This is a genomic window from Agrobacterium sp. SORGH_AS 787, assembly GCF_030819035.1.
In the GTDB taxonomy this organism is placed as follows: domain Bacteria; phylum Pseudomonadota; class Alphaproteobacteria; order Rhizobiales; family Rhizobiaceae; genus Agrobacterium; species Agrobacterium larrymoorei_B.
The window spans coordinates 617,501-732,843 of the sequence record NZ_JAUTBG010000002.1 but is presented as its reverse complement, the minus strand read 5'-3'; the positions used below and the strand labels follow the sequence as shown (position 1 = coordinate 732,843).

Sequence of the window (115,343 nt, the reverse complement as noted above, 5' to 3'; positions counted from 1 at the left end):
CCAGATGGCTCCTGAAATGGGTGCAACTGGCTCTTTCGGCACAATGCTTGCTTGCCGCTTAATAGGACCGTCTTCCCGATCCTCTCAAGGAGTGAGCCTTCATGAACAGACTGAGCAAAGCTTTTGTGTCCTTTGCCGCGACGTGCAGTGCCGTTTTCGGCCTTTCGTTCGGCGCATTGGCTCAAGACAAGACCGTGACTTTCGCCTATCAGGACATGATGACGCCGATCCGTGTTCTGATGGAATCCGGCAAGCTGGAGTCCGAAACCGGCTACAAGATCAAATGGGTCAAGTTCGGTGGCGGCGGCGATGTCATCCGTGCCATGTCGTCCGGCGATGTCGATATCGGCGAGGCTGGCTCCTCTCCGATTGCCGCGGCTGCTTCCCAGGGCCTGCCGATCAAGCTCTTCTGGATCCTGGACGATATTGCCAACGCCGAGCAGCTCGTGGTGCGCAAGGATAGCGGCATCAAGACGATCGCCGACCTGAAAGGCAAGACGATCGCCGTGCCCTTCGTTTCCACCTCGCATTACCAGTTGATGTATGCCCTGTCGGAAGCCGGGCTGACGACGCGTGATGTCAAGCTTCTCAACATGCGTCCGCCGGAAATCGCCGCTGCCTGGGAGCGTGGCGACCTGGACGCGACCTTCATCTGGGCGCCGGTTCTCGACGTCGCCAAGAAAAACGGCACAGTGATCGCAAGCGCAGGTGATTTTGCCGCAAAGGGCAAGGCCACCTTCGACGGCCTCGTCGTGACCGACAAGTTTGCCGATGCCAACAAGGAGTTCGTCACCACCTTCGTCAAGCTCCTTGCCGCTGCCGATGCCGATTATGCGGCAAACAAGGCTGCCTGGACGCAGGATTCGAAGCCGGTCGCCGCCGTCGCGAAATGGACGGGTGCCAACCCCGCCGACGTTCCAGCCGCAATGGCCGCCTACAAGTTCCCGACGCTCGAGCAACAAGGCTCTTCCGAGTGGCTGGGCGGTGGCGCTGCAAAGGCGCTGCAGTCGACGGCAGAATTCCTAAAGGAGCAGGGCCGCGTCACAGACATTGCGCCGGACTATTCGGCTTTTGTGACCGATGAATACGTCAAGGCTGTCAAGTAAACGGCACCCTCGGGCGGGCTGGGCGATCCAGCCGCCCTTCATTTTCAAGGGCGGGATAAAGATGCTTCAGATACGCAATGTCAGCGTTCACTACGGCGAGGGCGACGGCGGCGTTGTCGCCCTTTCGCGGATCAACCTGGATATCCAGGCAGGCGAATTTGTCGTCGCGCTGGGCGCATCCGGCTGCGGGAAAACGACGCTCCTGTCCTGCATCGCCGGATTTCAGCCCGTCACGGAGGGCTCGATCGTCATCGATGGCCAACCGGTCACGAAGCCTGGAGCCGACCGTGGGGTGGTTTTCCAGCGGCATGCGCTGATGCCCTGGCTTTCCGTCGTCGACAATGTTGCTTTCGGTCTGCGCATGCAGGGTATGCCGAAGGACGAGCGGCTGGAACGCGCGCGCCACATGCTCAGCCTCGTCAGTCTCGACGGTTTTGCTGACAAGAAGATCTATGAGCTGTCCGGTGGAATGCAGCAGCGCGTCGGCATTGCGCGAGCACTGGCAGCGGACCCGGCCATGCTGTTGATGGATGAGCCACTGGGTGCGCTCGACGCCTTCACCCGCGAACAGGTGCAGGAACTGATCCTCAAGGTCTGGGCCAAGACGAATAAAATGGCCTTCTTCATTACCCATGATGTCGAGGAAGCAATCTTCCTCGCAACCAAGCTCATCATCATGACACCGCGCCCAGGGCGAATCGCCCGTGAGATGCCACTGCATTTCAGTCGCCGCTTCTTGGAAACCGGTGATGCGCGCGGCGTCAAATCCTCTCCAGACTTCATCGCGATCCGGGAAGAGGTTCTGGCTGCGATCCACAAGGGTGAGAAGATGAATGAAGGGGTGGCCGCATGACCGAGACATCCTCAAACGGCAGGGCCATCACCCCGGCAGCAGGCGTGCAGCCAAGCAAATCCAAACCGCGGCGTGTTGCGCTGAGCAGCGTTCATCTGGGCCTGATCAGTACGCTGACGGTGCTTCTGGTGCTGACGGTCTGGGCGGTCGTGACGCATCTTGGCCTCGTCAAGCCGCTGTTTCTTCCCAAGCTTGAAACCGTCCTGAATGCCTTTATCGCGGCTATCGAAGGCAATATCGATGGTGCGCCCCTGACCGAGCATATCGTCATGAGCCTGTTCAGGGTCGTTTCCGCCTTTGTGCTCGCCGCCTTGATCGGCATTCCGGTCGGTCTTGCCATGGGCTTGAGTCCGGCCATCCGCTCGATGCTCGATCCTTTCATCGAGTTCTATCGACCGCTGCCGCCTCTGGCCTATCTGCCGCTGGTGATCATATGGTTCGGCATCGGTGAAACGTCCAAGGTCCTGCTGATCTATCTCGCCTGCTTCGCGCCGGTGGCGCTTGCGGCGCGCGCAGGGGTTCTCTCTGCCTCCTCCGATCAGATCAATGCCGCACGCGCGCTCGGTGCCAGCCGCTGGCAATTGCTTCGCTTCGTGGTATTTCCAGCGGCCCTGCCCGATATTCTCGTCGGCTTGCGGATCGGAATGGGGGTTGGCTGGACCACGCTGGTGGCCGCGGAGATGGTTGCAGCGTCAACCGGCGTCGGTCAGATGGTTCTCAACGCGTCCAACTTCCTGCGGACGGATATCGTCATGATGGGGATCTTTGTCATCGGCTTTTTCGCGATCGTTTTCGAATTCGCGATGCGCTGGCTGGAAAAGAAACTGGTCCCGTGGCGAGGCAAGATCTAGCCTCGTCTGCCGGATGGTTATCCGAAAGCTCAGGCGGGTCGCCGTCTTTAAGACGCTCCTTACGCATTAGTTTTTGGTTTTATCGCAAAACCGCTGCGCACTTGCGCAAGGCATGTTTCAAAGCTTTTGAAGCTTGATCACTATGTCCTCCGGTTCGCCTTCGAGCCGGAGGATTTTTTTGCGCGATGTTTCGCCCGAAACGAAGCTGATCGAGGATTTTGAGATCTTCAGTGTCTTCGACAGAAGCGCAACCAGCGCCTTGTTCGCCTTGCCATCTTCCGGCACGGCGGTGACGCGGGCTTTCACGTAAGCCTGCCCTTCGGCATCCGTCTCCACGCCATCGATTGCGTCACGCCCGCCAGAGGGCGTGAGCCGGACCCGAAGCTCCACGTGCCGCTGAACTGCTTTCCAGGGCTGAGGGGTCAAATGAAGAGCGAGATCAGGAAGGGTCTGATCGGATTGACGAGGATCATCTGGATGAAGACAATCGCCAGCAGCACGACGAGCGGCGACAGATCGATACCGCCCATATTGGGAAGGCGATTGCGGATCGGACGCAGGACTGGTTCGGTGGCGTTATAGAGGAAGCTGCCGATCGAGTTCACGAACTGGTTGGAAGAATTTATGACGTTGAATGCGTAGAGCCAGGAGAAAATGGCACTCGCAATCAGAATCCACCAGTAGATGTTCAGCGCCAAGATAATGACAGTAATCGCTGCATCAATAAACCCGGGCATCCGTGTCTCCTATGTTGTTGGAAGACATTTAGACATTGCCAGATGAGCCGACAAGTGGGGCGGTGCGGGAAGAGATCAATTGCGCGCTATCCAAGGGGCGTTTTCAAGATCAGGCTTAACACGAGACGAATAAGCCGGCCGATGCCACCGTTCCAAAGCGTGTCGCGATGTTTCAGATTCGCCCCTTACGCTTTGGGTCTTTGTTCTATCGCATGTCGTTATCGCAAAACCCGTCACCACTTTTGCGCGACATCCGTTAAGCGCCATGCGTCCTATTGGAGGCACGGCGCTTCATTTTTTTGAATCCGCGCATCGGGTCTTCCGAAAATCAATTCCGATTTTCGCGCCGATGCTGTCAGCCTATCAGGTGGCGTCAACTTCGCTCGCGTCGTGGGTGTCGAGGTGCTTGTGACCTTCCACCTGCTGGCGCTGGAGGACACGATCGCGCACAGAGACGCCGAGAAGCTCGGCAATGCGCCAGATCACATTGTCTTCCATCTCGTTGCGCTCGCCATCGGCATAGACGATGTCCCAGAGAATGCCGATGAGTTCGACGCGTTCCTGTTCGTTCAGGTGGCGGCGGATGTCGGTGGTGAAGCGGTAGTAATCGACCGCCTCCTTGCCGGCTTCCTGCCCCGCATCCATCAGCGCATCCAGCTTGCCGGAACTGAGGTCGTAGTGCTCTTGGAGCAGTTCGCGCAGGCGCTGGCGCTCGACCTTGGAAACCGTTCCGTCCGCTTCCATCACCTGAAAGCAAAGGGCGGCAATGGCGACACGAAGGTCATCGGGCGGAAAATCGCGAGACGTGTCGCCATTCGTCAGGCTTTGAAAGAAGGACTGGATACGTTCGAGCATGGCTCTCCTTGAGCGTTACGTTTGCCTTAGAACAGATTGAGGCGGGTTTTCTCATCCGAGGTGGCGGTTGTTTTCTTCACGCCCGGATCATCCGGCAAACCGCCGAAGAAGGGAACGGCTTCCTCGCTTTTTTCCGTCACTGTGGTTTTTGGCGCAGGCGCCTTGGACGTCTGGCTCACAGGCTTGACCGGCTCGGCAAGAGGGGCACCCTCTGCAGTCTTCACGCCTGGATCATCCGGTGGGCCGCCGAAGAAGGGAACGGCTTCATCCGTTTTCGCCGAGGCTGTGACCGTCTTTGGTTCAATTGATTGGACCTTCTGCTTCGGCGGTTCGACAACGGGATGAACCGGGATTTTCGTCTCGACTTTGGGCTCAACCTTTGGATCGATGTGTGGCTTCGCCTCGGTCTTCACCGGCTCGGCCTTTACTGGAACGGGGATTTCGATCACCCGCTCGCGGATTTCAGGCTTTGCGACATCCGGCAGCGACGCAAGCGCGCTATCGACGCTCACATCTTCAACCGGGCCTTCCAGCTGCCCGAAGGGCGCCTTCCATTCGAAGGCATCGAGACGGCCGGAGACCGGCGAAACAGGATGCCATTTTTCCGAAACGATGCCGTCCGCCACCCAGGCCGGGTCGCGCGGTGCGCGCAGCGCCTGCGCCATCCAGTGGCGCACACGGCCCTGGTCGCCGGTCTCGGCCTCTTCGATATCGGCAAGCAGCAGGAAGACGCTTTCGCGTGGTGCAATGCGGGCCGCAGCTTGCGCCTTGGATCTCGCCTTGTCGAAATCGTGCGCAGCCAATGCCGCCTGTGCTACGGCAAAGAGCGACTCGATATTGTTGGGCTTCAGGCTCTCCAGCCGCTCGGCCCGCTTCAGCCGGTCGATAGCCGTATCACCGCTGCGGGCGCGGACGTAAAGCTCGGCGATCTGCGGATGTGGCTCGGCCTTCCACACCGGCTCCAGAACAGCGGCTGCTTTGCGCAGATTGTCTTCGCGGAGATAGGATTTTGCCGCAACGAGTGCCGCAGGGACGAGCGCCTTCGAGAGCTTCAGTGCAGCTTTGGCGTCGTCGCGCGCACCTTTGGGGTCGCTTTCGAACTTCTCTTCCGCCTTCGCCGTCAGAAGCACGGCCTTGAGACGTTCAGCGTCGCCACGCTCGATAACGTGGGCGGCCTTCTGCTGGTCGAGCAGGCGGATCGCATCGTCCCACTCGCCGCTGCGGCATTTGCTTTCCAGCGTCGCTTGCGCTGCCCAGGGTAGGTAGGGCGCGTTTCGTGCGGCGTCCTCGGCATATTGCAGGGCTGCCTCATGCGCGCCCTGACGGCGGGCCTCGATATAAAGCCCGCGAAGACCGAGTTCGCGTGTTTCCGGATCGTTCGCCATCGCCTCGAACTTGCGGCGCGCGGCGTCGTATTTTCCTTCGATCAGATCGGCCTGAGCTTCCAGCAGATGGATCAGGGGCTCCTGGTCGGCGCTGAGCAGGCCCTGTGTTCTGGCCGTCATCTTGCGGGCGAGTAAGGCATTACCGGCACCGGCTGCAATCAGTCCTGTCGACAGTGCCTGGTAGCCGCGATCTCGCTTGCGGGCACGGAAATAGCGGCGTGCGGCATGGGGTGAATTCCACAGTGTGCTGATCATCAACCACAAAAGCATGATCGCTGCGATGAGGCCGCCGACAAGCGTGGCAGCGACCAACAGGCTCATTTCGATCAACTGGCCCTGCCAGGTGATGGCGAGTACGCCGGGACGATCGGCCAGCCAGGCAAAGCCGACGGCAATGAGAAGGACGATGACGACGAAGCTAACGATTCTGGTCATTGTCTTACCCCAGCTGGCCTGTGCTGCTGACAGCGCGGTTCAATGTACTATTCACGAGATCTTCAACCTGAATCCGAGCGTCGAGTGACTTCTTGTAATCGGCCGACGCCGTCTTGGCCGCGTCCGGCAGAGCATCCCATTCAAGCGCCGCGCCCTTCAGGTCGCCATTTTGCAGCTTGTCTTCCATGCGGGCGATCTTGGCTTCCGGGCCTTCGCCCTCGATATTGCCGACCGGGCGCACCTTGACCAGCGACATGGCGCTGTTGGCCAGACGGTCGAAAATGCCTTCATTCGGATCGGTCGGGCGAAGAGCGGTCAGCATTGCGTTGGCGACATCGGGGAAACGACGCACCAGTTCGGCACGGGTCGGAACGCCGGTATTGGCGAAGGGACGCAGCGACTGGATCGCCGGATCGTCGGGCGTTACCTTGGAGAGCGTGTCGAGCTCGGTGAGGAAAGGACCGCCACGGTCGATTGCCGCCTTGAGTGCTGCCGAGGCGATAGCGCGCGCCACTTCGACATCGTCGCGCGGCTCGTTGATCTTGGCTTCCGCCGCGTCAAGGCGCTGTGTCAGCGATGCTATGGTCTGGCCTTCCGCGGCCCGTTCGGATTGCAATGTCGAAATCGTGTTCTCGAGCTGCGAGATTTTCGCGCTCGCCTCGCCGCCGGATGCGGTGGAGCTTTCCAGCGCGGCGATACGCTGCTCAAGCGCGGAGGTATCTGCCGTTTGTGCCTTTGGCGCGTTTGCCATCTGCTGCTGGAGGCTGGCTACCTGCGATTTCAAGGCAGCCAATTCCGACGACGAACCGCCATCGGTTGAAGCGGAGGGCAGGACGCCCGCATATTGCATGCTGCCTGCGGCGAGAAGCGCTATCAGGCCGCCGACAATGCCTGCGGCAATCAGGCCGGAATTGCTCTGCTGCTTCGTCTCGCGCGATGTCGATGTGGTGGTCGCCGAAGGCTTGCTTGCGGATGATGCGCTGGAGGATGTGGATGCCGTGGTCTGTGGCTTGAAGGGTTCGCTCTTGGGAGCGTCCTTCCCGAAGGTGCTCGACGTTGTTTTGGCGCTGTCGGCAGCGCTGCTCGATGCGGCAGACGAGGTGGCCGAGGAGGCTGCTGCCGATGCGGCTTTCGGTGGCTCCTGCTTCACGGTCGCGTCCGTCTTTGCCGGGCCTTCGTCTTTGCCGGCTGCGTCCTGCTTGCCAACATTCGGCTCAGGCTCGATTGGCGATTTGGTTGGCTGGTCCCAGATGGGCTTTGGGTTCTCGACTTTCGCATTGTCTGCTGCGCTGGTTGCCGGCTTTGCGGGCTCGGAAGTGCCCGGCTCCGCTAGCGGCTCTGCGTCACTCGATGTGTCTGTCGGTGCCGTATCCGCAGGCATGGATGGCTTGGCGGCGCTGACATCCGTCACGTCTTTGGCGTCCAGATCGATCGTGACCGGCTCGGTCTTGGATTTGGAGTGGCGTGGCGGCTTTCCGGATACCATGACAACCTCATTTTAGTCGTGTCTATTCCTCGGTCGCGGTGGCGACGTACCACCTTTCGGGAAGACGGGATCGTTTGTCGCCACGCTCCAAACCTAGTCAGTGATGGTGGCAAAGGAAAGAGGCGAAAGGGAATTAGGTTCCAGCGCCGCCGTCCAGAAGCTGCAACATTGCGTGTTCGCTTGGCGTGGCGCTTGCCACGGCGCGACTGCGATGCGGTGTCGGTACGACGTCCAGAACCTTTTCGCTGATGCAGATGAAGCGGCACGCGCTGAGCGCTGGCGCCAGATCATGCGTATCGACAAGGTCAAAAAAGATCCGGGCGGTCTCGCGTGAATAGAGGAGAACCGCACCCGGCTTGGGGTCGAGCGCGGCTCGCAAAGCTGGCCTTTCCCACAAGACCGGCTGCATCTCGTAAATCTCCGCAACATCCAGCCTGATCGCACTGTTCGTGAGCGCGGTTTCAAAACCGCCCTCGCGTGGCCGCCCGGCAAGATAGAGCAGGTGCGTGCTGTTCGCCGCTGATGCTTGGGCGATGGGTACCAGTGTTGTCTTCACCAGATGGGCGAGTGCCGTGCCATCTCCATCGCCGATTATAATGGTCTTAAAGCCGCTCTCTCTTGCCGCCTCGGCGGTCGTTGCACCCACGGCAAAAAGCGGGCGGTCGAGATTGCTGGACAGATCGATGCCGGACGCCTTCAGTGCGCGGAATGCTTCGGCGCTGGTGATGGCGATGGCATCGGGTTCGCGCGCCAGCAACTCTCTTGCGGCTTCCGCCTTGTGCATCGCTTCGGTCAGTGGCAGCAGGATCGGCTCATGGCCGCGCTCCTGCAAAAGCGTTGCCGTCTTCTGCCCCGAACGCATTGGACGGGTCACGACGACGCGCATGGCTTAAGCCCAGCTTTCGAAGAAGCCGGGACCGGCGGCGTCCCTCACCTTTTCACCGGCCTGACGGCCCAACATTTCGGCATCGGCAAGCTTGCCGGAAACTTCGACGGCATGTTCGGTCTGCCCATCCGGTGTGAGAATGAGGCCGTGGAAATGCAGGTCCTCACCATGACAGGTCGCAAGGCCCGCAATCGGCGTGCGACAGGAGCCATCGAGTGCTGCCAGAAAGGCGCGCTCGCACATCACCGCATCATAGGTCGGCTCGTCATTGATGGCCGAAAGCAGATCCTGAATCCGGCTATCGCCGATGCGACACTCGATGCCGATGGCGCCTTGCGCCGGGGCAGGGGGGAATGCCTTCGGGTCCAACAACTCCGTCGGCACGTCGTCCTTGTTCAGCCGCTTCAAACCGGCGAAGGCAAGCAAGGTGGCGTCCGCCTGGCCTTCCGCCAGCTTGCGCAGTCTCGTATCGACCAGACCGCGGAAGATGATGACCTCAAGGTCCGGGCGCAGGCGACGGATGAGAGCCTGACGGCGAAGCGAGGCCGAGCCGACGATGGCGCCGTGCGGCAGTTCCAGAAGGCGAGGTGCGGTTCTGCCGATAAAGGCATCGCGCACGTCTTCGCGGGGCAGAAAGGCGCGAAGCTCCAGACCGTCCGGCAGCCTGGTCGCCATGTCCTTGGAGGAGTGAACGGCAAAGTCAAGATCGCCGGAGAGGAGTTGCGCTTCCAGCTCTTCGGTGAACAGCCCCTTGCCGCCGATTTCGGATAGAGGGCGGTCGGTCATACGGTCGCCCTTGGTCGCGAGCGGCACGATCTCGAACATGTCCGGCGGCAAATCATGCGCCGCCGCCAGCCGGTCGCGCGTTTCGAACGCCTGCGCCAGAGCCAGCGGGCTACCGCGCGTGCCTATTCGGAAAGGTTTTGTTTGCATCCGCATCTATCCGTTGTTACCGGAGGTGTTCGTACCTAAGTTTCAAAAGCACCGCAATCAACGAACCGGCTGATGACCCCCTTTCTTCGTATCCTCGGCATAGAGACCAGTTGTGACGAAACCGCTGCATCCGTGGTGGTTCGGCATGCTGACGGCCGTGGCGAGATCGTCTCCGACGTCGTTTTGTCGCAGCTGGAAGAACACAGTGCCTATGGTGGCGTGGTACCGGAAATTGCCGCCCGCGCCCATGTGGAGGCGCTCGATACATTGATCGAGGAGGCGCTCGCCAAGGCGGGCGTCACTCTGGGACAAGTGGACGCGATTGCAGCCACCTCTGGGCCTGGTCTCATCGGCGGCCTGATCGTCGGGCTGATGACCGGCAAGGCAATCGCGAAGGCCGCGAACAAGCCGCTTTATGCCATCAACCATCTGGAAGGTCATGCACTGACGGCGCGGCTGACGGACGGGCTTTCGTTTCCCTATCTGATGCTGCTCGTGTCCGGTGGTCATACCCAGCTGATCCTGGTGCGCGGTGTTGGCCAATATGAGCGTTGGGGAACGACGATCGACGATGCACTCGGCGAAGCCTTCGACAAGACGGCCAAGCTGCTTGGTCTGCCCTATCCCGGTGGACCGGCGGTGGAAAAGGCGGCGAAGAATGGCAATCCCGATCGCTTCCCCCTGCCGCGCCCGATGGTGGGCGAGGCAAGGCTCGATTTCTCCTTTTCCGGCTTGAAGACGGCCGTGCGACAGGCAGCCACTGCCATTGCCCCGCTGACGGAACAGGATATTGCGGATATCTGCGCCTCCTTTCAAAAGGCCGTGTCGCGAACGTTGCAGGACCGGATCGGTCGTGGGCTTCAGCGTTTTACAGAAACCTTCCCCTCCGTCGAGGGTGGACCGGCCCTCGTCGTCGCCGGTGGTGTCGCCGCCAATCAGGAGCTGCGCGGCACCTTGCAGGCGCTTTGCGACAAGCACCGCTTCCGCTTTATTGCCCCGCCGCTATCGCTCTGCACCGATAACGCCGCGATGATCGCCTGGGCCGGGCTTGAGCGTATGGCAGAAGGCATGGAGCCCGACAGTCTCGACACGCAGCCACGTTCGCGCTGGCCGCTCGATGCGGATGCGAAGACACTGATCGGTTTTGGCAAGCGCGGAGCCAAGGCATGAGCAAGCGCGAAACCATCGTCGTCATCGGCTCCGGTGCTTTCGGCACGGCCATTGCGGTGGTGATCGCGCTGGAGAACCGCCACGACGTGACGCTGCTTGGCCGCGATCCCTCATTGATGGCTGACCTGCAGGCCGATGGCGTGCATGACGCGGCTCTGCCGGGAATCGCGCTTCCCGATGCGTTGAAATATTCCGCCGAACCCGAAGTGCTGCGCAATGCCGGCATCGTGCTTTTCGCCATGCCCTCGCAGGCGCAGGCGGATGCGGCGCGCCAATACGGTCCTTACCTGGCCAAGGATGCCGTGGTGATGACCCTCGCCAAGGGCATTGATCGTTCTTCCGGCCAGTTGCTGACGGATGTGCTGGAAAAGGAACTGCCATCGCACCCCGTAGCTGTGCTTTCCGGGCCGGGCTTCGCTGCCGATATCGCCAAGGGGCTGCCGACAGCCATGGCGGTTGCAGCCAGCGATGCCGCACTGGCGGAGCACTTGGCGCAAACCATTTCCGGCCAGACCTTCCGGCTCTATGCGTCGACCGACCGTATCGGCGTGCAGCTTGGCGGTGCGCTGAAGAATGTGCTGGCGATTGCTGCCGGTATTGTCGAGGGGGCGGGGCTGGGTGAATCGGCGCGTGCGGCGCTGATTGCGCGCGGGCTTGCGGAAATGTCGCGGCTTGTCGTTGCCGTCGGCGGGCAGGCGGACACGGTGCGCGGGCTTTCCGGTCTCGGCGATCTTGTGCTGACCGCCACCAGCCACCAGTCGCGCAATCTGCGCTTCGGCATTTCGCTGGGGCAGGGGGACGCACCATCGGCCTTTCACGGCGGGCTGGTGGAGGGCGCTTACGCCGCCTCCGTTGCTTCGCGGCTTGCCGCCGACCACAAGATCGACATGCCCGTTACCGATGCCGTTGCGGCGATCATCGACGGGCGGCTGGACATTCGCACCGCCATGCGACAATTGATGACACGGCCCATCACCACCGAATAGGGACTGGGCGACATGAGGAGAAGACAATGCTGTTTGCCTTTATCTGCAAGGATAAGCCTGGCCATCTGAATGTGCGTATGGACACCCGCCCCGCGCATCTGGAGCATCTCAACAGGCTGAACGCCGAAGGCACGCTGAAGATCGCTGGCCCGTTTCTGGATGCGGACGGCAAGCCGAATGGCAGCCTGGTGATCGTCGAAGCCGCCGATATCGATGCCGCACGCGCCCTTGCCGATGCTGACCCTTACGCCAAGGCAGGCCTGTTCGAAAGCGTCGATGTGAAGCCCTATAATTGGGTCTTCAACAATCCGGCTGCGTAAGGACAAGGCGCGACATGGCGAATTACTGGCTATTCAAATCCGAACCCGACACATGGTCCTGGGAACAGCAGAAGGCCAAGGGCGAGGCTGGCGAGGAATGGACCGGCGTGCGCAACTATCAGGCACGCAACAACATGCGGGCGATGAAGCTTGGCGACAAGGGTTTCTTCTACCACTCCAATGAGGGGCTGGAAGTCGTCGGCATCGTCGAGGTCTGCGAGTTGTCCAAGCCGGATTCCTCTGCCGAGGGCGATGCGCGTTGGGACTGCGTACACATCAAGGCCGTCTGCGATGTGCCGAAGCCGGTCACATTGAAGGCGGTGAAGGCCAATCCGAAGCTTGCCGACATGTCGCTCGTTACCTCCATGCGGCTTTCCGTCCAGCCGGTGACGGAAGAGGAATATCTGGAAGTCTGCCACATGGCAGGCGTCGACAAGCCACCGCGCTCACCAGACTGATCCGACCGTTGAAGACCGCGCCAGACGACTTCATCCGCGCCAATACCAGCATCATGGCACCACCGCATGTGCCGGAGCTTCGCCTTCATCTGGCAAGCGAAGCGCATGATCTGTGGTTGAAGACGGAAGAAGAGCTGGAAGAGATCGGCCTGCCGCCACCCTTCTGGGCTTTCGCCTGGGCGGGCGGGCAGGGCCTGGCGCGCTACATTCTCGATAACCCGGATGTGGTGCGCGGCAAGCGCGTGGTCGATTTCGCCAGCGGTTCCGGCATGGTGGCGATTGCCGCCGCTCTTGCCGGTGCAGTCTCCGTACTGGCGGTCGATATCGATCCGTGGGCAAAGAGTGCGGTGATGCTCAATGCTGCCGTCAACGGTTTGACGATCGACGTGATCTCGGACGATGTCATCGGCAAGGATATCGACGCCGACGTGCTGCTCGCCGGCGACGTGTTTTACGACAAGGGATTTGCCGATGCGCTGATCCCGTGGTTCTCAGCCCTCACGTCCAAGGGCGTTGCGGTTCTGGTCGGGGATCCGGGCCGTGCCTATCTGCCCAAGGCGAAGCTCACCGCCTGCGCCACCTATCAGGTGCCGGTGACGCGGGCGCTGGAGGATAGCGAAGTCAAGCAGACGACGGTCTGGCGTCTGTCCTGATTCCTCGAATGCCCTTAGGGGCGGATGACGCACACGCCCGCTTCATAATGGCAGCTGTCATTGAAGGTGCGCTGGTTCACGTGGATGATGCGCGGCTCGACGGTGCTTCGACGATAATCATCCGGCAGATAGGCGCCGCCGCTCTGGGCGTAGAAGTAGTTGCCGTTGCCCGGAAACCGCGCTGCCGTCAGTCCGCCCGCATAGGTGCCGATGCCTCTGACATAGGATGGCAAGCCGTAGCCGCCGACGACGGAGGGCTGCGAATAACTGTAAGCGCGGTCGTAACTGTGGTTTCGATGATAGTCGTTTGCGGTTGCCAAAGAGGGGCAACCAATGGCGATCAGGAGGGTTGGAATGATCCACGATGCCTGCTTGAACATGATCTTCTCCATCCAGTTTTTAAGCTTCCCGTTCGATCGGAAAGGCGGTTTTTGTTTTACGTTTACGTAAATTAATTAGAAAGTTGACGTTTGGAAACGCTCGACATTTTATTTTCGATCCACAGAATCGCACGGAATTTCTAGATCACAATCGATTAAATTCAAAACGGTCACCGATTGTACTTGTCGGGATGGCCTCGTGCGATTAAAGGTCGCGCTTGGTGCAATGCACATTCTTTCGTCATGTGCGTTGTTTGGGGGCGCCCGGCTATCATCGGCGCCAGGAAACGCCGTGAGGTTCATATGGCGAACAAGACAAACAATCGGCCTTTGTCGCCGCATCTTCAAGTCTACAAGCTCATTCCGACGATGGTTGCGTCCATCGTGCACCGCATTACGGGCGGCGCGTTATATTTCGGCACGCTTCTGGTTGCCTGGTGGCTGATTGCGACCGCCTCTGGCGTCGACGCTTATGCCTGGGTCCAATGGGCCATGAGCTCGCTGATCGGCAAGCTGATCCTGATCGGCTATACCTGGGCGCTGGTTCACCACATGCTCGGCGGACTTCGCCACTTCATGTGGGATCTCGGCCATGGTTTCGAGAAGCATTTTACCACGAAGCTCGCCAAGGCGTCTTTCGTCGTTTCGATCTGTCTGACCGCGCTGATCTGGGTTGTCGCCCTGATCGTGCGCTAAGGAGATAACATCATGGATATGCGCACCCCTCTCGGCAAGGTTCGCGGTCTCGGCTCCGCCAAGGAAGGCACCGAGCATTTCTGGCGCCAGCGCGTGACGGCCGTTGCCAACGTGCCGCTTCTGATCTTCTTCGTCGGTTTCCTGGTCATGTATGGCGGCGCACCCCATGAGGTTGTCGTTTCGGCTTTGTCGAACCCGCTCGTTGCAGTGATCATGGCGCTCGTCGTCGTTTCCGGCCTCATCCACATGAAGCTCGGCATGCAGGTCATCATCGAGGACTATGTGCATGCGGAAGTTCCGAAGCTGGTTCTTCTGATGCTGAACACCTTCTTCGCGGTGGCCGTCGGCGGTCTCTGTCTCTTCGCCGTTCTGAAAATCGCATTCGCAGGATAATCCGTCATGGCATCGAACAGTTCACCCTCCCAGAACGGCAAGGCCTATACTTACGTCGACCACTCTTATGACGTTATCGTCGTGGGTGCCGGCGGCGCTGGTCTGCGCGCCACGCTCGGCATGGCCGAGCAGGGCTTCAAGACCGCCTGCATCACCAAGGTTTTCCCAACCCGCTCGCACACCGTTGCGGCGCAGGGTGGCATTGCCGCCTCGCTCGTCAACATGACGCCCGACTGTTGGCAGTGGCACCTTTACGACACCGTCAAGGGTTCCGACTGGCTCGGCGACGTGGACGCCATGCAGTATCTCGCCATGGAAGCGCCAAAGGCGGTCTATGAGCTCGAGCATTACGGCGTGCCCTTCTCGCGTAACGCCGAAGGCAAGATCTACCAGCGCCCGTTCGGCGGCCACATGCAGAACTATGGCGAAGGCCCGCCGGTACAGCGCACCTGCGCTGCCGCCGACCGTACCGGCCACGCCATTCTGCACACGCTTTATGGCCAGTCGCTGCGCAACAATGCCGAATTCTTCATCGAGTATTTCGCGCTCGACCTGATCATGTCGGATGACGGCCGTTGCACCGGCGTCGTTGCCTGGAACCTCGACGACGGCACCATTCACCGTTTCGCCGCCAAGATGGTCGTTCTGGCGACCGGCGGTTACGGCCGCGCCTATTTCTCCGCCACCTCCGCGCATACCTGCACGGGCGATGGCGGCGGCATGATCGCACGTGCCGGCCTTCCGCTTCAGGACATGGAATTCGTTCAGTTCCACCCGACCGGCATTTACGGCGCGGGCTGCCTGATCACTGAAGGCGCACGCGGCGAGGGCGGCTATCTCGTCAACTCCGAGGGCGAGCGCTTCATGGAGCGCTATGCGCCATCGGCCAAGGATCTTGCATCGCGTGACGTCGTGTCCCGCTGCATGACCATGGAAATCCGCGAAGGCCGAGGTGTGGGCAAGAACAAGGACCACATCTTCCTCCACTTGGATCACCTCGATCCGGCGGTTCTGCATGAACGTCTTCCGGGAATTTCCGAAAGCGCCAAGATCTTCGCAGGCGTGGACGTGACGCGCGAGCCGATCCCGGTTCTGCCGACGGTTCACTACAATATGGGCGGTATTCCGACCAATTATTGGGGCGAAGTGCTGAACGCCGATAGCGAAAACCCCGGTCGCATCGCACCTGGCCTGATGGCTGTGGGCGAAGCGGGCTGCGCCTCGGTTCACGGTGCAAACCGCCTCGGCTCCAACTCGCTGATCGACCTTGTGGTCTTCGGTCGCGCCGCTGCTATCCGCGCGGCCCAGGTCATCAACCGCGACGAGCCGGTTCCGGCGCTCAACACGGTCGCCTGCGACAAGATCATGGATCGCTTCGACCGCCTGCGCAACGCCAATGGCAGCACGCCGACGGCGGTGCTTCGCGACAAGATGCAGCGTGCCATGCAGGAAGACGCCGCCGTGTTCCGCACGCAGGAATCGCTTGCCAATGGCTGCCAGCGTCTCTCCGCCATCTGGAAGGAACTTCCGGATGTGAAGGTGACCGACCGTTCGATGGTGTGGAATTCCGATCTGGTGGAAACGCTGGAGTTGGAAAACCTGATGGCCAACGCCATCACCACGGTCTACGGCGCGGAAGCCCGCAAGGAAAGCCGCGGCTCGCATGCGCGTGAGGACTATACCGATGGTCCGTTCGCCGGCCGCGACGACGTCAACTGGCGCAAGCACACGCTGGCCTGGGTCAGCGAAGCGGGCGACGTCAAGCTCGACTACCGTCCGGTTCACACCGAACTCATCGCCGATGGCATCGATCCCAAAAAGATCGAGCCAAAAGCACGCGTCTATTGATTTGAGAGGTATTGGACATGGTTGAACTTGCTCTCCCCAAAAACTCTCAGATGACCGAAGGCAAGGTCTGGCCGAAGCCGGCAGGTGCGAAGAATGTTCGCGAATACCGGATCTATCGCTGGAACCCTGACGACGGCCAGAACCCGCGCATCGATACCTATTACATCGATATCGATGATTGCGGCCCGATGGTTCTCGATGCGCTTTTGTACATCAAGAACAAGATCGATCCGACGCTGACGCTTCGCCGTTCCTGTCGCGAAGGCATTTGCGGTTCCTGCGCGATGAATATCGACGGCACGAATACGCTGGCCTGCACCAAGGGCATGGAAGAGATCAACGGCACGGTGAAGGTCTATCCTCTGCCGCATATGCCGGTGGTCAAGGACCTAGTGCCGGATCTGTCGAACTTCTACGCACAGCACCGCTCCATCGAGCCCTGGCTGAAGACGGTGTCTCCGCCACCTGCCAAGGAATGGAAGCAGAGCCACGAAGACCGCTTGAAGCTGGATGGTCTTTACGAGTGCATCCTGTGCGCCTGCTGCTCCACCTCCTGTCCCAGCTACTGGTGGAATGGCGACCGATATCTTGGTCCAGCCGTTCTGCTGCAGGCCTATCGTTGGCTGATCGACAGCCGCGACGAAGCAACCGGCGAGCGTCTCGACAACCTCGAGGACCCTTTCCGTCTGTATCGCTGCCACACCATCATGAACTGCGCGCAAGCCTGCCCCAAGGGTCTGAACCCTGCTAAGGCGATTGCCGAGATCAAGAAGATGATGGTCGAGCGCCGCGTCTGATGAACGCTTGATCGCTCACAACGTTGACAAGCCGCGGCCACAGGTCGCGGCTTCTTTGTTGCGAAGCGGCGAAGAATTTTCCTAAAATGCCGTTGAAATGGCAATTATCGTTGCCGCGTCTTGCCTTAGCTAAGGCTTTGGTAATAATTCAGCCGCTTTGTGTAAACATGAATTTTCCGAAGCGACGAGAATCGGGAGCTTGAGATGCAAGTTAGATATGTGGTGACGGGCCTTGCGGTCGTTATCGGCCTCGCCGGTTGCCAGCGTACCTCTTACGATTATAGCAGCAATTCGAATGCGGGTCCGGGCTACACGCCGCCGCTTCAGGCGCAGCCTGTTCCATCCGTCCAGTCCGGCGCGCTTCCTCCTCCCGGTGGCTCTTCGCAATTCCCGACCGCTCCGACGGCAACGCCGCCCGGCAGCGCCAATGTCGCAGCGGGTGCGCCGACGACGGCTCTGGATGTGACTAAGGAATCGATGGTCGGCAACTGGCGTGTGTCCAATGGCGGCGCCAATTGCGACATGTTCCTGACGCTCACCAATCTCGGCAGCGGCTCTCGTGGCGGCACGCGCGGTTGCACCGGCGACCTGACGTCCATGGGCTCCTGGGAAGTCTCGGGCAAGATGGTCCAGTTCAAGAACCGTGCTGGCGATACGATCGGTCGCGTCTACAAGACCTCCGATGCCCGTTACGACGGTACGACCAATAACGGCCAGCCTCTGAGTCTCAGCCGATAACAGATCGACGGGGAGCGCGCGTCCGCTGTAAGCGACGTGCGCTTCGCGCGCGGGGTCTTTCTCCATGCAGCGAGTGCCGGACTATAACCATAGTGTCGTTGAGCAACTCAACGCATTGACGGCGTCCGGCGAGTTGAAGGCCGATGCCGCTCAGCTTGGCGTTGCCGCCCATCTCGACAGAATCCTCTCCGACCTGAAACTGCGCAAGCCCGCCAAGAAGAAGAGCGCGCTTGGCTGGATGTTCGCCCGCAAGGCTGCCTCTTCGCCGGCCGTCAAAGGGCTCTATGTCCATGGCAGCGTCGGGCGCGGCAAGACGATGCTGATGGACATGTTCTTCCAGATGGCGCCGGTGGAGAAAAAGCGCCGCTGCCATTTCCATGAATTCATGGCCGATGTGCATAATCGTGTGCACGCCCACCGGCAGAAGCTGAAGAACGGCGAGACCAAGCAGGCCGATCCCATTCCGCCGGTCGCCGCGCAATTGCTTGCCGAAGCCGAGTTGCTCTGCTTCGACGAATTCACCGTGACGGACATTGCCGACGCAATGATCCTGGCGCGGCTCTTCACCGAGCTCTTCGCCAATGGCTGTACGCTCGTCACGACCTCCAATGTCGTGCCGGACAATCTCTATAAGGACGGTCTCAATCGGGGCCTCTTCCTGCCCTTCATCGATCTCCTGAAAGAGAATGTCGAAGTCGTTTCGCTCGATAGCCCGATCGACTACCGCATGGAAAAGGTGAAGAGCCTGCCCGTCTACGTGACGCCGCTCGATGGCGCCGCCGACCAGGCGATGGACATGGCCTGGCATCATCTGACCGCCGGACAGAGCGTCGGGCCGGTGGAAATCGAGATGAAAGGGCGCTCCATTCTCGTGCCGCGCGCAGCAGGAAGGGTGGCGCGCTTCACCTTCCGCGATCTTTGCGAAAAGCCGCTCGGCGCGTCCGATTTTCTGGCCATTGCCGACCGTTTCGATACCGTCTTCATAGACCATATCCCGATGCTGAGCGCGGACCGCCGTAATGAGACTAAGCGTTTCATTATCCTGATCGATGCGCTTTACGATCACACCGTTCGGCTCTTTGCGTCCGCCGCGGCCATGCCGGAGGAGCTTCTGGGAACCAGAAAGGGCACCGAAGGTTTCGAGTTCGATCGCACGGCCTCGCGTCTGTTTGAGATGCGCAGCGCCGACTATCTCACGCTGCACAATGAAAAGCGTCATGGAGCGTGACGCTTTAATGACATAATATATTACGTTTACGTAAGAATTTTTGCATCTAAACGATTGAAAAACCTTGCTCTGAAAGAATCGGTTGCCATTTTTGGCCAATGCGTCTAAGCCGAGTGCGACAATTTCAGCCGCAGTCTGTCTGCGGAAAATTGAGTTGAAGCTTAAGAGGAAGCATTCGATGTCTCGCAAAAAGATTGCACTTATTGGTTCTGGCATGATCGGCGGCACGCTGGCGCATCTCGCCAGCCTGAAGGAATTGGGCGATATAGTCCTCTTCGATATTGCTGACGGTATTCCGCAGGGCAAAGGTCTGGATATTGCCCAGTCCGGCCCGGTCGAAGGCTTCAACGCAAAGCTCACCGGCGCGTCCGACTACGCTGCCATCGAAGGTGCAGACGTTTGCATCGTCACTGCAGGCGTTGCCCGTAAGCCCGGCATGAGCCGCGACGATCTTCTCGGCATCAACCTCAAGGTCATGGAACAGGTTGGCGCGGGCATCAAGAAGTATGCCCCCAATGCGTTCGTGATCTGCATCACCAACCCGCTCGACGCCATGGTCTGGGCTCTGCAGAAGTTCTCCGGCCTGCCGAAGAACAAGGTCGTCGGCATGGCCGGCGTTCTCGACAGCGCCCGCTTCCGTCTCTTCCTCTCCGAAGAGTTCAACGTGTCGGTTGAAGACGTCACCGCTTTCGTTCTCGGCGGCCACGGCGACACGATGGTGCCGCTCGCACGCTACTCCACCGTTGCCGGCATTCCGCTGACCGACCTCGTCAAGCTCGGCTGGGTATCCGCAGAGCGTCTTGAGCAGATCATTCAGCGCACCCGCGACGGCGGCGCGGAAATCGTCGGTCTCCTGAAGACCGGTTCCGCCTATTACGCACCTGCCGCTTCCGCCATCGAGATGGCTGAATCCTACCTCAAGGACAAGAAGCGCGTTCTGCCTGCTGCCGCCTATCTCTCCGGCCAGTACGGCGTCAACGACATGTATGTCGGCGTTCCGACGGTTATCGGCGCAGGCGGTATCGAGCGCATCATCGAGATCGAGCTCAACAAGGAAGAAGAGGCGGCCTTCCAGAAGTCCGTCGGTGCCGTTGCCGGTCTTTGCGAAGCCTGCGTCAACATCGCTCCGTCGCTGAAGTAATCGCCTTTCTGGCTGCAAACAGGGAATAACCCATGAATATTCATGAATATCAGGCCAAGGCTCTTCTGAAGGGCTATGGTGCGCCGGTTGCCGAAGGGGTTGCCATCCTCAAGGTTGAAGAAGCCGAAGCTGCTGCCAAGCAGCTTCCCGGCCCGCTCTACGTGGTCAAGAGCCAGATCCATGCTGGTGGCCGCGGCAAGGGCAAGTTCAAGGAACTCGGCCCCGATGCCAAGGGCGGCGTTCGCCTGGCAAAGTCCATCGAGGAAGTCGTGGCGCACGCCAAGGACATGCTCGGCAACACGCTGGTGACGGCTCAGACCGGTGAAGCCGGCAAGCAGGTCAACCGCCTCTACATCGAAGACGGTGCCGACATTGCTCGCGAACTCTACTGCTCGCTGCTCGTCGACCGTTCCGTCGGCAAGGTTGCTTTCGTCGTTTCGACCGAAGGCGGCATGGACATCGAAGCGGTTGCACACGACACGCCTGAGAAGATCCACACGATCGCGATCGACCCGGAGGCCGGTGTGACGGCTGACGACGTTGCCAAGATCTCCAGCGCGCTTGCTCTCGACGGCGTTGCTGCCGAAGACGCCAAGTCGCTCTTCCCGGTTCTCTACAAGGCCTTCGTTGAAAAGGACATGGCGCTCCTCGAGATCAACCCGCTGATCGTCATGGAAAATGGCCATCTGCGCGTTCTCGACGCCAAGGTTTCCTTCGACGGCAACGCGCTGTTCCGCCATGACGACGTCAAGGCTCTGCGCGACGAGACCGAAGAAGACGCCAAGGAAATCGAAGCCTCCAAGTGGGACCTCGCTTACGTTGCGCTCGACGGCAACATCGGCTGCATGGTCAACGGCGCCGGTCTTGCCATGGCAACGATGGACATCATCAAGCTTTACGGCAAAGAGCCTGCAAACTTCTGCGACGTCGGCGGTGGCGCTGGCAAGGAGAAGGTTGCTGCGGCCTTCAAGATCATCACCGCAGACCCGAAGGTCGAGGGCATCCTCGTCAACATCTTCGGCGGCATCATGAAGTGCGACGTTATTGCTGAAGGCGTTATCGCCGCAGTGAAGGAAGTCGGTCTCAAGGTTCCACTCGTCGTGCGCCTGGAAGGCACGAATGTCGAACTTGGCAAGAAGATCCTGAACGAATCCGGCCTCGCCATCACGGCTGCCGACGATCTGGACGATGCTGCCAAGAAGATCGTCGCCGCGGTCAACGGCTAATTTTTAAGGATCCTGATTAATGTCCATTCTCGTCAATAAAGACACAAAGATCCTCGTGCAGGGCCTGACCGGCAAGACCGGTACGTTCCACACCGAACAGGCTCTTGCCTATTACGGCACGCAGATGGTCGGCGGTATCCACCCCTCCAAGGGCGGCACCAACTGGACCGGCTCCAAGGGCGAAACCCTGCCGATCTTCGCAACCGTTGCCGAAGCCAAGGAAAAGACCGGTGCAGACGCATCCGTGATCTACGTTCCGCCGGCAGGTGCCGCTGACGCGATCATCGAAGCGATCGACGCCGAGATCCCGTTCATCACCTGCATCACCGAAGGTATTCCGGTGGCTGACATGGTTCGCGTCAAGGCTCGCCTCGACCGTTCCAGCTCGCGCCTGCTTGGCCCGAACTGCCCAGGTATCCTGACGCCGGAAGAATGCAAGATCGGCATCATGCCGGGCTCGATCTTCCGCAAGGGTTCGGTCGGTATCGTCTCGCGCTCCGGCACGCTGACCTATGAAGCCGTGTTCCAGACATCCAATGAAGGCCTCGGCCAGACGACGGCTGTCGGTATCGGCGGCGACCCGGTCAAGGGCACCGAATTCATCGACGTGCTGGAAATGTTCCTCGCAGACGAAGCCACGACCTCGATCATCATGATCGGCGAAATCGGCGGCTCGGCTGAAGAAGATGCAGCCCAGTTCCTGATCGACGAAGCCAAGAAGGGCCGCAAGAAGCCGATGGCTGGCTTCATTGCCGGTCGTACCGCGCCGAAGGGCCGTACCATGGGCCACGCCGGTGCTGTCGTTTCCGGCGGCAAGGGCGACGCAGAATCGAAGATCGCTGCCATGGAAGCAGCGGGCATCAAGGTTTCGCCCTCTCCGGCACGCCTTGGCAAGACGCTGGTCGAAGTCCTCAAGGGCTGAGACCGACACAATCTGGCAGCGGGCAGGGGCCGGAAACGGCGGCCTGCCCGAAGCTGCATGAAGATAGAGACGTGACGTCGTTTCCGTGAAGGCATAGAGCGGTTCCACCGTTCAGCACCGGGAAACAAAGACTTGAGAATAGGTCGGCATTTTCTTTCGAAGAGTCCGGCGATGCTCAAGCGGCAAGAATGCAAGCGACCGGTCGCGAATGACCATCAACGGGATTGAGGAGGCGGACCATCACGTCCGCGAAAAAACAATGGCAAGGCAAGAAGCCAACGAGCAGTTTCAGATCACGTCGTTTCTCGACGGCGCGAATGCGGCCTATATCGAGCAGCTCTATGCCCGGTACGAAGAGGACCCCTCCTCGGTATCGCCAGAGTGGCAGAGTTTCTTCAAGGGTCTGTCCGACAATCCTGACGATGTGAAGAAGGCGGCCAAGGGCGCCTCCTGGAAGCGCGCCAACTGGCCGATCCCGGCTGGCGGCGATCTGATTTCCGCACTCGACGGCAACTGGGCGACGGTCGAAAAGGCCATCGAGAAGAAGGTTCAGGCCAAGGCCGAAGCCAAGGGCGCTGAGACCGGCAAGCCCGTCAGCGAAGCCGAAGTGCTGCAGGCGACCCGTGACAGCGTTCGCGCCATCATGATGATCCGCGCCTACCGCATGCGCGGCCACCTGCATGCCAAGCTCGATCCGCTCGGCATTGCAAGTGCAGTCGAGGATTATAACGAGCTGTCGCCGAAGTCCTACGGCTTCGAAGAGAGCGACTACGACCGCAAGATTTTCATCGATAACGTGCTCGGCCTCGAATACGCGACCGTGCGCGAAATGATCGATATTCTGGAGCGCACCTACTGCTCCACCATCGGCGTCGAGTTCATGCACATGTCCAACCCGGACGAAAAGGGCTGGATCCAGGAGCGCATCGAAGGTGCCGACAAGGGTGTCGCCTTCACCGCCGAAGGCAAGAAGGCGATCCTGTCGAAGCTCGTCGAAGCCGAAGGCTACGAGCAGTTCCTCGACGTGCGCTTCAAGGGCACCAAGCGTTTCGGCCTCGACGGCGGCGAATCGCTGATCCCGGCGTTGGAACAGATCATCAAGCGTGGCGGCCAGGACGGCCTCGAAGAAGTCGTTCTCGGCATGGCCCACCGTGGCCGTCTGAACGTTCTGACCAACGTCATGGGCAAGCCGCACCGCGCCGTGTTCCACGAGTTCAAGGGCGGCTCCTTCAAGCCGGACGATGTCGAAGGTTCGGGCGACGTGAAGTACCACCTCGGTGCCTCTTCCGACCGCGAATTCGACGGCAACAAGGTTCACCTGTCGCTGACGGCCAACCCGTCGCATCTGGAAATCGTCAACCCTGTGGTCATGGGCAAGGCTCGCGCCAAGCAGGACCAGCTCGCCAAGGTCTGGGATGGCGACACCATTCCGCTGTCCGAGCGCGCCAAGGTTCTGCCGCTGCTGCTGCACGGCGATGCTGCCTTTGCAGGCCAGGGCGTGGTTGCCGAGATTCTCGGCCTGTCCGGTCTTCGCGGCCACCGCGTTGCCGGCACCATGCACTTCATCATCAACAACCAGATCGGCTTTACGACGAACCCTGCGTTTTCGCGCTCGTCGCCCTATCCTTCCGACGTTGCCAAGATGATCGAAGCGCCGATCTTCCACGTCAATGGCGACGATCCGGAAGCGGTGGTCTATGCGGCCAAGATCGCGACCGAATACCGCATGAAGTTCCACAAGCCTGTCGTCATCGACATGTTCTGCTACCGCCGCTTCGGCCATAACGAAGGCGACGAGCCAGCGTTCACGCAGCCGAAGATGTACAAGGTCATCCGCGGCCACAAGACCGTCGCCCGCATCTATGCCGACCGCCTCATCGCCGAAGGGCTGATGAACGAAGGCGAATTCGAAAAGATGAAGGCCGACTGGCGCGGCCATCTGGAGCAGGAATTCGAAGCCGGTCAGAGCTACAAGCCGAACAAGGCCGACTGGCTGGACGGTCAGTGGTCGGGTCTGCGCGCTGCCGACAATGCCGATGAGCAGCGTCGTGGCAAGACGGGCGTGCCCATGAAGCAGCTGAAGGAAATCGGCAAGAAGCTGTCGACCATTCCGGAAGGCTTCAACGCTCACCGCACGATCCAGCGTTTCATGGAAAACCGGTCGCAGATGATTGAGACCGGCGAAGGGATCGACTGGGCGATGGCTGAAGCGCTTGCCTTCGGTTCGCTTGCCGTCGATGGCCACAAGATCCGTCTGTCCGGTCAGGATTGCGAACGCGGCACCTTCTCGCAGCGTCATTCGGTTCTCTACGATCAGGAAACCGAAGAGCGTTACATTCCCCTGGCAAACCTCTCTCCAACCCAGGCCCGTTACGAAGTCATCAACTCGATGCTGTCGGAAGAAGCCGTTCTCGGTTTCGAATATGGCTACTCGCTGGCTCGTCCGAATGCGCTGACCCTCTGGGAAGCCCAGTTCGGCGACTTCGCCAACGGCGCGCAGGTGGTGTTCGACCAGTTCATCTCGTCTGGAGAACGCAAGTGGCTTCGCATGTCCGGTCTCGTCTGCCTTCTGCCGCATGGCTATGAAGGTCAGGGTCCGGAGCACTCCTCTGCGCGTCTAGAGCGTTTCCTCCAGCTTTGCGCCGAAGACAACATGCAGGTTGCCAACTGCACCACACCTGCCAACTACTTCCACATTCTGCGCCGTCAGGTGAAGCGCGACTTCCGCAAGCCGCTGATCATGATGACGCCGAAGTCCCTGCTGCGCCACAAGCGCGCAACCTCTTCGCTGACGGAAATGGCAGGCGAGTCCTCCTTCCACCGTCTGCTGTGGGACGATGCGGAAGTTATCAAGGACGGTCCGATCAAGCTGCAGAAGGATTCCAAGATCCGTCGCGTCGTGCTCTGCACCGGCAAGGTCTATTACGACCTTCTGGAAGAGCGCGAGAAGCGCGGTGTGGATGATGTCTATCTGCTGCGTATCGAACAGCTCTATCCGTTCCCGGCCAAGGCGCTCATCAACGAGCTGTCGCGCTTCCGCAATGCGGAGATGGTCTGGTGCCAGGAAGAGCCGAAGAATATGGGCGCGTGGTCCTTCATCGACCCGTATCTCGAATGGGTTCTGGCGCATATCGACGCCAAGTACCAGAAGGTCCGTTACACGGGCCGTCCGGCTGCCGCCTCTCCGGCGACCGGCCTGATGTCCAAGCATCTGGCGCAGCTTGCTGCGTTCCTCGAAGACGCGTTGGGAGAGTAATCACTCTCCCGCTTCGACCCTCGCAACAAAGACACCTGAATAACGGAACGATAACATGGCCACTGAAATCCGCGTACCAACACTGGGTGAGTCCGTCAGCGAAGCGACTGTCGGCACCTGGTTCAAGAAAGTCGGCGACACCGTCAAGGCTGACGAGCCGCTGGTCGAACTCGAAACCGACAAGGTGACTGTTGAAGTCCCAGCCCCTGCTTCCGGCGTTCTGACCGAAATCGTTGCCCAGAACGGCGAAACCGTCGGCCTCGACGCGCTGCTCGGCCAGATCGCCGAGGGTGCCGCTGGTGCTGCCACATCTGCGCCTGCACCGGCTTCCGCTCCTGCTGCTCCCGCTCCTGCCGCGGCACCGGCTGCTGCTGCACCTGCCGCTACCGGTTCTGTTCCGCCAGCGCCTGCCGCCGGCAAGCTTCTGTCCGAAAACAATCTGTCCGCCGACCAGGTCGATGGTTCGGGCAAGCGCGGCCAGGTTCTGAAGGGTGATGTTCTGGCTGCTGTCGCCAAGGGCGTTTCCGCTCCTGCCGCTGCTCCGGCTCCGGTTGCTGCACCGCGTCCGGTTTCTGCCGAGCAGGACGCCGTTCGCGAAGAGCGCGTGAAGATGACGCGTCTGCGCCAGACGATCGCACGCCGCCTCAAGGACGCGCAGAACACCGCCGCCATGCTGACCACCTATAACGAGGTGGACATGAAGGCGGTCATGGATCTGCGCAACCGTTACAAGGACGTGTTCGAGAAGAAGCATGGCGTGAAGCTCGGCTTCATGGGCTTCTTCACCAAGGCCGTCACCCACGCGCTGAAAGAACTGCCTGCGGTCAACGCTGAGATTGACGGCAACGACATCATCTACAAGAACTATTGTCACGTCGGCATGGCCGTCGGCACGGACAAGGGTCTTGTCGTTCCGGTCATCCGCGATGCAGATCAGCTCTCCATCGCTGGCGTCGAAAAGGAACTTGGACGTCTTGCCAAGGCAGCCCGCGACGGCTCGCTCGGCATGGCCGACATGCAGGGCGGTACCTTCACCATCACCAATGGTGGTGTCTATGGCTCGCTGATGTCCTCGCCGATCCTCAACGCACCGCAGTCCGGTATCCTCGGCATGCACAAGATCCAGGAGCGTCCGGTCGCCATCGGCGGTCAGGTCGTCATCCGTCCGATGATGTATCTCGCACTCTCCTACGATCACCGCATCGTTGACGGCAAGGAAGCCGTGACCTTCCTCGTCCGCGTCAAGGAAAGCCTGGAAGATCCGGAACGTCTGGTTCTCGATCTCTAATCGACTTGCTTTTCGTTTCAGCGGGGTTTCAAGTGAAATCCCGCTGAATTCCCCTCAGGAGCGCCCTTCTTGGAACCGACATTTCTCGCCGCGTCGCCCTTTCTGCCGCTCATCGGCTTGAGCGTTCTGATTCTCGTGGTGCATGTGATGTTGCAGGCGCTGATCGCCACCAAGGAACTTGGGCGCGAGTGGAATGCCGGTCCGCGCGATGACGATCGCCAGGCCACCGGCAAGCTTGCCGGACGCGCCAAGCGCGCTTCGGCCAATTTCCGCGAGACCTATCCGGCCTTCATCGCTCTTGCCTTCGGCGTGATCATGGCGGGCGATCCGTCCGGTATCGCGTTGATCGGTGCCTGGATCTGGCTGGTGTGCCGCGTCATCTACATCCCGCTTTATTTGATGGGCATCCCCTATATCCGGTCGCTCGTCTGGGTGGGATCGATGATCGGCTTGCTGCTGATGTTCTTCGTGTTGATGTTCTAAGGGCCGGTCAATCATGCACCAGTATGTAATCGAACTTGCATCGCTCATGGCAATCTTTGCCTTTGCCATCGTATCTCCGGGTGCCGACCTTGCCATGGTCATGCGTCAGGCCATGGTGCATGGACGCCGCGAAGCCATCATCACCAGCTTCGGCATCGGCACGTCGCTGATGTTCCACGTCACCTACACGATCCTCGGTCTTGGCCTGATCATCTCGCAGTCGATCTACCTGTTCAATATCGTCAAGTGGCTTGGCGTCGCTTACCTCATCTATATCGGCATCAAGGCTCTGCGCGCCGGCAAGATGGAGCTGCCTGAGGTTTCTGAGAATGCGGCGGCGCATAAGCGTCAGTCCGGCCTCAAGTCCTTCACGCTCGGCTTTGCCGCCAATGCGCTGAACCCGAAACCTGTCTTCTTCTTCCTGTCGATCTTCTCGACGGTGGTTCATGCCCATACGCCGGTCATGATCAAGTTCGGCTATGGCATCGTCATGGCAAGCTGCCTGATTGCATGGTTCGTCGGCGTCAGCCTGTTCATGACGACGCCGCGCATGCGCGCAGCCTTTGCGCGCGCCAGCCAGTGGATCGACCGCACCTCCGGCGTGGTCTTCATTGCGCTCGGCATCAAACTCGCAACCGAAAAAGCGGCCTGACATGCAGTCTCGCCGCAGCGGAGTGATCGCTGATGACTGAGGGTCCGGTTCTTCTCGTGACAGGTGGCAGCCGTGGTATCGGGGCTGCGACCGCGCGTCTTGCTGCCAAGCGCGGCTGGCGCGTGCTCGTCAACTACGCCACCAATGAGTCTGCGGCACGGAGCGTGGCCGATGATATTGCCCGCAATGGCGGCATTGCCCATATCGTGCAGGGTGACACCGGAACGGAAGAGGGCATCGCTTCGATCTTCGCGGCGCTGGACAATCACTTCGGTCGCATCGACGGGCTGGTGAACAATGCTGGTGTTGTCGATCAGACGGCCCGCGTCGAGGAGTTTTCGCGCGAGCGGCTCGACCGGATGTTTGCCATCAACGTCATCGGCAAGATCCGTTGCGCAGCCGAGGCGGTCAAACGCATGTCCACCAGGCATGGCGGGCGCGGCGGGTCGATCGTCAACATTTCGTCCATGGCTGCGGTGCTGGGAAGTGCCGGCCAATATGTGGATTACGCCGCCTCCAAGGGCGCCGTCGATACGTTCACCATCGGCTTGTCGCGTGAAGTTGCGGGCGAGGGCATTCGCGTCAATGCGGTTCGTCCCGGCATCATCGATACCGACATCCATGCATCGGGCGGGCTGCCGAACCGCGCCACGGATCTGGCGCCCATCGTGCCGATGCAAAGACCCGGTACTGCAGACGAGATCGCAGATGCGGTTCTCTACCTCCTTTCGCCCGAGGCGTCCTATGTGACGGGCGCTCTATTGAATGTGAGCGGCGGCAGATAGCTGCCCAACAATGAAGGAAATCAAATGGCTTATGATGTAGTTGTTATCGGTACCGGCCCCGGCGGTTATGTGTGCGCGGTCAAGGCCGCACAGCTCGGTCTCAAGGTCGCCGTCGTCGAAAAGCGCGCCACTTACGGCGGCACATGCCTCAATGTCGGCTGCATTCCTTCCAAGGCTCTGTTGCATGCATCGGAAATGTTTGCCCATGTTGCCCATGGCATGGACAGCCTCGGCATCGAAGTGGCGGCACCGACGCTCAACCTCGACAAGATGATGGGGCACAAGGACGGCGTGGTGAAGGCCAATGTCGATGGCGTGGCCTTCCTGTTCAAGAAGAACAAGATCGATGCCTTCCAGGGCACCGGCAAGGTCGTGTCCGCCGGCAAGGTCTCCGTCACCGCTGAGGACGGCTCGGTGCAGGAACTGGAAACCAAGAACATCGTGATTGCCACCGGTTCGGATGTCGCAGGCATTCCAGGCGTTCAGGTCGATCTCGACGAGCAGGTCATCGTCTCCTCCACCGGTGCAATCGCGCTTCCAAAGGTTCCGGAGAAGCTCATCGTCGTTGGCGGCGGTGTCATCGGTCTTGAACTCGGTTCCGTCTGGCAGCGCCTCGGCGCCAAGGTGACTGTCGTCGAATATCTCGACAACATTCTCGGCAGCATGGATGGTGAATTGTCCAAGCAGGCACAGCGTCTGTTTGCCAAGCAGGGCATCGACTTCAAGCTCGGCGCCAAGGTGACGGCCGTCGAAAAGACTGGCACTGGCGCGAAGGTCACGTTCGAGCCGGTCAAGGGCGGTGCAGCCGAAACGCTGGAAGCCGATGTGGTTCTGATCTCCACCGGTCGCAAGCCTTACACCGACGGTCTTGGCCTTGCCGAAGCCGGTGTTGCGCTCGACAGCCGCGGTCGCGTTGAAATCGACGGTCACTACAAGACCAATGTTGCCGGCATTTACGCCATTGGCGACGTGGTGAAGGGCCCGATGCTGGCGCATAAGGCAGAAGATGAAGGCGTGGCACTCGCCGAAATCCTCGCCGGCCAGCACGGCCACGTTAATTACGACGTCATCCCGGGCGTGGTCTACACCCAGCCGGAAGTTGCCTCCGTCGGCAAGACCGAAGAAGAACTCAAGGCCGCGGGCATTGCCTACAAGGTCGGCAAGTTCCCCTTCACCGCCAATGGCCGCGCACGCGCCATGCAGGTCACCGATGGCTTCGTCAAGATCCTGGCCGACAAGGAAACCGACCGCGTTCTCGGCGGCCACATTCTCGGCTTCGGCGCTGGCGAAATGATCCAGGAAATCTCCGTACTGATGGAATTCAGCGGCTCGTCGGAAGATCTGGGTCGCACCTGCCACGCGCACCCGACCATGTCGGAAGCGGTGAAGGAAGCGGCGCTCGCGACCTTCTTCAAGCCGATCCATATGTAATCGGATCCGTTCTGCCCTCCCCTCAGGGGTGGGGCTGAACATTATATTTCGGCAAGGTTGAAAGCCGCATCTTGTTCTTCAGGATGCGGCTTTTATTGTGGCGTTTCAAACCGTTCAATAGCAAAGGCAAATCCATGGGTTCAACGTCCGTCATCGGCTACAGCATTCCGCAGAGGGCGCTTCACTGGATCATGGCGCTCCTGATCCTCTTCAACCTTCTCTTTCCCGACGGCATGGAACACTGGAACCGGTTGATGCGCCACGGTGAGGCGATCACGCCGGATGATATCGCGTCGGCCAATATCCATGCCTATGTCGGCATTGCCGTTCTGGTGCTCTGTCTTGTGCGCCTCTGTCTTCGGCTGGTGCAGGGCGTGCCGGAGGCGCCTGCCAATGAGCCGCCTCTGGCAAAGCTTGTTGCCAAGATCACGCATTGGGCCTTCTATGCGATTTTCATCGTCATGCCGATGAGCGGTATCGGCAAATATTACTTCGGCAACGATATTGCGGGTGAGCTGCATGGCGGGCCGATCAAGGTTCTGCTCTGGGCCTTGATCGGCCTGCACCTTCTCGGCGTTCTGGTTCACCAGTTCTTCTGGCGCACCAACCTTTTGCGCCGGATGGCCTGATACCAAAGATCACTGAGGGTGATCCCTTCGCTCAAATCGAAAAGGGCAGGCCGCTCGGTAAGCGGCCTGCCCTTTTGCATTACGCCCGGATGGCGTGAAGATACTGGAAGTGCCGTTCATATTGCTCGAGCACGTCCTGAATGAGTTCGTCCTTTGAAAATTCCATGACGTCATAATTCTGGCCGCCATCGAGAAGGAAGACCTCCGCCCGATAGTAATATTCGGCGCGTTTGCGATTGCTCTGGCTTTCAAAGAAGCTGTATCCGGGTGTTTCGTAACGGCGCATGCGCACGCCGTAGACGAACTCTTCCGGCTCACCCGGTGCCACTTTCAGTTTCAGCTTGTTGGGCTCTTCGTTAAGTCTGGTTACGAGCGAGCGTTTTTCCAACTCTGCCGCGACAGCCCGCAAGGCTTCGGTCGCCGTCTCGCGCATGAAGCGTTCTCCTTCGGCTTTCGAGGGGTGGTGGAGAATGCCCTGCAACTGCCGCTGCCACGAGATCGCGTTGCGTGGTCTCAGGTTCTGAACGAGGGCGTTCTGACGAACGCCTTCCCGCCGCAGACCCTTCCACAGCCCCCAGCACATCAAAAGCATGACGAAGGTGAAGGGAAGCGCCCCGGCAATGGATGCCGTCTGAAGCGCATCGAGCCCGCCTGCATAGAGCAGAATTGCGCCGATGACGCCGGAGGTGATTGCCCAGAAGACGCGACGCGCCACCGGTCCGTCTTCGCGTCCGCCGGAGGTGAGGGTATCGATGACAAGTGCGGCGGAATCCGCGCCGGTGACGAAGAAGAAGACGATCAGCGCCATGGCAAACCAGGACACATAAAGACCAAGCGGAAACTGTTCGAGGAACACAAACAGTGCCAGCGTCACATCCTTGGAGACGGCCTCTGACACAGCCGTTGTTGCGCCGGTCAGATGAAGCGAAATCGCGGTATCGCCAAAAACCGTCATCCAGGCGAAACTAAAGCCTGCCGGGACGAGAAGAACGCCGGCGATGAATTCGCGGATGGTGCGGCCGCGCGAAATGCGGGCAATGAACATGCCGACGAAGGGCGACCAGGCGATCCACCAGCCCCAATAGAAGAGCGTCCAGCTTCCCAGCCATTTGCTCGGGCCTTCATCCGGCGAATAGGCATACATGTAGAAGGTGCGCATGACGAAATGATCGAGATAGGCACCGAGGTTCTGGACGAAGGCGCGCATCAGGAAGGTCGTCGGCCCCATGACGAAGACGAAGAGCATCAGCGCCACGGCCATCAGCATGTTGAGATTCGACAGGAACTTGATGCCCTTGTCGAGACCGGTCGCGACCGAGACAGTCGCCATGGCGGTGATGATGACGATCAGAGGGAGTTGCACCCAGAAGGAAATCGACCAGCCGAGCACATGGTTGAAACCGGCATTGACCTGCAGCACGCCAAGCCCAAGTGAGGTCGCCACACCGAACAGCGTGCCGATGACGGCGAAGACGTCGACCGCATTGCCGATCGGACCATAGATGCGATCACCGATCAGCGGGTAGAGAGCGGAACGCATGGTGAGCGGCAGGCCGTGGCGAAAGGAGAAATAGGCCAGCGACAGGCCAATCACCGCATAGACGGCCCAGGCATGCAGACCCCAGTGGAAATAGCTGATCTCCATGGCGGTTCTCGCCGCCTCGATTGTCTCCGGGTCTCCGGTGGGTGGCGCGGTGAAGTGCTTGATCGGTTCGGCGACGCCGAAAAAGACAAGACCGATGCCCATCCCCGCGGCGAAAAGCATGGAGAACCATGCGCCATAGCTGAAATCCGGGTCCGCATGGTTCGGGCCGAGCTTGATGCGGCCATAGCTGGAGCAGCCGAGATAAAGCATGAAGATCAGAAAGATTGCGACCGACAGCAGATAGACCCAGCCGAGTTCGGTGACGATCCAGGACTGCACCGCGCTGAACACGCTGGCGGATCCTTGTGGCCAGATGACCCCGGCCAGAACGAAAATGGCGGTGAGGCCGACCGACCAGAAAAAGACGGGTTTGTTGACGCCTTCCATCAACCCCACAGGCTTTGCGTCTTCTGAAGTTTGTTCTTCAGCCATGTGTTTTCCCTCTCATTTTACAACTTAAACACAGTCCTATTCCGCGGGCGCGGTTGCCCCACGCTAAACGCGCCCATGCCGCAAATGTATTGCGCGCCAAATAGTTGCGTGTGTCTGTCCGTTTTCATACAGGGCCTCTAATACACGCAGAGGCCGAAGCCGTTGATGTCGCAGCAGCGGCGGATTGTCGCCTATCGGCGCCTCAGGAAAAGGACGATAGTGCAGCTTGAGGGTCGGGTAATCGAAGGCTGGGGCGTTGGGTATGCGAGATTTGGACGGAATATTGCCGGGGGCAGATTGGCGCGATTGTTTCGAAGGGAAGATCGGTGATCACCCCTCGCACTCGCTTGACGTCGCGCGGCGTCTTCTGGATCATCCACCGGCCTGGATCAGCGGGTTGATGGCGCTTCGCAACGGCGTCGTTTCGGTCTTCGGGTTGAAAACGGTGGCGCTGGCAGCGGGCGAAATGGCCGGTGGGTTTCCTGTCGTCTCGTCTACGCCCGAGCGGACCGTTCTCGGTTTCGATGACCACCATCTGGATTTCAGGATCGTGGTCGATCTGGAAGAACGGGCAGGCGGCAGCGTGGTGCGCGTGACCACCTTGGTTCGGCGCAAGAACCTGTTCGGACGGATCTATCTCTTCGCTGTCGGGCCGTTTCATCGCCGTATCGTGCCGACGACGATGCGACCCTTTTGCCGGGATGTGCGTGCTGTTCCGCTGTAACGTGATCAGTTCACCGTGGTCAGCGTAAAGCCCTTCTTCCGCAGCAGTTCGATGACGCCTTCATTGCCGGGCAAATGCAGCGCGCCAACGGCCATGAAGACGCCGCCTTGATCGAGGTGGCTTTGCGCCCTGTCGGCCATCACGTGATTACGGTCGGTGATCAGCCGTTGTTCGAAGGCGGCGTAGCCGTCATCGCCCTTTTTCTCGTCTGGATCGATGCTCTTCATCATCGGTGTGATCATGCCGATCTCGCCCTTGAGATAGAGATCGATCATGGTGGCCATGATGTCCTGCATCCGGTCGCCCATGCGCAGCATTTCGATCAGCGACTGCACGTGGAAGGTCATCGGCAGATCGGACAGGGCGCTCATCTGCTCCACCAGCGTTTCCAGCCCGACAAGCTGCTTGCCCTCTTTCACCGCGTCATTGGCAAGCTTCATGTCGAGGAACTCCGCGCCCTTGGCCTTGCGCGCCAGTTCGCAGGCCGGCAGCGCCACGAAGCTGGAGAGAATCCAGGGCTTCATCTTGATCACCGCATTCAGCGGGATGCCGCGCTCTCTCAGGCCGGTTTCGAGCTTTGCCACATCGTCCGGAGACAGCATGTCGGTGATGGACTTGCCATCGAGAAACATGGTGAGGTCAGGGCGGGCGAGAAGCGAGGCGCCGGACTTTTTCTCGCTGGTAATCTCGTCGGATTCGACGATCACGGTGTTGGCCTTGGCAAAGGCTTCTTTCGCGCCCTTCGGCATATCCACCACCCTCGGATCGGCAAGGTGCATGGTGCCGAGAAGCCAGGAGGGCTCCTTGCCATCCTTCTCGATCTTCCAGAGCGTGCCTTTGCCGTTCGGGATTTTTTCAGCCTCGGAGGCGATCGCTGCATAGGCTGGCGGGTCGGTCTTCTGCATCTCGACCAGTATGTCGCTGCCGCCGCAGGCATCGGCTTGCTGCTCGGCAGCGCTCGCGTCCGAGAGGGTCAGAAGCGTCATTAACAAAACGGAGAGTGCAGCCAGATGCAGTGCGGCGAAGAGCCACAAAAGTGCGTTGCCGAACCGGCCCATCAGTAGCGCTGTCAGGCCTTGCGGCCGCAAGAGAACAGTCATCGAATCACCTCCGTCTGCACCTTATGGCTTATAGGAGGGGCCGGTTGCACGGACGGTTAATGCTCATGGTTTACAAAGTGTTAACAAGGGGTCATGCCCTCGGATGAGCCTTGTCGTAGATATCCAGCAGGCGTGCCGTGTCGACACCGGTATAGATCTGCGTCGTCGACAGGCTGGCGTGGCCCAAGAGTTCCTGGATGGTGCGAAGATCGCCGCCGCCCGCCAGAAGATGGGTGGCGAAGGAGTGGCGCAGCGCATGTGGCGTGGCGTTGTCCGGCAGGTTGAAAGCACCGCGAAGCTTCTGCATCTCGCGCTGGATGATGGCTGGCTGGAGCTTGCCGCCGCGCGCGCCGAGGAATAGCGGTTCGTCGTTGGAGAGCGCATACGGGCAGAGCTTTCGATAGGTCTCGACCGCCTCCAGCACGACGGGCAGCAGCGGTACGAGGCGCATCTTCTTGCCCTTACCGATAACGCGCAGGCTTCTGGCGCCCGCTGGAAAATCGACAGGCTTGAGATCGAGCGCTTCGGAAATACGCAGGCCGCAGCCATAAAGCAGCGCCAGCACCGCGGCGTTGCGTGCGGCAATCCATGGCTCTTCGGCCAGTTGCCCTTCCTGCGTGGTGATCCTCAATGCCTGTCCGTCGGTGAGCGGCTTGGGCAGAGACTTCGGCTGCTTGGGTGCGCGCATGGCGGTGGCGCCTGCGGCATTGACGAGTCCGGTCTTTTCCAGAAAGCGCAGGAGCGAGCGCAGGCCAGCAAGATTCCGGCCCAGCGATCGCGCGCCTGTTCCGTCCTTGCGGCGCGCAGCCAGAAAGGCGCGCAGATCGGTGGCGCGGAGATTTTCGATATCCTTGATGCGGGCGGGATGGCCATTATAGCCGGTCATGAAGATCAGGAACTGGCGTGTATCGCGCTCATAGGCATCCAGCGTATGCTCTGACAAACGGCGTTCGTCTTCCAAGACGGCCAGCCATTCCCGGCGCTTTTCCAGAAGCTCCGGATCGGCAAAGGTGAGAATTTCGTCCACGTCGTGCATCCTCTTGCGATCAGGCGTCCATCATAGGCATGTGCGGTCAGCATTTGGTTAACGGGTCGATAACGCGGTGGGGAGGCCGGATTATGATGTGTGTGAGAACCGTTCCGATTTTCGCGACGATGCTATAGAGGTTCCCTTTTCGTTTCCTAAAGGACAATGTCGCCGCAACCATGGCAGACGATTCGACCGATCTTTTTGGCGCTCTGTTTGGCCCCGCATCCGGCAGCATGAAACCGGGTGACGCTGGGCCTGCTGTCGCCGTTCCCGTTCTAGTGCCGATGCCGGCGCCCGGTCCCTATAGCTATGGCGTGCCGGACGATATGGTGGTGGAGCCCGGCTCCATCGTGCAGGTGCCGCTTGGTCCGAGGCAGGTCATTGGCGTCGTGTGGGACAAGAATGATGGCCCTGCCGTCGATCCGAAGAAGCTTCGCCCGATCACCAAGACATTCGACTGCCCGCCGCTTCGCGAAGAGATGCGCCGGTTCATTGACTGGGTGGCATCCTATACGCTCTCGCCGCCCGGACTGGTGGCGAAGATGGCGCTGCGTGCGCCTGCCGCTTTCGATCCCGAACCGATGGTCGAAGGACTGAGGCTGACCGAAGCCCGGCCGGAACGGCTCACCCCCGCACGCGAGCGCGTGATCGAGCTTGCCGGTGAAGGCCATGGCTGGACGCGCAGTGGACTTGCCCATGCCGCGGGTGTTTCCACCAGCGTGGTCGAGGGTCTTGCCAAGCAGGGCGTGTTTGAGACCGTGTTTCTGCCAGCGCCTCCCGTAGTGGCGGAGCCTGACCCGGACTATGCGCCGTCACGACTGGAAGGGCCGCAAAAGCAGGCGGCATCCGAAATTCTGGAGGATGTGCGCAAGGCTGGCTTTGCCGTCTCGCTGATCGATGGCGTCACGGGCTCGGGAAAGACGGAGGTCTATTTCGAGGCGGTGGCAGAGACCTTGCGGCAGGGCAAGCAGGTGTTGATCCTGCTGCCGGAAATCGCTCTGACCGCCGCCTTTCTCGACCGGTTTCAGGACCGCTTCGGCTCACGCCCGGCGGAGTGGCATTCTGATATCTCTCCGCGCATGCGCGAACGGGTCTGGCGCCAAGCGGTGACGGGTGAGGTCCGCGTCGTGGCGGGCGCGCGTTCGGCACTCTTTCTGCCCTTCGACAATCTCGGTCTCATCATCGTCGATGAAGAGCATGATCCGGCCTACAAGCAGGAAGATCGCGTCTTCTATAATGCGCGCGATATGGCGGTGGTGCGGGCTCGCATCGGCGATTTTCCGATCGTGCTGGTTTCGGCCACGCCTTCGGTGGAAAGCCAGGTCAACGGCAATTCCGGCCGCTACAACACCATTCACCTGCATACGCGCTTTGGCGATGCGGCGATGCCGGATCTGCATCTGGTCGATATGCGCCGCCACCCGCCGGAACGTGGCGGCTTCCTCTCTCCTGTGCTGCTGCGCGGCATTGCCAAGACCATCGAGAAGGGCGAGCAGGCGCTGCTCTTTCTCAATCGACGCGGCTATGCGCCCCTGACGCTGTGCAGGGTCTGCGGCCATCGCTTCCAGTGCCCGCAATGCTCAAGCTGGCTGGTGGAGCACCGTTTCCGCAGCCAGCTCCAGTGCCATCAATGCGGCTATAGCGAGCCGACGCCGGATCATTGCCCGGAATGCGGCACCTTCGATCATCTGGCCGCCTGCGGTCCTGGCGTGGAGCGCATCGCCGAAGAGGTCGAGAAGCATTTTCCCGAGGCCCGCACCATCGTGCTTTCCTCCGACCTGATGGGCGTAAAGCGCCTGCGGCTGGAGCTCGAAGCCATCGTCAAGGGCGAGGCGGATATCGTCATCGGCACGCAGCTTGTCGCCAAGGGCCACAATTTCCCGCTGATGACACTGGTCGGGATTGTCGATGCCGATCTTGGACTGGCGAATGGCGATCCGCGAGCGGCGGAGCGCACCTTCCAGCTTCTGTCTCAGGTCACAGGCCGTGCAGGGCGAACCGGTCGCAAGAGCCATGGCCTGCTGCAAACCTATCAGCCTCAGCATCCGGTGATGCAGGCGATCGTTTCAGGTGACGCGGAAGCCTTCTACGAGCGCGAAATCATCGAGCGCGAAAAGGCGCTGCTGCCGCCCTTCGGACGCTTGGCCTCCATCATCGTGTCCGCCGATAGCCGGGCAGAAGCGGAAACCCATGCGCGTGCGCTTCGTGCGTCTGCACCGCAAGCGCCCGGCATCATGCTGCTGGGACCTGCGGAAGCGCCGCTGGCGCTTATCCGCGGGCGGCATCGCTTCCGGCTTCTCGTGCATGGCAAGCGCAATTCCGACATGCAGTCTTTCCTGCGGGCAATGATCGCCAGTGGCCCGAAGGAGCGGGGCTCCATCCATGTGCAGACGGATATCGATCCGCAGAGCTTCCTGTAGCGGGGTTTGGACGCAACCATCTTTCGGCATCGTTCCTGCCGTGGCATAAGGCGGCCAAGGGATTCGCAATTTGGGGGCGGAATGATGGAGTTTTACTTTCCGACGGAACCGGGTGAGCAGCTGGCTTTTTTCGCAGCGGTTCTGTCGTCGCTGATCGGCCTTGTGGTGATGTTTGCACCGATGATCACTTTTCGCCTCTTCGGCCTGCAGGTGGCGGGCGAACGGCGTGATGGGCTGGTGTTGATCCGCTCCTGCCTTGCCGGCTTCTATCTCGGTCTCGGTGCGTCTGCGCTGCTTCTTGCGCAGCCGATGGTCTACTTGGCCTTCGGCGCTGCCTTTGCGCTCGCCTCGTTCGGCGCGCTGCTTTCCATCCTGTCGGACGGAGGCGCAACGATCCGCAATTCATTACTTCTGGTTGTGCATGCCGCCCTGGCTGCTCTTCCGCTGATGTATGTGTTTGGGCTGGTTTAACGCAGGGTTCAAAGCATTTCTTCCCGGTATCAGCGTCACAACCGCGTCATTGGGAAAATTAAACGGCATTACCCCTTGCCCAAAAGAAGGTTTCCGCTATTACGCGTGTTGCGAGTCCCGGCTTCCTATGCTAGACGGACCGCGAAATCGAGATAAGGCAGGGGGGAATTCCAGCCTTTTTCGGGGAAATTGAAACGAATTCAAGAATTTGACGAAGCCGATCTCTCGGCTGCGTTTTCTTGGATGAATAGCAGGGAAAAATTGCCCGTGGCAGATACCTCCCATGGAACATCCGGTGTAGCGGAAAGGTATGCGTCTTCGCTTTTCGAGCTTGCCTTGGAAGCGGGTGTTGTTGAGGCAGTCAGCGCCGATCTCGACAGGTTTCAGGCCTTGCTCGATGAAAGCGACGACTTGAAGCGTCTGGTTGCGAGCCCGGTCTTCTCTGCGGAAGATCAGTCGAGGGCCATTTCGGCCATCGCCGAGAAGGCTGGCATTTCCGGTCTTGCTGCCAATTTCCTCAAGGTTGTGGCCAATAACCGCCGCCTGTTTGCCGTTCCCGGCATGATTGCCTCCTATCATACTATTGCTGCTGCCCACCGCGGCGAAATTGTTGCCGAAGTTACTTCGGCGCATGCGCTCGACGAAGCGCAGGAAACTGAACTGAAAGCGGCGCTGAAGAGTGTGACCGGCAAGGATGTGACGATCGCTCTTACGGTCGATCCCTCCATCCTCGGCGGTCTCATCGTCAAGGTCGGTTCACGCCAGATCGATACGTCTCTTCGCACCAAACTTTCCACCCTTAAGCTTGCACTGAAAGAGGTTGGCTGATGGATATCCGCGCCGCGGAAATTTCCGCAATTCTGAAAGATCAAATCAAAAATTTCGGCAACGAGGCGGAAGTCTCCGAAGTCGGCCAGGTTCTGTCCGTTGGTGACGGTATTGCTCGCGTTTACGGCCTCGACAATGTTCAGGCTGGTGAAATGGTCGAGTTCCCCGGCGGCATTCGCGGCATGGCGCTGAACCTTGAAGCCGACAATGTCGGTGTCGTTATTTTCGGTTCCGACCGTGACATCAAGGAAGGCGATATCGTCAAGCGCACCGGCGCGATCGTTGACGTTCCTGTCGGTCCTGAGCTGCTTGGCCGCGTCGTCGACGCCCTCGGCAACCCGATCGACGGCAAGGGCCCGATCAATGCGACGGAACGCCGCCGCGTCGACGTCAAGGCTCCTGGCATCATCCCGCGCAAGTCGGTTCATGAGCCGATGTCGACCGGCCTCAAGGCCGTCGACGCTCTGATCCCGGTTGGCCGCGGCCAGCGCGAGCTCGTCATTGGCGACCGCCAGACCGGCAAGACCGCCATCATTCTCGACACGTTCCTGAACCAGAAGCCGATCCACGACAACGGCCCGGACAATGACAAGCTGTACTGCGTCTACGTCGCTGTCGGCCAGAAGCGTTCGACCGTCGCTCAGTTCGTGAAGGTTCTGGAAGAGCGTGGCGCTCTTCAGTACTCCATCGTCATCGCTGCTACCGCTTCGGACGCTGCTCCGATGCAGTTCCTGGCACCGTTTGCCGGCTGCGCCATGGGCGAATATTTCCGTGACAACGGCAAGCACGCCCTGATCGGCTATGACGACCTGTCCAAGCAGGCTGTCGCCTACCGTCAGATGTCGCTTCTTCTGCGTCGTCCTCCGGGCCGCGAAGCTTACCCTGGCGACGTTTTCTATCTGCACTCGCGTCTTCTCGAGCGCGCTGCCAAGATGAGCGACGAAATGGGTGCTGGCTCGCTGACGGCTCTGCCGGTCATCGAAACCCAGGGCAACGACGTTTCCGCCTTTATTCCGACCAACGTGATCTCGATCACCGACGGCCAGATCTTCCTTGAAACCGACCTGTTCTATCAGGGTATCCGTCCGGCTGTTAACGTCGGTCTGTCGGTTTCGCGCGTTGGTTCTGCCGCTCAGATCAAGGCCATGAAGCAGGTTGCCGGTTCGATCAAGGGTGAGCTTGCCCAGTATCGCGAAATGGCAGCATTTGCCCAGTTCGGTTCGGACCTCGATGCCTCCACGCAGCGCCTGCTGAACCGTGGTGCGCGCCTGACCGAACTTCTGAAGCAGCCGCAGTTCTCTCCGCTCAAGACGGAAGAGCAGGTTGCGGTGATCTTCGCTGGCGTCAATGGCTACCTCGACAAGGTCGCGGTCAACCAGGTCGGCAAGTTCGAACAGGGTCTGCTGTCCTACCTTCGTTCCGAAGGCAAGGCGATCCTCGACACCATCCGCACGGAAAAGGCTATCAGCGACGATACCAAGGGCAAGCTCAAGGCTGCTCTCGATAACTTCGCCAAGTCTTTCTCCTGATTAGGCTCTGACTGGGACGGATAACGGATGCCTTCACTAAAGGATCTGAAAAACCGCATTGCCTCCGTAAAGGCGACGCAGAAGATAACCAAGGCGATGAAAATGGTCGCCGCGGCGAAGCTTCGGCGCGCCCAGGAAGCTGCGGAGGCCGCCCGCCCATATTCGCAGCGCATGAGCGCCGTGCTGGCCAACATCGCTCAGGCGGTGGAAGCCGATGTCGCTCCGGCGCTGATGACCGGAACCGGCAAGGACGATGTGCATCTGCTCGTCGTCTGCACGGCGGAGCGCGGTCTGTGCGGCGGTTTCAACTCACAGATTTCCCGCTTTGCCCGCGATCAGGCCCGCAAACTGATGGCGCAGGGAAAGACGGTCAAGATCATCACGGTCGGCAAGAAGGGCTACGATAGCCTTCGTCGCGAATTCGCCTCCAACATCATCGAGCGCATTGAACTGCGCGACGTGAAGCGGGTGGGTTTTGCCAATGCCGATCTGATCGCCAAGAACATCATTGCCCGTTTCAACGCTGGCGAGTTCGATGTCTGCACGCTGATCTACTCGGAATTCAAGTCCGTGATCAGCCAGATCCCGACGGGCCTTCAGTTGATCCCGGCTGCTGTTCCAGCCGCCGAACAGGCAGCGACCGCCAACACGGCGATCTATGAATACGAGCCGGATGCAGCCTCCATTCTGGAAGATCTCATTCCGCGCAACATTTCCGTCCAGGTTTTCCGCGCATTGCTGGAGAACGTTGCTGGTGAAATGGGCGCCAAGATGAGCGCGATGGACAACGCAACCCGCAATGCCGGTGAAATGATCCACAAGTTGACGCTGTCCTACAACCGCCAGCGTCAGGCTCAGATCACCAAGGAACTCATCGAAATCATTTCGGGCGCGGAAGCGCTCTGAGGTAAGGAAAGAGGGTAAGGATAATGGCTCAGGCAGCTACCCCCATTAAGACCGCAGCGACCGAGGGCGCTACCGGCAAGGTTACGCAGGTTATCGGCGCTGTTGTGGACGTTGCGTTCGAAGGCGAACTGCCGGCGATCCTGAACGCGCTTGAAACCGACAACAACGGCAACCGCCTTGTTCTCGAAGTTGCGCAGCACCTCGGCGAAAGCGTCGTTCGTACCATCGCGATGGACTCCACCGAAGGCCCTCGTTCGCGGCCAGCCGGTCGCCAACACCGGCGCGCCGATCTCGGTTCCGGTCGGTCTTGAGACGCTCGGCCGTATCATGAACGTTATCGGTGAGCCGGTCGACGAAGCCGGTCCGCTGAACACGGCAACCAAGCGTGCCATCCACCAGGAAGCGCCGTCCTACGTCGACCAGTCGACGGAAGCACAGATCCTCGTCACCGGCATCAAGGTCGTCGACCTGCTCGCGCCTTACGCAAAGGGCGGCAAGATCGGCCTGTTCGGCGGCGCTGGCGTTGGCAAGACGGTTCTGATCATGGAACTCATCAACAACGTCGCCAAGGCGCATGGCGGTTACTCCGTCTTCGCGGGCGTCGGTGAGCGTACCCGTGAAGGTAACGACCTTTACCACGAAATGATCGAGTCCGGCGTGAACAAGCACGGCGGCGGCGAAGGCTCCAAGGCTGCTCTCGTTTACGGCCAGATGAACGAGCCGCCAGGCGCGCGTGCCCGCGTTGCTCTGACCGGTCTGACGATCGCTGAAAACTTCCGCGACGAAGGCCAGGACGTTCTGTTCTTCGTGGACAACATCTTCCGCTTCACCCAGGCTGGCTCGGAAGTGTCCGCTCTGCTCGGTCGTATCCCGTCTGCTGTTGGTTATCAGCCGACGCTCGCGACGGACATGGGCCAGATGCAGGAACGCATCACCACCACGACCAAGGGTTCGATCACCTCGGTCCAGGCTATTTACGTTCCCGCCGACGACTTGACCGACCCGGCACCTGCCACCTCGTTCGCCCACTTGGACGCAACGACGGTTCTGTCGCGTTCGATCGCCGAAAAGGGTATCTACCCGGCTGTTGACCCGCTCGACTCCACCTCGCGCATGCTCGACCCGCTGATCGTTGGCGAAGAGCACTACGAAGTGGCTCGTAAGGTTCAGTCGACCCTGCAGCGCTACAAGGCTCTTCAGGACATCATCGCCATCCTCGGCATGGATGAACTGTCCGAAGAAGATAAGCTGTCGGTTGCCCGCGCCCGTAAGATCGAGCGCTTCCTGTCCCAGCCGTTCTTCGTTGCCGAAGTCTTCACCGGTTCTCCGGGCAAGCTCGTTGCTCTCGAAGACACGATCAAGGGCTTCAAGGGTCTCGTCAACGGCGAGTACGATCACCTGCCGGAAGCGGCATTCTACATGGTCGGCTCCATGGACGAAGCCATCGAGAAGGCAAAGAAGCTGGCTGGCGAAGCCGTTTGATGTGATTGAACTGGTGCGCGGTTTTCGCCGCGCGCCGTTTCCCTCCGCGACATCGTCTGTCGCGCAATCAGAAGAAGTGAATAGCCATGGCCGACACTTTCAAATTCGAACTTGTTTCTCCCGAGCGTTTGCTGGTCTCCGAAACGGTCAGCGAAGTCGTGATTCCGGCGACGGACGGCGAAATGACGGTTCTGGCGAACCACGCACCGGTCATGACGACGATCAAGCCCGGCATCGTCACGGTGAAGACGGCCTCTGGCGAAACGCACAAATATGTGGTGTTCGGCGGCTTTGCCGACATTCTGCCGACCGGCTGCACGCTGCTCGCTGAATCGGCCATTTCGGCTGACGACATGAGCCCGGATGATCTGCAGAAGCGCATCGCCGCTGCCCGTTCGGAGATCGAGGAAGGCAACCACCACCACGATCACCTGACGAAGCTGGAAAAGCACCTTTACGAGCTGACGAACCTGCACGAGGTTCTCGTCGCCGCTTGAAAGGACCGGGCGGGATCGCGCGAGCAACCGTCCACATAGGAAATGAGAAAAGAGCGGTCCAAGTGGCCGCTTTTTTTGTTTTTATGCAGCGTCACGGGGACGACACGCATGTTGGGCTTGGCGGTCGCTTCATGCTGCGCCTTTGCGTGATGAGCACGCTCCAGTGGCTCGTACGACCGCGCATCCGTACCATTGGCAGAAGCCAGGCTAACGGCGATCGCGGCGAGAGATGATGATGTCTAAGGCTAGTCCTCTCTCACCGTCTCCCTGCGACGGCACAGGAACGGGAGTGGGCACTACGGCGGATGAGCGTGTGTGTTGCGGTGAGGCTGCTCGCGCCCTGATGTCTTGAGGAATAGGGATGAGTTCAGCTCGGCAAGGACGGCGCCACCGGGCGGTTAGAGCCGCTCTCTAAATGCCTGGCGTATCTCAACTTGAGGCCGCTGGGCCGACCGCGACACCTCACTCATGAAGGAGGCAGACCTTAAAACTCGGTCCACTCTGCCGCAACAGTGGCTGGCGCTGCCGATCGGAAGCGTCGTGCAGGCATTTGCCTTTGCGGTGTGACCCCCTCCCGAGTGGATAGAGAGGTGACTGGCGAAGGGGCAGGCGATGGGGCGTTGGCAAAGCCGACGTCAAACTGTGTCAGCAGCTGGCGGAGCGTTTCGGCTTCCCGCGCCAATCCGTGGCTGGCTGCCGTCGTCTCTTCCACCATGGCGGCGTTCTTTTGAGTGGCCTGGTCCATGAGGTTGACGGCATTGTTGATCTCGCTGAGGCCCGTCGCCTGTTCGCGTGCGGCTTCGACGATGGCCGACACATTGGTGTCGATCCTCTCGACCTGGGACGCAATGTGCTTCAAGGCTTCGCCCGTTTCGCCCACTAGCCCGACCCCGCGTGCGACATGCGCGCCGGACGCATTGATCAGTTGCCTGATCTCCTTGGCGGCTGCGGCGGAGCGCTGGGCCAGATCGCGGACCTCTTGGGCGACGACGGCAAAGCCCTTGCCGGACTCGCCAGCGCGTGCCGCCTCCACGCCAGCATTCAACGCCAGAAGGTTTGTCTGGAAGGCGATGCTGTCGATGACGGTGATGATGTTGGTGATCTCGCCAGCCGAATGGGAAATGGCGTCCATGGCGGCGATGGCGCGGTGAACGATCTCACCGGAGCGCTCGGCATTGGCCTTGGTCTCGCTGACCAGATGGCCCGCCTCATCGGCTCTCCGGCTGGCGTCCGCACCCGTGGTGGTGATTTCTTCAAGGGCTGCGGCACTCTGCTCCAGGGAGGCGGCCTGCTGCTCCGTGCGCTGTGCGAGCTGGTCTGCGGCGACGCGTATCTCTGCCGAGCCGGAGGCGATGATCTCCGCGTTCTGCGCCACGGTCTGCATCGTCAGGCGCAGCTTTTCGATCACCTCGTTAAAGTCGCTGCGAAGCTTCTCCATGCTGGGCACGAAGGGCGTGTCGAGGCGCTGGCGCAGATTGCCTTCCGCAAGCGCACGCAGCGCCAGTCCAAGCGTCGAGATCGCGCTCATGCGCGGTGTCACGTCGGTCGCAAATTTCACCACCTTCACCACCGCGCCGCTGTCGTCGAGGATGGGGTTATAGGCCGCCTGGATCCAGACCTCCTTGCCGTCCTTGCCAAATCGGACGAACTCGTCGGAAATGAATTCGCCGGAGGCCAGCCGTCGCCAGAAATCGCGGTAGGCGTCCGACGCTGCATAGGCCGGCTCGCAGAACATCCGGTGATGACGCCCTTGGATATCTTGCAGGCCGTAGCCGAGCGTATGACAGAAATTCTCGTTGGCAGTGATGATATCGCCTGCTGGCGTGAACTCGATAACCGCCTGAGAGCGGGAGATCGCTTCCAGCTTGCTGTTGTCCTCCTTTGCCTTCAGCTTCTTTTCGGTGATGTCGCTGGCGATCTTCACCACCTTATAGGGTTTGTTGCCGCGGAAGACGGGATTGTAAGACGCCTCGATCCAGATTTCGCGCCCGTCCTTTCGCAGCCGCTTGAATTCACCGGCCCTAAACGACCCTGTCGCCAATGCGCTCCAGAAGTCCTGGTAGTCTGCCGAGCTGGCATAATCCTGATCGCAAAAAATCCGGTGATGCTTTCCGACAATCTCGGTCAGCTCATAGCCGAGTGCTTCGCAGAAATTGGCGTTTGCTTCCAGGATAGTACCGCGCAGATCGAACTCGATCACTGCTTGCGATGTGGAGAATGCTCTCAGAACGTTGGTCTTGTCAGCGCTTTTTGCCAGCCAAAACATTTTCCCCTCCAGGCCAGCCGAAATGTTGTGGCGGTGCTCCCGATATCTGAGCACACTGAAGCCCGTTACTTGCGCCTCGGCCAGATCGATTGTGCGCTTGTATCCATTTATTAGAGCATCTTAATATTAATGGTTTCTTTCTTAGTGTAATCGCAATAATGCTGTGTACGGAATACTACATTGCATCGCAGCGTTACCTCTCCAGACCGGAGCGGGATTCTTGTGGCATCCGATACAGCAGGACCGCCAGAGAAAAGCAAAAAGCCGCGCGGAGGTGTCCGCACGGCTTCGATGACTGGTCTTGAGGGAAGGCGCCGATCAGGCGGCCAGTTCGTCCATATCGGTTCCCTTGAACATCTTGGCGAGGTTCAGGAAGCAGATCATGCCATGTTCGTTGGCGATGATGCCTTCGGAGAAGGACTTGTCGAAGGAGGCGGAGACTTCCGGAACCGGCTGAACCTGGCTTGCCGGGATCGTCAGGATGTCGGAGACGCGATCAACCAGCATGCCGATGACCATATTGTGCACTTCGGCAACGACGATGGCACTGCGCTCATTGGCAACGGTGCTCGTCATGCCAAGCTTGTAAGCAAGATCGATGATCGGAATGACCGAACCGCGCAGGTTCATGACACCGATGACATCCGGCGGAGCATGCGGAATGGGCGTCGACGGTGCCCAGCCGCGGATTTCGCGAATCGTGGTGGTCTTGACGCAGAATTCCTGATCGTGAAGACGAAATGCTATGATTTCGAGGGTTTCGCCGCCGAAGTTTGTCGAGTTGATCATTGCCATCAGAATTCTTCCCAATCCTTTTGTATCGGAGCCAGAGCGAGAGAACCTGACGTCGCGTGAACCGCGGGCTTCGGCTTCCTCTCCGGAGCGCGCGCCACCGGCGCTCTTTGTTCGAGCTTCACTGGTTGATTCGTAACAGAAGAATGTTTCCCAAATCTAAATTGCGCGAGAAGTTCGTACAGGACGTGCGCTTCATGCTCGAGTCCATGGCTGGAGGAGGTCGTCTGCTCCACCATGGCGGCATTTTGCTGGGTATTGGTGTCCATGGCTTCAACCGCGTGGCTGATTTCCCTGACGCCGTTGGCCTGGTCATGCGCTGTCTCGACAATCGCCGCGACATTGGTGTCGATCTCTGCCACCTGGCCGACGATCTTGCTCAGTGCCTTGCCCGTCTCGCCAACGAGATCGACGCCTTCCTTCACCTGGTTGGCAGAGGTGTTGATCAGCGTCTTGATCTCTTTTGCCGCATTGGCCGAGCGTTGCGCCAGTTCACGCACCTCCTGCGCGACAACCGCAAAGCCCTTGCCAGCTTCACCGGCGCGTGCCGCTTCGACACCGGCGTTCAGGGCAAGCAGGTTGGTCTGGAAGGCAATGTCGTCGATGACGCCGATGATGTTGCCGATCTCATTGGAGGATTGAGAGATGCGACCCATGGCTTCGATCGCCTTGCCGACGATGAGGCCGGACTGCTCCGCATCGGCCTTGGTGTTGGCAACCAGACGACCGGATTCTTCCGCACGGTTTGCGTTTTGGGCAACGGTGCGGGTGATCTCGTGCAATGCCGCAGAGGTTTGTTCAAGTGCCGCAGCCTGCTGTTCGGTGCGCCGCGCCAGGTTGTCGGTGGCTTCGCTGATTTCACGCGCACCCATGGTAATGCCGCTCGTGCTTTTCGCCACATCGCGCATGGCCGATTGAAGCTTTTCCAGCGAGGCATTGAGATCGTGGCGGACTTTTTCCAATGTGGGGGTGAACGGTACGGAGATCGTGCCGGTCAGGTCGCCATTCGACAGTGCCGTGAGACTTGCGGCAAGACCGTCCACAGCCACAACGCGATCGGTTACGTCGGTGGCAAATTTGACGATCTTGAAGACTTTGCCGTTTTCATCGAAGATTGGATTATAGGAGGCCTGAATCCAGATCGGTTTCCCGGTCTTGGTCATGCGCTTATATTCGGCCGTGGTGAATTCACCGCCCGCCAGCTTTTTCCAGAACTCATCATAGGATGGATCGCGGTGGACTTTGTCTTCGCAGAACATGCGATGATGTCTCCCGCGGATTTCCTCGAGCGTATAGCCCAACGCGTTGAGAAAGTTCTGGTTGGCCGAAATGATGTCGCCGGTGGGTGTGAACTCGATGACAGCCTGCACACGCGAAATAGCGTCCAGCTTGCCGGAGTCTTCTGCGGCCTTCCGCTTCGCCTCCGTGATGACGGTTGCGAGCTTAACGACGCTCTTGACGCGATTGCCGATCATGACCGGGTTGTAGGAGGCCTCGATCCAGACTTCCCGTCCGTCCTTGGCGATGCGCTTATATTGACGCTTGTCAAAACGACCGGCCGCGAGGTTTGTCCAGAACTGCTTATAATCATCGGTGTTCGCGTAGGAAGGTTCGCAGAACATGCTGTGGTGTTTGCCAATGACCTGGTTGGCTGTGTATCCCATCGCACCGCAGAAATTTTCATTCGCGGAAAGAATATTGCCGGACGTATCAAATTCGATAATGGCTAGAGAACGGCCTAAAGCAGCGAGAATTGCCTTTGCCTGTGTTCCAGGAAGGAAGAGCATTCAATAACTCCGTCACGGTTCAACCGTAAGGTCACACCAGTATTGCGTTGCGGCGGAACAAGAGCCTTAGGCGCGGCATGCGGATGGTTCAGGGCAACAACAGTTGTTTTAGCCCAGCATCTTTAAAAATCTCTGAATTGTAAGAAGTTTGACTATTTCCTTAACGTAACCCCATAAATCTGGTTGTTCACGCATAAGTTGATCAGTATTCCTTTTCATAAAAAATACCGGCGGCGCCTTCGCCGCTGGCGCCGGCCTCTCCGCGCAGCTTCACACCGCGTCCGACGTCGAGATTGATAATGGCCTTTGCGCCGGAATCGCCACTCTGCTCCAGTTCGAGATAGGTTCTTTCATTGATGTATTTTCCGGCGGAGACGCGTGCGCGTCCTTCGGAGTCGGTGGAAATATCGAGATCGTCGATGCCGAGATTGCTGCGCAGGCTGTCGAACAGCGAGGTGGAGCGCCCGCCGGCCAGCTGGCTTGCCGCGTCTGCCAGGCGTGCGATCTGCAGCGGAGAGAGCTTCGACATGGACTGGCCGAAGATCAGCTGCGCCATGATCTCGTCCTGCGGAAGTGCCGGAGAGGAACTGAAGGCGAAGGCCGGATCGTTGGCGTTGCCGCTGACGGTCACCGTCACGGTATTGGAGCCAACGGTGGAATCGGCAGACATATTGAGAACAGGGATCAGACCGCCACCGAAGGTGATATCGCCGTTGGTGAAATCAAGCCGGCGGGTCAGAATCTCCAACCGGCCGCGGCGCATGGTGAAGCCACCTGAGACCTGCGGGTTCGCCGCCGTGCCGCGAACGGTCAGATTGCCGTTCAATTCGGCATCGACACCGCGCCCGCGTACGAAGATGCCGCTCGGCGCGTTGATCTGGAGATCGAGGCCGATGGTCGAGGAGGTGCCGTCACCACCCTGGTCTGCGCGCAGTTCCGCATCCTGGCGTCGGACCGCGGGCGGGGCGTTCTTGTGCTTGATGTCGATTTCCGCCAGCGAAGCGGGCAGCCGTTCGGGAATTGTGACCGCGCTCTTGTCCAGTGTGATCGTTCCGGAAAGCATGGGCGAGGTCAGGACCGGTCCTTTCAACGTCACCGTACCGCTGGCCTGGGTGGTGAAGAGCGTACCGTCCACGTAAGTGGCGCGGTTCAGTGTGAGGCTGAGATCGGCTGGGAAACCGGCGCCAGGATTGATGCCGATGGTGCCGGAGCCCGAGAGCGTTCCGCCTCCTGACATGGCGCCGGTCAGCCGTGAAATGGTAGCGACATCGCGGTTGAAGCTGATCGTCGCGGCAATATTGTTGACGGTCAGATTGCGCCGGACATCGGTCACGCGGGCGCCGTCGGTGGTGATGGTGCCTGTCACAGAGGGCGCGGTTGCCGTACCTTCAATGCGGATATCGACAGCTGCGGAGCCGTTGACGACGAAGCCCTGAGCGGACGTCTGCGCCGCAAGCGCTGCAAAAGGAACATTGCCCTTGAAGCTCATGGCCAGCGGCCGGTTGCCGGCAAGGCCAAGCGTGCCGCCACCGGATAGTGCAAGACCGCCGCCTGCACTCAGATTGGTATCGAGCCGCAGCGTCTGGCCAGCATAGCGTCCATTCGCCTTGATGCCCAAGGGGCCAAGACCTGCGGCGCGCGTCTGCGCCACAGCCGCGTCCGACCATGTCAGATCGTAGTCGACAGCAGGATCGGCAGCTGCACCCTTGGCAGCGACCGTGCCGGAAATGGTGCCCCCTGCATCGAGCCCCGGCGAAAAGGCATTGGCGAGGTTGGCTGGCAGCGAGCGGATGGCGACGTTGAGATCGAGCGTGGAGCCAGCGGTGCCGTTGACCTCGACCCGGCCGTTGCCTGTCTGGATGGTCAGGCCTGCGATACGGGCCACACCGTTTTCGATAGCGATCGTGGTGGGTGCGGCAAGCCGGACCGGGATCCCGCGCGGTGTCGCGGAGAAGCTATCCACGGAGACGGTCATCGGCGAGGCACCGGTGTCGGCGCGCCCTTTCAGCACCAGCGGCGCGTTGTCATAGCGGCCGTTGAGGTCGAAGGTGGTGGCGTTCGATGCGTGGTCGATATTCAGGGCAATGCCGGATAGGGCAGCGGCACCGGCATCGATCTTGTCCGCCTTCACATTGCCATTGATGGCGAGTGCGGCAAGATCGTCCACCTTCAGATCGGCTGCCAATCCGGCAATCGTCGTGGTGGCTTGGCGGATGCTGTTGCCGCTGGCACGGATCGTCGCGGCGATCTTGCCATTGGCATTGCTGATCGCGATATCGCCCTTCAGGTCGCCGCTTGCCTGTTGGGCCGCAAGCGCTGCGAGCAGCGAGATATCGGGGAAATCGAAGGAGAGGTCGCCGGATGGCAGAAACTGCGGCGTCAGTTGCAGCTTGCCGGTCATGACATTAGAGCCGACCTTGACGTTCAGCTCTGGAATGGCCGTGCCTTCACCGGTTTGCACCAAGGCGGCGGATGCGTCGATCGGCTGGTTGTCGAGCGTGCCCGTCGCCTGGAATCTGGCTTGCGGGGCAGCAAAATCCGCCTTGCCGCTGGCGGAAACCTTCAGCGATTGCAGCGCTCGCCCAGCCAGTGTCGCTCGATCCGCCGAGAGATCGGCGGTGAAATCCGCCGCATTGATAGGGCCGTTAGCCTGCAGCGAGAAGTCGAGAGACCCCAGAGCTTGTGGCGAGAGCTTTTGCAGGGATGGCAGGCGACCGGAGAGCTTTGCGCCGATCGTGCCGTTGTCGAGTGTCACGTCGCCATTGGCTTCCAGCGTGCTCGATTTCACCACGAGGTTTTCGAGACTGGTCGCGCCGCCGATGAGGCTCTGCACATAGCCGTCGATCGCAATCGTCCCGTCGAATTTCTCCGAGAGGCCGCCAGGCAATACGGAGGGCAGCACGAAGAGGCGCAAATTGGACGAGACGCGGCCTTCTGACAGATCGTAGGAGCCGCTGGCCGTGCCACCGATGCTGGCGCTCTCCAGCGTCGCCCCTTCAAAGGCGATGGATTGCGGCGAGACGCGCAAGGGAGCGCTGAGCTTCAAGGGTGCCTTGATGGCGCGCTCCAGATCGGGCGCAGTCAGTGCCGAATGGTCGATAGCAAGCAGCGTGCGGATCGTTCCGGTGCGGTTGGCAACATTCAGATCGTCGCTGGTTGCGGTCAGCTTTACACCCTCAAGCGTCCCTTGTGGCGCGGTGAGCGAGCGCAGCGACACGACGGTGTTCAGCCTTGCCGCATCGGCATTGCCGCGCAGGCTGAGATCGATGCCATCGACGCGTGCCTGAACCTGACCTTGCCCGAGCGGCAGGCGCACGTCGACAGGCCCATTGGTTCCGATGAGATTGGCGGAGAGATCGTTCTGGCCTTGAGGGTCGAGACTGCCGGAGGCGGTGAGGATCAACGCGCCGGTTTCCAGATTGCCGTTTTCAACGCTGATGCGTCCCTCCGGCGAAATGGATGCGGCAAGATCGACCTTGGTTTCGCCGGTAAAGAGCTGGCGCATCAGCGGTGGCAGAAGGCGATCCGGGTGGCCTCCGCCCTGCAATGTCACACGGCGCGTGCCATCGGCTGCAAGGCTATGATGGCCATCGAGAGACAGAACCTGATTTCCGGCAACCGCGCCGACGAGCTTGCCCGACCAGTCTGACAGCGGGCCTTCGCCATTCAGATTGATGGAGACGGCCGGGGCGCCTGGAAGACGAAGCAGATTGGCAAGAAGACCGCCTTCCGGTTCATTCAAAACCGCCTTCAGCTTCAGCACGTTTTCACCCGGAACATAGGCGAAGTCAGCGTCGATCGAGGCGCGTTGCTCGTCCTTGCGGGAGGCCGAGAGCGAGGCCGTGATCGTATCGGCCGTGGCATAGCCGTTGCCGGAGGCGCTCAGAGAAAAGGTGCGTCCCGCAAGCTTCTCGCCAAGCTCGATATTCGGCAAGGACAGATTGTCGATGGCCACGTCAACTGGAAGGGTGAAGCTGCCCGAGCTCTTCTGCACGGGTTCTGAAGGGGGGAGTGGAAGACGATCGACCGTGATGTTGGCGGCGGTCAGCCGTTCGGCGTGGAAGGTGCCGGTCAGAAGATCGAGCGGCGACCAGTCGAGTTCAACGCCATCAAGCTTTGCATAGGGGCCGTCGCGATCCGCGATCGTCACGCCATCCAACCGCAGCCTGCCGCTCAGCAGGCCCTTGGGCGGCGAAATGGTGATCGTCTGATCCTTGCTGGAGGCAATGCGCGAGACCTCGTCTGCCACGAACCGCGCGCCAAAGGGGCTCAGACCCAGAAACAGGACCACGATCACAAGAAGGGCAACAGCCCCGAGTGCGATGTAGGCGAACCATTTCAGCAATCGAATCAGCATGTTCATGAGCGGTAATATACACTTCGCTTGGTCGTCGTGACAGGTTTGGGCATTTTGCCTTTAGCGCCACGCCCGGCTTGGTTGGCCATCCCTTCGTTTACGTTAAAGCGTGTCGCGATCTTTCAGATTCGCTTACACGCTTTAAGTCCTTGTTTTATCGCATGTCGTTATCGCAAAACCGCTGCGGACTTTTGCCTGGACCATGCTTTAGAAGGCTTGTCCGATACCGGCATAGATACCGAAGCTGCTACCACTCGGATATTTCTCCAGCGGCATGGCGACATCAAGACGCAAGGGTCCAAAGGGTGTCTGATAACGAAGACCGATGCCGGCCCCGGCGCGGATATCGGAAAAATCGGGCGTGATCTCGGAGGAAACGATGCCCGCATCAACGAATGGAACGATGCCGATGGTCTCGGTCACCTTGACGCGTGCTTCCAGCGAGGTGACGATATAGGAGCGCCCACCGGTTGCCTCGCCATTGGCTGCATAGGGCGAGATTTCCTGGTAACTGTAACCGCGCACCGAGCCGCCACCACCGGCAAAGAAGCGGCGTGTCGTTGGAATGTTTTCCAGCGAGCCGCCACCAACCAGCACACCGCCGGCAAGCTTTCCGGCCAGCACCACCTGATCGTCTGAGCCAAGGCCGAGATAGCCGGTCGTCGAGCCTTCGAGCGAGCTGAAGATCGTGCCGTTCAAGGCTTCATAGCTGGGGGTGGCCGCAATCGAGGCGCGGAAACCCTGGGTCGGATTGAGCTTGTCGTTGCGCTTGTCCCTAACGAATTCCAGCGGGAGGGATGTCGTCAGATACTGGTTTTCGCCAAACGCATCCTCGGTATTTTCCCACTCGACTTCGAGACCGGCAGAGGCCGTGTCGTAGTCGTTGAAATCATAGGCAAAGCCCGCATAGGCCGTGACGGTCTGGGCATCGTAGCTGTCCGGATGCTCGGTCTTGGCTTTCAGGCTTGCGGTGAAGGTGGTCTCGGGTGTGAAGATCCCGGGTTTGACGAATGTAATACCCGCGGAATAGTCCATGTCCTGAACGGTGGACGCCTCACCAAGACGGGTCACCGCGCCTTCGATGCGAAGCGATTCGGCATGGCCGAAAAGATTGCGATTGCCCCAATAGCCCTGCAGCCCGGCGCCTTCGGTGGTCGAATATTGCGCACCGACACCAAAGTAGCGGAATTTGCCTTCCGAGACCTCGATGATCAGCGGCAATGTTCCGTTCGGGGCAAGGGTGTTGGCTTCCTTGATGGTGATGCTGGAAAAGACGCCAAGCTTGCGCAGCCGGTCTGAGGCCTTGCGCAGTCTTTCTGGCGAGTAGGGCTCGCCGCTGTTCAAGCGCGAGTAGCGACGAATGAAATCCGGATCGACCGCCCGGTCGCCCTTGACGGCCACATCCCCCAAATCGGCGACGGGGCCGGCTGTGGCGACCATCGTCAAATCCACGGTATCGTTGGCGTGATTGGCCACGGCCTCCCGCTTGGTCAGCTTTGCAAAGGGGTGGCCTTCCGCCTTCAAATCCTCGATGATCTTGTTGCCGGCACGAATGATGGCAAGCGAGCCTGCGTCTCCGCCCGTGACCAGACCGTAGTCCGCAGCGGTGCGCCCTCCCACGTCGCCTTCCAGTCGAACGGTGCCGAGCTTGAAGAGCGGGCCTGGCGTCACATTGATGACGACGGGGACCGGACCTGACGTGTTGAAGGTCGGAACAGGCGGGATGGAATCAATATCCTGGCCGGCAATGGTGATATTGACGAGGCCCCCATAGCGCGCATTCTCATAGAGTGCGGCAACCAACCTGTCGCGATCGTCCTTGGCGCGGATCAAGAGCCCCAAATCGCCAGACGCCGCCTTGTCCGGCTCAGTCACCAGAAGAGAACTGTTTTCCAGGCTTTCGCGCAGCTTGCTATCGGCACCTGGCGTGTTGAGAGTGACGGTAAATTTGACGGGATTGAGAACCTCGTTCTCTTTGTCCTCGTCGGAGCCCCACAACTGGATGCCAAAGATTTTCAGCGCGAAGGCTTCGCGCACGAACACTGGAGAAACTGTAACGGCTGCCGCCACCGCCAATGCAGTGCCTGCCCTCCAGTACGCAATACTCTTCTGTTGGTCAGTCCGCTTTTTTCGCATGCGCTGCTTTATGGTTGAGCATTTATTATTGCTCCCGCCCGTTTATCCTTCGTTAAAGCGTGTCGCGATCCCAAAGAATTCGCACGCTTCGCCTCCCACCTGTCGCAGTCCCGCGGCTTAAAAAAGCCGAGCCAGTTTGCGCGGGCTGCTCTTCTCCTTAAATTTAATCATAAATTGGAGGCACGGGGCACCCCAAAAACGGCTGCATGGGTGTGGAAACAAAAAAGCCCCGGTTTTGCCGGGGCTTCTGATGCAATTGTGTCACGCCTTAGCGGCAACGTGCCGTGTAACGCTGACCGTACTGGTCGCGGTAGTAGCAGTAACCCGGCTCGGACGCACGGCCGATGAGGTAACCGGTCGCACCACCGATGAGACCGCCTACGGCTGCGCCGCGTACGTTACCGGTGATTGCGCCGCCAGCCAGCGCACCGATCACAGCGCCGCCACCAGCGGTCTTTTCGGTCTGCGTGCAGCTCGCAAGCGCCAGACCCATAACAGCAAAAACAACAGCCTTTTTCATGAACTCTCTCCACGTTACATTTGAGCTCGATGGCTCTCGGTAGGCGTCCCAATATGTCTGCGGCGACTGCTACCTCCGACCGCTGCAGATATCTAACAAGTCGAATGTTACTGTGGAAGCCCCTATTTAAGGCTGCGCTCCCCCTCGCCAATCGATTGTGCCCTACTCAACGGCGCGTCGATTAAAAGGTTCCAAATTTTTTGGAGCTTTGACATGAATCAAGTTGTTATTCGTCAAGAGTCTTATAAGTATTCTGGAACAGTTCAAAAGTGGAGGCGAATTGACGCATGGGAGCGATTCCAGCGCCAAGGGGGTTGACGGTTCAAGGAGGTGAGCCGACAACGATTGCACGTATTCTGGAGCATGGAATGGACTTCGAGGCATTTTTCAAGACCGAGCTGGATGGTTTGCATTCGGAAGGTCGATACCGCGTGTTTGCCGATCTCGAGCGACAACAGGGACATTTTCCAAAGGCGACCCGTTATACCGCCGATGGAGAGAAGCGCGACGTCACGGTCTGGTGCTCCAACGACTATCTCGGCATGGGTCAGAACCCCAAGGTCATCGAGGCGATGAAAGCCGCTATCGATCACTGTGGCGCGGGTGCGGGAGGCACCCGGAATATCTCTGGCACCAACCATCACCACGTCAAGCTCGAGCGCGAACTTGCCGATCTGCACGGCAAAGAGTCCGCGCTGATCTTCACCTCCGGCTACATTTCCAACTGGGCAACACTCGGCACGCTCGGCCAGAAGATCCCCGGCCTCATCATTTTCTCGGATGCGCTGAACCATGCCTCGATGATCGAAGGCATTCGTTATGGCCGCTGCGAGAAAGTGATCTGGAAGCATAACGATCTGGAAGATCTGGAAGCCAAGCTCAAGGCCGCCGATCCGGCAGCACCGAAGCTGATCGCGTTTGAATCGGTCTATTCGATGGATGGCGATATTTCGCCGATCAAAGAGATCTGCGATCTCGCCGACAAATACGGCGCCATGACCTATCTCGATGAAGTGCATGCGGTCGGCATGTATGGTCCGCGCGGCGGCGGCATCGCCGAGCGCGAAGGCCTGATGGACCGTCTGACGATCATCGAAGGCACGCTCGGCAAGGCCTTCGGCGTGATGGGCGGCTATATTGCGGCTTCGGAAGCGTTGTGCGATTTCGTCCGTTCCTTCGCGTCCGGCTTCATCTTCACCACGGCGCTTCCGCCATCGCTCGCAGCTGGCGCCGTTGCCTCGATCCAGCACCTGAAGGCGAGCCCCTTCGAGCGCGCCCGCCACCAGGAGCGCGTGCGCACGCTGCGCGCCATGCTGGACGCGAGCGGCATTCCGCACATGACAAACCCCAGCCATATCGTTCCGGTGATGGTGGGCGATGCCGCCAAGTGCAAATGGATTTCCGATATCCTGCTCGACGATCATGGCGTCTATGTGCAGCCGATCAACTATCCGACCGTGCCGCGCAAGACCGAACGTCTGCGCATCACGCCAACGCCGCTTCATACCGATGCGGATCTGGAACGTCTGGTCGGTGCGCTGCATCAGCTCTGGTCCCGTTGCGCGCTGGCACGCGCCGTCGCCTGATCGTCACGAGGCCGAATTGAAAAAGGGGCGCAGCTTAAAGGCTGTGCCCCTTTTACGTTTTAAAGCATGTCGCGCAAAAGTGTGCAGCGGTTTTCCGATAACGACATGCGATCACGAGCTAAAGCGTATGAGCGAATCCGAAAGATCGCGACACGTTTTAGTGCTCAAGCATTTCCTGGACGATGTCCTTGCCCGAGAGCGAGGATGGGTAGTAGGTCGGCCAATTGGTCAGTTCCTTCAGCACCGTTGCGCGGTCATCGCCCCAGTAGAGGTGGTAATGGCCAGCCTTTTGCGGCGCGATGGTGTGGTCGCTGAACTGGATGTATTGCGGCGCGGACGCATCGCCGCCGGTCTTCTTGAAGATGTAGCGAACGCCGCGATTGCCTTTCTTGTAGGTCAGGATCTCATAACCGTCGCTGGCGTACTTGCCTTCGGTGGCCTTGCCGTCACGATAGAAGGTCACGTCCTCGCCCTTGATGGTGATGCGGTTGACGTCGGTCTTGTAGCCGACATCATATTCCTCGCGAAACTCCTTGGCGCTCTTCTTGCCGTCCTCGGCCTTGTGCTGCATGACCGGATCAAGCGTGCCATCCACGAGATAAGGATAGACCGACTGCCAATCGCCTTCCCAATCGGAAAGCGCGCGCTGCTTCACGGCGCTGTCTTCGAAGTAGCCCCTATACACGTCACTGGAGGTGTTCGAATGGCTATGGGAATGGTCATGGGAGTGATTATGCGTTTCGGATTTGGACGGTGCTGACTTCTCCTGCGCGACCGCGGCGGTGGAGAGCAGCAGCAGCGAGCTGACGGAGAGGGCGAGGGCCTGCGTGAGTTTCATCGTGTTTCCTCAATTTTGTGATGTAATAACGTAACAAGAGGCGACATAACGAGAAAGTTTCGGTGTGGCAAGCCAGGATCGAAATTTTAAGCACAGCAAAGCGTCCCGATGGCGCGCACCGGATTGCCGTCTCACCGTAAAATGAGAGGAGAGTTCCTACGCGGCCTTCTGCTTCTGCCGGATCACATCTTCGGCATAGGCGCGGGCTTGCGTATCGGCGGCCAGAATGGCCTCGATCGTGTCGGCTGGCCTGTCATCGTTCATCCGCTCCATGACGGATTCGACCGCATCGGCCATGTGCAGGAAGCCGATCCTGCCATCGACAAAGGCGTGAAAGGCGGTTTCTTCCGCTGCGTTCAACACTGCACCTTGGACGCCGCCGCGTTCCAGCGCCAGACGGGCAAGCCTGATCGATGGAAAGCGCTCCTCGTCTGGAGCTTCGAAATCGAGCCGTGCCAGCTTGGCGAAATCCAGTCGCTCGACGTCGAGCTTGCCGCGGCCGGGATAGGTCAAGGCGTAAGCGATCGCCGTGCGCATATCCGGGCAGCCGAGCTGGGCGATGACCGAGCCATCCGTATAGGCCACCATGGAATGGATGATGGATTGCGGGTGGACGATCACTTCGATCTGCGACGGCTGAAGATCGAAGAGATATTTCGCCTCGATCATTTCCAGCGCCTTGTTGAACATCGAGGCGCTACCGATGGAGACCTTTAGCCCCATGGACCAGTTGGGGTGGGCGCGCGCAACTTCGGCGGTGACGCCATCCATCTGCTCGCGGTTCCAGGTGCGGAAGGGTCCGCCGGATGCGGTCAGGACGATGCGCTCCACCTTGTCTCGGTTATGGGGTTCCAGGCATTGGAAGATGGCGCTGTGTTCGCTATCGACCGGTATCAGCGTGCCCCCGCCCTCGCGCATGGTGGAGATGAAGACATCGCCGCCGGTGACCAGACACTCCTTGTTGGCGAGCGCGATGTTGGCGCCGCGGCGAGCCGCCGTCAGCGTTGGCTCAAGCCCAGGCGTGCCGGCAATCGCCGCCATCACCCAATCGGCGTCCAGGCTTGCGGCTTCCTGCAAGCCGCTTTTGCCGGACGCAACGGCGATGCCGCTTCCGGCAAGTGCGTCCTTCAATTCGGCATATTTCTCGTCATCGGCGGTGACGGCAAGCTTCACGCCGAACTCGCGCGCCTGTTCGGCGAGCAACGCCACATTGCCTGCACCGGTCAGCCCCAGAATCTCGAAGCGATCGCGCCCACCGAGCTGGCGAATGACATCCAGCGTGTTCGTTCCAATCGAGCCGGTGGCGCCAAGGACGGTCAGTTTTTCAGGCGGGTTGCTGCCATTGCGGCGTGTCATGTGAAATCCGGCTTTCGTGGAAACTCTCAAACCAAGGCTCTACAAGCGAAACCGGGGCAGAACAAGGTCAAAGCCTCACAGCCGCTCTTCCGCCTCCATTCCGTCTTTTTCGCCATCGATGACATCTGCGTGCGTCGCTTGCCAATAATGGCGCGAGCATGCAGGTTGCGTGACTCGGTACGACGCGTGGCAGAGCGATCTGATACGGCATTGATAAATAGAGGATTTTCATGAAGCGATTTTTGATCTCCAGCGGCTGGATTTTCGTTATCACCCTTCTGCTGGTGGTTGTCTTCATTCCCTTCGATCCGCGCATCTCCGAGCGCGCGCAGGCGCTTCCCGGCGCGATCGTCGGCTTCAACAAGGCAATCACCAATTTCGGCACCTTTCGCTGGATGCTCTACAGCACCGGGCTGTTTGCGATCATCGCCTATATTGCCGGGCGTTTTCTCCTGAGCAGTCCCTATTCGGGGAGGCTGCGCACCGCATGGCGGCTCTTTGCCTATTTCTTCCTGACGATCGGCAGCGCCAGCATCTTCGTTCACATTCTGAAATTCATGATCGGTCGGGGACGGCCGGAACTCTATGCCGATATTGGCGCCTATAGCCTGACACCGTTTACTGGTGACAATCTCTATGAGAGTTTTCCCTCGGGCCACTCCACGGCAGCGGGTGCCTTCTTTGGTGCCTTTGCCATGCTGATCCCGCGTTTTCGCTATGTCTTCATGGCGCTGGCGCTCATCATCGGCATCTCGCGAGTGATCGTCGGGGCGCATTATCCAAGCGATGTCGCGGCTGGCCTTCTGCTCGGCATCTGGACGGCCATGCTCTTCGCCTTTATCTTCGCCCGCAAGGAATGGTTGTTCCGTTTCGTCAAGGGCTGGCCCTATCCGAAGAACACGCCGCTCCCGCCTGCCGATCAGGCATGATGACATAGGACCTTGCCATGCCCAGCCAAGACCACCACGACGCCCAGGCAATAGAGACCACGGTTGCCATCGTCGGCGGTGGGCCTGCGGGCATGATGCTTGGCCTGTTACTGGCGCGGGCGGGGATCGATGTGACGGTCATCGAGAAGCATGGCGATTTCCTGCGGGATTTCCGCGGCGATACGATCCATCCTTCGACGATTGCGCTGATCGAGCAACTGGGTTTTGCCCAGGAGTTTCTGGCGCTGCCGCACACAAGGGCGGAAAAGCTGCATGCGGAGGTGGGTGGCGAGAAGCGCACCATTGCAGACTTCTCCTGGTTGCCGGTCAGACACAAGTTCATCGCCTTCATGCCGCAATGGGATTTCCTCAATTTTCTGGCGGGCAAGGCAGGCCAGTTCGAGAGTTTCCGCCTGTTGCACAATGCAGCAGTCAGCGACCTCGTCGAGACCAACGGGAAGGTCAGCGGCGTTGTGCTCTCCACGCCGTCTGGCGAACTCACCGTGAAGGCCGATCTTGTGGTCGGTGCCGATGGCCGCAATTCCACAGTGCGGGACAAGGCCGGGCTGGATGTCGAGCGCTTCGGCGTGCCGACGGAAGTTCTGTGGATGCGGCTCTCGAAACAGCCGGGCGATCCCAATGAGACCATGGGTCATGCCGGTCCTCAGCAGGGTTTCGTGCTGATCGATCGCGGCGATTATTGGCAGTGTGGCTATGTGGTGCGCCGTGGCGTCTTTTCTGAGATCAAGGAGAAAGGCGTCGAGGCTTTCCGCGGGCGCGTGGCCGAGGTCTGCCCGCTGCCGGCTGACCGACTACAGGAGATCAAAAGCTTTGACGATGTCTATCTTCTGACGGTGCGCATCGATCGCCTGACGCAATGGTGGAAACCCGGCCTGATCTGCATCGGTGACGCCGCTCATGCCATGTCGCCGATTGGCGGCGTCGGCGTCAATCTCGCCATTCAGGATGCGGTCGCTGCCGCCAATATTCTGGTGCCCGCCCTGCGTGATAGGGGATCCATTTCCGATGACGATCTGGCTGCGATCGAACAGCGACGCACATTCCCCACCAAGGCAACGCAGAAGCTGCAATTGATGATGCGCAGCAAGAACCGCAAGGATCACGAGGCGGCTCCCAAAGCCAAGGGCCCACCCGCCTTCGTGCGCGTCATCCTGCGCTTTCCACTCCTCGCCCATCTTGCTGGCCGTTTGATCGGGCTCGGGTTTAGGCGCGAGAAGATTACTTATTGAGGCCCAAACCCTACTCCTCGTCCAACTGATGCTCGGCATAGAGCCTGCGCAGAACACGTGCCGTGCCGTTGGCGCCATCCAGATCGAGCGTGATCTCACCGGGCTCCGGTAGCGCCAAAGCTGCGCGGATCGCCTCTGCCATGGTCTGTGGCGAGATGGTGTTTTCTTCCAGAACCTGGGCGAGGCCGAGCTTTGCCAGCCGCGAGGCGCGGGCGCCCTGTTCGGTTTCGCCGCCGGCGGCAAAGGGGATGAGAAGCGAGCGGCACTTGGCTTGCAGGATATCGCAGACGGTGTTGTAGCCGGCCTGCGAGATGGAGAGCTTTGCGCCGGAGAGGAGGCTGGCGAAATCCTTGCGGAAGCGGAAGACGGAGATAGTTTCGCCGGCTTGAGCCGAGATCGCATCGAAATCCGCCTGCGGCATGTTGGGGCCGGTGATCAGGCACCAGGTTTTCAGTTCGGGGATGTCTGGTGCGGCGGCAAGCGCTGCTTTCAGAAGCGCGCCGCCCACGGCGCCGCCACCTGCGGAGACAACCACGTCGAAGCGCTCTTCTGGTGGCTTCGGTTTTGCCGGGGCAACAAGGCCGGTATAGACGATGCGCTGGCTGATCTGTTCGGCAAGCGGAAAAGTCTCTTCCAAGCGCACGAAGTTCGGATCGCCGTGGACCAGCACGGTGTCGAAGTGCTTCTTGACGAGATCGATGGTTTCTTCGTCGCGGCCGGGCTTGGCACGTTCCTGCAGGATATCGCGCAGCGACGTCATCACCAGCGGGCGCTTGACGCTTTTCTCGATGGCCGCAAGCAGTGGCAGCAGTTCGAAACGCACCTGTCTGCGGCCAAAGGGGAAGGCTTCGATGATGACGATGTCGGGCATCGCGCCGTGATAGGCGCCGAGCAGCATGCTGGTGCGGTTGTCCTTGAAGGCATCGTCCACCGGCGCGCCACTGGCATCGACGAGGCCGGAGAAATTGCCATCGGCCACGGCAACCGGCGGCAGTTCGACATGGCGGATGCCTTCGCCCGGAAAGCCCGGAACCGGCGTTCCGCCTGTCACCATCGTCACGTCGAAGCCATTCGCGACCAGAGCATGCGCGACGCGGCTGGCGCGGGCGATATGGCCGATGCCGAGCAGATGCTGGACGTAGAAGAACACGCGCGGTGCTTGGATGGCGTCGGTAGCGGCGGAGGTGGTCACGAGGTCTTCTCCCATTCCTGTTCGAAGAGATGTTTCAGGTCGGTGATGCTGGTGCGGTGATCGAAGGCAGTGCGCACGCGGTATTCCGCGGCTTGGCCCAGCTTCACTCTCAGTGTCGGATCGGAGATGGCGCGCTCCAGGGCCTTCGAAAAGGCAGCCTCATTTTCCGGCTCGGTCAGGAGGCCGTTTTCACCGTCGATGAAGAATTCGGGGATGCCGGAAATATTGGTGGAAACACATGTCAGCGCCTGGCTTGCGGCTTCCACCAGAACATTCGGCAAACCGTCTCGGTCGCCATCGGCGGTGATGCGGCAGGCGAGCGCGAAGAGATCGGCTTTGCGATAGTGCTCCAGCACCTGCTTCTGATCCATCGCACCCGTCCAGGTGATCCTGTCGGCGATACCCAATTGCGCGGCGAGCGCCTTCAGCGTCGCCAATTCGTCACCGCCGCCAATATGGGTGAAGCGCCAGTGTAGGGTTGCGGGAAGGGCGGCGAGCGCCTTCAGCAGAATGTCGATGCCTTTCTTTTTCACCGCACGACCCACACTCAGGATCTGTACGGGATCGGCGGGGTCCGAGCCGTCACGCGCTGGTCGCGCGCCTTCCATGGGCGGAAAGCGGGTGAGGTCAAGGCCGTGATAGCTCAAATGCACCGTGGCTGGTTTCGGCGACAGGTCCTGCAAATGGCGATAGCCGCTTGCGGTGCAGGTCACGGCCCAGCGGGCGCTGCCGAGCTTGTGGGAGAGATCGGCGTCCGTCGACGTCCAGATATCCTTGGCATGGGCCGAGATCGTCCACGGAATGTCAGTGATCAGATGCGTATAGGCGGCCACCGAGGCAGGCGTGTGGATGAAGTGGACATGCAGCCAGCCCGCATCCTGCGGCCATTCGTGAGACAGGACTGCGGCCTGGCCGAAACGGCGGAAGCGGTTGCGGGAAAAGTCGTGGCTGAGATCGTGAAAGAACTGGCGTAGCGCCTTGCCGAAGCCGGGCTTCTTCCGGCAAGCCCACAGCGCTTTTAGGACGCGCAGCGGTTCCTCATGCAGATATTCCGGCAGATAGGTGACGGGTGCGCGGATTTCATCATGCACCGGGTGGCGCTTCTTGTCGGTCGGGCGGCGCATGGACATGAGCTCGAGCGTGAGGCCTGCCCTCTCAAGGCCTAACAGTTCCTGTGCGATGAATGTTTCGGACAGGCGCGGATAGCCTTTCAGCAGCACCACGATTTTCTTTCTTGGGGTCACGTCTTCGTGCCTTCTTTCACTTGCAGCGGTTCCGGTAAACCGGGATGTCGGTCTCCACCGCTTTTACGCATGTCCGCATCCAAAGCCACGGTATGGAGGCCGGAATGCTGTTGGCAACCCTTAAGCAGTGGCGGAGATGACGTTCGGGGTATCGTCCGGTTGCAGCCATTCGGCAACGCGGCGGGAGATGTTTTCAAGCCCATCGAGCTTCAGGTTGCGGCCATTGGCGGAGGGTGGCGGGCGCTTTAACAGAGCTTTCAGCGCCTTTGCCATCAGTTCGGGGTTTTCCGCCTCTTCGGGGGACAGCATGTCGAACAGGCCGAGTTCGGAGGCACGGCTGGCGCGGATCAGTTGTTCTTCACGCGGAACGATGCGCGGCACGACAAGCGCAGGCTTGTCAAAGGAGAGGATTTCGCAGACGGTATTATAGCCGCCCATGGAGACCACGGCTTGGGCACCCGCGACCAGATCCTCCATGCGGTTGTCGAAGTCGATGATTTCCATCTGGGGAATATCGGCAACATTTGCCGCAAACTTCTGCCGCTGTTCGGTGGGCATGTAAGGCCCCAGCACCACCAGTGCTTTCTGGGTCAGGGTTCGATCGAACTTGTAGGCACGGATCACATCGTCGATCAGCTCGGAGCCATCGCCGCCGCCGCCCGTCGTCACCAGAATATAGTCGCCTTCATGCCGGCTGGGATTGTCGCCGCGCGTCTTGGAGCGTTGCAGGAAGCCGACGAATTCGGTCTTCTCGCGGACCCCGGGCGGCACGTCGAGGCCTTCCAGCGGGTCATGGAAATCAGGAGGGCCGTAGACCCAGACATGGTCGTAGAAACGCTCGATCTTGTTCAGCACGTCATTGCGCTTCCACTCGGCTTCGAGCAGTTGCGGTGCATCCATCACGTCGCGCAGGCCGATGACCAGCTTGGTGCCGCGCGATTTGAGATAGGTGAGGGTTTCCTCCACTTCGCCACGCAGCCCCATCGGCTCCTTGTCGACGATGAAGATGTCCGGCTGGAAGCTTTCGGCGGTGTGGTAGATGATCGAGCGGCGCATCTTCAATGTTTCCTGAAGATCGATGTGCTGGTCGAGCGAGGTGTATTCGCCGTTTCTGAGCTTGATAACGCTCGGGATCTTCACGAAGTCGACGCGCGCCCGGTAATCGAAGGCGCCAGCGATTGTGGCGCCCGAGATGATCAGAACATTCAGGCCGCGATAGTCCTCCACCAGCGCATGGGCAATGGTGCGGCATCGACGCAGATGTCCAAGCCCGAAGGAGTCGTGGCTGTACATCAGAATGCGTGCATCGTTTAAACGAATTGTCACGAGCAGAACCTCATTTTACCGCTTATGCGCCGTGTGACTCCATGCGGCCCTCTCATCGAGACGGCTGCATTATTTGAAAGGGTCTGCTGCATCACGTAGTCCATCGCCAAGGAAATTAAAGGCGAGCACGACCAGAACGACTGGAAGAATCGGGATTAAAAGCCATGGATACAAGGCAATCACGCTGACACTTCGCGCTTCCGTGAGCAGAATGCCCCAACTTGTGATCGGAGGACGAAGGCCAAGGCCTAAGAAGCTGAGCGCCGTTTCGCCCAGAATCATCCCGGGAATGGTGAGCGTAGCGGACGCGATCAGATGCGACATGAAGCCCGGGATCAGATGCCGGCCGATGATGCGGCTGGTGCTGGCACCCATTAGCTGGGCAGAGAGCACATAATCCTCTTCACGCAGCGCGAGCAGCTTGGAGCGCACGGCGCGCGCCAATCCCGTCCAGTCGAGCAGCCCCAGAATCACGGTGATGCCGAGATAGACGAGGATCGGACTCCAGGTCACCGGCATGATGGCGGCAAGCGCCAGCCATAGCGGGATGCTGGGGATCGATTGCAGCACTTCGATGATGCGCTGGACGATCAGATCGAAGACGCCGCCGCGATAGCCGGCGAGCCCGCCGATCACGATGCCGAGAACGAAGCTCATCGCCACGCCGAAAAGGCCGATGGTCAGCGAAATGCGTGCGCCATAGATGATGCGCGAGAGAACGTCGCGGCCAAGGCGGTCGGTGCCCAGCAGGAACATCTGACCGTCCTTGGCCGGGCAGACCAGATGGACGTTGGAATCGAACAGTCCCCAGAAGCGGTAGCTATCGCCACGGCAGAAGAAGCGGATCTTCTGCACATCCGTCGGCACGTCGGTATAGACGCGGCGCAGATTGTCCATGTCGAGGCTCATGGTGCGGCCATAGACGAAGGGGCCGACGAATTGACCGTCATGGAAAAGGTGAATGCTCTGCGGCGGAGCATAGATGTTTTCCACGTCGCGCGTGTGGAGATTATAGGGCGCCAGGAACTCGCAGATGAAAATAGACAGATAGAGAAACAGCAGGAAGAAGCCGGAATAGAGCGCCAGCTTGTGCTGCCGGAACTGCCACCACATCAGCTTCCATTGCGAGGCGCGACCAACCATGGCGAGCGCGCTGGTGGCGGGCTCGACCAGATAGGGATCGAAAGGGGCAGCGGAAACGTAATGCGGCAGCGGCTCGCCGGGCTTTGGAATGGATGAAGTCATTTGACGCTCCCACCTCCCAATCGAATGCGAGGATCGAGAATGGCGAGCGCAATATCGGAGATCAGCACGCCGATGACGGTGAGGAAGGCCAGGAACATCAGGAAGGAGCCAGCCAGATACATGTCCTGGCTCTGCAGCGCGCGGATCAGCATCGGACCGGTGGTTTCGAGCGACAGGACGACGGCGGTGATTTCCGCACCGGAAATGATGGCTGGCAGGATGGAGCCGATATCGGAAATAAAGAAGTTCAGCGCCATGCGCAGCGGATATTTGGTCAGCACCTTGAAGGGATGAAGCCCCTTGGCACGCGCCGTCACCACATATTGCTTTTGCAATTCATCCAGCAGGTTGGCGCGAAGACGCCGGATCATGCCCGCCGTTCCGGCGGTGCTGATGATCAGAACCGGGATCCACAGATGCTCGAGGATCGACTTGAGCTTGTCCCAGCTCATCGGCTGGTTCAGATATTCGCGGTCCATCAGATGGCCGATGGAGGTGCCGAACCAGATATTGGCAAAATACATCAGGATCAGCGCCAGCATGAAGTTGGGAATGGCGATGCCGAGCAGGCCGAGGAAGGTCAGGCCGTAATCGCCCCAGCTATATTTATGCGTGGCGGAATAGATCCCGATCGGGAAGGCGACGATCCAGGTGACGATGATGGTGACGAAGGAGACCAGAACCGTCAGCCAAAGGCGCTCGCCCACCACTTCGCTGACGGGAAGCTGGTATTCGAAGGAATAGCCGAAATCGCCGACCAGCATGCCCGTCGCCCATCTGAAGTAGCGAATGGGGGCGGGCTGGTCGAAGCCATAGCGGCTGCGCAGCTCCTCGATTTCGGCCATGTTGGCCGTCTCGCCCATGGCGCGCATTTCCGCCACATAGCTTTCGAAGTAATCGCCCGGTGGCAGTTCGATGATGGTGAAGACCAGCATCGATATCAGGATCAGCGTCGGGATCATGACGAGGATGCGCCCGATAATATATCTGAGCATGTCAGGCGCTCCCGTCGTACCAGAAGGTGTCTGGCATATAGATGCCGAGATAGGCGGTCGGCTCGAAGCCGAAAAGCGCCTTTTCCGGCACGTTCTTCAGCCGGGCTCTGTGAACGATGGGCTGAAGCGCGCCGTTCACCGTGCCGATGGAGAAGACCTGTTGCGTATAGATCGACAGCATTTCCAGCCAGATCTCCTTGCGCTCTTCAAAGGTGACGCTGCGGCGCCATTTTTTGAAGAGATCGAGCAGCTGGATGGCCTCCGGCAGATCCGGCGGTTTGCCTTCGCGCCCGCCGGAGAGATAATGGATGCCCCAGACCGGCCATTGCAGCTGATCGTCGCCGGTGGGTGCGAGACCCGAAGGCAGCATGTCGGCGTTTGGAATGGCATTATCCATGCCGAACCAGACCGACATCATGACCTCGCCGCCCATGGCGCGCTTGCGGAACACGTCGCGTTGCGTCGGGCGGCTGGACAGCGAGATGCCGATCTTACGCCAGTGATCGGTGATCAGCTCCAGCACGTCGGTTTCCAGCGTGCTTTCACCCGCGGTTTCGACGATCACATGTGCCGGACGTCCGTCTGGCAGAAGGCGAATGCCCCGATCGTTGCGCTCCGTCAGGCCCACCTCGTCCAATAGCCTGTTGGCAAGTTCGGGATCGTATTGCGCCCAGGCGGTGGCGAATTCCGGCCGGAAGAGCGGGCTTTCCGGCAGCACGGTATCGGCGCTTTCCTTGGCTAGGCCATAGAAGCAGACCATGTTGATCTCATGCCGGTTGATCGCCACCGAGATGGCACGGCGTACGCGCACGTCACGGAACAGGGTGCGCCAGGTATCGTCAGCACAGTTGAGGTTCGGCAGCAGGCAGACGCGCGATCCCTGGCTGCGCTTCCAGAGATTCACCTTCAGCGGGTAGCGGGCCTCGGCATCCTTCAGGAAGGTGTAGTCGTTGAAATCGAGGTTCATGAACTGCAGGTCGCTGTCACCCGACGCCGTCTTGGCGGCGATGATTTCCGACGATGTGACGTTCAGCAGATAGCGATCGACATAGGGGAGCTGGCGGCCATTCTCATCGACGCGATGGTAGTAGGGATTGCGCTCGAAAATGAACTGTTCGGCGGGCGGCGCGGTAATGACGCGCCAGGCATCGAGCGTCGGCAGATCGGGGTTTTCCGGGCGCAGCTGCCGCGACATCTTGATGTGCAGGCTGCTCCAGTCGTCCACCTTGTTCTTCTTCATCAGCTTGGCGAGCTTTTCCGGCGTCTGATATTTGACGTGGAACTGCTTCATATAGGCAGCAGGCAAGAAGACGCGGGCGGGCGACGCGCCTGCCAGCTTCGCCAGGAAATCCGGGTTCGGCCCTTCCCAGGTATAACGCACCGTCAGCGGGTCGACGGCCTCGACCAGAGGCGGCTTGCCGTAGACAAGCAGTTCGATGGGCGGGCCGCCCTTGTGGATTTCAAGGTTGAGCGCCACGTCTTCCCAGAAATAGCGGAAATCCTCGGCGGTGAAATCGCTGCCATCCGACCACTTGTGGCCCTCGCGCAGTTTCAGCGTGAAGATGCGCTCCTCATCCACGGTGTAGGATTCGAGGATGTCGGGAATGAAGTTCAGCTTCTCGTCGTAACCGACGAGCCGCGCATAGGAGTCGATCGGCATCAGGCGAATGTCGCGCTGGCCGCCGATCAGCATACGGATATTGCCGCCATGCTGGCCGGGCTCGCGGCCCATGGCCTTCAGATTGATCACGCGAGGATTCTTCGGCAGGCGCTGATCGAGTGGCGGCAGTTCGCCCTTGTCGCGCTTTTCCTTGAAGAAATCGGCATCGATATAGGTCGCAGCGGACGCCTTCCAGGGCGCGAAGACGGAGGCGAGCAGGGCAAGGGTGGTGCGGCGCGTGATCAAGACCGTAGCTCCCCAACATCCGCGTTGGCATTGGCAAGCACGAGGTGGCCGCCGCCAAGATCGGCTGTAATCATCTGTCCGTTGTCCTCATCGCGGAACTGCTTGCCCCAGTCGAACTTGCCGGTGGCGCTGATCTTGCCGATGGTCTTGAAATCCAGCGGCCGGTCCAGATCGGGGAAGGGAACGGCAGCGAGCAGCGATTTCGTATAGGGGTGGACGGGATTGCGCATCAGCGTTTCACGAGGCGCGAGCTCGACGATCTTACCCTCGCACATCACCGCCACGCGGTCTGCCATGTAATCGACGACGGCGAGATTGTGCGAGATGAAGAGGTAGGTCAGCCCCAAATCCTTCTGCAAATCCTTCAAGAGATTGAGGATCTGCGCCTGCACCGACACGTCAAGCGCCGATACCGGCTCGTCGCAGATCAGCAGTTCCGGGCCGAGCATCAGCGCACGCGCAATGCCGATACGCTGGCGCTGGCCGCCGGAGAAGCTGTGCGGATAGCGGTTCAGCGCATTGTCGCCCAAGCCAATGGCGCGCAGCAGGTTCTTGACGCGCTCCTGCCGGTATTTGGAGTCACCGCGCCCGTGGATTTCCAGTGGTTCGCTGAGAATGTTGCCGACCGTCATGCGCGGGGAAAGCGAAGACACGGGGTCCTGGAACACCATCTGGATGCGGGTGCGAAGCTCACGCAGATCGCCGTCTACGGCGTTCATTACGTCGATATCGCCGCTCTTGCTGTGGAAAGCGATCTCGCCTTCCTCCGGCCTGACGGCGCGCATCAAAATCTTGCTGACGGTCGTCTTGCCGCTGCCGCTTTCGCCCACAAGTCCGAGGCATTCACCGCGCATGATATCGAAGCTCACGCCATCAACCGCCTTGGTGGTAGTAGCATTGCCAGAGGTAAACCAGCTCGATTTGCGGGTCGTATAGGTCTTGGAAATATTTTTGACGCTGAGGAGCACGCCCGGCGCCTTGTCGACATTCGCCGTCTTCTTGCCGATCAGGCTTTCCTTGTCGATGGTCACGTCACGCAGTGCCTTCAGCCGTTCGCCGGGCTTCATGTCGAAATGCGGCACGGCTGCCATCAGACCCTTGAGATAGGGGTGCGAGGGCGCGCGGAAGATGTCGTCCACCGTGCCCGCTTCCATGATCTCGCCCTGGTAGATGACGGCAACCTCATCGGCGATATTGGCGACGACGCCGAGATCGTGGGTGATGAGCAGCATGCTCATGTTGAGACGGCTCTGGAGGTCGCGCAAAAGCTTGAGGATCTGCGCCTGGATCGTCACGTCGAGTGCCGTCGTCGGCTCGTCGGCGATCAAGAGCGCCGGACGACAGATCAGCGCCATGGCGATCATGGCGCGCTGGCGCATGCCGCCGGACAGCTCGAAGGGGTACATCTGACAGATCTTGGCCGGATTGGAAAAGCCGACGAGATCGAGCGTCTCTTCCATCTTTTCCTGCCGCTCCTTCGGTGTCAGCACCGAATGGATGCGCAGCGCCTCGTCGATCTGGTTGCCGACAGTGTGGAGCGGCGAAAACGAGGTCATCGGTTCCTGAAAGATCAGGCCGATACGGTTACCGCGAATGGCGCGCATGGGCTTGCCGTCCTGCTCCAATCGCAGGAGGTCGATGGGGCGTTGGTCTGCTTTCAGCGGATCGGAGAAAAGAACGCGACCGCTGACCTGAGCAGTGCGTGGCTGGATCCCCATAATGGTCTGGCCGATAACCGATTTGCCGGAGCCGGATTCGCCGACGAGTGCGGTGACCTTTCCTGGCAGGATGCGGAGGCTTGCGCCCCGGACCGCTTCGATCTTTCCGCCCATAATGGAAAAAGAGACCTGCAGATTTTCAATGCGAAGCAAATCTGCGCCTGCACTCATGCCAAAGGATCCCCTGCCGTCTTGTTGGTTGCCTGTGGCATTATCACGCGGCCGTTGATATTCACGTTATCGTACACTCCAGGCTCTGTCCATGCTCTTGAAACCATGAAAATTTCCGGCTTTCTGCCTCATCTTGGGCTTGCAGGAAAACCTCTATTCCGAAGATATGTCGGGGTTATTAAAGCTGCGGAGCGACCATGCCAGACAAAGCCACTTTCGATGCAACGCTTGCAGACATCCGCCGGTTGCTGGCAGAAAAAGATTTCGCTGCGGCAGAGGATCGCCTTGCCGTCCTCTCCCTGGCGGGCAACCAGCATTTGATGGGTGAGACAACCGCGCTCGGCCTGCCGCGTCGCCTGCATTCGGCCTATCTGCGGCTTGCCAAGGCAAAGGGCGATGCCATCGCCAAAGCCGGCTATCAATATCTCCTCGTGCCGCCACCGGAGACGTTTGCGCCCTATGGCCGCTTTTCTGCGGATGAAAGACGAGCGATTGCGCAGAAGAACCGCGAAGCGGTGCCGAAGCTGCTCCACCAGATCTGGATCGGTACGAAAGATGTGCCGCCCTCAACCGCTGCCTGGCGCAAACATGCCGAGGCCAACGGCTATGCCTATCGTCTGTGGCGGGAGGCCGACCTTGAGGCGGAGGGCATCGATGCCGATCCGATCTTCCGGCGGATGTTGGAGGATGGGGATTATCCCGGTGCCGTGGATGTGGCGCGCTACTTCATCCTGTCGCGCGTGGGCGGCATCTATCTCGATTGCGATTTCTATCCGGCGCGCGAGGATATGAGCTTCGGCGATATCCTTCCCATGGTGGGCCTCACCGCCTTTGCCGAGGAGACGCCCCGGCTGACGGGACAGGGAAGCGTGCTGCTCGCCAATTCCTTCGTCGCCACGCCGCCCGGCCATCCCGTGTTCGAGCGCATTTTGCAGGCTCTGCCGGAGATTGCCGAGCGTCTGCCGCGCGCACCCGCATGGTGGGGCACGGGCCCGCTGATCTTTACCGTGGTGGCGCGCGCGGGATCGGTGACGCTGGCGGGTGCCGATTTCGTCTCTGCGATCCTGGCAGACCGGGCGGGGTTCAGTGCGGTGGAACAGGCGCGGGCCGAAGCCCAGGAAAAGGGCGATGGGCTGCTGATCGCCTGGAAATCATGGTAAAGGCCGGGGCATCTCTGTCGTTGCGGTCTCACGGTTGGCAGCTGCCTTCGCGGCGGCTGCCATCTGCTCTTTGCGCTTCTCGTCTTCCGCGCGTTTCAGCTTGTCCTGATCGTGGTGCCATTTGATCGAATAATACATGCCGATGCCGACGACGAGCAGCTTCAGCGGTAACATCACGATCGGAAAATACTCGAACCATTCCATTTTCGTCACACTTTCCAAACAGAGCCCTACAGCATCGGCCCGAAAATCGGATTCGATTTTCGGAAAGCACGAGGCGTAGACTCAAAAAGTAAAGCGTCCTTTGTGCGCCCATAGGGCGCACGGCGCTTTAGTGGCTTCTCGCCCGTGTGCTTAGGCCTGAGTGGAAAGACTTGATATTCGACATATTGTCGCGCCGGATCACGCCTTCAAACCGCCTCTTCAATCAGCGATCCGGTACGGCGCCAGCGGCACCCCGGATGACTGGCGGTGAGGGAAAACAGCCGATCGAGAAAAGCCCATGCGCTCTCGTCATGGTCGAGGTGATGGGTGAGGATGCCGGTGGTTCTTACCCCTTGCTCGGCCACCACCATGCGCTCTGCGGTCTCGGCAAAGAGCAGATCGTGATCCTTGCCGCCTCTCGTTCCCCGCCAGTCGATGATATCGACATGGGTGTTCAAGAGAGGAAGAGGCGCGGTCTTTTCCGGCCCATAGACCGACAGCGCCCGATAGCCGAGCGCAGGTAGGCCTTCGACGATTTCCGCATCGATCCGGTTCCATGGTGGCACGAGCATCGGTACGAAGCGGTTCGGATGGAGGTTCTTCAGCTTTTCAAAGCCTGCCTGCAATTCGCCAAGCACGACGTCCTTGCGGCGATGGAGCCCCAGCTCGCGCTTCTTTTCTTCCGGCCCGGCATGGTTTCGATGCGCCCAACCATGCACTGCGACATCGATTTTTTCCGCGCTTTCGAGCTTCTTCGCTAAGGTCTCACCGGTGGGCTCGGGAATGACGGCGAGAGTCATCGGCACGGCGTAGCGGTCGGAGAGTGCCAGCAGATGATCGAGCGCTGGCGTCGGCTCTGTCGCGTCGTCGTCGCGCAGCCAGAACTCTGCGGCAACGCTGCGGCTGGCGAAACTGTCGAGCGTGTCGAGAAGTTTCTTTTCCGTCATGGTGCGCTCCCTCTGGCATCTTGCAGAATCCGGTCGAGCGTCGATGCTGCCTTGTGCAGCGAGCGCTCCTCGATGACGAATGCTCTGGCATTGTCTGCCATGGCCTGTCTCTTTTCCCGATCGGTCAGCAGGTCCGGTATCGCATCCGCATAGCTTTGCGTGTCCCCCGGCTCGGTCAGAATTCCGGTTTTTCCATCGATCACCACTTCCGGCACGCCTGCGATGTGCTCGGCGATCACCGGCAGGCCAGCGGCTTGCGCCTCCAGATAGGCAAGCCCATAGGCTTCGCCGTGGCCGGGCCAGAGATAGAGCGAGGCGCGGAAGAGAATCTCGGCGATCTGCTGCGGGGTCTTCTCCCCGTGCCAGACAAGGCGATGCTGTTCGACGTCTTGGAAGAGTTGCTGCACTCCCTCGCGCTCCGGTCCGTCGCCGATGATATCCAGCCTCCAGTCGAGATTAGGGAGGCGTGTCAACGCCGCCGCCAAGGCCTCGTAGCTGCTGAGCTTGTCACCAGCGCGCATCATCGCCACGGTCGCCATTCGCCCGGCCTGCGGGGCCGGGGTCTGCGCGTTGAACAGAGACGTGTCGAGGAAGGGCGGCAGCATCTGCGTGCGCATGGCTGGATTGGCCTTGAGGAGGCCGTCGCGGTCGCGGTGGGTGAAACAGATGTTGACCGCGGCAAGGCTCAGATCCTCCAGCAGCTTCGCCTGAACCTCGGCCCAACCGGTGGCATTGCGCTTGGGGGAATAGGAGGCCTCTGCGGTCACATAGGGGATTGCGAATGACCGGCTAAGCTCCGGTCCCAGACAATCGAGCGCCTTATAATAGGGATGATAGCAGAACCAGAGGTCCGGCGCTCCATTGCTTTCCCAGAGTATCGATATGCGCTGCCGTTCCTGCTCCGCGTCCCGCGCCAGCATATCGGCCTCCTCGCCATCCGGCTGACGCAGGAAGGATCGCAGTTCCGAGACCACCTCGACCTCGTGACCGGCAAGCCGCATGGCCTGCATCAACAGCCGTGCCATCAGCCTGTCGCCGGAGGGCACCGGGTGGTTCGGAGACTTCATCGGGCAGTAGAACGCGATCTTCATGGCTGCCAGTCATGCGTTTTCGGTCGCGTCCTCGTCAACCGGAAATTAGCAAGGCGCAGCCTTGACACCATGGGTCTTCTCGCCCAACTGAAAGGCATGTTTTCCTCGCGCGCAGGACGCAAAACGCTTTGACTTCTTCTCCAAATGCACAGCGACTTCTCGACCTCATTCACTCGAAAGAGGCGCGGGCAGGTGTCATCGGCCTTGGTTATGTGGGCTTGCCGCTTGCCATGACGATCGCCACCTCCGGCTTCAAGGTCACCGGTTTCGATATCGATCCGGGCAAGATCAAGGCCGTCGAAGCGCGCAAGAGCTATATCGAGGCGGTGCCGGATGATATTTTGGCCGGGACCTGCGCCGACGGCACTTTCCAAGCGACGAGCGATTTTTCCAAGCTCGGCGAGTGTGATGTGATCGCCATTTGCGTTCCGACCCCGCTCACCAAATATCGCGATCCCGACCTTTCCTATGTGGAGAACACCTGTCGAGAGATTGCCGAAACGCTTCGCCCCGGCCAGCTCGTGGTGCTGGAATCGACCACCTATCCCGGCACGACCGATGGCATCGTCAAGACCATCCTGGAAAAGACCGGGCTGAAATCGACCGAAGATTTCTTCCTGGGATTTTCGCCGGAGCGCGAAGACCCCGGCAACCGCGACTTCCACACCTCCACCATTCCGAAGGTGGTCGCTGGCGACGGGCCGGATGCGGCGGAACTGATGACGGCCTTCTACGGCGCCGTGGTCAAGACTGTCATTCCTGTTTCCACCACCGCAACGGCTGAAGCGGTGAAGATTACCGAAAACGTCTTCCGTGCCGTCAACATCGCGCTCGTCAATGAGTTGAAGGTCGTCTATGAGGCCATGGGCATCGATATCTGGGAGGTGGTGGATGCGGCAAAGACCAAGCCTTTCGGCTACATGCCCTTCTATCCCGGCCCCGGCCTTGGCGGCCACTGCATTCCGATCGACCCCTTCTACCTGACCTGGAAGTCCAAGGAATACGAACTCCCGACGCGCTTCATCGAGCTTGCCGGCCAGATCAACACCGCCATGCCGCGCCATGTCGTCGGGCGGTTGGCGGAAGCGCTGGACGTCCATCAGGGCAAGGCGCTCAGCCGTTCCAAGGTGCTGGTGCTGGGGCTCGCCTATAAGAAGAACGTGCCGGACATTCGCGAAAGCCCGTCTCTGAAGCTGATCGAGCTGATCCTTGAGCGCGGCGGCGATGTCGCCTTCCATGACCCTTACGTGGCGGAAATCCCAAAGACGCGCGAATATAGCGAGTTGATGGGCATGAAATCCGCCGTCTGGACCAAGGACAGCATTGCCGGTTTCGATGCGGTGCTGGTCGCGACCGACCATGACAATATCGATTACCAGCAACTGGCCGACTGGTCGCCGCTGATTATCGACACGCGCAACGCCTTTGCCCGTCGCGGCATCAGCGCAAGTCACATCCTCAAGGCCTGATCGGAAATCTTTTGACATGAGCAGACTGGACAGCTTCATCCGCCGCCTCAGCGCCCAGCGCGATATCTTGAACCATGTGCAGGGCGATCTCGATCTGCCTGCCGAAGGCCCGATCATGGAAATCGGCCTTGGCAATGGGCGCACCTTCAACCATTTGCGCGAGCTGTTCCCGGATCGTCGTATCGTCGCCTTCGACCGCGCCATGGGAGCGCATGCCTCCTCCGTACCGGAGGAGGGCAATCTGGTTCTCGGTGAAATCGCCCAGACGGCGAAGGACTGGGTCGGGATCGGTGCGGCCCTCGTCCATGCCGATATCGGCACCGGCTATGACGAGAAGGATGCGGTGACGCTGACATGGCTGCCGCAGATCGTTTCGGGCATGCTCGCCAAGGGCGGCATTGCCATCAGCGGCCTGCCGCTGAAGGAAGCAAGCCTCGATCCGCTGCCGGTGCCTGACACAGTGCCGACGGATCGGTATTTCCTCTACCGCAAGGTCTAACGCTTTTACGAAAGCAGCTTTCGGCTTTCTTCTTCGGATATCAGGAAGACCTTCATTTCCGAGCTGCGCCCGCGAATGGGAATGGTGCGGCTTGGCAGCGCGTCGCGCTTGTGCCCGGACTGCACCATGACCGGTTCGGAGACAACGATGGAGGTGTCGAATTCCTTTGCGGCCGTCTCCAGGCGGCTCGCGACGTTGACCGTATCGCCAATGGCCGTCAGCGTTTTTGCCGCGCCGTAACCCATGATGCCGACAATCGACGGGCCTGCGTGAATGCCGATGGCGATGCGCAGGCGCACGGCGAACTGCTGTTCCAGTTCCTTATTCAGCTTCTCGACATTGCGCAGGATCAGACAGGCGGCCTTCAGCGCATCGGCAGACGCGGTTTCCTGGTTGCCGTCCAGGCCGAACAGCGCCATCGCGCCATCGCCGATAAATTTATCGATGCGACCACCTGCCTGTTCCACCGACTGCCCGACAATGGTGAAATAGCGGTTCAGCAGAAACACCATGTCATAGGGGAGGCGGGTTTCGGAGAGTGCCGTGAAGTTTCTCAGGTCGCAAAACAGAACCGCAATCTCTTCCTCGCGACCGGGTCGGATGGGCTCGTCGCTGGCCGGACTATCGTCCTGCTGCCGGGTGGAAAGAAGCAATGCCACCTTGACCCGACCGGTGGGGCGCAGTTGGCAGCCGAGCCTGACATCGGAATCCGCGTGAATACGCTGCAAGGTGGAGCGTTCCAGGTCACTCGGCTCCGGCAGAAGCGCGTCCGTCTCCAGTATCTTCACCCGACAGGTGGAACAGCGGCCCTTGCCGCCGCAAGCGGAGAAATGGGAAATGCCTTCAAGCCGGCTCGCTTCCAGAATGCTGAAGCCCGCCGGCGCCCTGATCGCATGGCCATCTTCATAGAGAACTTCGAAGCCATTCGATCTCTGTCGCCAGCCTCTGATCGCGCGGGCGGCGAAAGTCAGGATCACGGCGGCGCCAAAGGCGAGGCGAAAACCAAAGGTGATGTGTTGGATCGTCGCCTGGCGCTCGGGCGACCAGCGCCGCTGGGGCGGCGGCGGCGGATCCGAGGGCGAGCCCATCCCCGCTTCCGAATGGGGATGATCGGCCGGGATATCCAGTTCCATCTGCCGCCCGGCATCGCTGAAACCGAGCAACGCCATGATCGGCAGGAGAACTGCGAACATCAGCAGGTAGGGCGCCACTTGCCGGTACCAGCTTCGATAACGCAGCCAGAAATAGACCCCAAAACAGCCATGCGCCCAGATCAGCACAAGGGCGATGCTCTGGCGTAAGCCCAGATAGGGCGCGGTGATCCAGAATCTGCGAATGATGATGTCGTAGCCCTCATCGATACCGTAAAGCATGCGTGAGAAACGGATGCCCGCAGCATGGTCGATGATGAGGAAGGGAATAGCCAAGCCCAGCAAGATCTGCATCGCTTCGCGCCATGGCATCTGCAGCGATCGCAGAAGATAGATGGAGCGCAACACGAGAAGGATATGGACCAGCACGGATCCGTAAAGGATGGTGCTGCTGACCGGGTTCAGCCAGATGATGCTGAACCATATTCTTGCATATTCGGCGGTCTCGATGGAAATCAGCGTCAGCGCGTGATTGAAAAGGTGACAGGCGACGAAGGCCAGCATAACAAGACCGGAGAGCAATCGCGCCCGCCGCAAAGATGTGTCCGTCACAAGCTGCGCCAATCCTGACCTCAAATTTCTTTCACCAGAGTGCCGTGCGTCATTTCTGGACGCACAAAGGACGCTCTATCTTGTTTGAACCTGCGCATCGTGCTTTCCGAAAATCGGTTCCGAATTTTCGGGCCGATGCTGTAGAAAAGATATTCAAATAATCGTCGTGTGGGGCATCCGCTGCTGGTCGGCAAAGACACGAGGGTGGTCAACACCTGCGGCTACACCGGCTGTGGTCTCATTCTCGAGACGAATCCACGGCCTCACGAAAATAATGTTTTTTGGTCTTATTCGAGGCGGACGCCGGTCTGAAGCCTGGTCCAGGCAAAAGGGTGCAGCGGTTTTGCGATAGCGGCATGCGACAAAACAACAACCTAAAGCTCGATGGTCTGTCCGTCATAGGCTGCGAAGGCACCGGCAAATTCCTTTTTCGCATCCTCATCGATCTGGTCGAGTTCGTCATCCGTCCGGAAGGGCGCGTGGTGAATGAAACCCACCGATTTTGCGTTGGCATGCTTGGCAAGCTTGATCCCCTGCTGCCAGGAGGAATGGCCGTACCCTCTGTAAAGCTCCATTTCCGCATCGGTGAAGCTCGCGTCATAGAGAAACAAATCGACATCGTCGATGAGCTTCAGCACCGCCTTGTCCAGCTTGCCCGGCTCATGCTCGGTATCGGTGATGATGGCGAGGCTCTTGCCCTGCCAGTCGATCCGGTAGCCGATGGCGTTGCCCGGATGGGTCAGCATGCCAGTGCGGATCGACAGATCCGGATGCACCGACAGTGTGTCTTCGGCAGCAAAATCGCGGGTATCGATATGGGCGCAGCAAATATCGAGCGGTGCCGGGAACCAGGGCGGGCTCATGAACTCGCGCAGCATGTCGCGGGTGGTTTTCTGGCCTGCCAGATGGCCGGACCAGATGCGCACGTCGTTCTCGCGCTTGAAGAAGGGCTTGAAATAGGGAAAGCCGACAATGTGGTCGTAGTGGCAATGGGAGAAGAACATGTCCACGTTGCCCGCACCTTCGGCCCTCAGCGCCAGACCGGCGGGATGAAGACCCGAGCCTGCGTCAAAGAGCAGAATATGATCGCCGCATCGAACCTCGATGCAGATCGTGTTGCCGCCATATTTGTGGAATTTTTCTCCCGATACAGGAAGCGTCCCTCGCGCTCCCCAGATCTTGACCCGGAATTCCTGTCTATTGCACCGACGGTCACCGTCGGAATTCAACGCCATCATACACCCCAACCTGCCACGGCGACCCGTCTCAACGCTTCCTCCGTAGGGTCCCGTTCTCTCTTCGCCAACACATGGCGCGTGCTTAATTCATGCAGCATCTCAGTTTTACGACTGCAGCACCACTTTTATTTTTTCCTGAAAGCGCCGCAGGATGGAAGATTATATTATCAAACACTTGAATGCGCGCGCGCCTTGCTCAGTTCCGTCGTCGTCTGGGTCAAACGCTCAGCGAGAACGCGCATGACCTTGATGGTGATCTCGGGAAAGTCCGACATCAGCTTGAAGAACTGTTCCTTGCCGATGCGCAGTGCCTCCACCGGCGTCGAGGCTTTGACGGTTGCGGTTCGCACGCTGTCGCAGAGAATGGCGATTTCGCCGACGATGGCGTTGCCGCTCATTTCTGTCAGCTTGATCTGGCCCGACGGGGAGTCGATCAGGACATCGACCTTGCCGGTCAGAAGTACATAGGCACTATCGCCAAGATCGCCCTGCCGGAATAGCTCGTCTCCTGCAAGATAGGAAACGCGGTCCGAAGCAAAAGCAAGTAGCTTGAGTTTCGAAGGCTCCATCTCGCTAAAGAAGGGAACGCGCTTCAGCATCTGAATTTCATCTTTGAAAAGCATTGCCTTGTCCTGGTTCGTGTTCCTGTCGGGTGCCTGCGCCATGTCAGGCCGCGATCATTTCCTTGAATGTACCGTTTTCTTGCATAAGAGTCTCGTATGATCCGTCTGCGACAATTGTACCGTGGTTAACGACGATAACCCTATCGAACATCTTCGAAAGCGACGGGTTCGACAAGACCCATAGAATTGCTGGATTTGCGCCATCTCGCCTCAGGAAGGCGATGACTTTGTCAACGATTTCCTGCTGCATGCGATGGTCGAGACCCGGTAGCGGACGGTTGAGCACGTAGTAATCCGAGCGTCGCATCAAGGCGCGCGCGAGATTGAGCTTCTGGCGCTGCAGCGGGCCAAGCCGCTTGCCGCCGGCACCGAGGTTGAATTCCAGCCCCACGGCGAGAACGCGCTCATAGACACCCTGCTTGCGCATGGCGTCGGCGACGATCCGGGTGATGCGGCGCGAGGCGTCGGTGTAACGATGGCTCACCTTGCCGAACAGGATGTTGTCGAGCAGGCTTGTCGACGTGGCATATTGATCCGGATCGTAAGGCTCGATCACGTCCCGAAGATCCTCCGGCAGGTTCTCGTGGAACATGTGGCGCACTTCGACGATCCGGTTCATCACTTCGGGCGTCAACAGGCCGAAACGCTGTCTTGGTTCGACATAGAAGAAGCTGAGGCGGATCATCGCGCGGCGGTCGGCCTCGCTTGCATCGTCGTAATGCTTGCCCTGGAGGCGCTGCAAAATCTGCTGATAGTTTGGAATGTCGTCCGCCGTCATGAAGGTCAGCTGCTGGTAAAGCGGATGATCCGGCGGCAGATCGCTGAAGATTTCGACGATGTTTTCGGCAATCGTATAGCCCATGTCGAAGAGCGTATGGGAAAGGCCCGTTCCGCGCATCAAGGACAGGAAGTATTTGCTTTCGATGATCTTGTTGCTGCCCGTCTGGGCGTCGCGCATCGTGCCGAACAGGATGTTTTCCCCGACTGTCGCTTCGGTGTTGTAGCTGTCGGGCTCAAAGGGAACGATGAGACCGGAGAGGTTCTCGCGCTCCAATTCGCTGCGCAGCGCCCGGCGCAATTCGACAATGCGGGCTGCCAGATGCAGGTCGCTCATCGGGTCGATCGAGGAGCGGAGCGCAAATTCAAGAACGTCTTGCGAAAGCTGCACCGTATCCAAAACCGCAAGCATAGACTTGAGGAAGTATTCCGGATCCTCGCGGCCTGCGGGGCTGGACTGGTAATCGATCCAATCACCGTTCAGATCCATGTCCGGATTCTCAGCGAGCTTGGCCTCGCGAATTTCCCATTTGCGGTGCTCGAGCTCGCTTCCCTCATATTGCTTGGGTTTGAGCGGCGCATGCTTCAGCCCGTAGAGAAGGTTGTCCTTCAGGCTCGCATGGAAGAAGTAGGTATCGGCCGAGACATAGGAAATGCGCCGCCCGGTGACGGATTCGGGCAGTTCATGGAAATCGGTGTCGCCGATGGAAATCTTGCCCGATGTCGGCCACAGCGTGCGTCCCAAGGCATCCGCCAGCGCCTCGCCACCGGCGCTGCCGACGACCGCGATGGTCTCGCCGGGATTGATGGTGAGCGTTGCCTGATCGAGCAGCCGCGTGCCGCTATCGTCATCGAGCGAAAGCGCCGAAATGACGATCGGGCCGGTGATTGCGGCCGCTGCCGCCGGCGCCAGTTCCTGGATCTTCGGGTCGATCATGCTTGGAGAATCGAACTGTTCGAAGACCTGTTCGTACTTCACCTGCACGTCCTGACGCGCCTGATCCCAGTCGATCAGCTCCTTCAGCGGGCCGGGCAGTTCCTTATAGGCGTTGATGACGGCGACCAACTGACCGACGTCGAGACTGCCGCGCAAGGTCAGATAACCGCCGACCGCATAGAAGAAGAAGGGCGTCAGCTGCGCCAGGAAGTTGTTGATGAACTTGACCAGGAACTTCCATTGATAAAGGTCGTAGCGGATCTTGAAGATCTGGCCGAGGCGCTGGCCGGCATCGGCTCTTTCATAGTTCGAGGTATCATAGGCGTGGATGGTGCCGATGCCGTCGACCATTTCGCCGATGCGACCGGCAAGCTCGCGCGCGGTCAGCTGTCTTTGGCGTCCAAGTTCGATCAGGCGGCGGCGCATTTTCGGGATGATGCCGACCTGAATGGCGGCCATGAAGGCGGCGATCATGCCGAGCCAGAAATTCTGCACCAGAATGAAGAACAGCGCCGAAAGCGCCTGGCCACCAAGCAGCGCCGGTTGCACGAAGGCATCACCGGTGAAGCCGCCGAGCGGCTCCACCTCGTCCTTGATCATGCTGGAGATTTCCGCGCCCTTGACGCGCTTGAAATGCGTGGGCGGAAAGCGCAGCACCCGGTCGATCAGCTGGAAGCGGATACGGCGAAGCAGCCGCTCGCCAAGGCGGCCCTTATAGGTGTTGATGTAGTATTTGAAGAGACCGTTGATGATGACGAGCGCCAGGAAGGTGAGGCTGAGCCCCATCAGCGTCGCCATGCGGTTCAGCTCGATGCCCGGGAAAAGTGTGATCGTGCCGTAATAGGGTATATCCAGCGTCAGATGCATGAACAGCTGGGTGGCATTGGCACCTTCAAATCCATCGCCCTGGATCGGGCCGTTGACGATCTGCTTGGGCAGATCGAAGGCCAGAAAGTACGGGATCATCGACAAGGCAACGATCAGCAGAATGAAAAGCTGCTGCTTCTTGGTGTGCGTCCAGATGTAACGCGTCAGACTTTTTTCCATCGAGGACTTCTATGCCGTGCCGGATAAAGTGGAAGGTAATGGATGTTGATGCGCGCGTCAAAGCGGCTCCGGAGGGGGAAGGGGGCGCTGAAACGGGTATGGGATATGGTGGTTCACCTATTGGTGAAACAAGCCGCTTCCCTACAATATTGCGCAGGGAATCGAAACTTTTTTTTGAGAGCGCTTCCTTGTCCAATGGGGGAGGTTCTGTCGGGCATCTTTCCGCCAGGCTCAATGGCGATCGGCTCGACCGTACCTTCGGGGTATGCCCTTCGCCAATCGCCTTTGCCCTGACGAAAACCTGCTCCGCCAGAACCTACCCATTGAATAAGGAAGCGCTCTAAAACCGAAAATGCTGACGTGAGCCGAGCGACCGGATCTCGCCATGGGGCTCGGCAGGGACATTCTCCTCAGCGATCAGTGCGATGGTCTTGGCCTCGCCGGGGGCCAGATGGAACCAGTCATCGGCTGGGCGGAAGCCATCGGCGCGGATACTGACCGACTGGGCCAGCCGGTCCGTCGTCAGCGTCAGGAACCATTGCCCGTTTTCTTGCTCTGTCGTTGCCGTCAGGTTGGCGGCATGCAGTGCAGCTGCGCGGCCGCGTGGGAAATGGAAGGCTTCTGCAATCAGCTCTCCCGTCACGGCGTCCTTTAGTCTGGCGACGTTCACATCATGCGCCGGTGGACCGAAGCGATAGGCGTAAGTCGTGTCGAAGAAAGCGCCGAAACAATCGGTGGCGGCAAGGCTTGCCTTGGAGCGCGGTGCAAGATCGAGCTGCTTCTGGCCGCGGACGACGGGTTGCAGCCCATCGCGCAGACAGGCGATCTCGACGGTGAGGTTTCGGCTTTCGGCCGTCTCGTTGACGACGTGGATGGCAAGGCCGTTGGTGCCTTCATCGGTCAGGATCAATTGCACCGGGCGAAAGGCGCGCTTCAGCCCGTACCAGGCCGACTTCGGTTCGCCAGTCGAATCGATCACGCCCCAGCCAGCACCCGGCACGAGGTCCTGAAGGGTCAGTACCATGGCACCCTGGCAGGAGGAGCCGTTGCGCCGCCATTCGCCATAGGTCGCTTCCATCACCTCGGCAACCGCCGCTCGCGAGAGGTCGAGATAGCGCTCGCCATCCTCGCGCCGCGTCCGCGACGGGTCGAGGTCATAGAGGAGGTTCAGATAATGGTCGCGCACATCCTCGAAATCCCAGGAGGTACCGCGATCGCGCGGTACGCGGGATTTCCACACCGGATGATGAACGGCGGCAACGGGCAGGTGCCGATCAAGCGTCTTCTGTTGTGGCACATTGGCGAAGGCGAGGCACTCGCCCGCAAAGCGCACATCGGCGCGCCGCGCATCGTCCAGCGGTCGGCAATAGGCGCCCACACCGTAATAGTGACCGACCTTCTCATCGGTGAAGAAAGGCTGCGCGCCGCCAAAGGGCGAGTTCGGCACATAGGCGATATCGGAGCGACGGGCTTTGATGAAGCGAGGCAACATCTCCTCGGTGAGCGGTCCTTTCCAGAAGGATTCGCTGAGACCCAGCATCGCGCCTTGCTGGTACATTTCACTGCCGCCGCAGATCACGGCAAGAGAAGGCGAGAGAGCGGTATTGGCCAGGAGGTCTGCCGTTTCCTTTTCGATATGGGCGACAAAGCTTTCATCCTTTGCCGGATAATCGAAATTGGCGAGCATCATGTCCTGCCAGACCATCAGGCCGAGTTGATCGCAGAGGCTGAAGAAATCTCCGGTCTCATAGGCCATGGTGCCGCCAATGCGGATCATGTTCATGCCCGCCTCTGCGGCAAGCCGCAGCCACGGCTCGTAATCCTCTTTCGCGCCGGGAAGACGGACGATATCGGCGTTGGACCAGACGGCACCCCGGCAGAAGATCGGCACGCCGTTGATCGTCAGGCCAAAGCCTTTGCCATCTGCGCCATGGTCTATCTCGATGCGGCGGAAGCCGGTTTTGCCAAGCCTGTGCGTCTTGCCGTCGACGCGAAGATAAACCTCGTGCAGCGTGGGCGTGCCATGGGTGGCGGGCCACCAGGGCTCTATGGCCGGAAGGCGTAGTTCGCCGGAGAAGGTTCCGTCGGAGACCGGCGCAAGCTTTTGCCAGCGAGCGCCGCAGCCGATTTCGAGGGTAGACGACGCAGCCGCTTCGACAGTCACGCGAATGATGCCGGTGCCGTCTTCCGTCAACTCGTTAGTGAAGGCAGTGAGGTCGAAATCCGCGTTGCCATCGCGCACCAGCCGGATCGACCGCCATGGCCCTGCTGCGTGGATCTCCGGGCACCAGCCCGGCATATAACCGAGCGCCGTCGTGCGGACCAGCCGAAGGCCTTGCGTCGACATCATTTGCGGACGCCAGCGGGCGCGGGGACCGGTCTTTTCCAGATGCGGTTTGAGCGCACGAAAGCAGATCGCCAACTCGTCCGTGCCGGAAAGCGTGACGGCAACCTCCAGCGCTTCGAACATGCTTGTCGAGTGCGCGATAAGCTCGTCGTTCAGATAGAGATCGGCGATGGTGGCAAGCCCATCGAAATGCAGCGTCGCCGTCTGCGGTTTTTCGGTTTCAAGCCGCAGCCGATACCAGGCGTCGAGATGGTTGAGGGGCTTCGGATCGAAGCGGTCGAACCGGCCAGCCTTCTCCAGAGCTTCGGCCACCGTGCCGGGAACGGGTGCATCGAAGCGTTCCGCATCAGCCGGAATGCCGGATGGGCGCTCGCAGGCGCCGGCTTGCGTCAATGTCAGCGTCCAACCCTCCCTCAGCCACTGACCGGGGAGGGCGTCATTTCGAAGGCTCGCGCTCACGCGGCCTCGCTGGCGTCGTCGAGATGGGCGGAAAGCTTCGTCATCAGCGCGTCCCAGGCGTCAGCCGCGGGATCGAGCGCAGTCGCAAGCGGCTCGAATTTACGCCGCGCCACGGCGCGAGCCAGCTGGAACTGCACCGTCTTTGCCACTTCGGCGATCTTCAGCGCCTCTGCCGCTGCGTCATCGAAAGCCTGTGGTCCCGCGAGCCATTGCAGGTGGCTGGCCGCAAGCTCGAAATTGGCGCCGAGCTGGCGCAGCGTGTTGAAGGCGTATTTGTGAAAGAAGCCGAAGGGGCGGTTGGCAACCTTTTCGACCTGTGCCGGAAAAACCTGCGAGAAGGCCCGGATGGGATTGTCCGCCGGTCGTCTGGAAAAATGCTGCACCAGCAGGCGCTCTGCAACTGCGCAGCGGCGCTCTTCGGGGACCGGCTTTTCCGGGAATTTGGCGAACTCCGCATAGGGCAGGAAGGGCGGTTCGCCTTCTTTCAAGTGGTGCTGGAACACGCCCGCATAGTCCTCGCCTTCCAGCGCGAAGTAGCCGGCATTGTGGAAATAATCGAGCTTGAGATTGGCGCGGTCGATGCGGTTGATGGCAATCGTCGTCTTGCCATGATCGTTGCGGTAGCCGACCCCATGCGTGTCCGGCAGGTAGAAGCTGTCCACCTCGATCAGGGAAATCCGGGCACGATTCAGCTGCGTTTCGATATGGGTTTCGACATTGTCGAAGATCGCAAGCTCTGTCGAGCGGATGCCGTAGAGCGCCTCGAGATCCTCGAGCGGCATCTTGAAGAAGGTAAAGTGGTCGCCTTCAAAGTCCTGCGTCAGGGTAAATCCGAACATGGCTTCCGGCGGGAGGCCGCAGGCAGCCACAAGTTCGATCCACAAATCGACAAAGCAATTGGTTTCCGGCCACATCCTGTCGGATGCGTGGAGCAGGTGAGGGACATGGCTCTCAGGGCTCAAGGCCGGAAAAATTGCCGTCATGCGTACCTCTTAGGCCTCAGTTCCATAGCGTATCGCGAACCGACTGCGGCCATTGATCGACATCAAGACCATGCTTGGCAAGGAGTGCAAGCGCCAGACGTTCCAGGCCGAAGCCGACGCAGGCGGTGTGGGCCACGGAACCGTCCGCGAGATTGAGACCCCATTTCGCACCGAAAGCGTCCTGGTGGTAGTTGAAGCTCATGCAGGCGGTCAGGTTGGTGGACGAGGTAACGGGGATCAGCAGCTCGAACTTCAGGTTCTGGTCGCGCTGATTGTTGGCCAGCATCCGGCCCGCACGGCCGAAGAAGGGATCGTTGGCGATATCGAGTTTCACGTCGAGGCCGATGCCTTCCATCATTGCCACGCCGCGATCCATCCACAGCTGGCGGAAATCGGTGACATCGCTTTCCGTGCCCATGCGCACATATTCGCGCATGCGGAAGAGCTGCTGACGCGCCGGGTCCTTGGAAGGCTCGTGACGGAAGCAGTAGGACTGAATATCGTAAAGACCGCCGCCATCGGGCAAATTGCCGCGCTTGGCAATGGTCGGGTAGAGCGGATAGCAGGCGGCAGGGGTCAGCACGATATCGGTGATCTTCTGGTCTTTCGCCCAGTCATCGCCGCCCTCATCCATGCACTTCAGCAATTTGATGTGGTCAAGCTCGCAGCCACAGAAGGAATGGACGGTGCCGGCAAGCTGCGGGAAGCTCTTCATATAACCGCTCTTTTCGAAGTAAGCGCGGTTGATGCCGGGCGGAAAGCGGATCGCTTCGGCCTTGTCGCCGCCGCCCACCTTGCTGACAAGTCTTTCGAGACCGGTGATGACGTCCTCGAACTGGCCGCTACGGCCATAGAGACCGTCCACGCCGGTATCGATGAGCAAACCCTTGTCGAAGAGCCTGTCGAGGAAAGATGTTTGTGCGTCCATGGTCCTACCTCAAAAGGCTGGTATCCTGCTTTTGAACCAGCAGGAGATTGGCGGAATTGCTCAAAATTCTGTCGTTGGAGATCATCAGCCGGGCGGAATGTGCGTCACGCAGATGACGACCAAGGCTATAGGGCGTGCCGTTCTTGTAGCCCATGATGCCGCAGATCAGCATGGCATGGTCGATGATTTCGAGAATGGTCTCGGACGAGCAGATCTTGACGTTGTTCATGGCAACGGCAAAGCCCATCGACATCAGCTTGTCCGGGTCGGCTCTCGTTTCCTCATAGGCCTTGATGCCGGCAATCACGTTGGATTTGACGATCTGCAGTTTGTTCGACACTTCGGCAAGACGCAGCGCACCGGGCGGCGCAGAGCCTGGGGATTTGCGGGCGGCGGCGCGCACGAAGCTTTGCGCCCGTGCCACCGCATCCGACGCGATGCCATACCAGACGCCGCTCCACAGAAGATGCGATGTGGCGAGCATGGATTGGGCCGCGATCTCGGCAAAGGGCTTGGGAAAGATCTGTTCGGCCGGAGCCTCGCCCTTGAACAGGAAACCGTCGGAGCGGGTGCCGCGCATGCCGAGCGTATCCCAGACATGGGTGCGCTCAAGGCTGTATTGGTGCTTCAAAAACACCGTCATCACCTGATCGGAGGGAGCGGCATCCTTGTGGGAACGCGAGGTGATGAGAATGGCGTCGGCTTCGCTGCCATAGGAAATAACGGTCGCGTCTTTTTCCAGGCGGCAGGTGCCACCATCCACTTCGATGGCGCAGATGGAATTGCGAAGATTGCCGCCAATGCCGCCTTCGGTGGTGGCGGAGGCGAGCAGCAATTGTTCGGAGGCAAGGCGGCGCATGAAGGCGCTGTGCCATTGGCTGTCTTCGCCGTGTTCCACAAGGCTTGAAGCCTTGATGTGGTGCATGGCGTAGATCATGGCCGTGGCCGAACAGGACTGTCCCAGAATGGAACAGATATCGGCAAGCTCCAGCATGGTGGCACCTTCGCCGCCCATGTGAACCGGCACCTGAATGCCGAGCAGCTTTTCCTGGCGAAGCGCGTCGACGGCCTCTCTCGGGAAGCGGCCTTCGGTATCCACCGCATCGGCATGTTTTGCGGCAATCGCCGCCACGCGCGCCGCCCGGGCGCTCAGTGCTTCACGGTGAGGCGCGACGGCGAGGTTCATCAGGCAGCCTCTTTCCCGTCGAGAATGGCTTTGACCGTGGTTTCGATGGCGGCAATGCTGGCAAAGGATTTGCGGTTCAGCATGCTGTCGGGAAACTCGATGTCGAAAGCTTCTTCCAGTCCGAGCATCAGCTGCACCGAGGCAAAGGAGGACAGTCCTACCGCATAAAGATCGGCGTCATCGGCAATCGTGTCGACGGAAACGGGAAGCTGGCCGAATTTTGCCAATACGTCACGGATAGTAGAATTCATCTCAAGTATCTCCCTTTAACTGGAGTCATTATCGCATAACTTCTGAGTTACATTTAAAAACATAACATTGTTATAAATGGTGGGGTTAATTTCCGGTGACATTGCTTGGTGCGCTATTCAGTTTCAGCGCAACCGACAGCCAGCTTGACAATCGGCCCCATGAGGTTTTTGATTGCGCCATTCACCAGGGGGGTCCCGGCAAGGGGCTGAGATACTGCTAGAGCGCGCAGTGACCCGTTGAACCTGATCCAGTTCATACTGGCGTAGGGACGGTGCAAACGCGGGCATTCTGGCAGAACCGGCTTCACGCCGGGGAACCGTCATCATTTCTATCCCGCGCTTTTCGTCTTCATGCTCGAACTGGGTCTCCACTGTTTTGCTTTGGAGCCTCACGATGAACATTGCCGCTAAAAACCTCACCCCCACCGTCACCACAGGTCCGTTGCCCGCTTCCACCAAGGTGCACAAGCCCGGCATTCTCCACCCGCATATCCGCGTGCCGATGCGCGAAATTGCGGTCCATCCCACCGCCGGTGAACCGCCGGTGACCGTCTATGATTCCTCCGGTCCCTATACGGATCCCTCGCATCTGGTAAACATCGATGCCGGTTTGCCGCGCCATCGCCAGGAATGGGTTCTGGCGCGTGGCGATGTCGAAGCCTATGAGGGCCGGCATGTGAAGCCGGAAGACAATGGCTTTGCCACCGGCGAGCGACTGACGCCGGAATTTCCGGTGCGCAACCAGCCGCTGCGGGCCAGGGATGGAAAGGCCGTCACCCAGCTGGCCTATGCGCGGGCGGGCATCATCACGCCGGAGATGGAGTATATCGCCATCCGCGAAAATCTCGGACGCGAGGCGGCGCAGGACAAGCTTGTGCGCGATGGCGAAAGCTTCGGCGCGCATATTCCAGATCATGTGACGCCGGAATTCGTTCGCCAGGAAGTGGCGGCCGGGCGCGCCATCATCCCCTCCAACATCAACCATCCGGAAGCCGAGCCGATGATCATCGGGCGGAATTTCCTGGTGAAGATCAACGCCAATATCGGCAATTCCGCCGTCACCTCCTCCATGGCGGAAGAGGTGGAGAAGATGGTCTGGGCCACGCGCTGGGGTGCGGATACGGTGATGGACCTTTCCACTGGGCGCAACATCCACAATATCCGCGAATGGATCATCCGCAATTCGCCGGTCCCGATCGGCACGGTGCCGCTCTATCAGGCGCTGGAGAAGGTCAACGGCATTGCCGAGGATCTGACCTGGGAGGTGTTCCGCGACACGCTGATCGAGCAGGCCGAGCAGGGCGTGGATTATTTCACCATCCATGCCGGGGTCAGGCTGCATTACATTCCGCTGACCGTCAATCGCGTTACCGGCATCGTCTCGCGCGGCGGGTCGATCATGGCCAAGTGGTGTCTGCATCACCACAAGGAAAGCTTCCTCTACGAGCATTTTGACGAGATCTGCGACATTTGTCGCGCATACGACGTGTCGTTCTCGCTGGGGGACGGCCTGCGTCCGGGCTCGATTGCCGACGCCAACGATGCCGCGCAATTTGCCGAGCTGGAGACGCTTGGCGAGTTGACGCAGATCGCCTGGGCGAAGGATTGCCAGGTGATGATCGAAGGCCCCGGCCATGTTCCGATGCACAAGATCAAGGAGAATATGGACAAGCAGTTGAAGACCTGCGGCGAGGCACCCTTCTACACGCTTGGACCGCTGACGACTGATATCGCACCGGGTTACGACCACATCACGTCGGGCATCGGTGCGGCGATGATCGGCTGGTTCGGCACGGCGATGCTCTGCTATGTCACGCCGAAGGAGCATCTGGGCCTGCCGGATCGAAACGACGTGAAGGTCGGTGTCATCACCTACAAGATCGCGGCGCATGCCGCCGATCTCGCCAAGGGGCATCCGGCGGCGCAGCTGCGCGACGACGCCCTATCTCGCGCACGCTTCGAATTCCGCTGGGAGGATCAGTTCAACCTGTCGCTCGATCCGGAAACGGCGCGCTCCTATCACGACGAGACGCTGCCGAAGGAAGCGCACAAGGTTGCGCATTTCTGCTCCATGTGCGGGCCGAAATTCTGCTCCATGCGCATTTCCCACGATATTCGCGCCGAAGCCCAGAAGGAGGGGCTGGAGGCAATGGCGGAGAAATTCCGCCAGGGTGGCGATCTCTATATGCCGCTGGAACAGCCGGTTCCCGGTGAATGAGATGCGCATTCTCATCAAAGGGGCAGGCGTTGCCGGTCTGACGGCTGCCCTTGAGCTGACGCGGCGCGGTCTTGCAGTGGCGGTGTTCGACACCGCCCCTCAGATCGGTCGCGGCGCATCCTGGTTTGCCGGCGGTATGCTGGCGCCCTGGTGCGAAAGGGAGAGCGCCGAACAGGCGGTGCTCGACCTCGGACAGTCGGCGCTCGACTGGTGGGAGGAGGCCACGCCCGGCCTCGTCACACGCCACGGTACGCTGGTAGTCGCACACGCACGGGACAAAGCGGAACTCTCGCGCTTTGCCTCCCGCACCAGCGGCTACCGCGTGGTGAATGAGGAGGAGATCGCGGGGCTGGAGCCGGACCTTGTCGGGCGCTTCCGCCATGGGCTGTTCTTCGAGGGCGAAGGCCATCTCGATCCGCGGCTGGCGATGGTGGCGCTGCATCGGCGTTTGCTGGAAAGCGGCGTGGTCTTCCATCTGGGTGGTGAGGCAATCGATGAAGGCGGCTTCGACCGCATCGTCGATTGTACCGGCCATACGCGGGTGGGCTCGCTCTCGGGACTTCGGGGCGTGCGCGGCGAAATGCTCTATCTCGCGACCGGCGAGGTTTCGCTGTCGCGCCCGGTGCGGCTCCTCCATCCGCGCATCCCGCTCTACATCGTCCCGCGTGAGCCGGGGCGCTTCATGGTGGGGGCGACGATGATCGAGACGGAGGAGGCGGGGCCGATTTCCGCCCGCTCGATGATGGAGCTCCTGAACGCCGCTTATGCGCTGCACCCGTCTTTCGGCGAAGCGCAAATCATCGAAAGCGGCACCGGCATCCGGCCCGCCTTCCCCGACAATCTTCCGCGCATTGTGAAAGAGGGCAAAACGCTCTTCATCAATGGTGCGTACCGGCACGGCTTTCTGCTCTCTCCTGCCATGGCGCGGCAGGCCGCCGATTTTCTTCAGCAAGAGGAGGTATCCCATGCGGATCCACGTCAACGGCGAAGTGCATGATCTTTCCGCCGCCACGCTGTCAGAACTTCTTTTCGCGCTCGATTTCGAGGGCGACTGGCTGGCAACGGCGGTGAATGGCGATCTCGTTCATGTGGAGGATCGCCCGCAATTCCATTTAAAGGATTCCGACCGGATCGAAATCCTTTCGCCCATGCAGGGAGGATGAACCATGTTTCGATTGTATGATCGCGATGTCAGCTCAAGGCTACTGCTCGGCACGGCCCGCTATCCGTCGCCTGCCGTTCTGGCGGATGCCATTCGCGCCAGCAGAACCGATATCCTCACCATTTCGCTTCGGCGTGAAACGGCAGGCGGCAAAAAGGGCGGGCAGTTCTTCGAGCTGATCCGCGAACTCGACCGCCTCATCCTGCCCAACACGGCGGGCTGCCACACCGCCAAGGAAGCGGTGCTGACGGCCAAGATGGCGCGGGAGGTTTTCAAGACCAACTGGATCAAGCTGGAGGTGATCGGCCATCACGACACACTCCAGCCGGATGTCTTCGCGCTGGTGGAAGCGGCCCGCATGCTCTCAGACGATGGGTTCGAGGTGTTTCCCTATACCACCGACGATCTAGTGGTGGCGGAAAGACTGATCGACGCGGGTTGCAAGGTGCTGATGCCCTGGTGCGCGCCGATCGGCAGCGCCATGGGGCCGCTGAACCTTACCGCGCTCAAATCCATGCGGGCGCATTTTCCCGATGTGCCGATGATCGTCGATGCAGGGCTGGGCCGCCCATCGCATGCGGCAACGGTGATGGAGCTTGGCTATGACGCGGTGCTGCTGAACACGGCGGTGGCCGGTGCAGGTAACCCGGTGATCATGGCGGGTGCCTTTGCGAAAGCCGTGACGGCGGGGCGCGAGGCCTTTCTCTCCGGCATGCTGGAGCCGCGTGATATGGCGGTGCCGTCGACGCCGGTGATTGGGACGGCTGTGTTTTCGTGAGGCTATTTTTAAGGTGAGTGCATCCTTCGTCCTCCCGAACTTGATCCACTGCTGTCGGGTTTAAAGTTCTGGTTTGGATCTGCCGCATACCCCCCTCTGCCCTGCCGGGCATCTCCCCCTCAAGGGGGGAGATCGGCAAGCGCAGCCCTTCGCATGTCCTATCTCACCGGAGTTTGGGGCGAGACGGTGCAACAGTTCGATCTCCCCCCTTGAGGGGGAGATGTCCGGCAGGACAGAGGGGGGTGCGGTCCGTCTCGGTGTGTTACCGAAAGAGCCGAAGTGTGGTGACGGAGAGGCCATTCCCCCAAAGGCAACTCGGAGTTCACGTCGTACCACGACACCCTAAGCCCACATTGACAACACACCCCCACAGCGGGATACCGGCATGACAACAGAAGGAATGCCGCCCTTGCATAATCTGCTGACCGATATTGACGGTGTTGCGGTGGGCCATGCCACCGATCTGGCGCTTGGCTCCGGCGTGACGGCCATCGTCTTCGATGAACCGGCGATTGCCTCCGGCTCGGTTCTAGGTGGTGCGCCGGGTGGGCGCGATACGGCGCTTCTCGATCCATCGATGACGGTGGAGGCGGTGGATGCCTTCGTGCTTTCCGGCGGATCGGCCTTTGGGCTCGATGCGGCAGGTGGGGTGCAGGCGGGGTTGCGGCAGGTCGGGCGCGGCTTTCCGGTGGGCAACACCCGCGTGCCGATCGTGCCGCAGGCGATCCTGATGGATCTTTTGAATGGCGGCAATAAGGATTGGGGGCTGCATTCGCCCTACCGCGATATGGGGTATGAGGCGTTCAAGGCCGCCTCGAACGAACCCTTTGCGCTCGGCACCGTGGGTGCTGGAACCGGCGCCTCTACGGCAACGGTGAAGGGTGGGCTTGGCTCCGCCAGCGCCAAAACATCATCCGGCATTACCATCGCAGCCATCGTCGCCGTCAACGCTATGGGCACGGTAACGGTGGGTACGACGCGCCACTTCTGGGCGGCCCCGTTTGAGCGTCAAAGTGAGTTTGGCGGGCTTGGCTTACCAGCGCAGTTTACCGAGTCCGATACGGCGTTGCGCTTTAAGGGTATGAGGCCGATTGCCACCACCATTGGCGCGGTGGTGACGGATGCGGTGCTGACCAAGGCGCAGGCGCACCGGCTTTCGATCCTGGCGCATGATGGGCTTGCCCGCGCCGTGCTGCCCTCGCATCTTTCCGGCGATGGCGACACGATGTTTGCCGCCGCGACGGGCAGACGCCCGCTCTCGCAGCCGAGCGATTTTGCCGAACTCTGCCATCTTGCTACGCTTGTCATGGCGCGTGCCATTGCCCGCGGCGTGTTCGAGGCGACCGCGCTTCCCGATGAGGGCGCGCAGCCGTCCTGGCGGGATCGCTTCGGAGCCGTGCAGCCATGAGCGACACGCCATCGCGCCCGCCTCTCAAGCCCGTGCTGCGGGTGGATTTTCCACCGGGCGAGCGGCTGGGGCGCGGTAAGATCGAGCTGATGGAGCATATTGTTGCCACCGGCTCCATCTCTGCGGCCGGACGCGCCATGGACATGTCCTACCGCCGTGCCTGGCTGCTGGTGGATGCGCTGAACCACATGTTCACAGAGCCGGTGATCGAATCGCAGCGCGGCGGCAAGCAGGGTGGCGGTGCGGGGCTGACGCCTTTTGGCGAAGAGCTTCTGCTGCGCTTTCGCGGCATGGAAGCGCGGATGCGCGAGGCGCTTCAGGCCGATCTCGACTGGCTGGACGCCAACCGGGCAGCCGACGATCGCAAGACGTTAGACCCTCCGTCTCAATAGGGATCAAGTGCCGCCGATTTGACGATGGCGAAGACCGGGCTTCCGGCTTTGAGCGACAGCCGCTCGATGGAAAGGCTTGTTAGCCGCGATTGGATGAAGGTGCCGTGGCACGCCACCTGCACCAGCGCCATGCCATCGGCCAGCGCGATGCCCGTGATGCGGCCTTCGAGAATATTGAGCGCGCTCAAGCCCTCCGGTCGCACCGTTGCCAGCATCACGTCTCGCGCCGGAATATGCACGCGCACCGCCTTGCCGGGCTCTGCGCTTTGCGCGGGTACCTGAAGCGCAGTCTGGCCGAGACGCACCGTCGCCAGCCGATGGGCGGCATCGAAGGCCTCCACCGTGCCGGAGAGAATGCTGCCCGCTTCACGCCGCTCCAGATAGGTGCTGAAGGCGGGCTGCGAGAGGATATCCGAGGCCGGGCCTGCGGCATCGATCCGGCCATCCTTCATCACCACCACCTGGTCTGCCAGGCGCGAAACCTCACTCACCGAGTGGCTGACATAAAGGATGGGGATCATCGTCTCGTCGCGCAGCCGTTCCAGATAGGGGATGATCTCGGCCTTGCGCGCCTCATCGAGGGCGGCCAGCGGCTCGTCCATCAACAGCATGCGGGGGGAGGAGAGGAGCGCCCGGCCAATCGCCACCCGCTGCTTTTCGCCACCGGAGAGCTTTTCCGGCCGCCGCTGCAACAGCGCGCCGATGCCGAGCATCTCGATCACATGGGACGTGGCGGCCGCATCGCTACCCGCACCAGAAAAACAGCGGCCATAATGCAGGTTCTGCTCCACGCTCAAATGCGGAAAAAGCCGTGCTTCCTGAAACACATAGCCGAAGCGCCTTTTATGCGCGGGCGTGAAGATGCGTTTTTGCCGATCCGCCAGCACAGCGCCATCCAGTTCGATCCGCCCTTCATCCGGCTTCACCAGCCCGGCAATGATGCGCATCACCGAGGTCTTGCCGGAGCCGGAGCGGCCGAAAAGCGCGGTCACGCCTTTGTCTGCGGTAAAACTCGCATCCAGCGTGAAGCTGCCCAGCCTGTGGCGGGCGTTGAAGGACAGCGTCATGGCCCGGCCACCCTTCTGCTCACCATGCGCGCCAGAGATTCTGACGCCAGCAGCGCCACCATGGAAATGACGATTGCCACCAGTGTCAGGCGCATGGCGCCCGCATCTCCGCCCGGCACCTGGGTGAGACTGTAGATGGCGGCAGAGAGCGTTTGCGTTTCGCCGGGAATGTTGGAGACGAAGGTGATCGTCGCGCCGAACTCGCCCATCGCCTTGGCAAAGGCGAGGATCATGCCGGCAATGATGCCGGGCAGGGTGAGCGGCAGTGTCACCGTCAGGAACACCCAGAGCGGGCTTGCCCCCAGCGTTCCCGCCGCCTCCTCCAGCTTGCGATCCACCGCCTCGATCGACAGGCGGATGGAGCGCACCATCAGCGGAAAGGCCATGATGGCGCAGGCAAGGGCGGCACCCGTCCAGCGGAAGGAAAAGACGATGCCGAAATGCTGATCGAGAAACGCGCCGATCACGCCCTTGCGGCCAAAGAGGATCAGAAGCAGAAAGCCGGTGACGACCGGCGGCAGGATCAGCGGCAGATGCACGATGCCATTCAGCAGCGACTTGCCAAAGAAGCGCCCGCGCGCCAGCGCCAGCGCAATGAGAATGCCGAAGGGAAGGCTTGCCAGCATGGCAACGGTCGAGACCCAAAGGCTCAACCGTATCGCCGTCCATTCTTCCGCACTCAGCGATAACCAGTCCAAACTGCCATTCCTGTTCTTAAGCGCCGGGGGCGCAACGCCGCCCCCCACTTTTGCGAGACCGGCGCTTGCGATCTCACCGCCTATCGTTCTCGCAAACCGCTGAGCAACTTTGCGCGATTTGCTTTAAGGATTTATTCCGATGCCCGGTTCTGAAGCATGGTCCACGCAAAAGTGCGCAGCGGTTTTGCGATCACGACATGCGGCAAAACAACGGCCTGGAGCGTCGGGCGCGAATCGGAAAGATCGCGATAAGCCTCTAGCCAAAGACGAGCAGCGTTTCGGCGCAAACGCGGTCAGAGCCGACGCGATGGTGCGGCTGTGAAAGCCCGTCGCGCTGTTTCAGACCTCGCGCCTTTGCCTTACTTCAGAACCGTAAAGCCTTGCGCCTCAAAGAAGGGCGCTGCCTTGGCCGATTTCAGAAATTCCAGATAGGCGGCCGCGGCCGGGCTTTTGGCATCCTTCAGCATCGCGACGGGATAGATGATCGGCGGATGCGAATCTTGCGGAAAGGTGCCGACGATCTTCACGCCGGGATCGGCCGCCGCATCCGTCTGATAGACGATGCCATAGGGCGCTTCCCCGCGCGAGACCAGAAGCAGCGCCGCCCGCACACTTTCCGCCCCCGCCACCTTGCCTGAAACCGCGGACCAGACCCCAAGCTTCTCCAGCGCCGCCTTGCCATATTTGCCCGCCGGCACGGAATCCACCGCCCCCATGGCAAGCTTGCCATTGCCGATAAGAGCCGAAAGATCAAACCCCGGCTTGATTTCCACCGGCTTCGCATTTGCCGCAGGCGCAACCAGAACGAGGCGGTTACCCAAAAGATTGCTCCGCGTGTCCTCTTTGATCAGCCCCTTGCCCGCCAGATAATCCATCCAGGCCAGATCCGCCGAAATGAAAACATCCGCCGGCGCACCCGCCTCCACCTGCTTCGCCAGCGCCGAACTCGCGGCATAGGACACCACCACCTCATCGCCGCGCTCCTTGGCGAACTCGGCATTGGCCGCATCCAGCGCATTCTTCATGCTGGCCGCAGCAAAGACCGTGACCTTCTCGGCGGCCAGCGCCGGGGAGGAAAGGACAGGTGCCGCAAGGCACGCGGCGGCGATGGCCCATGCTGCGGTTTTCAGAATGATGCGGCGGTGAAGTGTCATGATTGCTGCCCCTCAAGCGAGATATCTGGTTGGATATATCGGTGGTAATGGAAGGGGGTTATGTTTGCAAGGATATAGCGCTTATTTGTGTTGGATATCATGATGGAAGCGGGTTGTCTCACCGTAAGCACGGTTGTTTCTCGCTAATATCCAATCAAGCAATTTTCTGCTTTTCTAAAACTCAATTAGGTAGTAGTTCGAATTAGTTCAACTGAGAGTTAAGTATGCATCGTTCGTCATTGATGTTTGCAAAAGCTACGGAAAACAAAAAGAATAGGTTAGCACACCCTACTGCCCGTGCTTTTGAGGCATCAGAATGGAAAAATGCGCTTTCCGAAATAGAAGATAAGAGCGAGCGTGATCTGGCGTTGACCCAATCTGCTATTTGGTTCGGGGAACAAATCAAAATAGCGCGCCAGTATACTGATACAATACTGTCCCCACTGAACAGGAAAGACGCGATACTTGTTGCGGTTGCGCAGACCAATCGAGAGTACGCCACATTGCAGCAGCGCATGTCGAGAGCGCGCCACGAAGACCGCAAGCGAGAATTCATTGATCTCAACCTTGCGAGCCAAAGGTTGATCAAGACTGGTCGGCCCGGAAACGCTCTTCCAGCAGATGACTTGAATGACGCTTTAGTCGATACGCTTCCGGTCTGGCTCCATCAAGCATTCGGACGTCCGACCGAAAATAGTCTTCTGGTACCCGATCTTACTGAAATCGCCATTCCCGCTCTTCGCGCGTTCACCTTCGAATTGACGATGTCGAAACTGTGGCAACAGTGTCTCTGGTCTGACTGGAGGTTACGCAGAGATGGCCCGCAACTGACGTTATCGCCAAATGACAAAGCTGCAGAAACACGTCGTCACGCGTGGCTCTTTCGTCAACAAGGAATTGCTACACAGTATAGTTTCGTTGACTTGGCAGCCGAAAATGCGGCTAAGAAGGCCAACGTGAAAATTGCCCGTCCGCAATCTAGGACCATCATCGGTGAGGAGAGTCGCCCAGGACGGCGAAAAGATTTTGTTATAGGGCGCGCTAACAATCGGGTTCCATCCTATCTGCAGACCCATATGTGGACCAGTGTTGAGAACTCTTATGTCGGAATGTTTTTAGACGCCCCGCTTCCAAAGCTGGGGTTGTCCTGTAATCAACTGCAAAAAGTTTGGTGCGTGATCTCAGATGCTTGCGGTGTACTTCTAAACAAATGCGCCGACCATCGGCCGGTCAACGTAAGGACGTTGCGTGATTGGGCTTTGGTTTGCCGTAAAACGAATCTTAGAAATGCAATTGTTGCTAGTTGTAACATGTCACCTGCGGTTACTGAATTAGCGATGGATTTCTTAACTTATGACGGGTCAGACTTCCGACGTGGGGTGTGGTCTATGCCGCTCGTTCAGCTACCCGATGACGATGTGGTGCTCATGTGTCGATCACCGCTGGAAATAGGCAATCCCGTGAGGAGAGTTGAGCAGTGGCTTGAGCGAGGTGGCTTAAGTGATAACCTGGCAGGAGCTAAACGCGGGAACTCTTACGAAGTGTGGGTACGGGAAGAGATTGCAAGGTGCTTGGCGAATAATCCTATCCTAAAGGACCTCGCATCTATCTTACGTCCGATCAAACCGCGAGACCCTTTGATAGGCGACATAGACGCAGCATTTCGGATAAAAAACCTAATATTCGTCTTGGAAGTCAAATGCCTTTTGACCCCGGCAGAGCCCATTGAGCAACATCGCTATCGTAACAAGCTTGAGGATGCCGCTAAGCAGGCTATCAGAAAAGCAGACTGGTTGATAAAAAACATCGATATACATCGGGAAGACTTTGGGTTATCGGCGAGCCAGACCGTTGAGATAAAACCGTTGGTGCTTACCAACCAAGGTTATGGGTTATCGTTAGAGATCGATGGCTGCCTCGTATGCGACTTCCACACACTTTCAGGTTATCTCAGGGATAACGCAATCGTAATTGGGGGCGCTCACTCCGGTATAAGCGGAACAACTGGTTACAGCCAGGAAACCCTATACCATAGCGAAGAGGCCGCAAGTCGAGGCTTGATACCACGTTTGAAGCAGCCTCCGACTTTAAAGCGCTATGTCGATAGATTGACCTGGTTCCAAAATAAGATCCCTTGTCACGATCCTCCCCTCGATACGTTGGTTGTCGCGGGTATACGTCTTTCGGAACCCGCGGGTGGTGCAACCAGAGCAGCGGCGCTCGCTTTGGAGAGATAGAGTCGGTAATACCGCTCACATACCCCTAAAACCTCTCACCCCCAAAATGCGCCACCTGCGCACCCGCCTCATAATAGGCCTCCTTCAGCGCCCGAAAACTCTGCGCCTTCGGCTCTGACACCGGCAGCGGCAAGTCGCTTTCGCTGATCTCTCCGGCCACATGGGCGGCCAGTGTTTTGCCGAAGGTGGTGCCCGGCGCGATGCCGCGGCCGTTGTAGCCGCAGAAGCCCACGACGTTTTTGGCGAAGCGGTGGAAACGGGGGACGGCGTTGTCGGTCATGCCGATCTGGCCGTACCATTCGCATTCGAACTCCACATCGCCAAGCTGCGGGAAGAGGCGTTTGAGCGAGCGTTTTGCCCAGGCGCGGTGGACGCTAGCACCCGTGTTGCGCAGTGCGCCGACGCTGCCGAAGACGAGGCGGCCGGCCTTGTCCATGCGGAAGGAGGAGAGGATTTCCTTGGTGTCCCAGCAGCCTTCGCGGCCAGGCAGAACGGACTTGGCGAGATTATCGCCCAGCGGGCGGGTGGCGAAGTTGAAATAGGGGAGGTAGACCTGCTCCTCGCGGATGATCTTCCACGGGCCTTGGCTATAGGCTTCTGTTGCCACGATGATCCAGCCTGCCGAGACGGAGCCGCGATCGGTGCGCACTCTCCAGCCTTCGCCATTCGCTTCCGTCGCATGCACCGGGCTTGCCGTGTGGATGATGGCGCCCGCCTTCAGTGCGGCGTTGGCCAGCCCGCGCACATAGGCAAGCGGCTGGAGCGTTCCGGCGCGTTCATCGAGAAGCGCGCCCGTGTATCCGCTCGTGCCGACCCGCCTTGCGGTTTCCTCCGCGCTCAGGATCCTGACCGGCGCGCCGCGGGCGGCCCACTGGTCGCAGCGCTCGCGAATTTCGGTGAGCCCGGCTTCGCCGACGGCGCAATGCAGCGTGCCGTTCTTTTCCAGCTCGCAGGCAATCTCGTGTTTCTCGATGATCTCGCGCACCAGGAAGGGCGCGTTGCCCAGAAGGTCCAGCAGGCGGTCGCCATAGACCGGGCCCAGCACATTGGGCAGTTCCTTCGGCATCACCCACATGCCGCCATTGATGAGGCCGACATTGCGGCCAGCGCCACCAAAGCCGATCTCCTTGCCTTCCAGCACGATGCATTTGATGCCGCGCTCTGCCAGATGGAGGGCGGCGGAAAGGCCGGTGAAGCCACCGCCGACGATCACCACATCCGTCGCCACATCCCCTTCCAGCGCGCTGGTTTGCGGCGGTGGCGGAGCGGTCTTTTCCCAAAGGCCATGCGAGCGGGGATCGTTATACATCGGGGGGCATCCACAATCATGAGGCAGCGTTGCCGGACAGGCGGTTGGGCGCCGTGAAGCGCCCTTCGGCAAAACTCTATCGCGGCGCTTCACCGCTGACCATCGACATATCGTCATCAATTCATGCAGGGCGGGAATAGCAGGTGAGCAGGCTCAACGGGATCGTGCGATGTGAAAGGCTTGAAAGAGCGTGCGGCCTCGGCCAATAGTGGCGCATCCATGCGTCGGCGGCTGTTTGCCGCTCGCAACGCTCACATCAGCCTTTCGGCGAGGAAGACCAGTCATGAAGCCCATCTTCGTTCAGCTCCAATGCGCACCCGGCAAGACCTATGAGGTGGCGGACGCCATCTACAAGACCGAACTGGTCTCGGAGCTTTATTCCACCAGCGGCGAATATGACCTGCTGTTGAAGATCTATCTGGAGCCGGAGCATGATGTCGGTAAATTCATCAATGACAATATCGTCAACATTCCGGGCATCGTGCGCTCGCTGACGACGCTGACGTTTACGGCGTTTTGAGAAGGGGTTGGGTTCGGGGGTCTTGGGAGTCGGATGCCTGTGAAGCCTGGAGGGACGAGAAGGCGAAAACCTCTCGGTCGTCATCCTCGGGCCTGACCCGAGGATCTACCACCCCATCCGTAAACGCTTGAAAACGTGGATCCTCGGGTCAGGCCCGAGGATGACGGGAAGGAGAGATTGAGCCTCATCGCAACGTCGTGCGGAGGCGGACGTCTCGCGGTTTAGGGTGGAGGAAATGGCCGAAGAGCCTATTCGGCGTCGTGTGCCGTGGCTGAAAAAGACTGGCTGAAAATCAAAAGGCGATGCCGGATTGAACGGGCATCGCCTTTATCGTTTTCGAAATATGGTGTCGTGACAGGCTGAGGATGGGTTCAAACCAGCGCTGCCACGTTACGATTGCGCACGAGGTTGCGAATGGCGGCGCGCACGTCTTCGGCGCTGTCGAAGCGTTGCTCGTCCAGATCGTGGACGTGGAACTTGACTGCGATGAACTTCAGCCGATTGTTGTCCGGAACGACGATGCCGACAGGTTCGCCAGCGAATTCGATAACTTGCTTTTGCATACTACATACTCCCGCTGTGGCTTGATCACACAGCATAAATGTCGAATTGAATTTCAGGATTTGGGGGACTTAAACAGTCACCACATTCGACAGCAGCGGGAACACATGGATTTGTGCCCGGCATTCGAGATCCGATGACCTAGGATCGCGGCAATGCGCGTATATTTCGACATGACACTCTCCTTTGCTCGTGTTGACCCGGAATACCGGAGAATCACTCTCCAGTTGAATCACTGATATCCCGGATTTGCCTCGGAATCAATGATTATCAATATAGGTAGAATATTTTTCTTTATGATGACAGGACGGGGGCGGAAATGTGAAATTTTTGTTTATCCGGCTTGGTTGCGTCAAAGCGCCGGAACTGCCGAAGATCTCGTGCCTGTCTTAATTTGCCGATGGCGGGTAGAGGTGATCGTTTCCGTTGAAATCGGAGACGGCGTAACAACCCTCGGCCTGTTTCGTCGCCGCATTCTGACCGATGACGGCTTTTCCGTGGCCGCCTGGAATATCCAGCACATAGGTCGGCTGGCAAAGACCCGAGACATGGCCGCGCAAGGCAGAGACGATCCGCTGGCCTTCCTCGATGCTCAGCCGAAAGTGGCTGGTGCCGGGCGCGAGATCGGGGTGGTGCAGATAATAGGGTTTGATGCGGTTTTCGACAAAGCTGCGCATCAGCTCTGCCAGCACGGCGGGATCGTCATTGATGCCTTTCAAGAGTACTGTCTGGCTGACCATGGCGATGCCGGCATCCACCAGCCTCGCGCAGGCGGCCTTCGCCTCATCCGTCATCTCCCGCGGATGGTTGGCGTGCAGCGCCACATAGGTCGTTTTGCCGCTGGCCTTCAGTGCGGCAATCAAGTCAGCATCGATCTTCTGCGGCTCGACCACCGGTACGCGGGTGTGGAAGCGCACGATCTTCACATGCGGGATGGCGCTCAAGCCCTCCATGATCGTCAAGAGACGGCGGGGTGAGAGCACCAGCGGATCGCCACCGGTGAGAATCACTTCCCAGATCTCCGGGCGGGAGCGGATATAGTCGAAGGCGACGGAGAGCTCATCCGGGCTCATCATGCCATTGCCCTGCGGGCCCACCATTTCGCGGCGAAAGCAGAAGCGGCAATAGACCGGGCATACATGCACGGCCTTCAGCAACACCCGGTCGGGATAGCGATGGACGATGCCGGGTACAGGGCTATGCGCCTCATCGCCGATTGGATCGGCCCGTTCCTCGTTCGTCTGGTAAAGCTCGGCCTCATTCGGGATGAATTGCAGGCCGATTGGATCTTGAGGATCGGCGGGATCGATCAGTTTGGCTACCGTCGGCGTCAGCGCCACGGCATAACGTTCCGCCACCGGGCGCACGCGTTCCAGCGCGGCCTCGTCGATCAAGCCGGCCTCGTAGAGATCGTCCGGCGATTTCAGCGCGCGTATCGTCATGATCCATAGGCCGCGACGGGCGCCCACATGACGAGGTCTATTCTCGGCGCGCCGGTTGCCAGCATCACCAGCCGGTCGAAGCCAAGCGCAATGCCGCTGGCTGGCGGCATGATGGTGAGCGCTGCCAGAAGCTCTTCATCGATCGGGTAGGTCTCGCCATAGATGCGGCTCTTTTCCTGCATCTCGATCTCGAAGCGGCGGCGCTGCTCATCCGCGTCGGTCAATTCACCGAAGGCGTTGGCAAGCTCCACGCCGCAGGCATAAAGCTCGAACCGTTCGGCGACGCGACCATCGCGCGGCGAGCGCCGGGCAAGGGCAGCCTCGCCGACCGGATATTCATCAAGGATCGTGGCGCGACCGAAACCGAGTTCCGGCTCAACCTTCTCGACGATGATGCGGCTGAAGATATCGGCCCAACTATCATCCTCTGCCGTGCGGATGCCCGCGCTTTTGGCGAGTTGCGCCAGATGATCGCGGTCGTTCTCGCCACTGGCCGAGACCGTCGCCAGTAGGTCGATCGATGCATAGCGCTGGAAGGCCTCGGCGACGCTGAGCCGCTCGGGCGCGAGAAACGGGTCCATCTCGCCGCCGCGATAGGCAAAGCGCCTGGTCTTCGCTGTCTCGGCAGCGAGCGCCAGAAGATCGGTGCTGTCGGCCATCAGGCTCTCATAGGTCTCGCCCGCGCGGTACCATTCCAGCATGGTGAATTCAGGATGGTGAAGCGGTCCACGCTCGCGGTTGCGATAGACATGGGCAAAGCAGGCAATGCGCGTTTCGCCCGCGGCCAGCAGCTTCTTGCAGGCAAATTCCGGCGATGTATGCAGGTAAAGAGGCGCGTTCTCGCCGCTCGTCGTAATACCGGTGGTGGCGAAGGCGTGCAGATGCGCTTCGTTGCCGGGTGAAATCTGCAAGGTAGCGGTATCGACCTCGATGAAATCGCGATCGGCAAAGAAGGAGCGGAAGGCACGCTGGATGGCATTGCGGCCCATCAGGAAGGGGCGGCGGTCCATATGGACTTCCGGCTGCCACCAGGATGAGGTTTTGTCTGCGCGCGTGCTCATCTGCCCGTCTGTCCGCTGTCTCTTTTGACCAGGGCGTGTCTCAACGCCTGCTAATCCGCTGGTTGAATGTCCGTTTCGGCGACACCCGTTTGAAAACCATATGACAGTTTTCGCTTCGCGTGTCTGAAAGGCTGGCAATTCTCCCGGAATTAAGGTAGTTGCGCCCCAGAAAACAGACAAAACGTCCATCGGGTCAGTGCAGCCGCGCCGTCCTTACGACGCATTTCATTGAGTTACAAGGAAATCATATGGTCAAGGTTATCGCCTCATCCGTCCGCAAGGGCAATGTTCTCGAAGTCGAGGGCAAGCTCTATGTCGTTCTCACGGCCAATAACTTCCACCCCGGCAAGGGCACGCCCGTTACCCAGGTGGACATGCGCCGCATCGTCGACGGCGTGAAGGTATCCGAGCGCTGGCGCACGACTGAGCAGGTCGAACGCGCTTTCGTCGAAGACCTGAACTTCCAGTTCCTCTATGAGGATGGCGAAGGCTTCCACTTCATGAACCCGGAAAACTACGACCAGGTGGTCGTCGATGCCGAAACCATGGGCGACCAGAAGGCCTACCTCCAGGAAGGCATGACCTGCGTTCTCTCCATCCACGAAGGCATTCCGCTCGCCATCGAGCTGCCGCGCCACGTGACGCTGGAAATTGTCGAGACCGAGCCGGTCGTCAAGGGCCAGACGGCATCGTCTTCCTACAAGCCCGCGATCCTCTCCAACGGCATCCGCACCATGGTCCCGCCGCATATCGACGCCGGCATCCGCGTCGTCATCGCCACGGAAGACAACTCCTACGTCGAGCGCGCCAAGAACTAAGCGCGAGCAGGTGTTTGCGATTGAGAAGCCTCGGAGCGATCCGGGGCTTTCTTGTTGTGCGGCACGCATTTTCCGCGGCAAGCGCCACTGCAGCGGATGGCGTCGGACAAGAGATTATACGCCCGACGCCGGGCTGCTTCAGCCAGCGTTGACGAGGGTGTCGTAGACGGCAGTTTCCATCTCCAGGAAACCGCCGACGGATGCGGGGTCGGCGAAGGGGAATATCTGTGTCGCCCAGAATCCTCCGATACCGTTCTTACGGTCGATCCAGTAGTAAAGGTTGGCCAGTCCAGCCCAGGCAAGCGAACCTGCGGGGCGTCCGGTTGGGGCATCTTCGTCATTGATCATAAAGGTCAAGCCCCAGCTTTTGGGCATGCCAGGGAAGAACTCCGCGTAGTTCGACAGTGACGGGATGACGCCCGGCAGGCCTTTGATTTTCATCTCGCCGAGACCGTTGCGCGCCGCCATTGCCACCGTTTCCGGCTTGAGTACGCGACCGTTTCGACCATCACCGTCGTTGAGCCACATGCGGATGAATTTGGCATAATCGAGTGCGGTGGAATGAAGGCCGTGGCCGCCCATATGCACTTGCGGGTCCTGATCGAGCATGAAGTCGTCAAGCGGTTTCAGATGGCCCGTTTCGTCGCGCTGGTGCATGGTGACGTAACGCTCTCGCATAGAGGGCGTCATGGTGAAGGCAGTGTCGTTCATTTCAAGGCGGTCGAAAACACCTTCCTTCATCAACTGCCCCAGGCGCTTGCCCGTGATGCCTTCGCACACCTGCCCGGCCCAGTCGATGTTGGTGCCGTATTCCCAGTCGGTGCCAGGATCGAACAGCATCGGGGTTTTCAGCGAGGCGTGCGACGCCGTGATCACACTCGGCTGACCATGCTCCTGTGCCAGACGATTATAGGTCTCGTTGAAGAAGTCGTAGGCGAAACCACCTTGATGCAAGAGCAATTGGCGGGTGGTGACATCCGAGCGGGGCGCACGCAGGATGGGGTTATGCTCTGCGTCGAAGCCTTTGATCACCTGCAACTCGCCAATGGCGGGTGCATATTCCTTCGCAGGCGCGTCGAGATCCAGCTGACCGCTTTCCACAAGCTGCAAGCAGACCGTACCGGTAATGGCCTTCGTGGTGGAAAAGATGGCGCAGACACTGTCCGGCGTCATGTCAGTGTCTCCTCCCAACCGGCGCTTGCCGGCCGCACCTTCATAGATCGTTCCGTTCCTGTCGGTGACGGTGGCGGCAAGGCCTGGAACGCCCGGCGTGGAGTCGACGGCCTTTTGTAAAACGCCGTCGAGAATGGATTTCAGTTGATCAGCCATATGAGTTCTCCTCCTCATCATCCGCGTCCACTCGTGACACGGTCCAGCCAAGCGTAATCCCTATCGCTTGGCCGCAATGTCGGATTTCAGCAGATTCTAGCGGAAATCGGCAGATTTGCTGTCCTGCCTATCAGGGCTCGTCCGGTGGGTGGATGGGTCTGATCAACCCTTCCGGCGAAATGGGCGTCGCAGGCAAGGGAATGATTGAGACAGTCGCTAAAGCCTATCGCGATGTTTCAAACTCGCGTTCCACGCTTTCGTTCTTTGTTTTATCGTATATCCTTATTGTCAAACCGCTGAACACTTTGCGCGATATGCTTTGGGAGGAGCTGATGCTGGAAAGTGCTTTACTCTATGACGCCCAGGGGCGGCCGATCAGGCAGGAACACAAGGTCGCCTCGCATGATTGGGACGAGATCAAGGATTGGTCCAAACGCGTCTACATGCCTTATGAGGTGTCGCCTATCGGTGCGGCGAGCAGCCCTGATTCGACGATGCGCTCGGCCAAGGTGGGGCGAATAACCATGACCCGTTTTGCCTATGGCATCCCAGTCAACATCAAGGATTGGGACATGGACTCTGGCAATGCCGTGGTGCTGACGACGGTGGGCGGCAAGGCGCGGCACCGGACGGTGGGGCACGAGGCGGTCGAAACGGGCTATGGCGAGAGCTTCGTCGTGGATTGCTCACGGACCGATTACTACGTCGATTTCAACCCCGACCACCTCCAGGTCAATCTGACGATCCCTCATGCCGTGCTCGAACAGGTTTGTTTCGACACATTCGGGCATATCCCCGACAACAGGCTCTGGCAGTTCAAGACCGGCTTGGGCGGGCGCAATTCGAGCTGGATGGCGCTCATGGAATATGTGGCCCGCAGCATTGCCGAAGCGCCCGACAGAATTGCCCGCAGCCACATCGGGCGGCATCTGGAGCAGATGGTCTGCCTGCACCTGCTCAACGAATGGGCCAACCGCGCCGGATATGATTTGGACAATCCAGTGAATACCCTGGCGCCCGGTGTGGTTCGCCGAGCCGAAGAGTTCATGGCTGAACATGCGCGTGGCGATCTGCCTGCCATGCCCGAAGTCGCGCGCGCCGCAGGTGTCAGTTTGCGCGGCCTCACCGACGCGTTCCAGCGGTTTCGCGGTTACACACCCAGCCAGTTCCTGCGCGAACAGAGATTGCAAGGCGTGAGGCAGGCGCTTCTGCAATGCGGTACTGGCCTAAACGTCAGCAGCATCGCTGCCGACTATGGCTACATCCACATGGGAGAGTTTGCGAAGGCCTATCGCAAACGTTTCGGGGAGCTGCCTTCCGAGACACTCAAACGGTGATTTCTGAGGGGAATCGCATTTCGGAAAGCACAATGCGCGGATCAAAGAAGATAGAGCGTCCTTTGTGCGTCCAATAGAACGCACGGCGCTCTAAACAAAAATCCCGCAGCCGAGGCCGCGGGATCTCAAAAGCACCGGAATGGTGAAGCGCTTACATGCCCTTCGGCACGTTGGACGCGACCTTGACGGCTGCGACCGAGTTCGGAGATCCGACGGCATAGCCGCCGCCGAGTGCGACGCTGAGTGCGACGTAATCCTGTGCGGCCTGCTGAACGGCGGTTGCCAGGTTGGCTTGCGCGTCGGAGACGTTGCGCTGGGCGTCGAGAACGTCGAGCAGCGAGGATGCGCCGTCGCGGTAGCTGGCGGTCGCGAGCGAGAGGGCTTCCTTGTAGGAATCAACCGTCTTGCGGTAGGCGTTGACCGTCTGCTGGTCGCGGTTGAGCGCCGTCAGAGCGTTTTCGACTTCTTCGACGGCGTTCAGCACTGTGGACTTCCAGGCGAGGTACTGTTCGCGGGCAACCGACTTCTGAATGTCGACGCCTGCACGCAGCGCGCCACCGTCGAGGATCGGCAGCGTGATGGTCGGACCGAAGCCCCAGCCATTCGAGGTACCGCGTGCGCCGCCGCTGATGCGGGTGTAGCTCGGGGTGATCGAACCGCTCAGCGTAATGCTCGGGAAGAGCTGCGCTTCGGCAACTCCGATATTGGCAACGGCTGCGGCCAGCTGACGCTCGGCGGCGCGGATGTCCGGACGGTTGCGGATGAGGTCGGCAGGGATGCCGGTGCGCGGAATGGCGCGCGCGACGGGCTGGCGTGCGCCGCGCTGCAACTCGACCACCAGCGAATCAGCCGGCATGCCGAGAAGGGTGGCGATGCGGTGGGCTGCACGGCGGTAATTGGTTTCAAGCGTCGGCATCTGCGCCAGCGTCGAGTTGACCAGACCTTCGGACTGGACGACATCGAGACGCGAAGCAGCACCGGCTTCCAGCTGGAGCTTGGTCAGATCCAGCGTCTCGCGGCGAGACCCGAGGTTCTGGCGGGCAATCGCCAGACGCTCCTGGTAGTAGCGCACGTCGATATAGGCAGACGCTACCGAGGAGATCAGCGTCAGGCGCTGAACGTCAGCCGTTGCGTAGGCTGCATCGAGCGACGCGGCAGCGCTTTCCTTTTCGCGGCGGTAGCGACCGAAGAGGTCCAGCAGCCAGGACACGTTGAAGGCGTTGCTGGTGGTGTTGGACGTTCTGTTGCCGGAAGAGGAGGGGAGGCTGCCGCCGCTACCTTGCGTCTCATGGCGGAAGGTCGAGCCAAGCTGCGGCAGCGAACCTGCGCCGGCGACCGTGATGTTCGATTCGGCCTGGTTGATGCGCTCGATGGCCTGCAGAACGGTGAGGTTCTGCGACAGACCGGTCGAGACATAACCGTTCAGGCGGCTATCGTTGAATGCTGTCCACCATGCGACCGTGGCAATGTCGCCATTGCTGGTCTTGCTGCCTTCGGAGAACTTGGCTGGCAATTGGGTTTCCGGCGCCTTGTGGTCAGGGCCGACGACGCAGCCTGAAAGCAGGAGCAGCGTCAGAGGAATGGTCGCACGAAGTGACAGCATATGGTTATCCCGGTTTGTGTAGCGCACTGGGCGCTCCTCAGTCGAAGCGAGCGTCGCGTTGCCGTGTGCCGAAGGAGGGGCAGCTTTCGAATCTGCCATACTTCTATCAGCCTCGATTTGCATTGCTAGCATATTTCAACGGTTGTTAACGTTTAGAAAGCCGCCTGATGATCACGAAGAAGGACGGTACGAAGAAAATTCCGAGCAGTGTTGCAGAAAGCATACCACCCAATACCCCAATACCGATCGCATTCTGCGCCGCAGAGCCTGCACCGCTTGCAATGGCGAGTGGCACGACGCCCAGAATGAAGGCGAGCGATGTCATGATAATGGGGCGAAGGCGCAGCTTTGCCGCTTCCAGCGTGGCATCGAGCAAGCTCAATCCATGTTCCTGCCTCTCCTTTGCAAACTCCACGATAAGGATGGCGTTCTTGGCTGCCAGACCGATCGTGGTCAGCAGTCCCACCTTGAAATAGACGTCGTTGGACTGGCCGAAGACATGCGCGGCGGTGACCGCACCCAGCACGCCCACCGGCACGGCCAGAATGACCGAGAAGGGGATCGACCAGCTTTCGTAAAGAGCCGCAAGGCAGAGGAAGACGATCAGGACCGAGAGCGCATAGAGCATCGGCGCCTGCGAGCCGGACAGCCGTTCCTGATAGGAAATGCCCTGCCAGGCCACGGTGTAGCCACCGGGCAAGCTGGCGGTCAGCCGTTCCATCTCGTTCATCGCATCACCGGAGGCAACGCCTGGGCCAGCGGCACCATCGAGCGAAATGGCGCTGGTGCCGTTGAAGCGCGCAAGGGTCGGCGCGGCATTCTCCCAGCTGATCGTGCTGAAGGAGGAGAAGGGCACCATCTCGCCGCTGGTGTTGCGGGCATACCAGTGCTTCAGATCGTCCGGCTGCATGCGGTAAGGTGCGTCACCCTGCACATAGACCGGTTTCAATTCGCCATTCAGCGTGAAGTCGTTGACATCCCGACCGGCAAAGATGGTCGACAGCATCAGGTTGACCGAGGCAAGGTCGACGCCCATGGCGCCCATCTTCTCCTTGTCGAGATTGATCTTCATCTGCGATTCGGCATCGCGGCTGTTGGAGCGCAGCGAGCTGATATTCGGATTGCTGCTGGCGAGCTGGATCAGTTCCTTTGAGGCGTTGGTCAGTGCTGCGGTGCCGTTGCGGCCGCTATCCACAAGATACATGGAAAAGCCGCTGGAGGTGCCGAGGCCCTGGATTGCGGGGGGAAGAAGCGGGAAGACCTGCGCATCACGGAACGAAAGGAACGTGCCCATGGCGCGCTGCACGATGGCCGCGGCATGTGCTTCCGGTGCTGTGCGTTCGGAGAAGTCCTTCAGCTTGGTGAAGACCATGGCGTTGTTCTGGCCGGAGCCGCCGAAGCTGAAGCCGAGAACGCCGAAGACGGATTCGACATTGGCGGCTTCCTTCTCACGGAAGTAGCTTTCCACCTGCTTCACCACCTCGTTGGTGCGCTCTGTCGTGGCGCCTGTCGGCAGCTGCACGATGGTCAAGAGCACGCCCTGGTCTTCCTGCGGCAGGAAGGAGCTTGGAAGGCGGGTGAAGAACCAGGCGCAACCGCCCAGCACGATGAGGAAGAGGATGGTGACGCGAACGGGACGCTTCAGCAGATGGCCGATGCTGCCGACATAGCCATCGGTCGTGCGACCGAAATTGCGGTTGAACCAGGCCGCTGGGCCACGTTCTTTCTTGGCATGGACCGGCTTCAACAATGTGGCGCAGAGGGCCGGTGTCAGCACGATGGCGACGACGGCCGAGAGCAGCATCGCCGACACGATGGTGATGGAGAACTGGCGGTAGATGATACCGGTCGAGCCACCGAAGAAGGCCATGGGAATGAAGACGGCGGTCAAGACAAGCGCGATGCCGATGATCGCACCGGTGATTTCGCCCATCGACTTTTCCGTCGCCTCGACCGGGGAGAGACCTTCCTCCGACATGATGCGCTCGACGTTTTCGACCACGACGATCGCGTCATCCACCAGAAGGCCGATGGCAAGCACCATGGCGAACATGGTCAGCGTGTTGATCGAGTAGCCGGTCAGCGCCAGCACACCGAAGGTGCCGAGCAGAACCACCGGCACGGCGATCATCGGAATGAAGGTGGCGCGCAGGTTTTGCAGGAAGACGAGCAGAACGACGAAGACGAGCACGATGGCTTCGATCAGCGTGTGGACAACCTTTTCGATCGAGAGCTTGACGAAGGGCGTGGTGTCGTAAGGATATTCGATGACCACACCTTCCGGCAGCGAGCCTGCGACGCTGGTCAGCGCGTCCTTGACGCGGGCTGCCGTATCCAGCGCGTTGGCGCCGGTCGCAAGGTTCACCGCGAAGCCGGCGGAGGGGCGGCCGTTGGAGCGGGAATCGCCGCCATAGCTTTCCTGGCCGATTTCCACGCGGGCCACGTCGCTGAGGCGAACCGTGGCGCCGTCCTTTTCGACCTTCAGGATGATGGATTCGAAATCGGAAACGGTGGTCAACTGGCTCTGGGCCGTGACGGTGACGTTGAGCTGCTGACCCTTGACCGCGGGCTGCGCGCCGAGCGAACCGACCGAGACCTGGGTATTCTGGCTCTCGATCGCGCTCGTCACATCGGCGGTCGTCAACTGATACTTGTTCAGCTTGTAGGGATCGAGCCAGACGCGCATGGCATATTCGGAGCCGAAGACGTTGATGCTGCCGACACCTTCCAGGCGCTTGATCTGGTCTTCGACGCGGGTCGAGAACACATCGCCCAGATTGGCGGAGGTGCGCTTGCCATCGGTGGAAATCAGCGCGCCGACCATCAGGATCGACGAGGTGGACCGGCTCACTTCGATGCCTTGCTGCTGCACCACATCGGGAAGCTGCGACTGAACGAGCTGGAGCTTGTTCTGCACCTGCACCTGGGCAATATCCGGCAGGATGCTGGTGCCGAAGGTAAGCGTGACAGTGGCGCTGCCAGTAGACGACGTTGACGTCATATAGGTGAGATCATCGAGGCCGGTCATGCCGTCCTCAATGATCGTCGTCACCGATTTTTCCACGGTCTCCGCACTCGCACCATTGTACGAGGCACTGATGCGGACCGTCGTCGGCGCAATATCGGGATATTGCGAAATGGACAGGGTGAAGATCGCCAAGACGCCGCCAAGCATGATGACGATGGCAATGACCCAGGCAAAAACAGGGCGCTTGATAAAGAAATGAGCCATCTGGACTGCGCCTTATCTGAATTGAACAGTTGAGCCGGACATGTGGGGCATGCCGGTCTTACTTGGCGGGCGCAGCAGGCTGAGCCTGCTTTTGCGGAACGACGATACCGCGATCGTCGATGGTGGCTTCGACAGGTGCGATGGTTGCGCCATCGGCAATCCATTGGAAGCCGTCGACGATCAGCTTGTCCCCGTCCTTGACGTTTTCCGTCACCAGCCAAGAATTGCCGGACTGGCGGCTGTTGGGGAAGGTGCGGGTCTCGACCTTGTTTTCCGCGCCCACGAATTTGGCCGTCAACTCGCCATTGGCGTTTCGCGTCGCTGCTCTCTGCGGAATAAGGAAGCCCTTCTCCTTGCCGATGGCAAGTGTGGCACGCACATACATGCCCGGCAGAATGAGGTCGTTCGGGTTGTCGAACAGCGCGCGGATGGAAAAGGTGCCGGTCGTTTCGCTGACCGCCATGTCGGACATGTCGATCTTGCCGTCATGCTTATATTCGGTGCCGTCTTCCAGCGTCAGGTGAATGCCGGCCTTTTTCTCGCCGCTGCCGATGGTGCCGGCTGCTATCGCGTCACGAAGCCGGAGCAGATTGGCGCTCGATTCAATCAGGTCGATATAGATGGGGTCGATGCGGCGAAGCGTCGTCAGCGCCGTCGTCTGGTTCGCCGTCACCACATTGCCGACGGTGACATTGGTGAAGGAGACGATGCCATCGAATGGCGCACGGACCTTGGTGAGGTCGAGATTGATCTGCGCCATTTCCAGTGCAGCGCGGGCCTGCGCCACATCGGCCTGCGCCTGGGCAAGCGTGGTTCTGGCATTCTCCAGCTCAATCTGAGTTGCACCGCTGTTGACGAGGCGCTCATAGCGGACGAAATTCGCTTGTGCCGCGGGAATGCTCGCTTCCGCCTTGGCAAGGGTCGCCTTGGCCTGGGCGACTTCGGCCCCATAGGTATCGTCTTCGATCTGATAAAGAACGGTGCCCTGCTTGACCTCGCTGCCTTCCTTATAGGGAATCTCGCGGATGATGCCTGACACACGCGGGCGGATATCGGCGCTCTGATAGGCGCTGGCACGACCCGGCAGCACGGTGGTCAGCGGATTTTCGCTTTCCTTCATGGTGATGACACTGACGGGAGAGGGCGGGCGCTTGGCCTGCTGGGCGCCGGCATTCTTGCCATCGCCGCTATCGCTGCAGCCCGAAAGGACGCCTGCCATGAGAACCGTTGCTAGAAGGGCTTGAAGGCGTCTGGTCATCAATTTTCTCATATTGGAGTATGAAGGAATAGGGCTGCGCTTGATCGATCTTTTAAAAAAACACATCAGCCGCCCGGTCGTGGAGAGCGGCGCTTTCTTTCACTTCGTTCAAAGACCCGACTGACGCGACTATGACGCCAGATCAGGACAAGGGTAAAAATGCTGCAAGTGACGTAAATTTAAAATCGTCACTTTTCAAGGGCGTATTTCAGTGAACGATCAATC

Annotated in this window: 96 protein-coding genes, 2 pseudogenes and 1 riboswitch (1 of these 99 cut by a window edge); of the genes and pseudogenes, 48 read left to right on the top strand and 50 right to left on the bottom strand. The window is 59.8% G+C overall.

The window, feature by feature from the left end; all coding sequences use genetic code 11:
* The first annotated feature begins 101 nt into the window (after positions 1-101).
* The 3 genes from tauA (at position 102) to QE435_RS12920 (ending at position 2,810) form a co-directional block, all read left to right on the top strand.
* The gene (gene tauA / locus QE435_RS12930; protein ID WP_306934544.1) at positions 102-1,106 is read left to right on the top strand and encodes a taurine ABC transporter substrate-binding protein; all 1,005 of its coding nucleotides are present in this window, start codon (positions 102-104) and stop codon (positions 1,104-1,106) included.
* Positions 1,107-1,167: 61 nt separating this feature from the next.
* The gene (locus QE435_RS12925; RefSeq protein ID WP_309771903.1) at positions 1,168-1,959 is read left to right on the top strand and encodes a taurine ABC transporter ATP-binding protein; all 792 of its coding nucleotides are present in this window, start codon (positions 1,168-1,170) and stop codon (positions 1,957-1,959) included.
* Positions 1,956-2,810 carry an ABC transporter permease subunit gene (locus QE435_RS12920; RefSeq protein ID WP_349041619.1) on the top strand — a complete coding sequence of 285 codons (855 nt, stop codon included), beginning with the start codon at positions 1,956-1,958 and terminating at the stop codon, positions 2,808-2,810. Before QE435_RS12925 ends, QE435_RS12920 begins: the two co-directional genes overlap by 4 nt.
* Before the next feature lie 117 nt (positions 2,811-2,927).
* Here the strand turns inward: QE435_RS12920 and QE435_RS12915 are convergent, their stop codons facing one another.
* The 7 genes and pseudogenes from QE435_RS12915 to hemC form a co-directional block, all read right to left on the bottom strand.
* On the bottom strand, positions 2,928-3,236 hold the full coding sequence (locus tag QE435_RS12915) for a DUF167 domain-containing protein (RefSeq protein WP_349041618.1): 309 nt from the start codon (positions 3,234-3,236) through the stop codon (positions 2,928-2,930).
* Positions 3,233-3,547 carry a YggT family protein gene (locus QE435_RS12910; protein WP_306934540.1) on the bottom strand — a complete coding sequence of 105 codons (315 nt, stop codon included), beginning with the start codon at positions 3,545-3,547 and terminating at the stop codon, positions 3,233-3,235. Before QE435_RS12910 ends, QE435_RS12915 begins: the two co-directional genes overlap by 4 nt.
* Before the next feature lie 363 nt (positions 3,548-3,910).
* A complete protein-coding gene (locus tag QE435_RS12905) occupies positions 3,911-4,402 on the bottom strand; it encodes a TerB family tellurite resistance protein (protein ID WP_306934539.1) in 492 nt (163 codons plus the stop codon).
* Between the two features lie 218 nt (positions 4,403-4,620).
* Positions 4,621-6,222 (bottom strand): annotated as a pseudogene (locus tag QE435_RS12900) (heme biosynthesis protein HemY); the annotation flags it as partial.
* 4 nt (positions 6,223-6,226) lie between these two features.
* Complete coding sequence (locus tag QE435_RS12895) at positions 6,227-7,708, bottom strand: hypothetical protein (RefSeq protein ID WP_349041617.1); 1,482 nt, start codon at positions 7,706-7,708, stop codon at positions 6,227-6,229.
* Positions 7,709-7,841: 133 nt separating this feature from the next.
* Complete coding sequence (locus tag QE435_RS12890) at positions 7,842-8,594, bottom strand: uroporphyrinogen-III synthase (RefSeq protein WP_349041616.1); 753 nt, start codon at positions 8,592-8,594, stop codon at positions 7,842-7,844.
* 3 nt (positions 8,595-8,597) lie between these two features.
* Entirely contained in the window at positions 8,598-9,527 is a 930-nt protein-coding gene (gene hemC / locus QE435_RS12885) for a hydroxymethylbilane synthase (RefSeq protein WP_306934535.1), read from the bottom strand.
* Between the two features lie 72 nt (positions 9,528-9,599).
* On the opposite strand from hemC, the gene tsaD reads away from it, so the two are divergent.
* Genes tsaD through QE435_RS12860 form a run of 5 tightly spaced genes read left to right on the top strand, consistent with a single transcriptional unit; the run spans position 9,600 to position 13,114 of the window.
* On the top strand, positions 9,600-10,697 hold the full coding sequence (gene tsaD, locus QE435_RS12880) for a tRNA (adenosine(37)-N6)-threonylcarbamoyltransferase complex transferase subunit TsaD (RefSeq protein WP_349041615.1): 1,098 nt from the start codon (positions 9,600-9,602) through the stop codon (positions 10,695-10,697).
* Positions 10,694-11,683 (top strand): NAD(P)H-dependent glycerol-3-phosphate dehydrogenase, encoded by a 990-nt coding sequence (locus QE435_RS12875; RefSeq protein WP_349041614.1) that lies wholly within the window; start codon positions 10,694-10,696, stop codon positions 11,681-11,683. Before tsaD ends, QE435_RS12875 begins: the two co-directional genes overlap by 4 nt.
* Positions 11,684-11,709: 26 nt before the next feature.
* On the top strand, positions 11,710-12,003 hold the full coding sequence (locus tag QE435_RS12870; protein WP_349041613.1) for a YciI-like protein: 294 nt from the start codon (positions 11,710-11,712) through the stop codon (positions 12,001-12,003).
* A 14-nt stretch (positions 12,004-12,017) separates the two neighbouring features.
* Positions 12,018-12,461: an EVE domain-containing protein gene (locus tag QE435_RS12865; protein WP_306934531.1), complete on the top strand. Its 444-nt coding sequence runs from the start codon at positions 12,018-12,020 to the stop codon at positions 12,459-12,461.
* An 8-nt stretch (positions 12,462-12,469) separates the two neighbouring features.
* Positions 12,470-13,114, top strand: a complete 645-nt coding sequence (locus QE435_RS12860) for a methyltransferase (protein ID WP_349041612.1) — start codon at positions 12,470-12,472, stop codon at positions 13,112-13,114.
* A 14-nt stretch (positions 13,115-13,128) separates the two neighbouring features.
* Here the strand turns inward: QE435_RS12860 and QE435_RS12855 are convergent, their stop codons facing one another.
* Positions 13,129-13,494: a hypothetical protein gene (locus tag QE435_RS12855; protein WP_349041611.1), complete on the bottom strand. Its 366-nt coding sequence runs from the start codon at positions 13,492-13,494 to the stop codon at positions 13,129-13,131.
* 303 nt (positions 13,495-13,797) lie between these two features.
* On the opposite strand from QE435_RS12855, the gene sdhC reads away from it, so the two are divergent.
* The 16 genes from sdhC (at position 13,798) to QE435_RS12775 (ending at position 31,007) form a co-directional block, all read left to right on the top strand.
* Entirely contained in the window at positions 13,798-14,190 is a 393-nt protein-coding gene (sdhC, locus tag QE435_RS12850; protein WP_349041610.1) for a succinate dehydrogenase, cytochrome b556 subunit, read from the top strand.
* Positions 14,191-14,202: 12 nt separating this feature from the next.
* On the top strand, positions 14,203-14,583 hold the full coding sequence (sdhD, locus tag QE435_RS12845) for a succinate dehydrogenase, hydrophobic membrane anchor protein (RefSeq protein ID WP_349041609.1): 381 nt from the start codon (positions 14,203-14,205) through the stop codon (positions 14,581-14,583).
* Between the two features lie 6 nt (positions 14,584-14,589).
* Positions 14,590-16,431 carry a succinate dehydrogenase flavoprotein subunit gene (sdhA, locus tag QE435_RS12840; protein WP_306934526.1) on the top strand — a complete coding sequence of 614 codons (1,842 nt, stop codon included), beginning with the start codon at positions 14,590-14,592 and terminating at the stop codon, positions 16,429-16,431.
* A 17-nt stretch (positions 16,432-16,448) separates the two neighbouring features.
* Positions 16,449-17,228 (top strand): succinate dehydrogenase iron-sulfur subunit, encoded by a 780-nt coding sequence (locus tag QE435_RS12835; protein WP_306934525.1) that lies wholly within the window; start codon positions 16,449-16,451, stop codon positions 17,226-17,228.
* 204 nt (positions 17,229-17,432) lie between these two features.
* Entirely contained in the window at positions 17,433-17,966 is a 534-nt protein-coding gene (locus QE435_RS12830) for an AprI/Inh family metalloprotease inhibitor (protein ID WP_309771893.1), read from the top strand.
* A gap of 64 nt (positions 17,967-18,030) precedes the next feature.
* Positions 18,031-19,194, top strand: a complete 1,164-nt coding sequence (gene zapE, locus QE435_RS12825) for a cell division protein ZapE (protein ID WP_349041608.1) — start codon at positions 18,031-18,033, stop codon at positions 19,192-19,194.
* A gap of 178 nt (positions 19,195-19,372) precedes the next feature.
* Positions 19,373-20,335 carry a malate dehydrogenase gene (mdh, locus tag QE435_RS12820; RefSeq protein WP_306934522.1) on the top strand — a complete coding sequence of 321 codons (963 nt, stop codon included), beginning with the start codon at positions 19,373-19,375 and terminating at the stop codon, positions 20,333-20,335.
* 32 nt (positions 20,336-20,367) lie between these two features.
* Complete coding sequence (gene sucC / locus QE435_RS12815; protein ID WP_306934521.1) at positions 20,368-21,561, top strand: ADP-forming succinate--CoA ligase subunit beta; 1,194 nt, start codon at positions 20,368-20,370, stop codon at positions 21,559-21,561.
* 19 nt (positions 21,562-21,580) lie between these two features.
* Positions 21,581-22,483 (top strand): succinate--CoA ligase subunit alpha, encoded by a 903-nt coding sequence (sucD, locus tag QE435_RS12810; protein ID WP_062424886.1) that lies wholly within the window; start codon positions 21,581-21,583, stop codon positions 22,481-22,483.
* A 259-nt stretch (positions 22,484-22,742) separates the two neighbouring features.
* Positions 22,743-25,739, top strand: a complete 2,997-nt coding sequence (locus tag QE435_RS12805) for a 2-oxoglutarate dehydrogenase E1 component (RefSeq protein WP_309771890.1) — start codon at positions 22,743-22,745, stop codon at positions 25,737-25,739.
* A gap of 55 nt (positions 25,740-25,794) precedes the next feature.
* Positions 25,795-27,027, top strand: a complete 1,233-nt coding sequence (gene odhB, locus QE435_RS12800; protein ID WP_349041607.1) for a 2-oxoglutarate dehydrogenase complex dihydrolipoyllysine-residue succinyltransferase — start codon at positions 25,795-25,797, stop codon at positions 27,025-27,027.
* Between the two features lie 69 nt (positions 27,028-27,096).
* Positions 27,097-27,510, top strand: a complete 414-nt coding sequence (locus QE435_RS12795) for an MAPEG family protein (protein ID WP_349041606.1) — start codon at positions 27,097-27,099, stop codon at positions 27,508-27,510.
* Positions 27,511-27,523: 13 nt separating this feature from the next.
* Positions 27,524-28,162 (top strand): LysE family translocator, encoded by a 639-nt coding sequence (locus QE435_RS12790; protein WP_306934517.1) that lies wholly within the window; start codon positions 27,524-27,526, stop codon positions 28,160-28,162.
* A gap of 32 nt (positions 28,163-28,194) precedes the next feature.
* Positions 28,195-28,947, top strand: a complete 753-nt coding sequence (locus tag QE435_RS12785) for an SDR family oxidoreductase (RefSeq protein ID WP_309771887.1) — start codon at positions 28,195-28,197, stop codon at positions 28,945-28,947.
* Positions 28,948-28,971: 24 nt separating this feature from the next.
* Positions 28,972-30,378, top strand: coding sequence for a dihydrolipoyl dehydrogenase (lpdA, locus tag QE435_RS12780; protein ID WP_309771886.1), 1,407 nt, complete (start codon positions 28,972-28,974; stop codon positions 30,376-30,378).
* A gap of 134 nt (positions 30,379-30,512) precedes the next feature.
* Positions 30,513-31,007: a cytochrome b/b6 domain-containing protein gene (locus QE435_RS12775; protein WP_309771885.1), complete on the top strand. Its 495-nt coding sequence runs from the start codon at positions 30,513-30,515 to the stop codon at positions 31,005-31,007.
* Positions 31,008-31,086: 79 nt separating this feature from the next.
* Here QE435_RS12775 and QE435_RS12770 read toward each other — a convergent pair whose 3' ends face one another.
* On the bottom strand, positions 31,087-33,084 hold the full coding sequence (locus tag QE435_RS12770; RefSeq protein WP_349041605.1) for a BCCT family transporter: 1,998 nt from the start codon (positions 33,082-33,084) through the stop codon (positions 31,087-31,089).
* Between the two features lie 262 nt (positions 33,085-33,346).
* Between QE435_RS12770 and QE435_RS12765 the strand changes: the two genes are divergently transcribed.
* Positions 33,347-33,808, top strand: a complete 462-nt coding sequence (locus tag QE435_RS12765) for a DUF2867 domain-containing protein (protein WP_309771883.1) — start codon at positions 33,347-33,349, stop codon at positions 33,806-33,808.
* A 5-nt stretch (positions 33,809-33,813) separates the two neighbouring features.
* Here the strand turns inward: QE435_RS12765 and QE435_RS12760 are convergent, their stop codons facing one another.
* A complete protein-coding gene (locus tag QE435_RS12760; protein WP_309771882.1) occupies positions 33,814-34,908 on the bottom strand; it encodes a TraB/GumN family protein in 1,095 nt (364 codons plus the stop codon).
* 91 nt (positions 34,909-34,999) lie between these two features.
* Positions 35,000-35,935 (bottom strand): tyrosine recombinase XerC, encoded by a 936-nt coding sequence (locus QE435_RS12755; RefSeq protein ID WP_349041604.1) that lies wholly within the window; start codon positions 35,933-35,935, stop codon positions 35,000-35,002.
* Between the two features lie 179 nt (positions 35,936-36,114).
* On the opposite strand from QE435_RS12755, the gene QE435_RS12750 reads away from it, so the two are divergent.
* The 7 genes and pseudogenes from QE435_RS12750 (at position 36,115) to QE435_RS12720 (ending at position 44,071) form a co-directional block, all read left to right on the top strand.
* Complete coding sequence (locus QE435_RS12750) at positions 36,115-38,358, top strand: primosomal protein N' (protein WP_349041603.1); 2,244 nt, start codon at positions 36,115-36,117, stop codon at positions 38,356-38,358.
* 84 nt (positions 38,359-38,442) lie between these two features.
* On the top strand, positions 38,443-38,829 hold the full coding sequence (locus QE435_RS12745; RefSeq protein ID WP_306934920.1) for a DUF4345 domain-containing protein: 387 nt from the start codon (positions 38,443-38,445) through the stop codon (positions 38,827-38,829).
* Between the two features lie 261 nt (positions 38,830-39,090).
* Positions 39,091-39,657, top strand: coding sequence for a F0F1 ATP synthase subunit delta (locus tag QE435_RS12740; RefSeq protein WP_306934509.1), 567 nt, complete (start codon positions 39,091-39,093; stop codon positions 39,655-39,657).
* Positions 39,657-41,186 carry a F0F1 ATP synthase subunit alpha gene (atpA, locus tag QE435_RS12735; RefSeq protein ID WP_349041602.1) on the top strand — a complete coding sequence of 510 codons (1,530 nt, stop codon included), beginning with the start codon at positions 39,657-39,659 and terminating at the stop codon, positions 41,184-41,186. Before QE435_RS12740 ends, atpA begins: the two co-directional genes overlap by 1 nt.
* 27 nt (positions 41,187-41,213) lie before the next feature.
* Complete coding sequence (locus tag QE435_RS12730) at positions 41,214-42,092, top strand: F0F1 ATP synthase subunit gamma (RefSeq protein WP_306934507.1); 879 nt, start codon at positions 41,214-41,216, stop codon at positions 42,090-42,092.
* A 23-nt stretch (positions 42,093-42,115) separates the two neighbouring features.
* Positions 42,116-43,574: pseudogene (atpD, locus tag QE435_RS12725) on the top strand (F0F1 ATP synthase subunit beta).
* An 86-nt stretch (positions 43,575-43,660) separates the two neighbouring features.
* Positions 43,661-44,071, top strand: coding sequence for a F0F1 ATP synthase subunit epsilon (locus QE435_RS12720; RefSeq protein WP_306934505.1), 411 nt, complete (start codon positions 43,661-43,663; stop codon positions 44,069-44,071).
* A 484-nt stretch (positions 44,072-44,555) separates the two neighbouring features.
* Here QE435_RS12720 and QE435_RS12715 read toward each other — a convergent pair whose 3' ends face one another.
* From QE435_RS12715 to QE435_RS12690, 6 genes are all read right to left on the bottom strand, one after another.
* Positions 44,556-46,337, bottom strand: a complete 1,782-nt coding sequence (locus QE435_RS12715; RefSeq protein ID WP_349041601.1) for a PAS domain-containing methyl-accepting chemotaxis protein — start codon at positions 46,335-46,337, stop codon at positions 44,556-44,558.
* 318 nt (positions 46,338-46,655) lie between these two features.
* A complete protein-coding gene (locus tag QE435_RS12710) occupies positions 46,656-47,132 on the bottom strand; it encodes a chemotaxis protein CheW (RefSeq protein WP_062424868.1) in 477 nt (158 codons plus the stop codon).
* Positions 47,132-48,916 carry a PAS domain-containing methyl-accepting chemotaxis protein gene (locus QE435_RS12705; protein ID WP_349041600.1) on the bottom strand — a complete coding sequence of 595 codons (1,785 nt, stop codon included), beginning with the start codon at positions 48,914-48,916 and terminating at the stop codon, positions 47,132-47,134. Before QE435_RS12705 ends, QE435_RS12710 begins: the two co-directional genes overlap by 1 nt.
* A 202-nt stretch (positions 48,917-49,118) precedes the next feature.
* On the bottom strand, positions 49,119-53,279 hold the full coding sequence (locus QE435_RS12700) for a translocation/assembly module TamB domain-containing protein (protein ID WP_349041599.1): 4,161 nt from the start codon (positions 53,277-53,279) through the stop codon (positions 49,119-49,121).
* A gap of 201 nt (positions 53,280-53,480) precedes the next feature.
* Positions 53,481-55,409: an autotransporter assembly complex family protein gene (locus QE435_RS12695; RefSeq protein ID WP_349041598.1), complete on the bottom strand. Its 1,929-nt coding sequence runs from the start codon at positions 55,407-55,409 to the stop codon at positions 53,481-53,483.
* Between the two features lie 268 nt (positions 55,410-55,677).
* A complete protein-coding gene (locus tag QE435_RS12690) occupies positions 55,678-55,929 on the bottom strand; it encodes a glycine zipper domain-containing protein (RefSeq protein ID WP_306934500.1) in 252 nt (83 codons plus the stop codon).
* A gap of 368 nt (positions 55,930-56,297) precedes the next feature.
* Between QE435_RS12690 and hemA the strand changes: the two genes are divergently transcribed.
* On the top strand, positions 56,298-57,515 hold the full coding sequence (hemA, locus tag QE435_RS12685) for a 5-aminolevulinate synthase (RefSeq protein WP_349041597.1): 1,218 nt from the start codon (positions 56,298-56,300) through the stop codon (positions 57,513-57,515).
* Positions 57,516-57,672: 157 nt separating this feature from the next.
* Here the strand turns inward: hemA and QE435_RS12680 are convergent, their stop codons facing one another.
* Both QE435_RS12680 and dxr read right to left on the bottom strand, forming a co-directional pair.
* Positions 57,673-58,353, bottom strand: coding sequence for a metal-binding protein ZinT (locus QE435_RS12680; protein WP_349041596.1), 681 nt, complete (start codon positions 58,351-58,353; stop codon positions 57,673-57,675).
* A 156-nt stretch (positions 58,354-58,509) separates the two neighbouring features.
* The gene (dxr, locus tag QE435_RS12675) at positions 58,510-59,709 is read right to left on the bottom strand and encodes a 1-deoxy-D-xylulose-5-phosphate reductoisomerase (protein WP_349041595.1); all 1,200 of its coding nucleotides are present in this window, start codon (positions 59,707-59,709) and stop codon (positions 58,510-58,512) included.
* 230 nt (positions 59,710-59,939) lie between these two features.
* On the opposite strand from dxr, the gene QE435_RS12670 reads away from it, so the two are divergent.
* Positions 59,940-60,638, top strand: coding sequence for a phosphatase PAP2 family protein (locus QE435_RS12670; protein ID WP_349041594.1), 699 nt, complete (start codon positions 59,940-59,942; stop codon positions 60,636-60,638).
* A gap of 17 nt (positions 60,639-60,655) precedes the next feature.
* The gene (locus QE435_RS12665; RefSeq protein ID WP_349041593.1) at positions 60,656-61,888 is read left to right on the top strand and encodes an FAD-dependent oxidoreductase; all 1,233 of its coding nucleotides are present in this window, start codon (positions 60,656-60,658) and stop codon (positions 61,886-61,888) included.
* Positions 61,889-61,898: 10 nt separating this feature from the next.
* Here QE435_RS12665 and QE435_RS12660 read toward each other — a convergent pair whose 3' ends face one another.
* The 7 genes from QE435_RS12660 to QE435_RS12630 all read right to left on the bottom strand — a co-directional run bounded on the left by QE435_RS12660 (position 61,899) and on the right by QE435_RS12630 (position 71,685).
* Entirely contained in the window at positions 61,899-63,080 is a 1,182-nt protein-coding gene (locus QE435_RS12660) for a glycosyltransferase (RefSeq protein ID WP_349041592.1), read from the bottom strand.
* Positions 63,077-64,324 carry a glycosyltransferase gene (locus tag QE435_RS12655; protein ID WP_349041591.1) on the bottom strand — a complete coding sequence of 416 codons (1,248 nt, stop codon included), beginning with the start codon at positions 64,322-64,324 and terminating at the stop codon, positions 63,077-63,079. The genes QE435_RS12660 and QE435_RS12655 overlap by 4 nt, the downstream gene beginning before the upstream one ends.
* A 120-nt stretch (positions 64,325-64,444) precedes the next feature.
* Entirely contained in the window at positions 64,445-65,650 is a 1,206-nt protein-coding gene (locus QE435_RS12650) for a glycosyltransferase family protein (RefSeq protein WP_349041590.1), read from the bottom strand.
* A 69-nt stretch (positions 65,651-65,719) separates the two neighbouring features.
* Complete coding sequence (locus QE435_RS12645; RefSeq protein ID WP_306934918.1) at positions 65,720-66,895, bottom strand: ABC transporter permease; 1,176 nt, start codon at positions 66,893-66,895, stop codon at positions 65,720-65,722.
* Positions 66,892-67,890: an ABC transporter permease gene (locus QE435_RS12640; RefSeq protein WP_309771867.1), complete on the bottom strand. Its 999-nt coding sequence runs from the start codon at positions 67,888-67,890 to the stop codon at positions 66,892-66,894. The genes QE435_RS12645 and QE435_RS12640 overlap by 4 nt, the downstream gene beginning before the upstream one ends.
* Position 67,891: 1 nt before the next feature.
* Complete coding sequence (locus QE435_RS12635) at positions 67,892-69,796, bottom strand: ABC transporter substrate-binding protein (protein ID WP_349041589.1); 1,905 nt, start codon at positions 69,794-69,796, stop codon at positions 67,892-67,894.
* Positions 69,793-71,685 (bottom strand): ABC transporter ATP-binding protein, encoded by a 1,893-nt coding sequence (locus QE435_RS12630; protein ID WP_349041588.1) that lies wholly within the window; start codon positions 71,683-71,685, stop codon positions 69,793-69,795. Before QE435_RS12630 ends, QE435_RS12635 begins: the two co-directional genes overlap by 4 nt.
* A 197-nt stretch (positions 71,686-71,882) precedes the next feature.
* On the opposite strand from QE435_RS12630, the gene QE435_RS12625 reads away from it, so the two are divergent.
* Positions 71,883-72,845, top strand: a complete 963-nt coding sequence (locus QE435_RS12625) for a glycosyltransferase (protein ID WP_349041587.1) — start codon at positions 71,883-71,885, stop codon at positions 72,843-72,845.
* Here the strand turns inward: QE435_RS12625 and QE435_RS12620 are convergent.
* From QE435_RS12620 to QE435_RS12610, 3 genes are all read right to left on the bottom strand, one after another.
* Positions 72,837-73,049: a hypothetical protein gene (locus QE435_RS12620; RefSeq protein ID WP_349041586.1), complete on the bottom strand. Its 213-nt coding sequence runs from the start codon at positions 73,047-73,049 to the stop codon at positions 72,837-72,839. The two genes, QE435_RS12625 and QE435_RS12620, sit on opposite strands and share 9 nt — an antisense overlap.
* Positions 73,050-73,255: 206 nt before the next feature.
* Complete coding sequence (locus tag QE435_RS12615) at positions 73,256-73,996, bottom strand: polysaccharide deacetylase family protein (protein WP_349041585.1); 741 nt, start codon at positions 73,994-73,996, stop codon at positions 73,256-73,258.
* Positions 73,993-75,087, bottom strand: a complete 1,095-nt coding sequence (locus tag QE435_RS12610) for a glycosyltransferase family 4 protein (protein WP_349041584.1) — start codon at positions 75,085-75,087, stop codon at positions 73,993-73,995. Before QE435_RS12610 ends, QE435_RS12615 begins: the two co-directional genes overlap by 4 nt.
* A 128-nt stretch (positions 75,088-75,215) precedes the next feature.
* Here QE435_RS12610 and QE435_RS12605 point away from each other — a divergent pair, with 128 nt between their 5' ends.
* Complete coding sequence (locus QE435_RS12605; RefSeq protein WP_306934486.1) at positions 75,216-76,556, top strand: nucleotide sugar dehydrogenase; 1,341 nt, start codon at positions 75,216-75,218, stop codon at positions 76,554-76,556.
* 16 nt (positions 76,557-76,572) lie between these two features.
* Complete coding sequence (locus QE435_RS12600; protein ID WP_349041583.1) at positions 76,573-77,055, top strand: class I SAM-dependent methyltransferase; 483 nt, start codon at positions 76,573-76,575, stop codon at positions 77,053-77,055.
* A 5-nt stretch (positions 77,056-77,060) separates the two neighbouring features.
* Here the strand turns inward: QE435_RS12600 and QE435_RS12595 are convergent, their stop codons facing one another.
* The 9 genes from QE435_RS12595 to QE435_RS12555 form a co-directional block, all read right to left on the bottom strand.
* Entirely contained in the window at positions 77,061-78,770 is a 1,710-nt protein-coding gene (locus QE435_RS12595; protein ID WP_309771859.1) for an adenylate/guanylate cyclase domain-containing protein, read from the bottom strand.
* A gap of 362 nt (positions 78,771-79,132) precedes the next feature.
* Complete coding sequence (locus tag QE435_RS12590; RefSeq protein ID WP_309771858.1) at positions 79,133-79,993, bottom strand: MBL fold metallo-hydrolase; 861 nt, start codon at positions 79,991-79,993, stop codon at positions 79,133-79,135.
* Between the two features lie 170 nt (positions 79,994-80,163).
* Complete coding sequence (locus QE435_RS12585) at positions 80,164-80,619, bottom strand: cyclic nucleotide-binding domain-containing protein (protein WP_112954666.1); 456 nt, start codon at positions 80,617-80,619, stop codon at positions 80,164-80,166.
* Between the two features lie 43 nt (positions 80,620-80,662).
* A complete protein-coding gene (locus tag QE435_RS12580; protein WP_309771857.1) occupies positions 80,663-83,380 on the bottom strand; it encodes an ABC transporter ATP-binding protein in 2,718 nt (905 codons plus the stop codon).
* A gap of 340 nt (positions 83,381-83,720) precedes the next feature.
* Complete coding sequence (locus QE435_RS12575; RefSeq protein WP_349041582.1) at positions 83,721-86,186, bottom strand: glycoside hydrolase family 2 protein; 2,466 nt, start codon at positions 86,184-86,186, stop codon at positions 83,721-83,723.
* A complete protein-coding gene (locus QE435_RS12570; protein ID WP_349041581.1) occupies positions 86,183-87,169 on the bottom strand; it encodes a DUF1839 family protein in 987 nt (328 codons plus the stop codon). The genes QE435_RS12575 and QE435_RS12570 overlap by 4 nt, the downstream gene beginning before the upstream one ends.
* 16 nt (positions 87,170-87,185) lie before the next feature.
* Positions 87,186-88,097 carry an amino acid--[acyl-carrier-protein] ligase gene (locus QE435_RS12565; protein ID WP_349041580.1) on the bottom strand — a complete coding sequence of 304 codons (912 nt, stop codon included), beginning with the start codon at positions 88,095-88,097 and terminating at the stop codon, positions 87,186-87,188.
* A 4-nt stretch (positions 88,098-88,101) separates the two neighbouring features.
* A complete protein-coding gene (locus tag QE435_RS12560) occupies positions 88,102-89,283 on the bottom strand; it encodes an acyl-CoA dehydrogenase family protein (RefSeq protein ID WP_349041579.1) in 1,182 nt (393 codons plus the stop codon).
* The gene (locus QE435_RS12555; RefSeq protein ID WP_309771852.1) at positions 89,283-89,534 is read right to left on the bottom strand and encodes an acyl carrier protein; all 252 of its coding nucleotides are present in this window, start codon (positions 89,532-89,534) and stop codon (positions 89,283-89,285) included. Before QE435_RS12555 ends, QE435_RS12560 begins: the two co-directional genes overlap by 1 nt.
* Before the next feature lie 176 nt (positions 89,535-89,710).
* Positions 89,711-89,822, top strand: a riboswitch (TPP riboswitch).
* Between the two features lie 106 nt (positions 89,823-89,928).
* On the opposite strand from QE435_RS12555, the gene thiC reads away from it, so the two are divergent.
* The 6 genes from thiC to QE435_RS12525 all read left to right on the top strand — a co-directional run bounded on the left by thiC (position 89,929) and on the right by QE435_RS12525 (position 95,492).
* Positions 89,929-91,752, top strand: coding sequence for a phosphomethylpyrimidine synthase ThiC (gene thiC, locus QE435_RS12550; protein ID WP_349041578.1), 1,824 nt, complete (start codon positions 89,929-89,931; stop codon positions 91,750-91,752).
* 1 nt (position 91,753) lies between these two features.
* Positions 91,754-92,749, top strand: a complete 996-nt coding sequence (gene thiO / locus QE435_RS12545) for a glycine oxidase ThiO (protein WP_349041577.1) — start codon at positions 91,754-91,756, stop codon at positions 92,747-92,749.
* A complete protein-coding gene (gene thiS, locus QE435_RS12540) occupies positions 92,718-92,915 on the top strand; it encodes a sulfur carrier protein ThiS (RefSeq protein ID WP_349041576.1) in 198 nt (65 codons plus the stop codon). Before thiO ends, thiS begins: the two co-directional genes overlap by 32 nt.
* Before the next feature lie 3 nt (positions 92,916-92,918).
* Positions 92,919-93,692, top strand: coding sequence for a thiazole synthase (locus QE435_RS12535; protein WP_349041575.1), 774 nt, complete (start codon positions 92,919-92,921; stop codon positions 93,690-93,692).
* Between the two features lie 400 nt (positions 93,693-94,092).
* Positions 94,093-95,100 (top strand): P1 family peptidase, encoded by a 1,008-nt coding sequence (locus QE435_RS12530; protein WP_349042852.1) that lies wholly within the window; start codon positions 94,093-94,095, stop codon positions 95,098-95,100.
* Positions 95,097-95,492 carry a winged helix-turn-helix domain-containing protein gene (locus tag QE435_RS12525; RefSeq protein WP_349041574.1) on the top strand — a complete coding sequence of 132 codons (396 nt, stop codon included), beginning with the start codon at positions 95,097-95,099 and terminating at the stop codon, positions 95,490-95,492. The genes QE435_RS12530 and QE435_RS12525 overlap by 4 nt, the downstream gene beginning before the upstream one ends.
* Here the strand turns inward: QE435_RS12525 and modC are convergent.
* From modC to modA, 3 genes are all read right to left on the bottom strand, one after another.
* Positions 95,486-96,559 (bottom strand): molybdenum ABC transporter ATP-binding protein, encoded by a 1,074-nt coding sequence (gene modC / locus QE435_RS12520; protein ID WP_349041573.1) that lies wholly within the window; start codon positions 96,557-96,559, stop codon positions 95,486-95,488. The genes QE435_RS12525 and modC overlap by 7 nt on opposite strands.
* Entirely contained in the window at positions 96,556-97,257 is a 702-nt protein-coding gene (modB, locus tag QE435_RS12515) for a molybdate ABC transporter permease subunit (protein WP_349041572.1), read from the bottom strand. Before modB ends, modC begins: the two co-directional genes overlap by 4 nt.
* 359 nt (positions 97,258-97,616) lie before the next feature.
* A complete protein-coding gene (gene modA / locus QE435_RS12510; RefSeq protein ID WP_349041571.1) occupies positions 97,617-98,411 on the bottom strand; it encodes a molybdate ABC transporter substrate-binding protein in 795 nt (264 codons plus the stop codon).
* 224 nt (positions 98,412-98,635) lie between these two features.
* Between modA and QE435_RS12505 the strand changes: the two genes are divergently transcribed.
* A complete protein-coding gene (locus tag QE435_RS12505) occupies positions 98,636-100,648 on the top strand; it encodes a hypothetical protein (protein ID WP_349041570.1) in 2,013 nt (670 codons plus the stop codon).
* Between the two features lie 25 nt (positions 100,649-100,673).
* Here the strand turns inward: QE435_RS12505 and QE435_RS12500 are convergent, their stop codons facing one another.
* Positions 100,674-101,957, bottom strand: coding sequence for an FAD-binding oxidoreductase (locus QE435_RS12500; RefSeq protein ID WP_349041569.1), 1,284 nt, complete (start codon positions 101,955-101,957; stop codon positions 100,674-100,676).
* A gap of 283 nt (positions 101,958-102,240) precedes the next feature.
* Between QE435_RS12500 and QE435_RS12495 the strand changes: the two genes are divergently transcribed.
* A complete protein-coding gene (locus QE435_RS12495; protein WP_062424823.1) occupies positions 102,241-102,477 on the top strand; it encodes an Lrp/AsnC ligand binding domain-containing protein in 237 nt (78 codons plus the stop codon).
* 371 nt (positions 102,478-102,848) lie between these two features.
* Here QE435_RS12495 and QE435_RS12490 read toward each other — a convergent pair whose 3' ends face one another.
* The 3 genes from QE435_RS12490 to epmA all read right to left on the bottom strand — a co-directional run bounded on the left by QE435_RS12490 (position 102,849) and on the right by epmA (position 105,541).
* Positions 102,849-103,040, bottom strand: a complete 192-nt coding sequence (locus QE435_RS12490) for a hypothetical protein (protein WP_130976808.1) — start codon at positions 103,038-103,040, stop codon at positions 102,849-102,851.
* 387 nt (positions 103,041-103,427) lie between these two features.
* Entirely contained in the window at positions 103,428-104,480 is a 1,053-nt protein-coding gene (locus tag QE435_RS12485; RefSeq protein WP_309771842.1) for a lysine-2,3-aminomutase-like protein, read from the bottom strand.
* Positions 104,477-105,541 carry an EF-P lysine aminoacylase EpmA gene (epmA, locus tag QE435_RS12480; RefSeq protein WP_349041568.1) on the bottom strand — a complete coding sequence of 355 codons (1,065 nt, stop codon included), beginning with the start codon at positions 105,539-105,541 and terminating at the stop codon, positions 104,477-104,479. Before epmA ends, QE435_RS12485 begins: the two co-directional genes overlap by 4 nt.
* A 248-nt stretch (positions 105,542-105,789) precedes the next feature.
* On the opposite strand from epmA, the gene efp reads away from it, so the two are divergent.
* Positions 105,790-106,359 carry an elongation factor P gene (gene efp / locus QE435_RS12475; RefSeq protein WP_130976805.1) on the top strand — a complete coding sequence of 190 codons (570 nt, stop codon included), beginning with the start codon at positions 105,790-105,792 and terminating at the stop codon, positions 106,357-106,359.
* Between the two features lie 138 nt (positions 106,360-106,497).
* Here efp and QE435_RS12470 read toward each other — a convergent pair whose 3' ends face one another.
* Positions 106,498-107,688: a serine hydrolase domain-containing protein gene (locus QE435_RS12470; protein WP_349041567.1), complete on the bottom strand. Its 1,191-nt coding sequence runs from the start codon at positions 107,686-107,688 to the stop codon at positions 106,498-106,500.
* A gap of 179 nt (positions 107,689-107,867) precedes the next feature.
* Here QE435_RS12470 and QE435_RS12465 point away from each other — a divergent pair, with 179 nt between their 5' ends.
* Positions 107,868-109,025: a helix-turn-helix transcriptional regulator gene (locus tag QE435_RS12465; RefSeq protein WP_309771839.1), complete on the top strand. Its 1,158-nt coding sequence runs from the start codon at positions 107,868-107,870 to the stop codon at positions 109,023-109,025.
* Positions 109,026-109,176: 151 nt separating this feature from the next.
* On the opposite strand, the gene QE435_RS12460 is transcribed toward QE435_RS12465, so the two are convergent.
* The 4 genes from QE435_RS12460 to QE435_RS12445 all read right to left on the bottom strand — a co-directional run.
* Positions 109,177-110,628, bottom strand: a complete 1,452-nt coding sequence (locus QE435_RS12460) for an efflux transporter outer membrane subunit (RefSeq protein ID WP_130976803.1) — start codon at positions 110,626-110,628, stop codon at positions 109,177-109,179.
* 145 nt (positions 110,629-110,773) lie between these two features.
* A complete protein-coding gene (locus QE435_RS12455) occupies positions 110,774-113,860 on the bottom strand; it encodes an efflux RND transporter permease subunit (protein ID WP_306934468.1) in 3,087 nt (1,028 codons plus the stop codon).
* 58 nt (positions 113,861-113,918) lie between these two features.
* Positions 113,919-115,118, bottom strand: a complete 1,200-nt coding sequence (locus tag QE435_RS12450) for an efflux RND transporter periplasmic adaptor subunit (protein WP_306934467.1) — start codon at positions 115,116-115,118, stop codon at positions 113,919-113,921.
* A gap of 188 nt (positions 115,119-115,306) precedes the next feature.
* Positions 115,307-115,343: the 3' end of a TetR family transcriptional regulator gene (locus QE435_RS12445; protein WP_349041566.1), read on the bottom strand. It continues 623 nt past the right edge of the window; 37 of the gene's 660 nt are visible here — the last part of the coding sequence; the start codon falls outside the window, past its right edge; it ends in the stop codon at positions 115,307-115,309.

What these genes read in the sequence shown, in the direction of transcription:
- mdh (WP_306934522.1), top strand. Translation starts at nt 19,373, where the DNA reads ATGTCTCGCAAAAAGATTGCACTTATTGGTTCTGGCATGATCGGCGGC.
- zapE (WP_349041608.1), top strand. Translation starts at nt 18,031, where the DNA reads ATGCAGCGAGTGCCGGACTATAACCATAGTGTCGTTGAGCAACTCAAC.
- sdhD (WP_349041609.1), top strand. Translation starts at nt 14,203, where the DNA reads ATGGATATGCGCACCCCTCTCGGCAAGGTTCGCGGTCTCGGCTCCGCC.
- QE435_RS12625 (WP_349041587.1), top strand. Translation starts at nt 71,883, where the DNA reads ATGCCAGACAAAGCCACTTTCGATGCAACGCTTGCAGACATCCGCCGG.
- QE435_RS12470 (WP_349041567.1), bottom strand. Translation starts at nt 107,688, where the DNA reads ATGGCTGATCAACTGAAATCCATTCTCGACGGCGTTTTACAAAAGGCC.
- QE435_RS12495 (WP_062424823.1), top strand. Translation starts at nt 102,241, where the DNA reads ATGAAGCCCATCTTCGTTCAGCTCCAATGCGCACCCGGCAAGACCTAT.
- QE435_RS12565 (WP_349041580.1), bottom strand. Translation starts at nt 88,097, where the DNA reads ATGGACGCACAAACATCTTTCCTCGACAGGCTCTTCGACAAGGGTTTG.
- QE435_RS12615 (WP_349041585.1), bottom strand. Translation starts at nt 73,996, where the DNA reads ATGACGGAAAAGAAACTTCTCGACACGCTCGACAGTTTCGCCAGCCGC.
- QE435_RS12690 (WP_306934500.1), bottom strand. Translation starts at nt 55,929, where the DNA reads ATGAAAAAGGCTGTTGTTTTTGCTGTTATGGGTCTGGCGCTTGCGAGC.
- epmA (WP_349041568.1), bottom strand. Translation starts at nt 105,541, where the DNA reads ATGAGCACGCGCGCAGACAAAACCTCATCCTGGTGGCAGCCGGAAGTC.
- QE435_RS12490 (WP_130976808.1), bottom strand. Translation starts at nt 103,040, where the DNA reads ATGCAAAAGCAAGTTATCGAATTCGCTGGCGAACCTGTCGGCATCGTC.
- QE435_RS12645 (WP_306934918.1), bottom strand. Translation starts at nt 66,895, where the DNA reads ATGACTTCATCCATTCCAAAGCCCGGCGAGCCGCTGCCGCATTACGTT.
- QE435_RS12730 (WP_306934507.1), top strand. Translation starts at nt 41,214, where the DNA reads ATGCCTTCACTAAAGGATCTGAAAAACCGCATTGCCTCCGTAAAGGCG.
- thiC (WP_349041578.1), top strand. Translation starts at nt 89,929, where the DNA reads ATGAACATTGCCGCTAAAAACCTCACCCCCACCGTCACCACAGGTCCG.
- QE435_RS12870 (WP_349041613.1), top strand. Translation starts at nt 11,710, where the DNA reads ATGCTGTTTGCCTTTATCTGCAAGGATAAGCCTGGCCATCTGAATGTG.
- sucC (WP_306934521.1), top strand. Translation starts at nt 20,368, where the DNA reads ATGAATATTCATGAATATCAGGCCAAGGCTCTTCTGAAGGGCTATGGT.
- QE435_RS12680 (WP_349041596.1), bottom strand. Translation starts at nt 58,353, where the DNA reads ATGAAACTCACGCAGGCCCTCGCCCTCTCCGTCAGCTCGCTGCTGCTG.
- QE435_RS12835 (WP_306934525.1), top strand. Translation starts at nt 16,449, where the DNA reads ATGGTTGAACTTGCTCTCCCCAAAAACTCTCAGATGACCGAAGGCAAG.
- QE435_RS12890 (WP_349041616.1), bottom strand. Translation starts at nt 8,594, where the DNA reads ATGCGCGTCGTCGTGACCCGTCCAATGCGTTCGGGGCAGAAGACGGCA.
- QE435_RS12855 (WP_349041611.1), bottom strand. Translation starts at nt 13,494, where the DNA reads ATGTTCAAGCAGGCATCGTGGATCATTCCAACCCTCCTGATCGCCATT.
- QE435_RS12750 (WP_349041603.1), top strand. Translation starts at nt 36,115, where the DNA reads ATGGCAGACGATTCGACCGATCTTTTTGGCGCTCTGTTTGGCCCCGCA.
- hemC (WP_306934535.1), bottom strand. Translation starts at nt 9,527, where the DNA reads ATGCAAACAAAACCTTTCCGAATAGGCACGCGCGGTAGCCCGCTGGCT.
- QE435_RS12905 (WP_306934539.1), bottom strand. Translation starts at nt 4,402, where the DNA reads ATGCTCGAACGTATCCAGTCCTTCTTTCAAAGCCTGACGAATGGCGAC.
- QE435_RS12770 (WP_349041605.1), bottom strand. Translation starts at nt 33,084, where the DNA reads ATGGCTGAAGAACAAACTTCAGAAGACGCAAAGCCTGTGGGGTTGATG.
- hemA (WP_349041597.1), top strand. Translation starts at nt 56,298, where the DNA reads ATGGACTTCGAGGCATTTTTCAAGACCGAGCTGGATGGTTTGCATTCG.
- QE435_RS12630 (WP_349041588.1), bottom strand. Translation starts at nt 71,685, where the DNA reads ATGAGTGCAGGCGCAGATTTGCTTCGCATTGAAAATCTGCAGGTCTCT.
- QE435_RS12805 (WP_309771890.1), top strand. Translation starts at nt 22,743, where the DNA reads ATGGCAAGGCAAGAAGCCAACGAGCAGTTTCAGATCACGTCGTTTCTC.
- odhB (WP_349041607.1), top strand. Translation starts at nt 25,795, where the DNA reads ATGGCCACTGAAATCCGCGTACCAACACTGGGTGAGTCCGTCAGCGAA.
- modA (WP_349041571.1), bottom strand. Translation starts at nt 98,411, where the DNA reads ATGACACTTCACCGCCGCATCATTCTGAAAACCGCAGCATGGGCCATC.
- QE435_RS12710 (WP_062424868.1), bottom strand. Translation starts at nt 47,132, where the DNA reads ATGGCAATGATCAACTCGACAAACTTCGGCGGCGAAACCCTCGAAATC.
- QE435_RS12500 (WP_349041569.1), bottom strand. Translation starts at nt 101,957, where the DNA reads ATGTATAACGATCCCCGCTCGCATGGCCTTTGGGAAAAGACCGCTCCG.
- QE435_RS12485 (WP_309771842.1), bottom strand. Translation starts at nt 104,480, where the DNA reads ATGACGATACGCGCGCTGAAATCGCCGGACGATCTCTACGAGGCCGGC.
- QE435_RS12745 (WP_306934920.1), top strand. Translation starts at nt 38,443, where the DNA reads ATGGAGTTTTACTTTCCGACGGAACCGGGTGAGCAGCTGGCTTTTTTC.
- QE435_RS12525 (WP_349041574.1), top strand. Translation starts at nt 95,097, where the DNA reads ATGAGCGACACGCCATCGCGCCCGCCTCTCAAGCCCGTGCTGCGGGTG.
- QE435_RS12530 (WP_349042852.1), top strand. Translation starts at nt 94,093, where the DNA reads ATGCCGCCCTTGCATAATCTGCTGACCGATATTGACGGTGTTGCGGTG.
- QE435_RS12450 (WP_306934467.1), bottom strand. Translation starts at nt 115,118, where the DNA reads ATGACCAGACGCCTTCAAGCCCTTCTAGCAACGGTTCTCATGGCAGGC.
- QE435_RS12760 (WP_309771882.1), bottom strand. Translation starts at nt 34,908, where the DNA reads ATGACTGTTCTCTTGCGGCCGCAAGGCCTGACAGCGCTACTGATGGGC.
- QE435_RS12665 (WP_349041593.1), top strand. Translation starts at nt 60,656, where the DNA reads ATGCCCAGCCAAGACCACCACGACGCCCAGGCAATAGAGACCACGGTT.
- QE435_RS12830 (WP_309771893.1), top strand. Translation starts at nt 17,433, where the DNA reads ATGCAAGTTAGATATGTGGTGACGGGCCTTGCGGTCGTTATCGGCCTC.
- QE435_RS12560 (WP_349041579.1), bottom strand. Translation starts at nt 89,283, where the DNA reads ATGAACCTCGCCGTCGCGCCTCACCGTGAAGCACTGAGCGCCCGGGCG.
- QE435_RS12670 (WP_349041594.1), top strand. Translation starts at nt 59,940, where the DNA reads ATGAAGCGATTTTTGATCTCCAGCGGCTGGATTTTCGTTATCACCCTT.
- QE435_RS12715 (WP_349041601.1), bottom strand. Translation starts at nt 46,337, where the DNA reads ATGTTTTGGCTGGCAAAAAGCGCTGACAAGACCAACGTTCTGAGAGCA.
- tsaD (WP_349041615.1), top strand. Translation starts at nt 9,600, where the DNA reads ATGACCCCCTTTCTTCGTATCCTCGGCATAGAGACCAGTTGTGACGAA.
- efp (WP_130976805.1), top strand. Translation starts at nt 105,790, where the DNA reads ATGGTCAAGGTTATCGCCTCATCCGTCCGCAAGGGCAATGTTCTCGAA.
- QE435_RS12580 (WP_309771857.1), bottom strand. Translation starts at nt 83,380, where the DNA reads ATGGAAAAAAGTCTGACGCGTTACATCTGGACGCACACCAAGAAGCAG.
- QE435_RS12570 (WP_349041581.1), bottom strand. Translation starts at nt 87,169, where the DNA reads ATGACGGCAATTTTTCCGGCCTTGAGCCCTGAGAGCCATGTCCCTCAC.
- QE435_RS12600 (WP_349041583.1), top strand. Translation starts at nt 76,573, where the DNA reads ATGAGCAGACTGGACAGCTTCATCCGCCGCCTCAGCGCCCAGCGCGAT.
- QE435_RS12765 (WP_309771883.1), top strand. Translation starts at nt 33,347, where the DNA reads ATGCGAGATTTGGACGGAATATTGCCGGGGGCAGATTGGCGCGATTGT.
- QE435_RS12700 (WP_349041599.1), bottom strand. Translation starts at nt 53,279, where the DNA reads ATGAACATGCTGATTCGATTGCTGAAATGGTTCGCCTACATCGCACTC.
- dxr (WP_349041595.1), bottom strand. Translation starts at nt 59,709, where the DNA reads ATGACACGCCGCAATGGCAGCAACCCGCCTGAAAAACTGACCGTCCTT.
- QE435_RS12775 (WP_309771885.1), top strand. Translation starts at nt 30,513, where the DNA reads ATGGGTTCAACGTCCGTCATCGGCTACAGCATTCCGCAGAGGGCGCTT.
- atpA (WP_349041602.1), top strand. Translation starts at nt 39,657, where the DNA reads ATGGATATCCGCGCCGCGGAAATTTCCGCAATTCTGAAAGATCAAATC.
- QE435_RS12620 (WP_349041586.1), bottom strand. Translation starts at nt 73,049, where the DNA reads ATGGAATGGTTCGAGTATTTTCCGATCGTGATGTTACCGCTGAAGCTG.
- QE435_RS12720 (WP_306934505.1), top strand. Translation starts at nt 43,661, where the DNA reads ATGGCCGACACTTTCAAATTCGAACTTGTTTCTCCCGAGCGTTTGCTG.
- QE435_RS12910 (WP_306934540.1), bottom strand. Translation starts at nt 3,547, where the DNA reads ATGCCCGGGTTTATTGATGCAGCGATTACTGTCATTATCTTGGCGCTG.
- QE435_RS12455 (WP_306934468.1), bottom strand. Translation starts at nt 113,860, where the DNA reads ATGGCTCATTTCTTTATCAAGCGCCCTGTTTTTGCCTGGGTCATTGCC.
- QE435_RS12920 (WP_349041619.1), top strand. Translation starts at nt 1,956, where the DNA reads ATGACCGAGACATCCTCAAACGGCAGGGCCATCACCCCGGCAGCAGGC.
- QE435_RS12610 (WP_349041584.1), bottom strand. Translation starts at nt 75,087, where the DNA reads ATGAAGATCGCGTTCTACTGCCCGATGAAGTCTCCGAACCACCCGGTG.
- thiS (WP_349041576.1), top strand. Translation starts at nt 92,718, where the DNA reads ATGCGGATCCACGTCAACGGCGAAGTGCATGATCTTTCCGCCGCCACG.
- QE435_RS12505 (WP_349041570.1), top strand. Translation starts at nt 98,636, where the DNA reads ATGCATCGTTCGTCATTGATGTTTGCAAAAGCTACGGAAAACAAAAAG.
- QE435_RS12590 (WP_309771858.1), bottom strand. Translation starts at nt 79,993, where the DNA reads ATGGCGTTGAATTCCGACGGTGACCGTCGGTGCAATAGACAGGAATTC.
- QE435_RS12585 (WP_112954666.1), bottom strand. Translation starts at nt 80,619, where the DNA reads ATGCTTTTCAAAGATGAAATTCAGATGCTGAAGCGCGTTCCCTTCTTT.
- QE435_RS12785 (WP_309771887.1), top strand. Translation starts at nt 28,195, where the DNA reads ATGACTGAGGGTCCGGTTCTTCTCGTGACAGGTGGCAGCCGTGGTATC.
- QE435_RS12535 (WP_349041575.1), top strand. Translation starts at nt 92,919, where the DNA reads ATGTTTCGATTGTATGATCGCGATGTCAGCTCAAGGCTACTGCTCGGC.
- QE435_RS12465 (WP_309771839.1), top strand. Translation starts at nt 107,868, where the DNA reads ATGGGCGTCGCAGGCAAGGGAATGATTGAGACAGTCGCTAAAGCCTAT.
- QE435_RS12895 (WP_349041617.1), bottom strand. Translation starts at nt 7,708, where the DNA reads ATGGTATCCGGAAAGCCGCCACGCCACTCCAAATCCAAGACCGAGCCG.
- modC (WP_349041573.1), bottom strand. Translation starts at nt 96,559, where the DNA reads ATGACGCTGTCCTTCAACGCCCGCCACAGGCTGGGCAGCTTCACGCTG.
- sdhA (WP_306934526.1), top strand. Translation starts at nt 14,590, where the DNA reads ATGGCATCGAACAGTTCACCCTCCCAGAACGGCAAGGCCTATACTTAC.
- QE435_RS12555 (WP_309771852.1), bottom strand. Translation starts at nt 89,534, where the DNA reads ATGAATTCTACTATCCGTGACGTATTGGCAAAATTCGGCCAGCTTCCC.
- thiO (WP_349041577.1), top strand. Translation starts at nt 91,754, where the DNA reads ATGCGCATTCTCATCAAAGGGGCAGGCGTTGCCGGTCTGACGGCTGCC.
- sucD (WP_062424886.1), top strand. Translation starts at nt 21,581, where the DNA reads ATGTCCATTCTCGTCAATAAAGACACAAAGATCCTCGTGCAGGGCCTG.
- QE435_RS12695 (WP_349041598.1), bottom strand. Translation starts at nt 55,409, where the DNA reads ATGCGAAAAAAGCGGACTGACCAACAGAAGAGTATTGCGTACTGGAGG.
- QE435_RS12790 (WP_306934517.1), top strand. Translation starts at nt 27,524, where the DNA reads ATGCACCAGTATGTAATCGAACTTGCATCGCTCATGGCAATCTTTGCC.
- QE435_RS12460 (WP_130976803.1), bottom strand. Translation starts at nt 110,628, where the DNA reads ATGCTGTCACTTCGTGCGACCATTCCTCTGACGCTGCTCCTGCTTTCA.
- sdhC (WP_349041610.1), top strand. Translation starts at nt 13,798, where the DNA reads ATGGCGAACAAGACAAACAATCGGCCTTTGTCGCCGCATCTTCAAGTC.
- QE435_RS12925 (WP_309771903.1), top strand. Translation starts at nt 1,168, where the DNA reads ATGCTTCAGATACGCAATGTCAGCGTTCACTACGGCGAGGGCGACGGC.
- lpdA (WP_309771886.1), top strand. Translation starts at nt 28,972, where the DNA reads ATGGCTTATGATGTAGTTGTTATCGGTACCGGCCCCGGCGGTTATGTG.
- QE435_RS12865 (WP_306934531.1), top strand. Translation starts at nt 12,018, where the DNA reads ATGGCGAATTACTGGCTATTCAAATCCGAACCCGACACATGGTCCTGG.
- QE435_RS12640 (WP_309771867.1), bottom strand. Translation starts at nt 67,890, where the DNA reads ATGCTCAGATATATTATCGGGCGCATCCTCGTCATGATCCCGACGCTG.
- QE435_RS12705 (WP_349041600.1), bottom strand. Translation starts at nt 48,916, where the DNA reads ATGCTCTTCCTTCCTGGAACACAGGCAAAGGCAATTCTCGCTGCTTTA.
- QE435_RS12875 (WP_349041614.1), top strand. Translation starts at nt 10,694, where the DNA reads ATGAGCAAGCGCGAAACCATCGTCGTCATCGGCTCCGGTGCTTTCGGC.
- tauA (WP_306934544.1), top strand. Translation starts at nt 102, where the DNA reads ATGAACAGACTGAGCAAAGCTTTTGTGTCCTTTGCCGCGACGTGCAGT.